Source organism: Methylocystis iwaonis (genome assembly GCF_027925385.1).
Classification (GTDB): domain Bacteria; phylum Pseudomonadota; class Alphaproteobacteria; order Rhizobiales; family Beijerinckiaceae; genus Methylocystis; species Methylocystis iwaonis.
The window spans coordinates 2,111,702-2,223,356 of record NZ_AP027142.1 but is presented as its reverse complement, the minus strand read 5'-3'; the positions used below and the strand labels follow the sequence as shown (position 1 = coordinate 2,223,356).

Here is a 111,655-nt window from a genome sequence, read left to right as displayed (position 1 = left end):
GCCTCGATCGTATTCGCGAAATCGGGCTCCGACGGGTTGTTCGCGATCTCGTCTATTTCGGCGCGATGGCGCGCCAGCGCCGTCTCGAACGCCGGCCGGAAATGCGCGCTGTCAATTTGATCGAAGGGCGGCAGGCGGTAAGGGGTCGCCCAGGGAGTCAGGAGTGGGTTCGACATCAGCTTCCTCATGCGGAGCGGCGCTCCGTCGCTGCCCGGCAGCATAACGTCTTTGCGTGCGCGACTGGACAAAAATCCTGACCATCCCCCTCACGCCGCCACGCCGTCGCCGGGACGATGAAGTCCCTTGTGGCGCGCGTTCAATATTTACGTGGCACGTACATGCTCTCGGCGATCGGCTCGCGAATATAATCGGGGTTGTGGACGCGTGGGGGAAGCTCCGCGAGCGGGCGCTGGACTTCCTCATAGGGAAATTGGCTGAGGAGATGCGCGATGCAGTTCAGCCGCGCGCGCTTCTTGTCGTCGGCCTCGACGACCCACCAGGGCGCCTCGGCGATATGCGTGCGCTCCAGCATGGACTCCTTGGCCTTCGTATAGGCCTCCCAGCGCACGCGGGACTGGAGATCCATCGGGCTGAGCTTCCATTGTTTCAGCGGATCGTGGATGCGCATCTGAAAGCGAAAATGCTGTTCACTGTCGGAGATCGAGAACCAATATTTGATCAGCGTTATCCCCGAACGCACGAGCATGCGCTCGAAATCTGCGACGCTGCGGAAAAACTCCTCGACCTCGTCCTCCGTGCAAAATCCCATGACGCGTTCGACGCCGGCGCGATTGTACCAGGAGCGGTCGAATAGAACGAGCTCGCCGCCGGCCGGCAGATGCGGCGCGTAACGCTGGAAATACCATTGGGACTTCTCGCGCTCGCTCGGCGCCGGCAGAGCCACGACGCGGCAGACGCGGGGGTTGAGCCGCTGCGTGACGCGCTTGATGACGCCGCCTTTCCCTGCCGCATCGCGCCCCTCGAAGATCACGACCGCCTTTTTCTTGTTCGTCGCGATCCAGTCCTGCAGCTTCACCAACTCACGCTGGAGGCGGAACAGCTCCTTGAAATAGAGGGTCCGATCGAGGCCCGAAATTTCCGGTTGCTCGGCGGCGTTGTCGAGAAGCTTCGCAAGTCGCTGGTCGTCGATTTCCTCCTCAAGCTCCTCGTCGAAACTGTCCAGCAATTCGGCGCGGATGCGTTCTTCGTGGGCGAGGAGGTCGAGCGTCTCATTCTTCATGAAGGTCAGGTCTCCGGGAAGCCGGAACGCGGGCCAGGTTTTCTGCCGGCCAGGGAAGCGTCGCAGCCAAGACTGATTTCTTCGGAGTCTAAACTGCCAAGTTTGCAGCCGTGCGACGACAGTGGGTCGAAAAGGGCATTCCCGAAATGACGAAAATAGGGGGGCGCGGAAGCTGGACCGCGCGCCTTCAGGCGCGCTCGACATGCGGGCCTGAAGGGCCTCTCCACCAAATACTCAGAACTCATCCTGAGGAGCGAGCGAAGCTCGCGTCTCGAAGGACGAGGTCGCATCGGGGGGGCAACAAACTGTGCGGGCCTGAAGGCCCGCGGTCCGAGTCGCTTACTTGCACTCCTGGGCCACGCGCGCCAGCGCGTCGGAGAGGCCCTTGAGCGTATAGGTGTCGACGGTAGAGGTGCCCTTCGCCGAAGAGGCCTTCACCACGAGCTTGGCGCCGCCGCGCAGCGCGCCGACGAATTCCTTCTCCTTGGCCTGATCCTTCACCCAGGCGTTGGTGCCCTTGGTGATCAGCTCCCAGTCGTCGCCGTCGATCGCGGCGTTCGCGGCGGAGCCGTCTTTGGTGGCGTAGCCGAGGTTGATCGCCACCTCGTTGCGCACGCCTTCGCCGGGCCGCGACGAGATGAAAATATAGGCCGAGGTGTCCTTCAGCTTCGTCTTGGGCTCGCGGAGCTTGGGCTGGCCGAGCGCATAGCAGGTTTTGTCCTTGCCGCCCTGCGCCAGATAGGCGCCCCAATCGCCGAAGGTCGCGAGCTGCTCGGGCTTGCCGGCGCCGGCGTTTTTGTCGGCCTTATCGGTCTTGCCCTTCTTCTTGCCCTTCTTGTCGGTGGATTCCTCGGGAGTCGCCGCCTCGTCCGCGGGCTTCTCCTTGGCGTCCTTTTTGGACGCGTCTTTCGCGGCCGCCGGCTTCTCCTTGGCGAGAGCCGGGGCGGGGGCGGTCATATAGGCCGCCGAGAGCGCAAGGGCGAGCGACAGGCCGAGCCGGAGCGCGCGCCTGGCGAAGGGAGACGGGAGCGACGATTCGTTCAGCATCGCGTAAAGTCTACTTTCCGCTCATAGCGCGAACAAGACGGTTGCAGCGTTCAGCCCTCCTTTTTGGCGGCCATCAGATAGTTCACGTCGGTGTCGTGGCTCTTGCGCCAGCTACGCGTGAAGGGCTGGAACGTCATGCCGGCGCGGTCGATCTCCCGCAGGCCGGCGCGGCGCACCCAGGCCGAAAGCTCGTCGGGGCGGATGAATTTGTCGTGGTCATGCGTGCCCTTGGGCACCCAGCCCAGCACATATTCGGCGCCCAGGATCGCGAAGACATAGCTCTTCATCGTGCGGTCGATGGTGGCCAAAAACAAAAGGCCGCCGGGCTTGACCAGGCTGGAGAGCTTTTTGATGAACTCGCTCGGCCCCTCGACATGCTCGATGACTTCGAGCGCCGCGACCGCGTCGAACTGCTCGCCCGTCTCGGCGAGCGTCTCGGCGGTGATGTTCCGGTAGTCGATGGTGAGGCCCATCTTCTCGGCGTGGCGGCTCGCCACCGCGATATTATTGGGGGCGGGGTCGATCCCCGTCACCTGCGCGCCCAGCTCCGCGAGCGATTCGCTCAAAATGCCGCCGCCGCAGCCGATGTCGGCGATGCGCACGCCCGCGAGGGGGTGTTCTGGCGATTCGTTCAGCGCGCTTTGGTCGTTCAGCAGAAAACGGCGGATGTGGTCGCGGATATAGGTGACGCGGATGGGATTGATGTCGTGCAGGATGCCCATCTTGCCCTGCTTGTCCCACCAAAGATCGCCAAGGCGGTTGAAGCGCGCGACATCCTCGGGATTGACGCTGGCGGAGTGGGGGGCGGCGTGTTCGGACAAGGGGACCTCGCAAATGGTCATACAGTTTCTCGTCGCGGCCCATGCTTCGAGACGCGCCCTATGGGCGCTCCTCAGCATGAGGACGTGGACGACCCGAGAAAAGGGCTCCTCATCCTGAGGAGCCGCCGCAGGCGGCGTCTCGAAGGACGAGGAGACCTTTTCTCGGCTGCCCCTGATGTGGGGCGGCCCGCCCGGCGTTGACAGGGCGGCAGGCGCCGTCACATATACGCGCGCTTTTTGCGGGACGCGAGCGTCTCGCACGGCGGGAGGCGGTTGGCAGTCCGCCGTTTCTGCCGGCCGCCCGTTTCCCGCTGCCTAAACCGATATTCCCTGATGTCACGCCTGGTCATGAAATTCGGCGGCACCTCGGTCGCCAATGTCGAGCGCATCCGCAATGTCGCGCGCCATGTGAAGCGCGAGGTGGACGCCGGCCGCGAGGTCGCCGTGGTCGTCTCCGCCATGTCCGGCAAGACCAATGAGCTCGTCGCCTGGTGCAAGGAGGCGGCGCCGCTCTACGATCAGCGCGAATATGATGCTGTCGTCGCCTCCGGCGAGCAGGTCACCGCCGGCCTTTTGGCCATCGCGCTGCAGGAGATCGGCGTTCCGGCGCGCTCTTGGCTCGGCTGGCAGGCGCCGATCTACACCAGCGACACCCATGGCTCCGCCCGCATCGAATCGATCGAGGGCGCCGGGATCATCGAAGGCTTCAAACGCGGCGAGGTCGCCGTCGTCGCCGGTTTCCAGGGCGTCCACAAGGACAGCGGCCGCATCACCACGCTCGGCCGCGGCGGCTCGGATACGAGCGCGGTGGCGATCGCGGCGGCGATCCACGCTGACCGCTGCGACATCTACACCGACGTCGACGGCGTCTATACGACCGACCCGCGCGTCGTGCCCAAGGCGCGCCGCATGGACCGCGTCGCTTTCGAAGAAATGCTGGAGATGGCGTCGCTCGGCGCCAAGGTTTTGCAGGTCCGCTCGGTCGAAGTGGCCATGGTGCACGGGGTGCGGACTTATGTGCGCTCCTCCTTCGACGATCCGGCGAATCCGGGCGAGGGGACGCTCATCTGTAACGAGGAGGACATTGTGGAAGCCCAGGTCGTCACAGGCATCGCCTTCTCGCGCGACGAGGCGCAGATCACGCTGCGCAATGTCGCCGACAAGCCGGGCGTCGCCGCCGCGGTCTTCATGCCGCTCTCCGAGGCCGGCATCAATGTCGACATGATCGTCCAGGTCGTCTCCGAGAAGGGCACGACCGACATGACCTTCACGGTCGGCTCGGCGGACTACGAACGCGCCTTTGCGATCCTCGATAAGATCAAGGCCGAGATCGGCTTCGCCAGCATGGCCGGCGAAAAGGACGTCGCGAAAATCTCCGCCATCGGCATCGGCATGAGAAGCCACGCCGGCGTCGCGGCGCGCGCCTTCCGCGCGCTGGCCGAAAAGGGCGTAAACATCCGCGCGATCACGACCTCGGAAATCAAATTCTCGGTGCTGATCGACGAAGCCTACACCGAGCTTGCCGTGCGCACGCTGCATTCGCTCTACGGGTTGGACGCCGCCTGAGGCGGCGGATTAACCAGCCGAATGCCGGGCGTGAGCCCATCCCTCCCCTTTACGGGGAGGGTGGCCCCGCGTAGCGGGGTCGGGTGGGGTAAAGCCCCACCACGATCGTTGCTGCGCGAACCCCACCCGGCGGTCTTCGACCGCCGACCCCCGTAAAGGGGAGGTATAGGGCTCAACGACACCAGGTCGTACGTCACTCAGTTATTCGCCAAACTTGGCTTGACGGCCAGGGTCAGCGCGACATTTCCCTTCGGCGTATCCCTGAAGGGAGGAAGTCATGGAAGACCTGACCCGACGCGTCGTCGACTCGACGTCGCTCGAACCTTCGATCGCCAAAGCGGCGATCGGCCATGTGCTGCTGTTTCTGCGTGACAAGGCGCCGGGGAGTCATGTCGACGAATTCATCGACAAAATGCAGGGAGCCCGCGAGGCGGTCGCCGCGGCGCAAGCGGCCGACGACGGCGGCGTAACGCAGGCGATCGAGGGCCTGACCAGCTTCATGGGTCATGGGCGCGCCGATCTCAACATTCTGGTCGGCAAGCTCGGCAATCTCGGCCTGACGGAGGCGCAGAGCGCTCGGCTGATCGAGGAGATGGTGGACCGGGCCAAAGCGCTGATCGGCGACGAGGGCGTCGCCAAGATCCGGGCGATTCTGCCCGCATTGGCGGAGCGTTCCGGCGTCATGCCGCAACAGCCGGGCGCAATGGGCGAGACGCGCCCGCGCGCTTGAGGAAAACCCCTGTGACGCGGCCCGCGCCGCGTCACTGCGGCCATTGGACAATGAGAATGTCGAGGTCTTTCTTCGGCGTGAAGTCTTTGTGCCGGACCTCGAACTGCGTCGGCGAAATTTTCTTCACGCCCTCGGCGCAGAAGCTCACCAGCGTATCCGGCTTGCCCTTGTCGATGACGAGACGGAAATCGCCGATGGGGCCTTTCCAATTGGCGCCCGTCGTCAGCACATAGCCGAGCCAGATTTCGCCATAGATGTCTCTGTTCCCGGTCTTCTGCATGCGCTTGTCGAAGCTCGCGAGCCACTCCTTGTCGATGCAATATTTGCGCTGCTCATTCTTGAAATAGTCGTTCTTGCGCGCGCTGGCGGAGAGCCCGCCTCCCACGCTGCCGCCAAGGAGAGGAACATATTCATGTTCGACCACGACGCTCGCATTGGCGGGGAAGGTCTGCATGCGGGTGACGCTGGTGCGCAGCGACCATAGGGCTGTGTAAAACTGCGCGTCCTGCGTCGAGTCGTCTCGCAGGAGGCCTTCGGCGATGAGCTTGTCGCGCTCAGGCTTAGGCGTCTTTTTGAGCGCCTCGGCGAAGCTCTGGTCGCGGTAGTTGAGGGGGATTTTCAAGGCGGACAATCTGGCCGTGACGTCCTTCCCGTTGAAAAACGCTTGCTGGACGATTTCGTGCACAAGCGGCTTGCCGTCGACTGTCGTTTTGAACTTGAGGTCGTCGAGACTGCTCCAGAAAACCTTATTGTCCAGATAGTCCGGCGGAATGTCGGGCAGGGGGAAGGCGACAAGCGTCTCGATCGGCCGGTCGCTCGTATTGGTGAAGCGATATGTCACCCGCACGCGGTCGCGAGAGACGTATAAATCCTCGCTGTCCATCCTGATGGAATCGGAGTGTTTCAGCGTCAGCCCGCCGAGCGCGGTCTCCGCCTGGCTGTCATTTGCGTGGGACGGGAATGAAAAGGCGGCTGTGAAAGCGAGCGTCGCGGCGCCGGCAAAAAATCGAGACATCGTTTCTCCTCTACAGACTTAGCTTAAGCCCCCGAACGCACGGCCTCAATCGCCCTGCGCCGCCGCTTGCAATTGTCCGGAGGCCCGGCGACAGTCTCGCGCCTGTTGAGGCGTGAGGAGGGTCTGATGGATGAATTGATTGCGCGCGTTTCGGCTGCGATTGGCGTGGATGCGGGCGTAGCGAGAACGGCGATCGGCCATGTGCTCGCCTTCCTTCGCAAGGAGCTTCCCGACGGCCCGGTCGCCGAATTCATGAACCAGATGGCGGGCGCGCATCAGGCAGCGGACGAGGCCTCGGCGGGCGGCGAGAGCGCGGGCGGTCTGCTCGGCGGGCTTCTCAGCGGCGGGCTGATGGGCCTTGCGACCAAGCTCAATGCGCTCGGTCTCGACATGGGCCAGATTCAGAAGCTCGGCCACGAAGTCTTCGGCTATGCCGAAGGCGTGCTGGGCAAGGAGAAGGTGCGAGAGATCGCCAATTCGGTGCCAGGCTTGTCGCAGTTTCTGTAAGCGTCGCCACCCTCGTCATGGCCGGGCTTGTCCCGGCCATCCACGCCGCGCAAACCATAGCAGATGCTGGGCCGGGACAAGCCCGGTGATAACGGCCCGGAAATGTGTGACTCTCTTAACGCTCAGCGCGAGCGTCAGACGCGATTGATTGTGACAGAGCGCTTGCCGACAAATGCGCCGTCTCGAACCTTCAAGGCGGCGTTTTTTCATGAGTTGGCGTGAAACTATTCTCGATTATTGCGAACGTCTCGATGACCGTTTCTGGTCCGAGCCGCTGAACGCCGTCTCCAACGCCGCCTTTCTCATCTCGGCCGTCTCCGCCTATGCGATTCTGCGCCGACGCGACGGGCGCGACCTTCCCGCATTGGCGTTGATCGGCGTGACGGCGATAGTCGGCCTCGGCAGCTTCGCCTTCCATACGCTCGCCACGCGCGGCGCCATGCTGCTCGACGTCATCCCCATCGCTATCTTTATCTACGGCTATTTCTTTCTGGCGCTGCGCCGCTTCTTCGGCCTGGGCGCATGGACGGCTGCAGGCGTGACATTCGCCTTCGCCGCCGCGAGCTATACGGTCGACGCGTCATTCACGGGTTTGAATGGGTCGATCGCCTATCTGCCGGCGCTTGCGGCGCTGATCTCATTTTCTGCTCTCCTGCGTTCGCGCGACCCCGAGACATCCAAAGGGCTCGGCCTCTCCGCAACGACATTCGCCGCGTCGCTCGTCTTCCGCACCATGGATCGCGACGTCTGCGGCGTCTTTGCGCTCGGCACGCATTTCGTCTGGCACATGCTGAACGCCCTCGTTCTGTGGCTGCTGCTGACCACCGCGATCAAACGCGGGCCAGCGTGAGAGTTCAGGCGATTCCGAGCCAGAAGGCGAGCGAGCCGACGGCCGCATGTGAGGCGGCGACCGGCCAGATGTTGCGCGTCAGCCGATAGGCTGTGGCCCAGACAAGGCCCACGAAGAAAGTATTGGCGAGCAGAAGCGCGTCGCCATAGGCGAGGTGCATCAGCGAAAAGGTTGCGGCGGAGAACAGCACGTAGTTCGCGCCGCTGATTTGCAGCCTGTCGGCGATGAGCTTGGGGATCGCGCGGCAGACGAGTTCCTGACAGGGGCTGGAGATCAGCACATAGAAGGGCGCGAATCGCATCCAATCGGGCTGCTGGCGGTCGGTGGGGAAGTAGAGCGATTCGAAATAAAGCGCGGCGCCGATGCCAAGGGTGGCGACGCCGCAGCCCAGCCAATGGCGCGCCACCCAGGGCGCATGAAGCCCGAGTTCCGCGATCGAATAGCCAGCCAGAAAGCACAGCCCGATACAGAGCAAGGAGATGGCGAGAAGCGCCTCGAAGCGCATGTCGAATGGCAGCAGGCCACAGCGGATCGCCAGGCTCGGCGCCAGCAGAAGCAGGGCGAAACCGAGCAGAGGCCAACTGTCATGGATTCGACGTAGCGCTGTCATGGCAGTGTAATATACAGGCGCCTTGGGGCGTTCCAAGACGATTCAGCGCCAATTTGCCGCGCGATGCGGCCCGTCTCTCCCCGGCGCGTTGGAAGGTTTCCCTGGAGGGCGGAAAAAGCCGCTCGAAGCGCCACAATTTCGCTTCAAACGGGCGTATGAATTCACTCGTTCGTTTGGATTGGGGTTTCGAAAATGCGGAAGAATTTCGACAGCGCTGCGGAGCGGCGGGCGGCTGAAGACGCTCCCTCGATTGTGCGCGTCTCCCTGCGCCGTCCGGCGGAGACGAGATCTCGCGCCATATTTCTGGACGCGGCTGTTTGCTTCATGGCGGCCGTGGTCGGCTCGCTCGCGCCGCAGGCGCTCAATTTGCTCGATCTCGCGCCCGATAAGCCGGTCGTGGCGAATGTCGATCCGGAGAGCGGCAAATTCATCGACCGGATACTGGTCGGCGGCCTGCAGCCCTTGTCGTGGGACGACAGGAAGACGCCGCCCCCGCCGGCCTTTCTCTCGGCGCCCGCGCTGCCGGCGGCAGTAGCGGAGACGATCGAGGACGCGCCGAGAAAAGTAGTGGCGGCCGTGTCGAAGCCCGTGAAGGAGGCGCAGAGCGTCAAAAAGGCTGAAAGGGCGCCGGAGAAAGCGGCCGAGGCGGCGCCGACGACGCCTGTGCGCGTCGCCGCGGTGGACGCCTCGGCGCCGAACGCCAAGCCTGAGCCCGTTGAGGAAGGATTGTTTGCGGCGTTGACGCCATCGAGCGTCTCGACGAAGCTTGCGCCGGTCGGGCAGAGGATGTGGAGCGGGGCGCGATCGCTCGGCGGCTCCGTGGTGGCCGGCGGCTTGAGCTGGCTGGGTTACTGAGGGCAAGGGTTGGAGATACAAGAGAAGGCGCGCGGCGTTACGCGCGCCGCCGAGGCGACGCGGGCGGCGCTCGTCGCGGCGGCGACAGCCGTCTTTGCGGAGCATGGCTACGAGGGCGGCTCGGTGCGCGCGATCACCCAGCGCGCCGGCGCCAATCAGGCGGCGATCAACTATCATTTCGGCGGCAAGGAAGGTCTCTATCGGGCGGTGCTGGAAACCGCCGCGGATGCGCTGGAGAAGGAGAGCTTCCTTGACGCCGAGGAGCTGGATCAGCTCCCGCCGGCGGACGCCTTGCGTCTCTATCTGCGCCAATTTCTGTCGCCGCTCGTCAAGCGCGACCGAGTCAGCCAATATTTGCGGCTCTTCGCCTGGGAGGGCGTCCGCCCGAGCGCGGTCTTCAACAATTTCTTCGAAACGCGCCCGCTGCGCATCTTCCAGCTCGCCGAACGGGTCGCGCGGCGCTTTCTGCCAGATGACGCGCCAAGAGACGAGATCATGCTTCGCACCCTATGGCTGGCGCAGCAGCCGATCTTCTTCGTGCGCGAGACCGAGCGCCTCGCGCGGCCGCCTTTCGCGATGACCTTCGATCAGGCGGGGGTGGAGCGACTCGTCGAACGCCTCGCCGCCTTGAGTCTCGCAGGGCTGACGGGCGCGCAGACGGCGTCATCCGCGCCGCAAGGGCGCTCGGTGAGCGCCCTTGGTCAGAAGTGATCAGCTTCTGGCAAGGTTGGCCGTCGCATCGATCGACCCCGGGCCCAAAACTACTGGCGTTGACCTCACGCGCGCGGCATGGGAATCCCCACTGCAAGGGAGCAGTGCGGCATGACTGAAGCCACTGGCGCGAAGGGCGGTCCGGCCTTGGTGACCGGCGCGGCGCGGCGAATTGGACTCGCCATCGCCGGGCGTCTGTCACGCGAAGGACGCCCGGTGATACTGCATGCTTCTCCGCGCTCGGCGGAAGAGGCCGAACTCGCCGCCGAGGCCATCAGACATCAGGGCGGTCAGGCCGCCGTCGCGGTCGCCGATCTCGCCGATCCCGACGCGGTTCAGGGGCTTGTCGGCTTCGCCGCGCGCGCCTTCGGTCCCTTGACGCTCCTCGTCAACAACGCCTCGGTTTTCGAAGTGGACGAAGCCGAGGATTTTGCGCTCGAGCGCTACGAACGCCAGATGGCGATCAATCTGCGCGCGCCGCTGCTGCTGGCGCGCGATTTCGCCGCCGCTTTGCCGGCCGGGGCGCAAGGCGCCATCGTCAACATCATCGACCAACGCGTCTGGCGCCTCACGCCGCGCTATTTCAGCTACACGCTCTCGAAATCGGCGCTGTGGACGGCGACGCGCACCATGGCCCAGGCCTATGCGCCGCGCATCCGAGTCAACGCCGTAGGGCCGGGGCCGGTGTTTCCCAATGAGGCGCTCGGCGAACGCGACTTCGAGATCGAGACGCACGGCGTGCCGCTGGGCCATGCGGCGGAGGTCTCGGGCGTTGTCGACGCCGTTGTTTTTCTCGCCAATGCGAAGAGCGTCACCGGACAGATGATTGCGGTCGACGCCGGCCAGCATCTGGCGTGGCGAACGCCGGACGTCGCGTCGGAATGATTGCGTAAACCCTTCGCAAACCATAATTCGCTAAATCTGCAATAGTTGTCATGCCCTGGACCGCGCGCCTTCAGGCGCGCCTTTCGAAAGCACGCCCGAGGCGCGCCTTTTAAAAAAGCGCGCCTGAAGGCGCGCGGTCCAAGGTTCACCCATAGCCTCGGGCGCGCATTTGCGCATGGGCATGAAAAAGACGCCATCGGCGTCCAGGGAGCGTAAATGCGCGTGCTTGGCATCGAAACCACTTGCGACGAGACGGCGGCCGCTGTCGTGTCGGACCGCCTCGGGGCCGAGGGCGGGGATATTCTCTCCAATGAAGTTCTGAGCCAGATCGCCCAGCATGCGGTCTATGGCGGCGTCGTGCCGGAGATCGCCGCACGCGCCCATATCGACGTTCTCGACCGGCTGATCGTGCGCGCGCTGGCCAACGCCAAAGTGGAATTGTCGGACATCGACGCCATCGCCGCGGCGGCCGGACCGGGGCTGATCGGCGGCGTGCTGATCGGCCTCACGGCCGCCAAGGGACTGGCGCTCGCCACCGGCAAGCCCTTCATCGCGGTCAATCATCTCGAAGCCCATGCGCTCACGGCGCGGCTCACCGATCCGCTCGACTTTCCCTATGTCGCGCTGCTGGTTTCGGGCGGGCATACGCAGCTCGTCGCCATTCGCGACGTCGGCGACTATCGCCGTCTCGGATCGACGATCGACGACGCGGCCGGCGAAGCCTTCGACAAGGTCGCGAAGATGCTGGGCCTGCCATACCCCGGCGGCCCGCAGATCGAAAAGCTTGCGCAGGAGGGCGACGCCCGTCGCTTCGATTTTCCGCGGCCGATGCTCGGACGCGGCGGCGCGGATTTCTCGCTCTCCGGCCTCAAGACGGCCGTGCGACAGGAAGTCCTCAAGCTCGGAACGCCGAACGATCAGGACGTGAAGGACATCGCCGCCTCCTTCCAGGCGGCGATTGTCGATGTGATCGTGGATCGCGTGCGCGGCGGCATAAAGCTGTTCACGGAAGGAGAGGGGCGTCCGAGCGGCCTCGTGATCGGCGGCGGCGTCGCCGCCAATGGCGCAATCCGCCGCGCGCTGACGCGGCTTTGCGCCGAGAGCGGGCTACGTTTCGTCTCGCCTCCGCCGGTTCTGTGCTCCGACAATGGCGCGATCATCGCCTGGGCCGGCCTGGAGCGCTTTAAGCGAGGCTTTCGTGATGATCTGGGCTTCGCGCCGCGGCCGCGTTGGCCGCTCGACGCCATCGCCAGCGGAGCCCATCACGGCAAGGCCTAGAGCGGTGCGTCGCCAATTCGCTTTGGCGCTCGTCGCCATGTTGGCGGCGCCGGAGCCGCAGGCCGCCGGCCCCTTGTCGCAGGAGCCGCTCTTCGCCGGCGTGCGCGTCTATTATGGGCCGGGCGAGGGTTTCGAGAGTATCGACGCCAAGCTCATCAATGGCGCGCGCCATTCGATCGACATGGCCGCTTATGTGCTCACCGACCGCGCCCTTGTCGCCGCGCTCGGCCGCGCCGCCATGCGCGGCGTGAAGGTGCGGGTCTATCTCGATGGGGAGGAAGCCGGCCGCGGCTCACCGATCCTGGACGTCGCCGGCGCGCCGAACCTGGAGGTGCGCCGTAAGGCGCGCTCACGCGACCTCATGCATTTGAAATCCTACCAGGTCGATGGGGCCACGCTGCGCTCGGGCTCGGCGAATTTTTCCGTCTCGGGCGAAGTCTATCAGGACAATGATTTGATCCTTATCCAAAGCCCGACCGCGGTGGCCCATTTCCGGGAGGCCTTCGAGCGGTTGTGGGCGAGACCAGATAATCAAAGACAATAGCTGTGAACGGCGCTCAGAACTTATTTTTAGACAATAGGGCTATGTTGACAGTCAAAATTGTTAACGTAGCCAGTCGATCAGGATGATGAATAATATAGTAACAAACGACATAGTGAAATCATTCTCACAATTTCTATCTTCAGCCCTCGAAGCCGGCGACGCCGACTTCGCAGTGTGAAAATAGGAGTGAGAAAATGAAAAAGATTCTTGTCTCGATCGCGTTTGTCGCGATGACGGCTGGGTCGGCTTTTGCGCAAGGCGGCGCCATCACGGTCAATGGCATCTTCACCCCTGGCCCCGTCAGCTTCGGCAGCGTCAGCAACTCCGCCACCCAGAGCCTGACCACGACGGTGACCAACAACTCTCCGGCCTCCGCCGGTAACGCGAGCGCCGCCACGGGAGCCGGCAACAATGGAACGGCGACCGCCCTCTCGGCCGCCTCGACGGTGAACACCCAGACCGTTTCTCCCACCAACTATATCTCATTCTCGACCAGCCTGGCGCAGCACCTCAACTACTAAGACAAGCGGCCTGGCGCCGAGATTGCGCTAAGGACTGCGGCGGCGCGCAAACGCCGCCGCAGTCCACCCGGGTTTCGAGTGACGACGTTTTCGACTACGCCGCCGTCATTGCGAGCGAAGCGAAGCAATCCAGGGCCATGATGTGGCTCTGGATTGCTTCGTCGCTTCGCTCCTCGCAATGACGGGGAGGTTATATATCAGCAAAAAAGCGCGCGGCCGGCTTGGCTGGTTTTCCGGCTATTCCAACTCCTCGGCGGCACAGAGGGGCGATGGATGTGGGGGCGCTCGGTCTCGGCTTGAACTTCTTGCGCTTATGCAAATAGTCTTAAATGGTTAATTGACAGCCTGTTTGGCTAATGCCCGCAATCAGTCACGGTAACCGATAAATATACATCCATACGTGTAAAAAAGTGTGCGCTGATTAATCTTCGCTCAATTCTATTTCAAATCACGAAGCCGGCACGCCCGACTTCGCTATGAGTTGAACTAGGAGCGAAACCATGAAAAAGTTTCTTGTCTCGGTCGCGTTCGTCGCTCTGACTGCGGGTTCGGCCTTTGCCGGCGGCGGCTCTATCACGGTCGGGCCCGGCGGGACCTTTGCGCCCGGCGCGGTTTCCTTCGGCGGCGTGTTCAACGCCGCAAGCCAGACCCTCAGCACGTCCGTGAGCAACAATGCCTGGGCGGGGACCGGCGCGGCGACGGCCACCACTGGCGCCGGCGCCGGTGGAACGGCGACCGCGATTTCGGCCGCTTCGACGGTGAGCACCCAGAATGTTGCGCCCACCAATTATATCCAGTTCTACACCAATCTTCAGCAGAGCCTCAACTACTGAGCAGGCCGCCTGGCGCCGAGACCGCGCGAAGGACTGTGGCGGCGCATTGACGCCGCCGCAGTCTACTTTCTCGTCGGTCTTTCATGCGTCAGCGCTCACGCAATTGCGCCGCACCCCCGGAACACCGATCAGAAAAGGACATGATCATGAGGCAGTTTTTGATGGCCGCCGTCGTCGTGATGACCGCCGGGTCCGCTTCCGCCGAAGGCATTTTCGTGAATGCTTCGCCGAACATAAACATCTTGAACCAGGTCATGGTGACCGTGCCGGTCAATGTCAGTCCCGCAACGGCGGTGGCTGTCTCCGTCTACGGGAACGCCGCTGCCAAAGCGACCACGATCAACTTCCAGGGCGTTTCAGCGGCGAACCAAGGCTGGATCAACACCAACTTCGTCTTCGGCAATTAGCGGCGGGGCGGCCCCTTTCTTCGCGGGGGCCGCGGCCCGTTCTGTGGCGCGCGACGTCTACCGGTTCGCTGATCCGACGGTTATAGAGACGCGAGGGATAGAGCGGATCGGATGGAATGACGCGCGACACGATTGCAGTTCTCGGCGCCGGGGCCTGGGGCGCGGCGCTCGCCAATGTCGCCGCGCAAGGGCGGCGGCGCGTCGCCTTATGGGCGCATGACCCCGGCCACGCCGAGACGCTCGCGCGCGATCGAGAGAACAGACGGCATCTTCCCGGGCTGCCGCTCGCCCATGCGGTCGCGCCGACGAGCGATCTCGCCAGCATCGCAGACGCGCGCGTCGTGCTGGCCGTCGTGCCGGCTCAGGCCATGCGGGACGTGGCGCGGGCGGCGCGTCCCTATCTTGCGGATGGCGCCGCCTTCGTCATTTGCGCCAAGGGGATCGAGCGCGATCGCCGGCATTTCATGAGCGAGGTCGTGGCCGAGGAGCTGCCGCAAGCGCGTCCGGCCGTGCTTTCCGGCCCGAGCTTCGCGGCCGATGTCTGCAAGGGTCTGCCAACCGCGGTTACTCTCGCCGCCGCGGACGAGGCGCTGGCGCAGAGGCTTTGCGAAGCGCTCTCGACCAAGACGTTTCGGCTCTATCGCTCGACCGACATTCGCGGCGTCGAGATCGGCGGCGCTGCGAAAAATGTCTTCGCCATCGCGGCGGGTATGGCCGCTGGCCGCCGGCTCGGCGCGAGCGCGCAGGCGGCGCTGATCGCGCGCAGCTTCGCCGAGCTGACGCGGCTCGGACGCGCGCTCGGCGCGAGAAGCGAGACGCTGATGGGGCTTTCCGGGCTCGGCGATCTGGTGCTGACCTGCGGCTCGGCGCAGTCGCGCAACTTTGCTTTCGGTCAGGCGTTGGGGCAGGGGGCGGCGGTCCAAGACGCTTCCGGCGGCAAGCTCACCGAAGGCGCCTTCACGGCGCGAGTGCTGATCGAGATGGCGCGGAAAGAAGGCGTCGAGATGCCGATCGCCGAGGCGGTCGACGCCATCCTGTCCTTGCGTCTCAGCGTCGACGCGGCGATCGAGGCGCTGCTTATGCGGCCTCTGAAAGCGGAGATCTGAGGGCGCCGGAGATCTGGAAGCCGCCGATCAGATCGGAGAGCCTTCCGGCTTCCATGGCCAAACGACGCATCGTGTCTCGCGTCTCTTCGACCTCCGCGACATTTTCCTGCGTGTTCTTGTCGATCTGTCCGACAGCCACGTTGATTTCCGCCGTGCTCGCGGCGAGGTCGCCCGCGCCATTCGCGATCGCCGCGACGACCGTGTCGATCTTGATCATTTCGGCGAGGATGTTTTCCAGCGCTTGCGCCGTCTGGGCGACAAGCGTCACGCCGCGGTCGACTTCCGTCGAGGAGACCGAGATGAGAGTCTTGATTTGCTTTGCAGCCTCGGCGGAACGCTGGGCGAGCGCGCGCACCTCCGCCGCCACCACGGAAAAGCCTTTGCCCGCCTCGCCCGCGCGCGCCGCTTCGACGCCCGCATTCAAAGCGAGCAAATTCGTTTGGAAGGCGATCTCGTCGATCAGTCCGATGATCTGGCCGATGCTCTGCGACGATTTTTCGATGCGCTCGATGGAGGCGACCGCGTCGCGGACGATCTTGCCGCCCTTCTCGGCTTCGCCGCGCGTCGCGCCGACGATGGCGCTCGCTTTTTCGGCGCCGCTGGCGTTCTGCCGGATGGCGGCGGAATTGCTTTGAAGCGCGCTCGACGCCTCTTCGAGGCTGCAGGCCTGCTGTCCCATCCGCGCTGTCAGATCGTCGGCGGCCTGGGAGATATGATCGACGCTCGCGCCGATGAACTCGACGCAGTTCGTCACCTCGGCGATGGCGTCGTCGAGCTGCTGCGCCGTTGCGTTGAGATCGGCCTTCAATTGCCGATAGGTCTCGGGAAGGTCGTCCGTCATCCGATAGCCGAGATCCTTGGCGGAGAGGCGGGAGAGCGCCGCGCCGACGGCGCGCAGGGCGCGCTCGCGTTCGGCGTTGAGGGCCTCGGCTTCCGCATTGTGGCGCGCGGCGGCGGCCTCCTTCATGCGGCGCTCTTTTTCGGCTTCCGCCTCCGCCTCGCGCAAGCGTAGCGCGTTGCTGCGGAAATTATTCAGCGCCTCGGCGATATGCCCAATCTCGTCGCCGCGCCCGAGATAAGGGATGTCCGTATCGAGCGCGCCTTCGCTCACCCGCGTCATCGCGTCGATGATGCGGGCGAGGGGGAGCCGGATTTGCATCCCGATAAACCAGAAAGTTCCGGCGACGGCGAGGGCGATCGCGACGGCGGGAATGACGACGAGGAGCAAGGCGTTGCGGCGGTGCGCTTCGTCGATCGCGGCGCGACTTTGCTCGAGCTGCGCGAGCGTCTGTTTGGAGAGGCGGGCCATATCTGCGACGATGGCGTCACGATCCTTGATTGTCGCTTCGTCATTGGCCTGGATCAGCGCGGCCTTGGGGGAGACGTTCAGGCCAAGCTCGATCGTTTCGTTTTGATAGGCCAAAAACTCGTCGACGCGGAGCTGGAGCCGCTTTCGCTCCTTTTGCGGAAAGCGATCGTCCGGCAGGCGCGAGAACCAATCGGAGGCCAGTTTCGTCTCGGACAAAGCTTGACGCAGCGTCGCGAGGCCCTTCCGGATCTCTCCCTGATCGTCGCGCGCGAAGAGCGAGGTGGCGACGACGGCGACATGTTCGATCGATTGCGCGAGATGGCGCGATTGCAGCGCGAGCTCCCAGGTTTTCTCCATCTGCGTTTCCTGGCGCCTCTGCAGGGACGCCTGCCAATAGGCAAAAGCGGATAAGCCAATGGAGAGCAGCGCAAGGGCGCCAATCACGACGCCGAGTTTCTGTCCTAAACCAAAGCGCATGAAAGCCCCCAGTTGGGTAATGCGGTCGAAATATTTCGTGGCGTCGAGAGCGCTCGAAGAGAGTTCCTGAACGCGTTGGATCGAGCTTGTTTGTTGCGTCAGCGCTCCGAAACCGGCAGGGCCGTATCGGAGGCGATCGCCGTCATCGGCGGGAGGCGCTGGAGCAACGCGGGGCGGAAGCGACGTCATGCCGCCGATGTCTGAAAGTCCGGCCCGGGAACGCCGTAACACTTGATCGTGACAGTTTAATTGCGGGTTAGCGCAGGGCTCAATCTAGGTTAACAATCCCTACGCAGCCCCGTCATGCCCGCGCTTGTCGCGGGCATCCACGCCAGGACATTACGACACTCGGGGAGAAGAAGCGGCGTTGCTCCCGCTCATGTTCTTAAGCTTTCTGCGTCGGCGCGGCGTGGATGGCCGCGACAAGCGCGGCCATGACGCGGGAACACAGTCTGCTCGTAAGCCGAATTTCGGAGCCCTTCGGGTTAGCGTCGTGGCCCGGCGCAGCGCCGATAAGTCGATTTTACGGCTTTCCATTCGGCAGATTGCCGTGGGCATCGAGAACGGCGCGGATTTTGCGCGCGAGCTGCGCCAGAGTGAAGGGCTTGGTCAGCAGATTGACGTCGGGGTCCAGCATGCCGTCCCGCGCGATCGCGTGCTGGGAATAGCCGGTGATGAACATCACATGCAAAGCGTGACGGCGGAACACCGCCTCGCGCGCGAGCCGGGCGCCGTCCATCTCCGGCATGACGACATCGGTGATCATCAAGGCGATGTCGGCGCGGGCGCGCAGGATATTGATCGCCGCCTTGCCGTTGTCCGCCTCGATCACCGTATAGCCGAGCTCCCGCACCCCTTGCGCCGTGGCGCGTCTGGCTGATTCGTCGTCCTCGACGATGAGCACGATCTCCTCCGGCCTGCCGCGAGGGAACTCCTCCTCCGTCGGCGACGGCTGCGGAATCGCTTCTTCAGCTTCGCGGGCTTCGATATAGCGGGGAAGATAGAGCTTGAGGCAGGTTCCCCGATCGACCTCCGAATAGATTTGGATATGCCCGCCGGACTGGGTCGCGAATCCATGCGCCTGCGACAGGCCCAGACCGGTGCCTTTGCCGATGGGTTTCGTCGTGAAGAAGGGATCGAACGCTTTGGCGGCGACGTCCGGCGGCATGCCGACGCCCGTATCGGAGATGGCGATCAGGACATATTGGCCGGGCCTGACCTGCGGACGCTCGTCGGCGTAAAGTTCGTCGAGCGTCGTGTTCGCTGTCTCGATGGTGAGTTGGCCGCCGGTCGGCATGGCATCACGGGCGTTGACCGCCAGGTTGAGGATGGCGCTTTCGAGCTCATTGGCGTCGACTTTCGTCGGCCAGAGATTTGGGGCAAGCACGGTCGCCAGATGAATATGCGCCCCCAATGTCCGATGCAGAATCGCCGACATGCCGTTGACGAGCGCGTTGACGTCGAGCGGCTGTGGATCGAGCGGCTGGATGCGGGAGAAGGCCAGCAGGCGGCGAACCAGCCCCGCGGCGCGATCGGCGCCGTCCATAGCCGAGTCGATCAGCGGATCGAGCCCCCCTTCGTTGCGACGCAGCTTGCGCCGCAAAATATTGAGGCTGGAGACGATGACCCCGAGCATGTTGTTGAAGTCGTGCGCAATGCCCCCGGCGAGATGGCCGAGAGCCTCGAGCTTCTGCGATTGGCGAAGCTGCGCCTCGAGCGATCCGCGCTTGGTGGATTCCGAGATGAGCTCATTATAGGCGTGCTTCAGGGTTTCGCTCGATTTACGAAGCGCGTTCAGTTGCTTTTCAGCCAGAAGAACCGCAAAGACGGCGACGCCGGCGATGAGCACGATCAACGATCCGATCGCCGTTTGCAGCGTGTCCGTCGCTTGCGCCATCTGCTCGTCTCTTCGGCGATGAATCGCATCCTCCTGCGCGATCATTTCAGCGACCAGCGCGTCGATCCGATCGGTTAGCGCTTTGCCTTCGCCCGTCCGCACAATTTCCGCGGCCTCGTCGAAGCGGCCGGCTCTCATGAGGTCGATCTTGCGCTGAAGCTGGTCGAGGCGCTCCGTGAGCAGCGGGCGGAGCTGCGCGAGCCGATCGCTCTGCCCCTCATCATCCGCGACCAGCGCGCCGATTTCCGCGAGCCCCTTCTCGAGCTGCGCGGAAATATCCTCTTTTGGCCGGAGATAGGCGGGGTCGCGGGTGATGATGTAGCCGCGTTCCTCGCTCTCGGCGCGGCGGATGGCGCCGTCAAGCCGATAGAGCGCGCTCTCGACCATGAGCGTGTGGCGCACCCATGCGCCGCTTTCGCGGCGCTGCTGTTCCGTCCGCGCGGTGACGAAGCCCGCGAAGGCCAGAATCGCAAAGGCGACAATCAGGCTGATTGTCTCGACAGAGAGGAACTTTCGCGCCACGGCCATGTGAGTCCATTACGCGACCGATCAGGCGATTTTATGCGACCTTGGGCGCATAACCAGCGTGGCTGCAAAACCGTTCGCTACGGACGCTCCGACAAAGGGAGCGTCCGCCGCCTGATCGCCGCCGGACTCTTACGCTTTCGGAACCTCGCGCACCGCGCCGCGCGCCGCGCTGGTCGTCATGGCGGCATAGGCGCGCAACGCCGTGGAGATTTTGCGGGGGCGCGGGGTAGCGGGCGCAAAGCCCTTGCCGGCTTGAACCACACGGCGAGCCGAAAGTTCCGTCTCGCTCACGGCCAGCGTGATTTTTCTGCCCGGAATGTCGATCTCGATCGGATCGCCGTCCTGCACCAGCGCGATCATCCCGCCCTCGGCCGCTTCCGGCGAGACATGGCCGATGGAAAGGCCCGAGGTGCCGCCCGAGAAGCGCCCGTCGGTGATGAGCGCGCAGGCTTTGCCGAGCCCCTTCGATTTCAGATAGCTCGTGGGATAGAGCATCTCCTGCATGCCGGGGCCGCCGCGCGGACCCTCATAGCGGATGACCACCACGTCGCCGGCCGTCACCTCGCCCGTAAGAATGCCGGAGACCGCCGCGTCCTGGCTCTCGAAGACGCGCGCCGGGCCGGAGAATTTCAGGATCGAGTCGTCGACGCCCGCGGTCTTCACGATGCAGCCGTCCTGCGCGAGATTGCCGAACAGCACGGCGAGGCCGCCATCCTTGGAGAAGGCGTGGGCGGCGTCGCGGACCGCGCCTTTTTCGCGGTCGCTGTCGAGCGCGTCATAGCGGCGCTCCTGGCTGAAAGCCTCCTGCGTCGGCACGCCGCCGGGCGCGGCGCTGAAGAGGGTCTTCGCCGTATTGCTCGCCGTCACGCCGATGTCCCATTGGGAGACGGCGTCCGCCAATGTGGCGCTATGGACGGTCGGCCGGTCGCCATGCAGCAGGCCGGCGCGCAACAGCTCGCCAAGAATGGCGATCACGCCGCCGGCGCGATGCACGTCCTCCATATGCACGTCGGGCCGGGAGGGCGCGACCTTGCACAGCACCGGCACGCGGCGCGACATTCGGTCGATGTCGGTCATGGTGAAATCGACCTCGGCCTCATGCGCGGCGGCGAGGAGATGCAGCACGGTATTGGTCGAGCCGCCCATGGCGATGTCGAGCGCGATGGCGTTCTCGAAAGCGTCGAAAGTTGCAATCGAGCGCGGCAGCACGCTTTCGTCGTTCTGCTCGTAATAGCGGCGCGCGAGATCGACGATCAGATGGCCGGCTTCGACGAAGAGACGCTTGCGGTCGGCGTGAGTGGCGACGAGCGTGCCATTGCCGGGCAGCGAGAGACCCAGGGCCTCGGTGAGGCAGTTCATGCTGTTCGCCGTGAACATGCCGGAGCAGGAGCCGCAGGTCGGGCAGGCCGAGCGCTCGATCGCCGTCACGTCGCTTTCGGCCACCTTGTCGTCGGCGCCAGCGATGATGGCGTCGACGAGGTCGAGCGCATGTTCCTTGCCCGCGAGCACGACCTTGCCGGCCTCCATCGGGCCGCCGGAGACGAAGACCGCCGGAATGTTGAGCCGCAACGCCGCCATCAGCATGCCGGGCGTGATCTTGTCGCAATTGGAGATGCAGACCATCGCGTCGGCGCAATGGGCGTTGACCATATACTCCACGCTGTCGGCGATGATCTCGCGCGAGGGCAGGGAGTAGAGCATGCCGTCATGGCCCATGGCGATGCCGTCGTCGACCGCGATCGTGTTGAACTCTTTGGCGATGCCGCCCGCCTTCTCGATCTCGCGCGCGACGAGCTGGCCCAGATCCTTCAGATGCACATGGCCGGGGACGAACTGGGTGAAGCTGTTGACGACGGCGATGATCGGCTTGCCGAAATCCTCGTCCTTAACGCCCGTCGCGCGCCAGAGGCCGCGCGCGCCCGCCATGTTGCGGCCGTGGGTGGTGGTGCTGGAACGATAGGGAGGCATGGGCGAAGTTTCCTGTCATCAACCGGGTTGGGGAGGCGATAGCCCAGCCGGCGCGCCCCCGCAAGGACCGCGAGCCTTCCGGGACCGCGCGCCTTCAGGCGCGCCCGAAACATGCGCGCCTGAAGGCGCGCGGTCCGGGGGCCAACGTCTACATATGTGGCGAGAGCAAAAGGCGCTATGATCGCTTCATGGCAGCGCTTCCAAAAGACCGCATGACCGTCGAGGAATATCTCGCCTGGAGCGAAAGCCAGGAGGGACGCTACGAACTTATCGACGGCGTGGTCTACGCTCAGGCATCGGAGCGGGCCGCGCATGCGGAGATGAAAGGGCTGGTTTTCCTGGCTCTTAGCAATGCCCTCAAAGACAAGGGGCGGGAATGCCGGGCTTTGGTCGACGGCATGGGCGTGCGCGTCGGCGCCAAGACTATGTTCGAGCCCGACGCCATGGTCTATTGCGGGCCGAAGCTGCCGCCTGACGCGCTGCTGGTGGAAAACCCGGTGATTGTCGTCGAAGTCATATCGCCGACGTCCGGGCGCAACGACAGCACCCGCAAGCTTGCCGGCTATTTCGCTTTGCCGAGCATCCGGCATTATCTCGTCATAGACCCGGACGACCGGCTCGTCGTGCATCATGAGCGCCGGGACGATGGCGTCGTCGTGAGCCACATACTGACGGAGGGCAGGGTGACGCTCGATCCGCCGGGGCTGTCATTCGCGCTCGAGGAGCTTTACGGCGCGGCCTAGCGCAGGCGCTCTTAAAAAAACGCAAGCCCGAAAGCGCAGGCTTTCGGGCTTTGAGAAAATCCCAAAGGTCACTCTGGCGGTCAGGCGGTCAGGCGGCCTGGCGGGCGGCGGCGTGGGGGTTCAACTCGTTCAGGCAGGCGACGATGGCGTTGATGGAGGAAAAGCTCTGGCGACGCAGCATGGCCACCGGGAATTCGACGTCGAAGGCCTCCTCGATCGCGAGCATGGTGCGGATGGCCGCGAAGGGAGTCAGGCCCGCTTCATAAAGATCCGCATTGTCGGACAGGGTCTCGATAGGCGTGTGCAGGCGGCCGTTTTCTTGCAGCAGACGGCGGATGGTCTCGATCATCATTCCAACTCCAAAAGCGCGCGCTCGAGGCAAATGCGCGGGGCTCGCGGCTGTCGCTCGAAGTGATGCTGCGATCGTCTCAGGCAATCGTGAACATCGAGGAAAGAAATGGGGCGCCGAGCCTGAACCGAATATGAATTGGTGGAAAATTTGACCGGATTCGCAATATGGTAAGATTAAAGAATGGTAATCGTGTCCGCCGCGATATTGGCGCCGCGCGCGGCGCTGCTTTATGGTTGGGGCGATGAGAAGGCTTGTCGCGCTCCTGACGATTCTGACCGGCCTCGCGGCGGGCGCCGCCCGCGCGCAGCAGGACGAGCCGCCGAGCGTGGGGACCGACGAGAATGGCGGGACCTTTCTGTTCATCCCCGGCGTCGGCAAAATCCCTTTGCCGCCGGGGGCGCGGGGATTTGGCCCTGGCGATCCCTCTGACCCTCTCGGGGGGCTCGCGCCGAGGGCGCCCGACCGCAAGCTCGCCAAGCCTCGGCCCGAACCGCCGAAATCGCCAGAAGAGCGGCGCTCCGAGGAGATGAGCCGCCTGTTCGGCCGTCTTGCTGCCGCGGAGGACGACCGCGAGGCGCAAGCCGTTTCGGCCGCCATTCTCGCCCGCTGGTCGCGATCGGGCTCGGATACGGTCGATCTCCTCGCCGCCCGGGCGCTTGCCGCAGAGGTCGCCGGCGCGCCGGGGCTCTCGAAAGCCTTGCTCGATTATATCGTCGCTCTGGCTCCCAACTGGCCCGAGGGTTTCGTGCGCCGGGCGCGCGTCATGGCGTCCGAGGGCGACGCGGCGGCGGCGCTCGCGGATCTGGAAACGGCGGCGCGCCTCGAGCCGAAGCGCTTCGACGCGTTGGAGGCGCTCGGCTCGCTGGCGGAGAAGACGGGCGACAAGAAACGCGCGCTCTCCGCCTATCGTAAGGCGCTCGATATTGCGCCGCGTAACGACGCGCTTCGAAAAAACGAGGAACGGCTGCGGCTGGAGGTCGAAGGGCGCGATATTTAAGGACGGCGGGCGGCATAGGGAAACCCGACGTTCTCTCGGTAGCTTTCTAGAGAGGGGGATTGCCGGTGACCGACGCAAAACAGCTCCCGCCCGACGTCCTGGCGCAGCTCTTTACCGCCGCCCGCACGCATAATGGCTGGCTCGACAGGGAGGTCCCGGACTCTCTTCTGGAGCTCGCGGTCGATTACGCCAAATGGGGGCCGACAAGCGCCAATTGCTCGCCGATGCGGGTGGTCTTCGTGCGCTCGCCCGAGGCCAAGGCGCGGCTCGCGCCCGCCCTGTCGCCGGGCAATCACGACAAGACCATGGCGGCCCCAGCGACGGCGATCGTGGGTTACGACCTCGATTTCCCTGAGCATTTGCCGTTCCTCTACCCTGCGGCGGATGCGCGCGCCTGGTTCGTCGGCAATGACGCGCTGATCCGGGACACCGCCTTTCGCAACGGTTCGCTGCAGGGCGCCTATCTGATCCTCGCTTTACGGGCGGTCGGTTTGGACACGGGCCCGATGAGCGGCTTCGACAACGCCAAGGTCGACGCCGAATTTTTTTCGGGCACCAAGATAAAGTCGAATTTTCTGATCAATGTCGGCTACGGCGATACGGCCAAGCTCTACCCGCGCGGGCCGCGTTTCGCTTTTGAAGACATGGCCCAAATTCTTTGAGGTTTGCATGACGCTCCGAATCATTCCCGCGCGCTTCCTGCCTCAAGTGCAGGGGCTGCTGCGCATCGTGACCGCCTTGCTGTTCTTGCAGCACGGAACGGCGAAGCTCTTCGGCTTCCCGCATGTCGCCATGTTCGACAAGGTGACGCTGCTGTCGCTGCTCGGCGCCGCTGGCGTCATCGAGCTTGTCGGCGGCTTCCTGCTGCTGATCGGCTTGTTCACGCGGCCGGCCGCCTTCATCCTCGCCGGCGAGATGGCGGTGGCCTATTTCGGCTTCCATGCTTTCGAGGCGTTCTGGCCGATCCTGAACAAGGGGGAGCTTGCGGCGCTCTATTGCTTCGTGTTCCTGTTCTTCTCGGTCGCCGGGCCGGGCAAGTTCGCGCTCGATAAGGAGTAGCCCGTGCCGCGCTCATGGCTGTTGATAGAGATTGTGCTTGGCGGCCAAGGCCATGCCAAATCTATTGACAAGAGAGGCGCGCGACCTATTCCCTTGCTGACATGACCGAGACAGCCGTCACGACCAAGCGACGCTCTCATGCGTGGGCGTTGCCGAACCTGCTGACTTACGGACGGTGTCTCGCCGTGCCCGTGGTGGCCGGGCTGCTGCTCGCCTCGGGCGAGAACTGGACCCGCTGGGCGGCGCTCGGCGTTTATACGGCCGCCGGCGTGACCGATTTTTTCGACGGCTATCTCGCGCGCGCCTGGCAGCAGCAATCGCCGATCGGCCGCATGCTCGACCCGATTGCCGATAAGCTCCTGGTCGCCGCGACGCTTCTTGTGGTCGTGGCCAATCAGACGCTGGTCGGATGGACGATCTGGGCGGCGATCATCATCCTGTGCCGGGAGATTCTTGTCTCCGGCCTGCGCGAATATCTCGCCGAGCTGAAAGTGCGGCTGCCGGTGTCGACCATCGCCAAATGGAAGACAGCGTTCCAGCTTGTGGCGCTCGGTTTCTTCATCGTCGGCCCGTCGGGGGAAGCCGTTCTGCCCGGCTCGCTCAAAATCGGCGAGACGCTTCTTTGGGTCGCCGCCGTTCTGACGCTCTATACGGGCGCCGACTATCTACAGGCGGCGATCGGCCATTTCGGGGAAGACGAGGGGCCATGAAGGCGGTCTATTTCGCTTGGGTCCGCGAGCGGATCGGCGTTTCGGAAGAAGAGATCGCGCCGCCGCGCGAGGTGGAGACGGTGCGCCAGCTCGTCGAATGGCTCGCGGCGCGGGGCGAGGGCTACGCCGCCGCTTTCGCCAATCCCAAGACGATTCGGACCGCGATCGACAAGACCCACGCCGCGCCCGACGCGCCGATCGCAAGCGCGCGTGAGATCGCTTTTTTCCCCCCGATGACCGGCGGCTGAGCGTGGCGCAGATCACGCCCACAATTCGCGTCCAGGCGGCGGACTTCGACGCCGCCCGTGAGGAGGCCTTGCTGACGGAAGGGCGCCGCGATGTCGGCGCCGTCGTCGCCTTCACGGGCCTGTGCCGGGACGAGGATGGAACGCTCGACGCTTTGGAGCTCGAGCATTATCCCGGCATGGCGGAGGAGGAAATCGGGCGCGTCGCAGGGGAGGCTCTGTCGCGCTGGCCGCTCGTCGGCCTGACGATCATCCACCGCCACGGCGTCATTCGCCCCGGCGAGCGGATCGTGCTGGTGATCGCCGCCGCGCGCCATCGCGGCGAGGCCTTTGCGGCGGCTGAGTTCCTGATGGATTACCTCAAGACCCGCGCGCCCTTCTGGAAGAAGGAGCGCCGGGTCGACGGCGCCGAAGAGGGCTGGGTCGCCGCCAAAAGCGAAGACGACGCTGCGGCGGCGCGCTGGGCGCGATAGCTTTCCCCAGCTTACGGTCGGTCACAAACCATTCAAAAGCTGAAATTTCTCCCGCAGACGCCAATATCTTATTTGAAAAATCCTACCGTTAGCGCTGGCTCCGATGCCATTTTCGATCTGGGCGCGCGCCTTACTGCCCCGCTTGCTTGCCCCGCTGATCCATATCACTTCTCGGCGCATGAGCAGGGTCGTTGGCGACGTCGAAAATCATGATGAGTCATCCCAGAGCGCCGAGTCCACGACTGTGGAGAGCTGGCGCCAGTGGGAAAATTTTGCGCGGGCGCAGGAGCTCGGCCAGATCGGCTGGTGGCGCATGGACACCACTCGAAACATCCTCACCTGGTCGGCCGAGAACTACCGCATTTTTGGCCAGCCCGTCGGCGCGCCCCAGACATATGAAACCTTCCTGGCGGCGGTCCATCCTGACGACCGCGCCTATGTCCATGAGAAATGGATCGCCGCGCTACGCGGCGAACCTTACGACCTCGAGCATCGAGTCCTGGTCGACGGCCAGGAGAAATGGGTGCGCGAAAAGGCCTGTCTGGAATTCGACGCGGCGGGGGCGTTGCTCGGCGGTTTTGGCGTCACGCAGGACATTACCGACCGGAAACACGCTGAAATTGCGCTGCAGTGGACCGTGCGTCGCAACGAGCTGCTGACGCGGATCGCGGCGCGGCTGTTGCAGTCGAGCGACGTGCAGGGCGCAGTGGAGGAACTCTGCGCCGACGTCATGCAGTTTCTCGATTGCCAGGCCTTCTTCAATTACCTCGTCGCCGAAGAGTCCGGCCGCCTGCATCTCAACGCCTGCGCGGGCATACCCGAGGATCGGGCGCGCGAAATCGAATGGCTCGATTACGGCGTCGCCATCTGCGGCGCCGTCGCCCGCGACCGCGAGCGGATCGTAGCCGAGAATGTGTGCGCCAGCGCGGACCCGCGAACGGGGCTCATCGCCTCCTGCGGGATCAAAGCTTACTGCTGCCATCCGCTGATGGCGCAGGGCCGGCTGATGGGCACTTTGTCGTTCGGGGCCAAGACGCGGCTTGCCTTCAACGACGATGAGATCGAGGTCATGCAGGCGGTGAGCCAGCTCGTCTCCATGGCCATGGCGCGGCTGAGGATGGAGCAGGCGCTGCTAGAAGCCGACCGCCGCAAGGACGAGTTCCTGGCAACGCTGGCGCATGAGCTTCGCAATCCTTTGGCGCCGATCCGGACCGGCCTCCTCGTTCTCAAGCGAACCGGCGCGCAGGGGCCCAACGCCGTTCGCGTTCAGGAGATGATGGAGCGGCAGGTCGACCACATTGTCCGCCTCGTGGATGATCTGCTGGAGGTGTCGCGCATCCGCAGCGGCAAGATCGAACTCAAGCGGGAGCGGCTCGATCTGCGCGATCTCATGGATCAGGCCATCGAGGCCAGCCAGCAATTTCTCGACGCCAACGGCGTCTCGCTGACCGTCGTGCGGCCCGAGGAGCCGCTCATGATCGACGGCGATCCGGTGCGGCTCGTGCAGGTCATCGCCAATCTTCTCAGCAACGCCGCCAAATACACCCCCTCGGGCGGCCACGCGGAGATCGCGGCCCGGCGCGTCGGGAGCCAAGCGGAATTGACCGTCGCCGACAATGGCGTCGGCATACCGCCGGACATGCTGCCGCATGTCTTCGACCTTTTCGCCCAGGTCGATCGGACATTGGGGCGCGCCCAGGGCGGTCTCGGCATCGGACTAGCCCTTGTGCGCAAGCTGTTGCGCCTGCATGGCGGGCAGGTCGAGGCGCGCAGCGACGGGCCCGGCAAGGGGAGCGTCTTCCTGGTGCGTCTGCCGCTCGCGTCAGCCTTTGCGCAGGGCGGGCCGCAGCGCGAGGGAGGCCGATCCGCCCGCCGCGTCCTCATCATCGAGGACGATGACGACGTGGTCCATGGCTTGTCCATGCTGCTGCGCGCCCAGGGCGCGAATGTTCAGACGGCTTATGACGGAAAAAGAGGCGTCGAGGCGGTTCAGAGCTTCCATCCCCAAGTCGTTTTCATCGATCTTGGTTTGGAGGGGATGGACGGTTACGAGGCGGCGCGCCGCATCCGCGCCCTGCCGGAAGGCAGGGACGCAATAATCGTCGCCCTCACGCGCTGGGGCGGCGAGACCGCGCGGGAGCATGTGAAAAAGGCCGGCTTCGATCTGCATATCGCCAAGCCGGCTTCCATGGGCGACATCGAACGCGTTCTGGATTTCCGTCGCTAGAGCAATTGCGCAGGCGCGATCGCCGACACCAGCCAGGCGTGCAAAGCGCCCATGGCCACCGTCAGGAACAGCGCCACCAGCGTGAAGACGTCGAGATTGTCCTTGGGCACCCGCATCATGCGCGTCAGGCCCAGCGAAAAGACGTAGATCCCGTAGAGACCCAGCACGTCGAGGAAACGTAGCCCCGGCACGAGGCCGAAAGCCGAGGCGAGCCAGGCCGGCGTATAGGAGTAGGCGGCGAGCGCCAGCGCCCGCCGATCGTCGCTGCGGCCGTCGAAATAGGGGGCCGCCATGGAGATCACAAAGGCGGTCAGGAAGAGCGCGGGCAGGCTCAATGCATATTGCATGACCGCGCGCAGCAGCCCCGCCGTGAAAGTCGGATGCAGCCCGCGCGCGCCAAACAGCCACGACCCCAAAAAGCTCGCGAAGGGCGGTATGGCCGCAAGGACGCCGATATACCGCAGATAAAGGTCGCGGACGGATGTGTCCTCCGCCTCGATCCGCTCCCACTCCTGCCGGGGCGTCAAAATGAGGCCTTTGACCCGGGAGATCATATCCTTCATGGCGTCGTCTTTCCGGCCGGCTTCGGCGCTTCCCCTTGGACCGGCTTGGCCGGCGCTTGTGGCTTGCTCATGACTTGCTTACATGCGAGGGAATGCGCAGGCCAGCATCGACCGCTGACGAAGCCCCAAATAACGTCTAACGCGACAGGCTGCATGAAAAAACTGGCAGAGTATTTCTGGCCCGTCATCGGGCTCGCCGCCGTCATCGGCTCATTTTACCTGCTCTACCACGAGTTCCAGGGCGAATCCGTCGGCACAGAGGTTTGGGCCTATCTCAGGGCCATTCCCGCATCGGATTACTTCTTCGCGGCGCTGTCGACCTTGCTCGCCTATGCGGCGCTCGCCTGGTACGATCGGATCGCGCTCTTGCATCTGGGCGTGACGCATATTTCGTGGATTTTCATCTCCGTTTGTTCCTTCACCACTTACGCGCTGTCCCACAATATCGGCGCGAGCGTCTTCTCCGGCGCCATGGTGCGCTACCGCGCCTATTCGTCGAAAGGGCTGACGGCGACGCAGGTCGCGACGCTGGTGGTGCTCTGCTCCTACACTTTCGCCTTCGGCAATGTGCTGCTCGGGGGGCTTCTGCTCACCTACGACCCCACGATGATGCAGCGTCTCGCGGGCTTCCTGCCAGACGTCTTCACCCATCCGCACACGGCGCGCACGGTGGGGCTGCTATGTTTGGGCTTCGTCGCGGTCTACATCGTCGGCTCGCTGATGCATTTCAGACCGTTCCGGTTCGGCAAGTTCGAGATCACCTATCCGCGTCCGGCCGTCATGGTCCAACAGCTCTTCGCGGCGCCGGCCGAACTCATCGGCGCGGCGGGCATCATCTATTTCGCGCTGCCGGAGCAGGGGAATCCGGGCTATATCGTCGTCCTCGCCGCCTTCCTCCTGTCTTTCTCGGCGGCGCTCGTCTCCCATGCGCCGGGCGGACTCGGCGTCTTCGAGCTGGTCTTCATCAATCTGATGCCCGACGTGCCGCGCTTGCAGGTTCTGGCGGCGCTGCTGGTGTGGCGGCTCTTCTACCTGATCGTCCCGCTGCTCGCGGCGCTCGTCGTCGTCGGGCTCTTCGAGCGCAAGAAGCTCGTGGAAAAGCTGCGGGGCGAGCCCCGCGCGGCGGAGGGACCGCCGCAGGTCTGAGGCGGTTTGGTTTGAACAGCTCGCGTTGGGGCTTGTCATTCCCGGCGGGCTGAAAGCCCGACCGGGAATCCAGAGCCGCATTAACGCACGCACAAACAAAAAAGCCGGCCCAAAAATGGGACCGGCTTTTTTAATTCAGGTCGTAGGATGCGCGCGCCTTACATCCGATATTGCTGCAGGCGCGTCGTGCGCAGTCCGGCGAGGCCGTGCTGGTCGATCGACATCTGCCAGCTCAGGAACTCGTCGACCGTCAGCGTATAGCGGCTGCAGGCTTCGTCGAGGGAAAGAAGACCGCCCCGGACCGCGGCGACCACTTCCGCCTTGCGGCGAATGACCCAGCGCTTGGTGGAAGGCGGCGGCAAATCCGCAATTGTCAGCGGGCTGCCGTCAGGGCCGATGACATATTTGACACGCGGACGGTGCGTCTCGGTCATAATCTTACTCGCATACTCTACGACCACACAGTAACCGCCTTATAGCGCCTGGCCTTTTAAGATTTGCCTAAACGCGCGAGGTCCATAGATAATCAAGTTTAAACCAGATTTTAGGAAGTTTCGGCGCGCCCCAGGCGTCGCCTTGTTTTCGCCAGAGTTTTCGCGCCGTAACCGCACGTCGCGGACGATCTACTGCTGCTCTATGCACGCAGATTATCGTTAATGCTTCCTGAAATGCTGTGTCTCTATTTGCGTCTCATACCACTTCCGTTTCCCGGCGGGCTGAAAGCCCGAGAATCCAGAGCCACAAGAGCGCTAGTTCTGCCCAGCGCCCGTCATTGCGAGCGAAGCGAAGCAATCCAGGGCGGCGATGCGGCCCTGGATTGCTTCGTCGGCTTCGCCTCCTCGCAATGACGGCGGTGTCCCAACTGCGCGAGCGTCGGGATGGCGCCGAACAATCGAGCGGGTCTCGTCTCACTCAGAAGCGGGTGGTCAGCCCGGTCAACCATTCCGGAGACGCCGAGACGAGCGCGGCTTCGAGCGTCTTGTCCGCCCCGCTGAGGATGAGCAGGCCCAAAGCCAGGAAGAGCAGGCCCATCGCCTGTTTCAATCTCTTGCCAGCGGCGAGCAGCGGATCGCGCCAGCGCGCGAAGGCCTTTCTGGACAGGAAGCCCAGGACCAGAAGCGGCGCCGCCGCGCCGAGCCCGAAAACGCCCATGGTCGCCGCGACAGCGCCCAAATCCTCGCCGCGCGAGGCGAGCACGGAGGCGGCGCCGAGCGTCGGGCCAACGCAAGGGCTCCAGATGGCGCCAAGCAGAAGCCCCACGCCGAATTGACCGAATAGCCCTCCCGACGCGCCAGCGCCGCCAAAGGCCGCATTGAGCCGGTCGCTGAACGGACCGCCAGCCGCCGCCACCCGCGCCTGAAGCGCCGGAAAGAGCAGGACGAGGCCGAACGCCATCATCAGCGCCGCGGCGCCGGCCCGGAAGGCGTCGCCATCGAGGCCGATGGAGAAGCCGATCGTCGCGACGAAGAGACCGATCGCCGCAAAGGAGAGGGCGACGCCGAGCGCAAGAAGCGCCGGCGCCGATTTATGCTCGGTCGCCGCCGCGCCGAGCACCAGCGGCAGAAGCGGCAGCACGCAAGGCGACAGCGCCGACAGCAGGCCAGCAAGGAAGGCGAGACCGAGGGCGCCGGCGCTCATGTCACAGGGCCTTGTCGAGCAACTCGCCGATCGCCTTGGGGCTCGTCTCGCCGACCGAGCGGCCGACCTCCTGAGCGCCCTTGAAGACGATGATGGTGCTTTGGCTCGTGGCCTTGAAGGCGCGCACCGCGTCTTTCTGCCCGTCGAAATCGACGCGGAAGGACTCTACGCCGGAAAATTTGGGGTCGGCTTCGAGCTTGTGCAGGATGGGCTCCTGGGCGCGGCAGGTCGGGCACCAGGGCGCGTAGATATGGACGACAATGCCTTTGCCGGCCTTCTGCGCCGCTGAAAAGGCGCTCGTCGTATAGGCCTGTTCGGCGCTGGCGGGTTGGACGAGAGCGGCGAGCGCCAGAAAAGCGAAGATAATGTTGCGTAACATGGTCATTCCTTGTGCGTTAGCGGGTGAATTCATTCTCGTCGGAGCCAATGAGATAATCCCGTACGAGGGCGCGGGCGCGGCGCAGCCTGCTCTTGGCCGTCGCCAGAGGTATATTTAATCGATCTACAATCTCAGATATAGTAAGTTCCTCGAAATCGCGCAGCAGCACGATCTCGAGATAATGCGCCGGCAAGGATTCCAAAGCGCAAGCAAGCTCGGCCCTCAGCTCGGCGGTCGGGGCGCTGGCGAACCAGGCCTCGAACTTCTCGTCTTCTATATTCTCGTGGGCGAGCATCTTGCGCGAGAGGCGCTGGCACTCGCGCCGCACCACGGTAAACAGCCAGCTCGCGAAAGACGCCGCGGCCCGCAAGGACGTGACGTGCCGGGCGACGACGAGGAGGGTTTCCTGCACGGCGTCGTCGATCTCGCTCGTGGCGCAGTGGCGAAGCGCATAGCGGCGGACGTCTGCGCGGCAGTCGACGAGAAGCTGGTCGAGCGCGAGCGCGTCGCCGCGCTTCACGCCCTGGATCAATTGGCTGCGCTCTACGGCCATTCGCTCACTGCTTCAATCGGCGGCCGGCGAGCGCGCAGGCCGGGCAAAAACCCATTATCCCGCTCATCGCCGCCATGACGCCCATCGCCCCGGCGCCAAAACCGATCGCCGTCTTTCCAAGATAGACGATGGCGATCGCAATGAGGACGAGGCCCATGACGACGCGTATTGCACGCTCCCAATTCGGCAGGTTTTTGACATAAAACATCGTCGATCTCCGTGTTCGCGAGGAAGGCCCTCACTGACAAAGAGGGGCTGGGCGGCCGAAAGGATGCGCATGAGGGAAAAAATTTTCGGCGTTTTGCTCGCCGGCGGCCTGTCGCGGCGGATGGGCGGCGGCGACAAGCCGCTCTTGGAAATCGGCGGACGGCCGATCATCGCTCATGCGATCGCCCGCCTTGCCCCACAATGCGACGGGCTCGTGATCAACGCCAATGGCGATCCGGCGCGGTTCGGCGCTTTCGGGCTGCCGGTCGTCGCCGATACGGTCGAGGGCTTCGCCGGGCCGCTGGCGGGGGTGCTGGCGGGAATGGATTACGCCGCCGCCCATTGGCCCGAGGCGACGGATATTGTCAGCGCGCCCGCCGATACGCCTTTCCTGCCTGATGATCTCGTTGCGCGGCTCCGCGCGGCGCGGGAGACGGCTGGCGCGCAGATCGCCGTGGCGGAGTCGGGCGACCGCGTCCATCACGCCGTGGCGCTTTGGCCGGTGGCGTTGCGCGAGGAGTTGCGGCGGGCGCTGGCGGAGGAGGGCGTGCGGAAGGTTTCCGCCTTCATCGCGCGCTACCCGAATGCGAACGTGGCTTGGCCGGACAAACCCTACGACCCGTTTTTCAATGTCAATCGCCCTGAGGAGGTGGAGACGGCTCGCGCAATTGCGCAAGGCTGCCCCTAACTCCTTTTTCAGCGACGCCGCGCGCTGTTTCTCTTTAGCAAATAGCCTATTAATGTGCTGGAGTTAATGCGGGCTTTCTCGGACGCGCGGCTTTCAGACATGAGCTTGTCGCGCCTTGCGTATTGTAAATAGACACAATCATCTTTCTGCATATGTTGCGTTTCTGCAACGGCGATGAGCACTTTTCCAACGCGGGAGCGAGGCGCTTGAATTCCTCCTTGAATCATACTTTCATACTAGGAAAGTACGATGATGGAGGGGCGCAATATAATGGCGAAGTGGCGTTTTGTATGCAGACTGCTTTCAAGCACCATTTTGGGCTCTGTTGTCGCCGGAGCGGCCGGAATAGCTCTCGGTCAGGACGCCCAAGTTACGGACGTCGTGGTCAGCGGCAGTGGAAAGGACAAGCCGGGCGAATTGTCGAAACGAAAAATGCAGGTCGAAAAGATTGCGCGGCCAATTGTCGTCGTCGATCCCAAGACCGCACAACGGGAGCAACTGTACAGGCTGGAGGACTTCGCCCAGAAGATCCCGAATTATAGGCCAGGCTCGGGCAATCCCAGAACGGCGCGCCCGGCTATTCGCGGCGTGAGCGCTGGCGCCGGCACAGGGGACGGGTCGGAGTTCGACACGGGCTTCATGCTCGACAATGTGTTCTTCAGACACGTTGGATTTCAATGGGCGGATTACATCGACATCGAATCGGCGGAAGTGGCGCTCGGCCCCCAGGGCACCGCCGGCGGCAAGAACACGACTGTTGGCAGCTTCGTCGTCCGCACCCAATTGCCGTCGTTCGAACGCAAGGCCACGCTCGAAACCCAGTTCGGCAGCTACTCTCACGTGATGCAACGTGTGAACGTCACGGGGCCGATCATCGACGACAAGCTCGCTTACCGCATCGCGGCCTATTACGACCATGGCGACGGGTGGTTCCGCGATCAGGTGTCCGGCGCCTCGCTCCTGAACAACAACCGTTGGGGCGCACGGGGGCAGTTGCTTTATATCGGCGATAATTTCACCAACAGGTTCATCTTCAATATTTCCCAATCACACGAATATAACAACAACAATGACGGGCCATATGCGGACACGTTTCAAGTGTTCTGGAACGGTACGCGGCCCACGCGGACCTATTCGCAAAATCTGAGGCTGCGCCTCGGATTGCCTTTGCTCACCATCGACCCGCGCAAGCCTTTCAACACAGACAATGGCACGCTCGACCAGCGCCTCCACATGGTGTCGAACGAGCTGAACTACAACATCGGCGAAAACGTCTTCACCTCGATAAGCGCCTACGGAAATTTCCGCCTCCTGCCGCGCAACGATATGGGCAACAATCTGACGGAGATCAGCAAAGGCGCCTCCGACACTTATGTCGACCAGTTCTCGCAGGAATTCCGGCTCACCTCGCCGCGCGACGAGCCGCTCGAGTGGCAAGCAGGCTTATTCGCCTTTTATGACTATGTCTGGAACCGGGCCAATACGATCTATGGCGGGGACGCCGCCAGATGGTACGGGACCGTCAGCAATGGCGTCGTCACGCCGACGCCTTACCTGCTGCGCGGGATGGCCAGCAATCGCGACGGCAAGGCGCGCGATCTGCAGTTCGCCGCTTACGGAAACGCCACCTATCACGTCGATGAACAGCTCGCCCTGACCTTCGGGCTTCGCGATAGCTGGGAGGTGAGATCGGGCTCGAACTTCAGTTGGATCACCGCTGTGCCGGGCAATGGCTCGGTCCTGGACCAGCAGGCGGCGATCGTCGCCGCGGGCGGGCAGCGCTTCTACGATACCGGCGGGCAGAAGGCCACGCTCAACGCGCTGACCGGCATCTTCAACCCGCAATATCAGTACAATGAAAATATCATGCTCTACGGGATTGTCGGCCGAGGCGAGAAGGCCGGCGCCGTCAACACCGGCGCGCAGGGCATCTTCGTCGGCGGGGTCTTCCAGAAATTCCAGCCGGTAATCACCAAGCCCGAGACCTCCTGGGATTACGAGCTCGGCGCGAAGTCGGTCTGGTTCGACGGCGGCCTCGTCGTCAACGCCAATCTCTATTGGAACGACATCTATAACTTCCAGACGAACTTCGTCGACACCTCCGTCGTCGACGCCAATGGCGTGCCGACACGGCAGACTTATCTCGGCGTCGCGCCTCACGCGCGCCTGCGCGGCCTCGAATTCGACGGACGCTGGAACGCGTTCGAAGGGTTCTGGTTCAACTTTTCGGGCGCGATCACCGAAGCGCGCTGGATCGACTTCGACGAAGCGCCGATCGACGCCTCCTGGATATGGAATGTTCCCAATAATCCGCCGCCGGGCTTTATACGGCCGCCCACGCAAGTCAGCCGAAGCAACTCGCGCTTCAACGCCGTGCCGGTCTATTCGTTCAATGCGGGCTTCAACTATGAGAGAAAGCTCGGGCTGCTGCTGGAAGGCTTCGGCGAATGGTGGAACCAGCCGGTGACGGGCTTCGTCTACGCGAATGTCGCCTGGCAGGACAAGACGCTCGTCACCGACCCCTACGCCTTCTACCGATATTGGCAGCCAGCCTACGCCATCACCAATCTCGGCTTTGGCCTTCACACGGATGACGAGCGCTACAATCTCAATTTCTGGGTGAAAAACCTGACCAATCAATTGCCCCTGGTGAACAATGGCACGGCGATTGATCCCGGCACAGCGACGGCGCCGTCGACGCTCAACTTTTACCGCTTCCCGCGAACGATAGGAGGAACGCTGCGTATATCCTTGTATTGATCTTCCTTTGAAACACCCCAACTTGGCGCCCTCGCATCGAGGGCGCCCTTTTTTGTGTCCCTAATTCGTTTCTGTTTGAACAGCTCACATTGGGGCGTTGTCATTCCCGGCGGGCTGAAAGCCCGACCGGGAATCCAGAGCCACAATGCGCTGGTTTGGCTCTGGATTCCCGATCGCTCGCGCGTCGGGAATGACACCGAGCCAAGCAGGCGGATCTCGTATTACACAAACCCCGGGTCGATCGCGACCTGCTTTTCCAGCCACTTCGGCGTCGGCAGGTTCAGCCCGCGCAGGAACGCGACGTTGAAGAGCTTCGAGGCGTAGCGCGCGCCGCCGTCGGCGAGGATGGTCACGATGGTGTGGCCGGGGCCGAGATCGCGGGCGAGGCGGATTGCGCCGGCGACATTGATCCCCGACGAGCCGCCGAGCAACAGACCTTCTTCCTCCGCCAGCGCAAACACGATGTCGAGCGCTTCGCTGTCGGGGATCTGATAGGCGACATCGACCGGCGCGCCTTCGAGATTGGCGGTGATGCGGCCCTGGCCGATGCCCTCGGTGATGGAGGAGCCCTCGGCCTTCAGCACGCCCGTCGTGTAATAGGAATAGAGCGCGGCGCCGAAGGGGTCGGCGAGGCCGATTTTAATCTTGGGATCACGCGCCTTCAGCGCCATGCCGATACCCGCAAGCGTGCCGCCCGTGCCGCAGGCGCAGACGAAGCCGTCGACCTTGCCGCCGAGCTCCTCGTAAATTTCGGGGCCCGTCGTCGCGATATGGGCCTCGCGATTGGCGACATTGTCGAACTGATTGGCCCAGACGGCGCCGGCGGGGTCTTCCTTGGCCAGCCGCTCGGCGAGGCGGCCGGACAGCTTCACGTAATTATTTGGATTGGCGTAGGGGACGGCCGGCACTTCGACGAGCTGCGCGCCCTGCAGGCGCAGCATGTCCTTCTTTTCCTGGCTCTGGGTTTCCGGGATCACGATGACAGTGCGGAAACCCATCGCGTTCGCCACCAAAGCGAGGCCGATGCCCGTATTGCCGGCCGTGCCTTCGACGATGACGCCGCCCGGCTTGAGCGCCCCCTTGGCGATGGCGTCCTGCACGATGGAGAGGGCGGCGCGGTCCTTCACCGAGCCGCCGGGGTTCATGAACTCCGCCTTGCCGAGGATGCGGCAACCCGTGGCTTTCGAGGCGGCGCGCAATTCGATGAGCGGCGTGCGGCCGATGGCCTCGATGACGCTGGGGGCGATAGTCATGAAATCTGATTCCTGTCGAACGAGTGACGCCTGTTCCTAACCGGAAGCGGCGCTTCGCTCAAAGGCAAAACTGGCGCCGTGGCGCGCCGTTTCGCCCGGCTGGAGGATGCGCATCGACGGCTTTTGGTAGAGATCGCCGTGGAAATCCTCCGGATCGCCATATCCCGTCCAGGGCTCGATGCAGAGGTAAGGGGCTGGCGGCAGCGTCCAGAAGCCGATATGGGGGCAGTCGTCGAGCCTCACTTTCAGCCGCGCCCCCGCGCCATTGTCGAAGGCGAGGCTGCGGCTCTTCAAATTCAGAAAGCAGAGGGCGTCACGGGCGAACATCTGCGGTTCGAGCGGCAGGCGGTTGCCTTCCAGCCGCGTGCGCCGGACCGGCTTCGAGAAGAGCCCACCGGGGCCGATGATCGGCACATTCGGGTCTTCGTCTTTCTCGAACACGATGGCGTGCTCGGCCGTCGATCCCGCGAGCGGCCAGCGGAAAGCCGGATGCAGGCCGCAGGCATAGGGCAGGGGCTTGGCGTCGGTATTGGTGACGATCAGATGATTGTCGAGCGCGCCCTTGCGCAGCGCGAACTCGACCTCGAAGCGAAAGGCGAAGGGGTAGAGCGCATGGGTTTCCGCGTCGTCGAGCAGCACGAGCCGCAGATAGTCGGCGCGCCGCTCGGCGATCTCGAAGCGCTTCTTCCAGGCGAAGCCGTGCAGGGCCAGCGGATAGGTCTTGCCCTCGACCGTGACTTTGCCGTCGCGCGTCCAGCCGACGACCGGAAAGAGAATGGGCGCGGTCTGGTCCCAGATTTTGGGGTCCTTGGCCCAGATCATGTCGATCCCTTCCGCCCGCCAGGCGGAGAGCTCGGCCCCGAAGGGCAGGATTTCGGCCGTATCGCCGTCGGCTTCGAGAAGAATCGCGTCGCTCATGGTCCTCGACCTTTACACGATTTGCGCCGCCACGGCGGGGCCGGGCGGCGCGCGCATTTCTCAAAGAACGATCGAGGCGCGCGACGGTTTCGCGCGCCGCGGATCGACTAGAACTCTACCCACTCCTCCTCGGCCGTAGCCTTCAGCGCCAAATTGCCGCTGCTGCGCGGCGCGCTCGCGACGGCGCGGACTTGCGGCTTGGCGGGCGCCTGAGGCGCACGCGCGCCATTGATGTTGAACTGGGAGGTCAGCGATTTCAGATTGCCGCTGAAACGCGCCAAGTTCTGGCTGGTCGCATTGACCTCCTCGGCCATGGCCGCGTTCTGCTGGGTCACGCGGTCGATGTCGTGCACGGCGGTGTTGATCTCGCGCAGCACATTCGACTGTCCTTCCGCGCCGACGGCGATCTCGTCGACGATGACGAGGATCTTTTTCACCTGATCGACGATCTGGCGCAGGGATTCGCCGGAGTTGTTGGCCAAAGTATTGCCGGTCGAGACCTTGGCGTTTGACTCCATGATCAGCTCTTTGATCTGCTTGGCGGCCTGCGTCGCGCGCTGAGCCAAGCTGCGCACTTCCGTCGCCACGACGGCGAAACCACGTCCGGCCTCGCCGGCGCGGGCGGCCTCGACGCCCGCATTCAACGCCAGCAGATTGGTCTGGAAGGCAATCTCGTCGATGATGCCGATGATCTGGCTGATCTTTTCAGACGAGTGGCTGATGTCGTCCATCGCGGTGATGACTTGGCGAACGATCTTCTCGCCATTTTCGGCGACGGCGCGGGCGCTCTGGACCACTTCGCGCGCATTGCCGGCGCCGTCGGCCGTTTCCCTGACCGCCTGGGTGAACTGGTCGACGCTGGCGGCCGTCTCCGCAAGCGTTGCCGCCTGGGTTTCGTTGCGGCGGGAGAGGTCGTTGATCGCGCTGAGGATTTCCTGGGCGCTGGCGTCCATCGTGTCGGCGGTCTCGATTACGCCGACCATCGTGGCGTTGAGACGCTCGACGGCGAGGTTGAAGGTGCGCCGAAGCTCCTCATAGTCCTTGATAAACTCCTTCTCCAATCTGAACCGGAGGTCGCCCTCGGAGAGTTTCGTCATTCCGGCCGCATATTCTTTGAAGAAGAAGTCGCGGTTCTCGATATACCACTTCGCGCCGTTCTCACGGTCCTTGGCCTGCTCGGCGGCTTTGGCCTTTTGGGTCTGCGCTTCCGCTTCCGCGGTCCGCATCCCGTCGACCACGGATTTGAAATAGGCGACCGACGCGCTCATTTGGCCGATCTCGTCCTGCCGCTCCGCATAGGGCGGGGCTTCCGCCGTCTCGCCCTTTTCCATGGCCGCCATATAGGCGGTCAGGCGTGCCACGGGCTCGGCGAGCCGCTTGCCGGCAAAGAGGCAGAGCGCGGCGACGGCGCCGATGTTCACCGCGGCCAGCGAAAGGCCGGCGCCCAGCAACCAGTAGCTGCTGACAGCCGCGCTTTCGGCGCCGAATTTCAGCAAGAGATAGAAGCCGACGGCTGTCGCGACCGAAATCACGGAAGCGACAATTGATCCGGCCCACAATATCGTACGAGTGATCGACGATTTCATTTTTTGGCTCGCAAAGGGACGTTTGCGTCGGCGGAACGGCCGCAAACAAGCGCAGGGAAGCGCGACGACGTTATGGGACGATCGGCGCGCGGGGCTTTTTCGGCCCGGATGTCATTCAGGGCTATTGCGAGGCGGCGTCATGCCTTTGGAGGTCGGTCATCGCCGCGTAAAAATGCGGCGGAGCTCCAACTCGGAATTGCGACAATTTGAAGCAGGAAGATTGAGAAAACCCTAAGGCGGCATCTGGCAAAAGCGCAACAAAAGCTTGGCTTTTTGGCCAAAAGCTGCAAAAGCGCCGCCATGAGGTTAGACTGGCCTTGGCCTTTGCACAGGCAAGCGTCGAACTCATTTCAACAAGACGGCAATATGTCCCAAACACTTGCGCCCGCCTTCCTTGGCGTCGAGCGCTCGATTCTCGGCCGGCCGTGGCGGGCGCGGCTCGATCCCGCCGGCGAGGCGATGGCGCTGGCCCTGATGCAGGCCGAGGGTCTCGACAACCTCCTCGCGCGGATTCTCGCCGGCCGCGGCGTCGGCGTGTCGGAGGCGGCCCGCTATCTCGACCCGAGCTTGCGGGATCTGATGCCGGACCCCTCCACGCTGACCGAGATGGACGCCGCCGTCGAGCGCATGGCGCGCGCCATAGAGACCGGCGAGCAGATCGCCATTTTTGGCGATTACGACGTCGACGGCGCCTGTTCCTCGGCTTTGCTCATCGATTATTGGCGGGCCGCCGGGGCGCCGGAGCCTTTCCTCCACATCCCCGACCGCATCTTCGAGGGCTATGGCCCTAACGCCGAGGCCATCCGCGCGCTCGCCGAACGTGGCGCGACGCTGCTCGTCACCGTCGATTGCGGCACGGTCTCGCATGAGCCCTTCCAGGTGGGTCGCGCGCTTGGCCTCGACGTGATCGTCCTCGACCACCATCAGGCGCCGCCGGACTTGCCGCAAGCCATCGTCGTGAACCCCAACCGGCAGGACGATCTCTCCGGCCAAGGGGGGCTGTGCGCGGCGGGCGTGGTGTTTCTCGCGCTGGCCGGCCTCTCCCGGCTCCTGCGCGGGCGCGGCTGGTGGGGCGCGGCGCGCCCCGCGCCCGATCTTCTCGCGGCGCTCGATCTCGTTGCGCTGGCGACGGTAGCGGATGTCGCGCCGCTTTCGGGCTTGAACAGGGCTTTTGTCGCCAAGGGCCTTCAGGTCATGCGCAACCGCGCCCGCCCGGGTCTCGCGGCGCTGATGGACGCCGCTCGAATGGATGGTCCGCCGCGCGCCTATCACCTCGGCTTCGCGCTCGGTCCGAGGATCAACGCCGGCGGCCGCATCGGCGACGCCGGGCTCGGCGCGCGGCTTTTGACTCTCTCCGACACGATCGAGGCGGCGCATATTGCGCGCGAGCTCGACCGCTTGAACGCCGAGCGTCAGGGCATAGAAAAGCAGGCGCTGGAGGAGGCGATCGCCCAGGCCGAGGCGCAAATTTACAAGTCGAATCGACTGAGCTGTCTCGTCGTCGAGGGATCGGACTGGCACCCGGGCGTCGTGGGCCTTGTCGCCGCGCGCTTGAAGGAGCGCTTCAACATCCCCTCATTCGCCTTTGCTCTTAATGGCGAAACGGGATCAGGCTCAGGTAGAAGCTTAAATGGCGTCGACATCGGCAAGACGGTTCGCCGCGCCGTCGATCTCGGTCTCGCCGTCAAAGGCGGCGGCCACGCCATGGCGGCCGGGGTCACGCTTCTCAAAGACAAACTAGACGATTTCCGCGCCTTTTTAAATGACGCTCTCGCTGACGCCGTCGAGGCAGCGCGCGGCGCCGACGCTCTCGTCATCGACGGCGTCATCGCGGGGCGGGGCGTCAGCCTCGATCTCTTGCGCAGGGTGGAGCGCGCCGGCCCATTCGGGCAGGGCAATCCAGAGCCAGTTTTCGCCCTTGCCGAACAGCGGCTGGTCGACGCGGCGATCGTCGGGGAGAACCATGTCCGCGCCAGACTGCGCTCGGGAGACGGCGTCGCGGTCGACGCCATCGCTTTCCGGGTCGTCGGCTCGCCGCTGGGCGACGCGCTGTTGCGGGGGCGGGGGGAGCTTTTCCATGTCGCCGGCCGGCTGTCGCCCAATCAGTTCCGGGGCGTGGAACGGGTCGAAACCCGAATAATCGACGTCGCCAGAGCATAAGCGGGAGTCCGGCCGAGGTGTGGCTTCGCCGCCACAGGCTGTCTCAAAACAGACAGGGAGGGGCCTGCATGTGTGCATGGCCCCATTTTCGCCCCGATCCCGCCCCCAACTCGCCGCCGCTCAATCTTGTCGTTAACGGCAAGTTCAAATTTAAGGGAGAAACTCCCGACGATCGCAACGTATGACGAATCAACGTCATGCGCGCCATTTCGAGAAACGCCTGCGGGCGCTGTCGAAGGGGCGATCAGTCGGGAGACGCGGCTGCCGCCGTCGCTCCCGGGAAGGACCGTTCCAATGCGATCTGCCGCGTTTCGGGAGCATGGGCGTTTGTTGATGAAGTTCCAGCCGACAGTCGGCTCCCTGCGCAAATCGCTTTTCCTGCTCTCACTCGCGGCCCTGGCTGGCTGCTCCTCCACCAGCTCGCCGCGCTACGCCGGCGGCGTCGGTTCGAGCGGCGTCGATCCCCGTTATGGGGTGCGGCCGAGCCCGCGAGTCGTCGCGGATGGCGAGGAGGTTCCGAAAGGCGGCGGCAATTATATGGTCGGCAAGCCCTATAAGATCGCCGGCCAGACTTATTATCCGAGCGAAAGGCCCTTGGCCGCCGTCGGCACGGCCTCTTGGTACGGTTCGGACTTTCACGGCCGCCGCACGGCCAATGGCGAGGTCTTCGACCGCGAATCGATCTCGGCCGCCCATCCGACCATGCCGCTGCCGAGCTACGCCCGCGTCACCAATCTCAAGAATATGCGCTCGATCGTGGTGCGCGTGAACGATCGCGGTCCCTATCACGGCGGCCGCGTCATGGATGTTTCGCAACGCGTCGCCGAGGCGCTCGATTTCCGCTCGGTCGGCACGGCGCGGGTGAAGGTGGAATGGGTCGGCAAGGCCGATCTCGCCGGCGACGACGACGCTCGGCTCCTCGCCACGCTGCGCGACGACAGGCAGCCGGCCACCCTCGATGGCGGCGCTCCGATCATGGTCGCCTCGAAGCAGGAGCCGGTTCGTTCAGCGGCGCTCGTTCAACGCGAGCCGGAGCCAGTCCGCCCGGTCGTCAATGACGCCCCTGTCTCTCCTGCGACCGGGGAAAGTGCGGAGATGATGGCTTATGCCCCGGACGCCCGTCCGGAGCCGTTGCCCGAGACACAGACGGCGTCACGATACGAACAATCTGCGAGCGACGCCCAAGGCGCGTCGAATCTGACGGACGGCGGTTCAGTATCCTCCATTCATGGGGTCAAAACAGCGGCTCCGTCGGAGGACAGGATGAAAGCCTTCCAGGCCGCGCCCCTGCCGCCCGTGCGGCCGGCCTCCTTCAGCCGCGATCATGCCGCGGCTCCCGTGCCGCCGATGCGCCAGGCCCTGAACTGAGCCGCGTTGGCTAAGTACGCTGCTCGCGTTGCTTTTTAGAGATCGAAGGATCATTCTCCGCCTTGCGTCGCGCAGCCGCTGCGACATTTTTTATGAGCGGAGGGAGCGTTGCTCATACGCCCATTCAGACTGCTGATCGCGATCTTTTTTCTATTGGCCGGCGCCGTTTCGGCCGCCTGGGCGCAGCCTTTTCAAACCAGCGCCCCGCAAGCGATCCTCATAGACGCGGACACCAACACCGTCCTGTTCGAGAAGGGCGCTGACGACTATGTGACGCCCGCCTCGACGGTCAAAATCCTCACCGCCGAGATGATTTTCCATGAGCTGACCGAAGGGCGCCTGAGGCTCGGCGACGAAATGCAGGTCTCCGAATACGCCTGGCGCAACGGCGGCGCGCCGGCCGGCGGCTCGGCCATGTTTTTGAAGGTCAATAGCCGCGCGAGCGTCGAGAATCTGCTCCGTGGGCTCGTCGTCGACTCGGGCAATGACGCCGCGCTCGTGCTGGCGGAAGGCGTCGCGGGCAATGAGGAAGCTTTCGTCATGCGCATGAACAAGCGCGCGGCGGAGCTGGGCCTCGTGAAATCCCGTTTCGGCAATCCCTGGGGCAAGGCGAGCGACGATCAGAAAGTCACCGCCCGCGAGATGGCCAAGCTCGCCCTGTATGTCATCAAGACCTACCCGGATTATTACAAATATTTCGGCGAGAAGGAGTTCACCTGGAACAACATCCGCCAGCAGAACCGCAACCCGCTGCTGACGATGAGCATCGGCGCCGACGGACTGAAGACGGGCAATATCGAGAAGAACGACTTCGGCCTGGTTGGATCGGCCGTCGAGGACGGCCGCCGCCTCATCGTCGCCGTCTATGGCGCCAAGACCGCCAAGGAGCGCGCCGAGGAAGCGCGCAAGCTTCTCCAATGGGGCTTCCGCAACTTCGAGGCGAAGGATCTGTTCAAGGCCGGCGAGGCGGTCGGTTCGGCTCAGGTCTATGGCGGCACGAAGGGGTCGATCGAGCTGGTGTCGAAGACCGACGTGAAAGTGCTGCTGCCGCGCAGCTCCAGCGAAAAGCTTTCGGGCAAAATCGTCTATGAGGGGCCGGTGATCGCGCCTGTCGAAGCCGGGCAAAGGATCGGCAAGCTGGAAATCAAGCGCGGCGCGACCGTGATTCTGGAGCAGCCGCTCGAGGCGGCGGAGGCGATCAACCAAGGATCGCTGCCCGGCCGCGCATTCGACGCGGTTTACGAGTATGCTGCGGGCAAAATTCACGAGAAGCTGTCGGCCAGGAAATGACGGGCGCCGAAAAAGGCCGGTTCATTACATTCGAAGGCGGGGAGGGCGTCGGCAAATCGACGCAGCTCACGCGCCTCGCCGAGCATTTGCGCGGCTGCGGGATCGAAACCGTGACCACGCGCGAACCCGGCGGCACGCCCAAGGCCGAGACCCTGCGACAAATATTGCTCTCGGGACGCGCCGCGCCCTTGGGGACGCTCGCCGAGGCCGCGCTGTTCGCCGCCGCGCGCATCGACCATGTCGATCGGCTGATTGCGCCCGCGCTGTCGCGGGGGGCCTGGGTGCTGTGCGATCGTTTCGCCGATTCGACCCGCGCCTATCAGGGCGCGCGCGGCGGCGTGGAGCGGCAGGTTTTGTCTTTGTTGGAAAAGGCGGCGGTGGGAGAGCTGAAACCCGACCTTACCGTCATCCTCGATCTGGCGCCGGAGGAAGGCCTCGCCCGTGCGGCGGTCAGGCGCGAGGCCGCAGGCCTGCGCGTCGACCGCTTCGAGGCGGAGGACGACGGGTTTCACGAGGGATTGCGCCGCGCTTTCCTGGACATCGCTGCCGACGAGCCCGAGCGCTGCTGCGTCGTCAACGCCGCTTTGCCGGCCGACGAGGTGGCGCGCGCCATACGCCAGCTCGTCGACGCCCGCTTCCTCGAAGCGCAGGCCCACGCCGCTCAATGAGCAAGGAGCCGGCGGGGACGCTCGAAAGCGATCGTTTCGACGACGCGCCGCATCCGCGCGAAACGCTGGCGTTTTTCGGCCATGCGCGCGCCGAGCAGGAGCTGCTCGACGCCTATCTGAGCAACCGTCTCGCGCAAGCCTGGATCATCGGCGGCCCGGAGGGCGTCGGAAAGGCGACGCTCGCCTGGCGCTTTGCGCGCTTCCTGCTCGCCCACCCGGACCCGGCGGCCGCTGAGGCGCAGGGCGCGCGTAGCCTCGACGTGCCGGCCGATCACCCGGCCGCGCGGCGCGTGGCGACCATGGCGCTCGCCGACATCTTCCTGCTGCGCCGCGAGTGGAACGAAAAGACCAAGAAACATTTCACCGAGATCCGCGTCGACGACGTCCGCGACATCACGCGATCCTTCCATCAGGGCTCGGGCACGGGCGGCTGGCGCGTCGCCATCATCGACTGCGCCGATGATCTGAACCGCAGCGCCGCCAACGCGCTTCTGAAGCTCATCGAGGAGCCGCCGGAGCGCTCGCTGTTTTTGCTCGTCGCGCATCAGCCGGGCCGCATTTTGCCGACGATCCGCTCGCGCTGCCGCAAGCTGATGCTCTCCGCGCTGACGCAGGAGGAAACCGTCGCGGCGGTGGAAGCGCTGGGCGCGCCCTGGAGCGATGCGCCTAAGGCCGACATCGCGGCCGCCGCCGCCCGAGCGGAAGGGTCGGTGCGCGAGACGCTACGGCTTCTGGGCGGCGACGCCATGGTTTTCGACACGAGCGTCGCGCGGCTGCTGCAACGCCTGCCGCAGGTCGATTGGCTCGGCGTGCATTTTCTCGCCGACAAGCTCACCGGCCGGGACAATGAAGCCGCCTACGAGACCTTCATGCGCGCTTTGGAGCGCCATCTCGATTCCCGCGTGCGGGCGCTCTCTCAAAACGGCGCGCCAGCCGCGCGGCTGATCGGCTACGCCCGCGCCTGGGACGAGATAAGAGACCTCGCCCGCGAGACGGAGGTGTTCAATTTCGACAAGCGGGCGATGGTGCTGGGGATTTTCGAGCGGCTGGCGGCGGCGGAGGGGGTGAGGTGACGCTGCGGCGCCGGATCAGGACCGCGCGCCTTCAGGCGCGCAAATTCAAGCGAGCCTGAAGGCTCGCGGTCCGGGCGCGACGGGCCTCATTGTCGCTCTCGCGTCGAGCCTGGCTCCCCGGCCTCCTCCAGCAGGCGTAACACAACCGCCGGGTCGCGCGGAAAGCCCGCGCTTATCCATTTTGCCTGGAGAGCCTTCAGCGTTGCGCCGAGCTCGCGCCCCGGAGGGACGCCGCGGGCGATGAGGTCGGCGCCCGCGATGGGAAAGACGGGGGCGGGAGTCTCGTCGAGATATTTCGCCGCCTCTAGCCAATCTCCATCGTCGGGCTCGGCGCGGCTCTCGGTGAAAGCCAGCGCCAGCGCATCGCCCGCCGCCCGGCCGCCGGCCAGAAAGAGCATCTCGCGCAGATGCGAGACGGGCGGCGGCCGGTCGATCCCATGCAAGGCTGACAGCGTCCGTGCCGCCGCGACGAGGCGGGCGTGTTCGTCATTCGAGAGCCGCAGCCGCGCGCGCAGGCGGTCGGCGTCTTCGACCGTCAGCACGGAAAAGGCGGCGAGGCGCAGCACCGCGTCGGGCTTCTTGCCGCGCGCCGCTTCGAAGGCGGCGAGCCGAGCGAGCCGCGCCGGATAGCCCATCCCCAGCAGCACCTCGATGATCCCGGCGTGGGACATGGCGCCCATGACCTCGGGCGCGCGCCGCGCCGGCAGAAGCTTGATGATCTCCGCGCGGATGCGCTCGCGCGAGAGGCGCGCGAGATTTTCACGGGCGATGATGGACTCGTGCAGCCCGGCCCGGTCGAAGCCGCCTTCGCCATGCGAGGCGTTGAAGCGGAAGAAACGCAAGACGCGCAGATAATCCTCGCGGATGCGCGTCGCCGCGTCGCCGATGAAGCGGATGCGCTTGGCGGCGATGTCTGCAAGCCCGCCCGTATAATCGTGAAGCTTGCCGTCCGGCGTGAGCGACAGCGCGTTCATCGTGAAGTCGCGGCGGCGCGCGTCCTGCTCGAAATCGCCCCCGAAGCGCACGATGGCGTAGCGGCCGTCGGTCTCGACGTCCTCGCGCAACGTCGTCACCTCGAAAGGCGTTCCGGCGACGACGATCGTCACCGTGCCATGCTCGATGCCGGTCGGCACGCCTTTCAATCCGGCGTCGCGCGCCGCTTTGAGCACCGCTTCGGGCAAAGCCGTCGTGGCGAGGTCGACCTCATGGGGTTGGAGCCCAAAGAGCGCGTCACGCACGGCGCCGCCGACGACGCGCGTCTCGGCCCCGGTTTTGGCGAGCGCGGCGAAGAGCGTCGCGAGGCGCGGATCGTCGAGAAGTCGCGCGACCCCTTTCATTGGAACTGGCCCGGAACGAGCCTGCCGTTTTCTACATGGGCCGGGACATAGGCGCCCTGCTGACGCCCGGTGAGGCCCAGGGTCAGCATCCCGGCGATGGCCGTTATGAGCCCGGCGATCGTCAGCAGCGATAATACGCGCCCGTGCCAAAGCTCGGCGACGAAGGGCCAGCGCCTTTGCAGGAGATGAAAGCCCACATAAGCCACAAAGGGCGTCAAAAAGAGCAGGGCGGTCTGAAGCGCGATGCGCCACATGGGCGAGGGGCCTTTATCGAAAACTGCGGATGTGTCTTAGCATTTTGGTCGCGCTGTCCGTCATTGCGAGCGAAGCGATCCAGCGCGGCGGGTTGCGGCTCCTGGATTGCATCGTCGCTGCGCGCCTCGCAATGACGATATGGCGGGTGAAGGCGGGTCTTCCGGTTCAGTGCTTATCTAGCGGCGGCAGATCGAGGTGTAGCTCCACGCGTCGGAGGCGCGCTTCGAGTTCGCTGATGATGACGCCGTGGCCGACGACGGAAGAGTGATAGTCCACAACGGCGCGGCGGAGGCCGACGATCTGGTCGCTCAGGTCTTTTCGGACGGCGCCGATTTTGGCGTCCAGCATATGGAGATCGGAGGCGACGTCCGCCCGGAGCGAGTGCATCTCCGAGCGCATATCCGCCATCTCGCCGCGCATTTCGCGCAGGAGCTGCAAAACCAGGTTTTCGGGTTCGTCGGCCAATGCTCACTCCGCGCCGCGTGGCTGGCTGCCGTCGCTTTCCTCTTTTAGCGCACCCTCGCGGGCGCGTGAAGGCGGCGGCCGCGCTGCTCGAGCGCCGCTATTTCTACGGCGGCCTGCTTCGCCACAATTCGCGCGCGTTTGACGGCGAGACTGTTCAGCGTCCAAAATCGCGGAAGAGGGACGCCTCCCGCGAAGATTGTTGCGCCCTGGACTGATGCATTCGCGGGCGCCGATCCCTATCTTCTTGGCAAACGTGGCAGATGGACCCCCTCGCGCCCATGAACTCAATCAATGTTGCGCCGCTCGAAACCGCCGTCGCCGAATCGGCTGAGCGGGCGCTGGATCATATCGGGCGCGCCCGCGCCGCCATCGGCGCCGTCATCTTCGGACAGGACGAGGTGGTGGAGCAGGCGCTCGTCACCATTCTTGCCGGCGGCCATGGCCTGCTCGTCGGCGTGCCGGGACTCGCAAAGACGAAGCTCGTCGAGACGCTCGGCAAGGTGCTGGGCCTCGCCGAGCAGCGCGTGCAGTTCACGCCGGACCTTCTGCCCGCCGACATCATCGGCTCCGAAGTGCTGGAGGAGGGCGCCGACCGCACCCGTTCCTTCCGCTTCATCAAGGGCCCGATCTTCGCGCAGCTTCTCATGGCGGACGAGATCAACCGCGCCTCGCCCCGCACGCAATCCGCCCTGCTGCAGGCGATGCAGGAGCATCATGTCAGCGTCGCCGGCAAGCGCTACGACCTGCCGCGTCCCTTCCATGTGCTCGCGACCCAGAACCCGCTGGAGCAGGAGGGCACCTATCCGCTGCCCGAGGCCCAGCTCGACCGCTTCCTGCTGCAGATCGACGTGCATTATCCCGACCGCGCCAGCGAGCGCCGGGTTTTGCTCGAGACGACAGGCGACAAATCGGCCGAGGCTGTCCAGGCGCTCGACGCCGAGGAGCTGATGGCGACGCAGCGCCTCGTGCGGCGTCTGCCGGTCGGCGACAAGGTGGTGGACGCCATTCTCGATCTGGTGCGCGCCGCGCGCCCGGGCGAGGGCCATCCGGAGATCGCGCCGCATGTGGCCTGGGGTCCGGGTCCGCGCGCCGCGCAGGCGCTCATGCTCGCAACCCGCGCCCGCGCGCTCGCAACGGGGCGCCTCGCGCCGTCGCTCGACGACGTCGCGGCCCTGGCGGCGCCGGTGCTGCGTCACCGCATGGCGCTGAATTTCGCGGCGCGCCGCGAGACGACTGTCGCGGAGCTGATCGACAAGCTCGTGTCGCGGATCGGCTGATGGCGGTGCGTTTACCCCCTCCCCAACCCTCCCCCGCTTCGCGGGAGAGGGGGCCGATTGTGACCTTCATCGAGAATGCTGATCGTGAGCGTCCCCTCTCCCGCATTAGCCCGTCGAGAGACGGGCGTCTTGCAGACGCCCTATGGCGGGGGAGGGTCAGGGAGGGGGCGCTTCAGCACCCGCTATGATCCGGCCAATCACCACCACAGCCTACGACCCCGCCGCCCGCACGCAGATCGACGGCGCCGTCGCGGCCGACCTCGCCGCGCGCCTGCCGCGCCTCGTCAATCGCGCTCATGAGATCGCGGCCAGCGTCGCCTATGGCGTCCATGGCCGCAAGCGCGCCGGGCAGGGCGAGACCTTCTGGCAATATCGCCCCTTCGCCCATGGCGAGGCGGCGCATCGCATCGACTGGCGCCGCTCGGCGCGCGGCGATCAGCTCTATGTGCGCGAGCGCGAGTGGGAGGCGGCGCACGACTATTTCCTCTGGATGGACTGCTCGCCCTCCATGGCGTTCGTCTCCTCGCTCGCCCAGGACGACAAGCTTTCGCGCGGCGTCACGCTCGGTCTGGCGCTAGCGGATGTGCTGGTGAAGGGCGGCGAGCGCGTCGCCGCTTTGGGGCTCACGGCGCCTATCTCCGCCCGCGACGTGATCGACCGCCTGTTGCGCGCGCTCTACGACGGCGCCGCCGATATTTCGCGCGACGAGCTACCCCCTGAAGCAGCCTTGCGCCCACGCGCGCGCGTCGTGCTCATCTCGGATTTTCTCTGCGACCTCGGCGCGCTTTTCGCGCGGCTGCGGGGCTTCGCGGGCGCTGGCGCCTCGGGCGCCTTGCTGATGATCACCGACCCGAGCGAAGAGAGCTTTCCTTTCACGGGCGAGACCATGTTCCTCGATACGGACGGCGGCCCGGCCTTTCATGCGGGCGACGCGCGCAGCCTGCGGGCGGCCTACGCCAAGCGTTTCGACGCGCATCGTGAGGCGGTGCGCGAAGCGGCGCGCGCCAGCGGCTTTCTCTTTCTGCAGCATCACACCGACCGGCCGGCCGCCGAGGCGGCGCTCGCGCTCGCCATGGGTCTGCACGGCGTGGAGGAGACGCTGTAATGGGCGGCCTCTCCTTCGCCGCGCCGCTGGCGCTGATCGGCCTTGCGAGCCTGCCGCTGATCTATTGGCTGCTGCGCGTGACGCCGCCGCGCCCGCGCGAGATCGTTTTTCCGCCAACCAAGATTTTGCGCGAGCTGCGGCGCGATGAAGAGACGCCGTCGAAGACGCCGTTATGGCTCCTGCTCATGCGCCTCGGACTCGCGGCGGCGCTGATCCTCGCCATGGCGGGGCCGGTCTGGAGTCCGTCCGGGACCGTCGCGGCCATCTCAACGCCGACCCTCGTCGCGCTCGACGACAGCTGGGCTGCAGCCCCTTCCTGGGAGAAGCGTGTCGCCGCCGGAGCGGCCATCATCGAGAGCGCCGCGCGCGGCGGCGCGCCGGTCGCCGTCATGACGCTTTCCGAGACCGCCGCGCCGAGCCTGTCCGAGGCGGGGCGCGCATTGGAGAAGCTGCGTTCCGAGCGGCCGAAGCCCTATTTTTCCAACCGCGCCGCTGCGGCCGACGCGCTGGCGGCTTTCGCCAAGGCAAATCCTAAGGCGCGGATCGTCTGGATCAGCGACGGTCTTGCCCAAGGCGAGGCGGGCGCTTTCGCCAAAGCGCTGAAGGCCGCCTCCGACGCGGGCGCCCGAGTCGAGGTTCTCACCGACGATCATGCGCCGCTGGCGCTCGCCGCGCCGACGAATGACGCCGCGACGCTCGGCGTCGACGCCTTGCGCGCCGACGCCTCCGGGCCCGCCGCCGCGACGGTCGTGGCCTATGACTCGCGAGGCCAGATCATCGGCCGCGCCGGCGTCGATTTCGGCGGGTCGCTGCGGGCGAAGGCGACGCTCGATTTGCCGGTTGAGCTGCGCAACGACGTGAGCCTATTGCGTATCGAGGGCGAAAATTCCGCCGGCGCCGTTGCGCTGCTCGACGCGCGCTCGAAAGTGCGCCGCGTCGCGGTTGCCGGCGGCGCCGGGCTCGACGAGGCGCAGCCTCTGCTCTCGCCGCTCTATTATCTGGAGAAGGCGCTCGCGCCTTTCGCGCAGACCCGCGAAGCCCGGCCTGGGGTGACCGATCCCATCCAGGCGCTGCTCGCGGAGCGGCCCAATGTTTTGGCGCTCGCCGATGTCGGCCTTGCGCCCGGCGAAACATATGAGGCCTTGAGCCGCTTCGTCGAGGAGGGCGGCACGCTCATCCGCTTCGCCGGCCCGCGCCTCGCCAACGCCGCAGACGATCTTCTGCCCGTGCGCCTGCGCCGCAACGGCCGCGTTCTCGGCGGCGCGCTGTCCTGGGAGACGCCCAAGGCGCTCGCCGACTTCGACGCGACGAGCCCCTTTTTCGGTCTCCCGGCTTCCAAGGATGTGAGCGTCCAGCGTCAGGTGCTGGCGGAGCCCGATCCCGGCCTTGCGCAAAAGAGCTGGGCGCGGCTCTCGGACGGCACGCCGCTGGTCACCGCTGAACGGCGCGGCAAGGGGCTGATCGTGCTCTTCCATGTCAACGCCGATACGAGCTGGTCGAACCTGCCGATCTCCGGGCTCTTCGTGGATATGCTCAAGCGCATCTGCGCCATGTCCGGCGAGTCCGCGCCCTTGCCGGGCGACGAGACGACGGCGACCGCGAGCGACCAGCGGCTTCTGGCGCCGATGAAGGCGCTCGACGGTTTCGGGGCGCTTGGCGCGCCGGGGCCGAACGCTCAGGCGATCACGGCCGATTTCACAGGGGCTGCGAGCGCGGAGCATCCGCCGGGCCTTTACGGGGCAGGCGACGCTTCCGTGGCCTTGCAGACGCTGCGGGCGGAGGATGACATCTCTCGCTTCGACTTCGCGGCGGCGGGTCTCGCGACGAGCGTCCTTGCCTCCGGCGCGCCCGTCGATTTTCGCGGTCCGCTGCTCGCCGCCGCGCTGCTCGCCTTCATTGCCGACGCCGTCATCGTTCTGGTGCTCTCCGGCAAGTTGCGCGTGAGGCCGTTGACGGCGGCGGCCGGCGCTCTTGTCATTCTTCTGGCCCCCCTGCATGCGCGAGACGCGCGCGCCGAGAACGGCGCGAAACCGGTCGTCTCGCAGCGCGACAAGGAGGCGGCGCTGACGACGCGGCTCGCCTATGTCGTTTCGGGCGATGCGAAGATCGACGAGGTGTCGCGTTCCGGTCTCGAAGCCCTTTCGAGAACGCTCGCCACGCGCACCTCCTTCTCGCCCGGCGATCCGATCGGCGTCGATCCGGCGAAGGACGAACTGGCCTTCTATCCCATGCTCTATTGGCCGGTCGTGGCGAGCGCGGCGCAGCCATCGGCCAAGACCACCGCGCGGGTCGCCAATTATATGCGGCAGGGCGGCACCGTCGTCTTCGATACGCGCGACGCGCTCGCTCAGCGTCCCGGCGACGCGCCGACGCCCGAGACGCAATGGCTGCGAGACTTCACCAAGGGGCTCGATATTCCTGAGCTGGAAGTGGTCCCGAGCGATCACGTCATCACCAAGACCTTTTATCTGCTCGACGGCTTCGTCGGACGCTACGCCAGCGGCCAGACATGGGTCGAGGCGCTGCCGCCCGATCCGAAAGAGGGCGCCGCGCGGCCGGTGCGCGCCACCGACAGCGTCTCGGCGATCGTCATCACCTCGAACGATCTCGCCAGCGCCTGGGCGCAGGACAAGCGCGGCCAGCCGCTCTTCCCGCTGACGCCCGGCGGTGCGCGGCAAAGGGAGCTGGCGCTGCGGGGCGGGGTCAATCTCGTAATGTATACGCTGACGGGGAATTACAAATCCGACCAGGTGCATGTGAGGGATCTGCTGGAGAGGATAGGGCAGTGACGCGCGCTCTAGCCCCCTCCCTGTCCCTCCCCAGCTTTGTGGGAGAGGGGACGCTCACGACCAGCATTCACACCCCTTCGATGCAGGCGACCATCTGCTCCCTCTCCCGCGAAGCGGGGGAGGGTTGGGGAGGGGGCGCATGAGCGACCTCAATCTCACCTTCGCGCCGCTGCTCCCCTGGTCGCTTCTCGCCGCCTTCGCGCTTCTCGGCGCCGCCGCGCTCACCCTCGGCGCCATGGCGGGCCAGCGCGGCACAGCCCTGCGGGCGCTCGCGCTCGCTCTCGTCCTCGCCGCGCTGACCGACCCCTCTCTCGTCACCGAAAAGCGCGATCCGCAGAAGACCGTCGTCGCCGTCGTCATCGACAAGAGCGAGAGCCAGAATTTCGGCGCCCGCGCCGCGCAGACAGAGGAGGCTCGCAAGGCGCTCGACGCGGCGCTCGCGAAATTCGGCGATGTCGAAACGCGCTTCGTCACCGTCACCAATGACGCGAGCGGCAATGACGGCACCAAGCTTTTCGGCGCGCTGGAGCAGGCGCTCAAGGACGTGCCCCCGGAGCGCGTCGGCGGCGCCTTGCTCGTCACCGACGGCGTTGTGCACGACATCCCCGCCAAGGCCGAGGCGCTCGGTTTCCGCGCGCCGATCCATGCGCTGATCACCGGCAAAGAGAAAGAGCGCGACCGCCGCATTGAGCTTGTCGAGGCGCCGCGCTTCGGCATCGTCGGCAAGGAGCAGACGATCCGCGCCCGCGTGGTCGACACCGGCGGCGATAATGCGCGCGCGCCCATCACCGTGCGTCGCGACGGCGAGAGCCTGCCGACCTACAGCCCCGTGCCGGGGGACATCGTCAATATCCCGGTGAAGATCGCGCATGGCGGGGCCAATATCGTCGAGCTGGAAGTTGCGCCCGCGCCGGGCGAGCTGACGCTCGCCGACAATAAGGCGGTCGTCTCCATCGAAGGCGTGCGCGACCGGGTCAAAGTGCTGCTTGTCTCCGGCGAGCCGCATCCGGGCGAACGTAGCTGGCGCAATCTTTTGCGCGCCGACGCCAATGTCGAGCTTGTCCATTTCACTATTCTGCGCCCGCCGGAAAAACTCGACGTCACGCCATCGAGCGAGCTATCGCTGATCGCCTTTCCGACGGCCGATCTCTTCGGGCGCAAGATCAACGAATTCGATCTCATCATCTTCGATCGCTATTCGAGCCAGACGCTGCTGCCCTCGGTCTATTTCGAGAATATCGCGCATTACGTCGAAAATGGCGGGGCGTTTCTCGCGGCGGTGGGGCCGGATTACGCCACGCTGCGCGGCCTTTATTATTCGCCGATCTCGACCATCCTGCCGGCGCGGCCGGACGGCTCCTTATTCGAAGAAGCGTTCAAGGCGCATATCAGCAAGGATGGCGAGAAACACCCGGTGACGCGCGGCCTGCCCGGCGGCAAGAGCGATCCGCCGCAATGGGGCGAATGGTTCCGGCAGATCGACGCCGATGTGCTGAAGGGAACGCCCATTCTCTCCGGCGCGCGCGACAAGCCGCTACTGGTGCTCTCGCATGAGGGCAAGGGCCGCGTGGCCTTGCTGCTCAGCGACCAGATCTGGCTCTGGGCGCGCGGCTATGAAGGCGGCGGCCCCAACGCCGACCTCATGCGCCGCCTTGCCCATTGGCTGATGAAGGAGCCCGACCTCGAAGAAGAGGCGCTGCGCGCCGAGGCCCGCGGCCGCGAGGTTACGGTCGAGCGCCAGACGCTGAAGGACGCCGCCGCGCCCGTGACCGCGACGGGGCCCTCGGGCGCGCAGGAGGTGGTCACGCTGAAGCAAAGCGAGCCCGGCCTGTGGCGCGCGCGCTTCGACGCCAGGGAAATGGGCCTGTGGCGCTTCGAGAGCGACGGTCTGACCGCGCTCGTGAATGTCGGGCCGGCGAACCCGCGCGAGTTCCGCGAGGTGGCCTCGACGACGGAGAAGCTCGCGCCTTTGGCCGAGGCGACGGGCGGCACGGTGCGGCGTCTGAGCAAGAATTCGGACGATGTGACCATGCCGCGTCTCGTGGAGATGCGCGACGCGAGCCGCTATGGCGGGTCGGATTGGATTGGCGTCCGGCAGACGGGGGCATCGACGCTCGTTGGGGTAGAGGTGGCGCCGCTGGGGCTCGGGCTTTGGGCGATGCTGGGGTTGCTGGGGGTGGTCGTGGCGGCTTGGGCGTGGGAAGGCAAACGGGGCTGATTTCTCCATTGGCGCCGTCAATGGGCGATGAGGCAAGGCGCCAAAGTGGGCGCCTGCTCAAACCAACATCCCTAAATGCCGTATTGATCGAGAGTCGCGCCGGGCTCACATTTCGAGCGGGCTGAAGTTCGTTCCGCCGAAGAGGAGGATCAAACATGAAGCGCAGGCATATCCTTGGTCTCTTGATTGGCGCGTCTCTGGCAATCGGCTTCGAGCCAGTCGCGGAAGCAATGCCGGCGGCCACGCCCGGAATCGCCGCGGCCGGCGTCTCCAATGCTCCTGTTGTGCAGGTGGTGACGCGCGCGGGCGTCGTGCATCGGTCGACGCGCCGCACGGCTCGGCGCGTGGAGCGCCGTCACACCTACTAAGCGAAGGGCTCCTCGTCGAGCTTCGCCAACAAATGGGCGCGGTTCTGGCGGTTTGGGGGCGGGGCTTCTTAGCGGAAGCTTTCGACCTCCACATTCGTCTCCACTCGCGCCCCGCGACGCTCCAGCGTCAATCTTTTCCGCTCTCCCGGCGCGCCATGAAGCGCGGAGAGAACATTCTCCTTGCTCGCGCCGCGCGCCGCAACGCCGTCGACCGTCAGCAACTCGTCGCCGATCTCGACGCCCAGCGGCGCCTGCGGTCGAGACGCCGGTTGCGCCACGCCGCCAATGATGTAGCGCGCGCCGTTGCGCACCAGCGTTATCGCGGGTTGATCCAGCTCGGCCGCGTCGGGCGCCTTTTGCCGGCGCCAGTAGCTCATGCGGTTCGGATAATCGATCGTCAGCTCGAAATCGCGTAGCGCATTGGCGCCGAGCCAGCCGATGACGGGCGCGGGCGCCGCCTTGCGCCAATTGTCCCAGAAGAGATCGCCGAACGCGCTCTCCACAAAGCCGCCTAAGACCGGCGCCGTGCCGAGAAACCCTAATCCGCTCAACTCCACGCTATCGCCCAGCCGCACGCTCGGGATGCGCAGCACGTCGCCCTCTTTCTCGAAGGCAAAGTCGACCATATTGGCGTTCGCCGCGCCGACGGCGCCATGGGCGCGCAGCCAGTCGGGATGGCGGGCGAGCAGATTGCGCGCGATGTCGCCGCGCATCCAACTGTAGCCGCCGCCGGCGTCGATCACGAGCGCGCGCGTCTCGCCGTCGATTTGGGCCTCGACGGCGGCGAGCCCCGTTTCCGCATTGAGCTGGATCGGAACGGGAGGGCCTTCCGGCCCCTTGGCGCCCGGCGCGTCCAGCGCAAAGAGGCGCCGGCCGTAGTCGATGCGCAGGACATAATCCGTGAACATCCGCGCCGGCAGCATCGCCTCGACCCGCCGCGGCGCGAAGAGATGGTCGAAAGTCGGAACGCCGACGCCGCCGTCGCCATCCTTGACCTGATCCGCGCGCGCGTCGAAGGCGCGCTCGCCAATCCGGAGGCGTAAGGGCGCGCCACGATCGAGACCAAGCTCACGATAAAGGTCAGAGGTTAGAACGGGCGCCGCCATGCCCATGTTGAACCAGGCGAGGGCTTTGCGCTCTTGGCCGTCCGGCGTTGTGAAGGCGACGTCGAGCAGAATGCGGCCCGCATCGAGGATGAAGGCGACGCCTTCTCGCGGCGCCGGAGGTTTCTTGGCTGGCGCGGCGGCGGCTGACAGGGCGATCGATAGAGCCGCGACGAGCGACGTAACGATGATGCGCATGCAATGCCTCTTTGAAAATAAAGGGGGAGGGCGCTACCTGGTCTTCTGCTGAAAATTTAATTTCTTTGAACGATAATTTTGGCGCTTGGACAAGCCGCTTGCCCGTCTACAAATTGAAGTCGTCTCCATCAATGCTAGACTAGGCCTCATGCCCAGACAGCCCGCCGCCTCCTTTGTCCCCGATCCTCAGGCCCTCGTCGGCACGTGCCGGCGCTTTGGGCCTTTCGGTCCCCCCTATGAAATCATCGGGATAGGCGCGGAGGAGCCTCGTGGCGACCGCTGGATGAAAATCCGCGTGCTGGAGACCGGTGAAGTCGCTGATTACAAATTCAGCGACATTTTGGACGATCCAAAGGAGCGTTGATGTTCGCCATCGCCTTCGATCTGGTGGTGGCCGAGACGCAAACTCACCATCCCAAAGGAGTGGCGAAGGCCTATTCCGAACCTCTGGGCGGCTGAAATCCCGACAGGAGATCGAAGTGATTCCCGCCGTCATTGCGAGGAGCGAAGCGACGAAGCAATCCAGAGCCACATCGCGGCTCTGGATTGCTTCGCTTCGCTCGCAATGACGGCATTTTGCGCCTCTACCTGAAATAACATCTCCGCCGCCTCGTTTCAGCCTCGGCGACAAATCACGTAATCTCCTCCCATTCCTACGCAGGAGATTCGCCCTTGCCCCTCTATCGCGCCATCGGCCTCATGTCCGGCACCTCCATGGACGGCGTCGACGTCGCGCTGATCGAGACGGATGGCGACGCGAGCGTCTCCTTCGGGCCGACGGGTTTTTACGCCTATACGGACGCCGACCGCGCCTTGCTGCGCAATGCGCTGGCCGAGGCCGCGACCATGGACGACCGCGACGCGCGGCCGGGCGTGCTCGCCTTCGCCGAGCGCATGGTGACCGACCGCCACGCCGAGGCGGTCGAGACCTTCCTGCGCGACAACGCCATTGACGCGGCCAGCGTGAACATCGTCGGCTTCCACGGCCAGACCGTGCTGCATCGGCCCAAGCAAAAGCTCACGATCCAGATCGGCGACGGGCAGGCGCTCGCCGATCGGCTGGGCATAGATGTGGCGTACGACTTCCGCGCCGCCGACATTGCCGCCGGCGGCGAGGGCGCGCCGATCGTGCCGGTGTTCCATCGCGCGCTGGTGATGGCGGGCGGCATGAAGGGCGAGGTGGCGCTGCTCAATATCGGCGGGGTGGCCAATGTCACCTATGTCGCCGACGGCGAGCACCCCATCGCCTGCGACACGGGCCCCGGCAATGCGCTCATCGACGATCTCATGCTTCAGCGCACCGGCGCGCCGATCGACCGCCATGGCCATATGGCCGCGCGCGGGCGCGTGAACGAGGCCGCGCTCTTGCGCATGCTCGCCCATCCCTTCTTCGACCAGCCGCCGCCAAAGTCGCTCGACCGCAACGCCTTCGCGCTGGAGCCCATCGTAAAACTCTCGACGGAAGACGCCGCCGCGACTCTTACCGCCTTCACGGCGGCCTCGGTGCTGCGGCTCTTTCCGCATCTGCCCAATCAGCCGCAATTGCTCATCGTCTGCGGCGGCGGCGCGCGCAATCCCATTCTGGTGCGCGAATTGGTGATGCGTCTGCCGTGCAAGGTGACGACCGCCGACGCGGTCGGCTGGTCGGCCGACTCCATGGAGGCGCAGGGCTTCGGCTATCTCGCCGCGCGCCTTTTGGAAGGGCTGCCGATTACCTTTCCGACGACGACCGGCGTCCCACAGGCGCTGCGCGGCGGGCGCCTGGCGCGCGCCGGCGGGCGTTGATGCACGCGCCGGACATGGCGGATTAGACTCTTCTCGCAGAGGAGCTGGACTGCTGACAAAGTGGGGTGACGCCCCTCGTGCTTCGAGACGCCTGCTACGCAGGCCCCTCAGCATGAGGGGCTTCTACATCAGCGCCAGACACTTAGGCCTCATCCTGAGGAGCGAGCGAAGCTCGCGTCTCGAAGGACGAGGCCGCCTCGGAGGTTTGTCAATAAACTGACTCTTCTCATAGAGGATCATGCTTTTTTCACCATTTTCCGTATAAGAATGTGCGTAGTTTTGCGCGCGAGGAATACGCGGATGAGCACGCCAGCCAACGCGCCGCCGGCAAAGGCCGAATGGTTCGCGAGCAGACGCAGCGTCATTCTCGGGGGCGTGGGCGCCATCGGGCTCGGCGTCGGCGCCGCCGTGGTCGAGCATGTCTGGAAGCGCAAGGACTTGAGCGCGCGCTTCTTCAATCCCTTTTCGATCGGCAAGTTCGATCTGCCGCCCGTGCCAGGCCTTGTCGATGCGGCGGGTCATCCGGTCCCCGGCTTTTCGAGCGCCGACCTCGCGGGAAAGCGCTCGCTCCTCGTCATCTGGGCCTCCTGGTGCCCGACCTGCCGCGAGGAGCATAAGCATCTTGTCGCTTTGGCGAAGCGCAAACTCGCGCCCATCTACGGCGCGGACGTCAAGGACCCGCCAGCGCGGGCGAAATATTTTCTGGCGAAAAACGGCAACCCCTTCGTCGCCGTCGGCGCGGATGAGCGCACCTATCTTCAACGCGCGCTCGCCGCGAAGGGCGTGCCGGCGACCTTTATCGTCGGTCCGGGGCCCGTGGTCGAATGGTCGACTTACGAGGGGCTCGATCCCGAGATCATCGAAAAGGAAATCGTGCCGCGGCTGACGGCGAAGGCGCTTTAGCGCAAACGCGTCATTGCGAGGAGCGAAGCGACGAAGCAATCCAGGGCAGCTACGGCAGCCCTGGATTGCTTCGCTCCGCTCGCAATGACGGAAGTTAGTCGCCCCGCGCGGGGATCAGAATGCGCGGCGGATTGTTGAGGCGCCGGTCGAGATAGGCGTCCACATGCGCGATCAGCGGCTCGACCTTGTTCTCGAAGAAGTGGTTGGCGCCTTCGACCACGGCATGCTCGATGAGGATGCCCTTCTGCGTCTTGAGCTTCTCGATCAGCCCGGTGACTTCTTTCAGCGGCGCGACGCGGTCCTGGTCGCCGTGAATGAAAAGGCCCGAGGACGGGCAGGGGGCCAGGAACGAGAAGTCGAACCGATTTGCCGGCGGCGCGACGGAGATAAAGCCTTCGATCTCCGGCCGGCGCATGAGCAACTGCATGCCGATCCAGGAGCCGAAGGAGACGCCGGCGATCCAGCAGGCGCGCGCCTCGGGGTTTACCGCCTGCGCCCAATCGAGCGCAGCCGCCGCGTCCGAGAGTTCGCCCGAGCCATGGTCGAAGGCGCCCTGCGAGCGTCCGACGCCGCGGAAGTTGAAGCGCAGCACCGAGAAGCCGCGCTCGGCGAAGGCGTAATAGAGGTGGTAGACGATCTGATTATTCATCGTCCCGCCGAATTGCGGGTGCGGATGCAGGATGATGGCGATCGGCGCGCCGCGCGTGGCGGACTGATGGAAGCGGCCTTCGAGCCTGCCGGCGGGACCGGCGAAGATGACTTCGGGCATTTGAATTCCCTGTGGAAACTGGCTGGGGCGTTCTTAACACGCTTGACCGAGTGAAAAGCAAGGGAATTCGGCGCCTCGTGGCGTCTTCGCCTTGATTTCAACGCAGATCGGGAGAAGGGCTCGCGGCGCCGTGGGCGAGCGCTTAAATCTTTGTGCATGAACTGCAACCTCTTGCGCGCCCGCGCGCCCCTCTTCTTTGCCGTTGCGTCGTTGCTGCTTTGGTTCGCGGCGGGGAACTTTGCGCCCGCGCTGGAGAGCTTCCGCCTCGCCGCGAGCAAGGACGATCCTGTCGCGCTCGCCGAGGCGCGGCTCGATCAGATGTTCACATCCACGCGGTTCGCTGCCGGCCTCGACGCAGCGCTCGCCGCTCGGGATGAAGAATTAGCGGAGAGCTTCATCGAGCTCGGGGCCAGGCGCGGATTTGCTGCGTCCCCGGAACAGCACGCGCGCCTTTCCGCGCTTCACACGCGGGCGCGAGAGAAGGCAGTCGAGGATTTTTCGGAAGGCTTCCTTCAAGGCGCGCGCGAAAATGGCGCCGGTTTCGCGGGGGCGCTGGTCGGCGACCTCACAGGCTACGGCGATCTGCGCGATCTTTGGAACGAAGCGAAAAAGCTGGACCGGAACGAGGAGCCGGACGCGCTTGTCGTCGGCCTCGCTGCAACGGGCCTGGCGCTTTCCGCCGCCACCTGGTCGAGCGTTGGCGCCTTGCTCCCGGCGCGCTATGGCCTGACCATGGTGAAAGGCGCGCAAAGGGCCGGGCGCCTTTCCGCGCCTCTGGCCAAGGCGCTGACCGCCGCCGCGGCGAAGGCCGTTGGCCGCGAGGCGCTTGCCGCAGGCGTCTCCGCCGGAGCGAAGCTCGATCTCGCCCTGGCGCGCGCCGCAGCCGCCAAAGTCGTCCGGCCTGGCGCGCTCGCCGGTTTCCGCGCGCTCGACAAAGACGCCGCGACCCTCTTTCGCCGCGCTGGGGCTGGCGGGGTGAAGGACGCGCTCGCCATCGCCGAAGACGCCGCAGAATTCGGCAAGGCGGCGAAGCTCGCGCAAGTAGAGGGCTCCGCGACGCGGGCGATTTTGGCGACGCTTGGTCGCGGGGCGCTGATCTTCGGCGGCCTCGCCGTGACTGCCGCAAACGCGGTCATGGGGTTGGCGGCTTCCCTGCTGGGGCTGGGGGTTCTAGCGCAGCGGTTCGGGTTCTGGCTCGGGCGGCGCCGACTGCTTTGGAATTAACTGCGGTCTGACGGTCGTCTCGACCCGCAAGCGATGGAGAGTGGCGAGATTGCGCGCCCGGCCTCTCCCGTCCGCGGCCGAGAGAGCGTAAATCAGCGTCATGTCCAAAAACCGCATCTATCTCGACCACAACGCCACCTCGCCCCTGCGCCCGGCCGCGCGGGCGGCGATGCTGGCGGCGATGGAGGCGCCGGGGAACGCTTCCTCGGTCCATGCCGAGGGGCGCGCAGCGAAGGCGGTGCTGGAGCAGGCGCGGGCGGCGATCGCCAAGGGGCTCGGAACAGCCCCCCGCAATGTCGCCTTCACGAGCGGCGCGACCGAGGCCGCCAATCTCGTCCTCACGCCCATGTTGCAGCGCGGAAGCGAAACGGTGCCGATCGAGGTTCTGCTCGTCGGCGCCGGGGAGCATCCAGCGGTTTTGATGGGCCATCGCTTTCCTGCTCAGGCCGTCGAGCGGATCGCGTTGACGCCGGCGGGGGCGCTGTCGCTCGCCGCTCTGGAGGCGGCGCTGGCGCGCTCTCGCGGCAAGCGCGTCCTCGTCGCGCTTCAAGCGGTAAACAACGAAACGGGCGTGATTCAGCCCGTTTACGAGGCCGCCGAACGGGTCCATGCGGCGGGCGGCCTCCTCATTTGCGACGCAACCCAGGCGATTGGCAGAATAGAGACAACCTTCAAAAGCACCGGCGCAGATTTTTTGTTCTTTTCCTCACATAAGCTCGGCGGTCCATTGGGGGCGGGGGCGCTTGCGGCGGCGCAAGATGGCCTCCACATATCGGATGCGCTGGTGAAGGGCGGCGGGCAGGAGTTCGGCCGCCGGGCCGGAACCGAGAATGTCCCTGCAATCGCCGGTTTCTCGGCGGCTTTCACGGCCGCGCTCCAAGGGGTCCCGAGCGAAAACACGCGTCTTGGCGCCCTGCGCGACGCGCTGGAGAGCCGAATCGCGGGGATTGTGACCGATGTTCGCTTTTTCGGCAGAGGCGCGCATCGCGTCGGCAGCGTCAGCGCCTTCGCGATACCGGGCATTCCTGCGCATACGCTGTTGATGGCGCTGGACCTTGCGGGCGTCGCGGTCTCCAGCGGCTCTGCCTGCTCTTCGGGCAAGGTCCGCGAGTCCCACGTCCTCGCGGCGATGGGGGCGCCCGAAAAAGAGGCGCTGCGCGCCAGCCTGGGTTGGTCTACGCGGCAAGAGGATGTAGAACAGTTTGGAATGGTTCTTGCGGAGGTCGTGGACCGTATCAGGTCGCGGCGTTCCGGCGCCTGAAAAAGGCTGGAACCGCATCGGCCGGCGGACCTTGAACCCGTCGTGGCGAGGAGAGAGAGAAGATGGCGGCTCGTCAGGAGACCGTTGCGCGCGTCGAGGAAATCGACGTCGACGCCTACAAGTATGGCTTTACGACGGAGATCGAGTCCGAGAAGGCCCCCAAGGGCCTGAGCGAAGACATCGTTCGCTTCATCTCCGCCAAGAAGAACGAACCCGAGTGGCTCACCGAATGGCGGCTGGAGGCGTATCGCCGCTGGCTGACCATGGAAGAGCCCAACTGGGCGCGGGTCCATTATCCGCCGATCGACTATCAAGACCTCTACTACTACGCCGCGCCGAAGTCGACGCCCGGGCCCAAGACGCTCGACGAGGTCGATCCGGAGCTGCTGCGCACCTATGAGAAGCTCGGCATTCCGCTCAAGGAGCAGGAAATCCTCGCGGGCGTCGAGACGCGCAAGGTCGCTGTGGACGCGGTCTTCGACTCGGTGTCGGTCGCGACGACCTTCAAAGAGGAGCTCGGCAAGGCGGGCGTGATCTTCTGCCCGATCTCCGAGGCCGTGAAGACGCATCCCGAGCTGGTGCGCAAATATCTCGGCTCGGTCGTGCCGGTGACCGATAATTTCTACGCGACGCTGAACAGCGCTGTCTTCTCCGACGGCTCCTTCGTCTATGTGCCGAAGGGCGTGCGCTGTCCGATGGAGCTGTCCACCTACTTCCGCATCAATGAGCAGAAGACGGGGCAGTTCGAGCGCACGCTGATCATCGCCGACGCGGGCTCTTATGTCAGCTATCTCGAAGGCTGCACGGCGCCCAAGCGCGACGAGAACCAGTTGCACGCGGCCGTTGTCGAGCTGGTGGCGCTCGACGACGCCGAGATCAAATATTCGACGGTGCAGAACTGGTACCCCGGCGACAGCGAGGGCAGGGGCGGCATTTACAACTTCGTCACCAAGCGCGGCGACTGCCGCGGCCGCAACTCGCATATTAGCTGGACGCAGGTGGAGACGGGCTCGGCCATCACCTGGAAATATCCGTCCTGCATCCTGCGCGGCGACGATAGCCAGGGCGAGTTCTATTCGATCGCGGTGTCGAACGGCCATCAGCAGGTCGACAGCGGCACCAAGATGATCCACTTGGGCCGCAACACCAAGAGCCGCATCGTCTCCAAGGGCATTTCGGCCGGCAAGTCGCAGAACACCTATCGCGGGCAGGTGTCTGCGCATCGCAAGGCGGAAGGCGCGCGCAACTTCACCCAATGCGACAGCCTGCTGGTCGGCCACGACTGCGGCGCGCATACGGTTCCCTATATCGAGTCGAAGAACCCGAGCGCGCAGTTTGAGCATGAAGCGACGACCTCGAAAATCTCTGAGGATCAGCTCTTCTACGCTCAGCAGCGCGGACTGTCGGCGGAAGAGGCGACGGCGCTGATCGTGAACGGCTTCGTGCGCGACGTGCTGCAGCAGCTTCCGATGGAATTCGCGGTCGAGGCGCAGAAGCTGATCTCGATCTCGCTGGAAGGGAGCGTGGGATGAGCGGACGTGTCGTTCATCTCTCTCTCCCAGATGATCTGGCGGCCGAGATATCGGCCGCGGTTGGGCGCGGCGAATATGCGAGCGAGACTGACGCGGTTCTTGGCGCGGTCGAGGAATGGCGCGCTCAGAGACAGGCTGATGCGATCGGCGTCGAGGAACTGCGGCGTCTCATCCAGGAAGGCGTCGAGAGCGGTCCCGGTCGTTTCGAAACTTTCGAAGACATCCGCGCGGAGGCGCGACGTCGTTTCCATGGCGCGTAAGCGCAAATGCAACTTCGCCGCTCCGCGCGAGCCGAACAGGATTTGATCGAGATATGGAACTTCATCGCCAAGGACAACGAGGCGGCTGCGGACCGGATCTTCGATCTGCTGGTCGCGAAATCAGAACTCGTCACGCGCAACCCCGCGATCGGACGCCTGCGACAGGACCTTGGGGACGGCGTTCGCAGCACATTGGCGGGCTCATGGGCCGTCTTCTACCGCGTGCATTCGGAGCACGTCGAAATTCTTCGCTACCTGCATACGCGTCGCCGCATGCCGGAAATCCTGTAGCGCGCCTGCGCCCCTCCCCCTATTGGCAAGGACTCGCATAATGCTCGAAATCAAAAACCTCCACGTTTCGGTCGGCGACCGGAAAATTCTCAAGGGCCTCAACCTCACCGTGAAGGACGGCGAGGTCGCCGCCATCATGGGACCGAATGGCACCGGCAAATCGACCCTTTCCTATGTGATCTCCGGCCGCGAGGGCTATGAGATCACGGAAGGCGAAGTGCTGCTCGACGGCGAGAACGTCCTCGATCTCGAGCCGCATGAGCGCGCCGCCAAGGGCATCTTCCTCGCTTTCCAATATCCGGTCGAAATTCCCGGCGTCGCCACCATGACCTTCCTCAAGGCGGCGATGAACGCCCAGCGCCGCCTGCGCGGCGAGCCCGAGCTGGAGACGCCGGAATTCATGAAGGCTGTGAAGGAAGCGTCCGCCAAGCTCGGCGTCAGCCAGGAGATGCTGCGCCGGCCGCTGAACTCCGGCTTTTCCGGCGGCGAGAAGAAGCGCATGGATATTCTGCAGATGGCGCTGCTTCAGCCGAAATTCGGCATTCTCGACGAGACCGACTCGGGCCTCGACATCGACGCGCTGCGCGTCGTCTCGGAAGGCGTCAATTCGCTGCGCTCGCCGCAGCGCTCCTTCCTGGTCATCACCCACTATCAACGCCTCCTCGATTACATCAAGCCGGATACGGTGCATGTGATGGCCAAGGGCGTTATCCAGCGCTCGGGCGGGCCGGAGCTGGCGCTCGAGCTCGAAGACCGCGGCTATCAGGAATATCTGGCTGAAGAGGCGGCGTAAGCCATGATCAAGCTCGCGACAGAAGCCGACACCGCTTTCTCCGCGCTCTTCGAAACGATGAAGAGCAAGGGCGCCGCCAGCCTGCGTCAGGCGGCCTGGGAAGCCTTCGCCGCCAAGGGCCTGCCGAACCGGCGCGTCGAGGCCTGGCATTACACCGACCTCAAGGCCGCGCTCGCCAAGCCCGCGCCGATCGCTCCCGCCCCGGCGGGCGCGGCGGAACTGCCGGCCGCGGCTGGGACGGTGCGGCTCGTCACGCTCGACGGCGTGTTTCGAGCGGACCTCTCGGATCTCGCCTCGCTGCCGGAAGGCGTGAAGATCCAGCCGCTGCGCGAGGCGCTGGCGCAGGGCGCGCCGGGCGTCATGGCGCTCGTCGCGAGTGACGACGTGCAGGCGCAAGACCCCATGGTCGCGATGAACGCCGCGCTGATGCAGGACGGCGTGATCCTGCGCATCGCCGCCGGCGTGACGCTGGAAAAGAAGATCGAGCTGGCGAGCTATGTGTCCTCCCCGGAGGCGCAGTCGAGCTTCACCCGCTCGCTCGTTATCCTGGGCAAGGACGCCAAGGCGACGATCGTCGAGACGGCCGGCGCGCTCACCGCGGCGCCCGCACAGGATAATCAGACGCTCATCGTGAGGCTCGCCTCCGGCGCCACGCTCGATCTGGTGACGCTGGCCTCAGGGCAGGGCGACAAGCTCGTGCGCGTCATGAGCCTGCTCGCGCATCTCGACGAAGGCGCGAGCCTCAACTCCTATGCGCTGATCGAAGGCGCGGGGCTGTTGCGCCGGCAAATCTTCGCTCGTCTCGACGGCGAGCGGGCGAAGGTTGCGCTCAATGGCGCGACGCTCGCGCGCGGGCGCCAGCATGCGGATACGACACTCGTCGTCGATCACGCCTTCCCGAACGGCGAGAGCCGCGAAGCGTTCCGGAACATCATCGACGAGCAGGGAACCGGCGTCTTCCAGGGCAAGATCGTCGTGCGGCCGCATGCGCAGAAGACCGACGGCGTCATGCAGTCGAAAGCGATCCTGCTTTCCGACGGCGCGACCATGAACAACAAGCCGGAGCTCGAGATCTTCGCCGACGATGTCCAATGCGGCCATGGCGCCACATGCGGACGGCTCGACAAGGAGCAGCTTTTTTATCTCATGGCGCGCGGCATTCCGCGCTATGCGGCGGAATCGCTCCTCATCGAAGGCTTCGCCAACGAGGCTTTCGCAGGGCTCGAAGACGAGACGTTGCGCGGCTATCTCGTCGAACGCATCTCCTCCTGGCTAGCGGCGAGATCCAAATGAATGAGCAGGCGCCCTTGAAACTCTACGACGTCGAGGCGGTCCGCGCGGATTTCCCGATCCTGGCCGAGCGGCCCTATGGCAAGCCGCTCGCCTATCTGGACAACGCCGCTTCGGCGCAGAAGCCGCGCGCGGTGATCGAGCGGCTGACGCATTTCTACGAGCATGAATACGCCAACGTCCATCGCGGCCTGCATTATCTCGCCAACGCCGCGACGGAAGGCTATGAGGGCGCCCGCGAGACCTTGCGGCGTTTCCTCAACGCCCCTTCGACGGAAGAGATCATTTTCACCCGCGGCGCGACCGAAGCGCTCAATCTCGTCGCCTCCTCCTATGGGCTCGCCCATATTGGCGAAGGCGACGAGATCATCGTCTCGCTGATGGAGCACCACTCCAATATCGTGCCCTGGCACTTCCTGCGGGAACGCAAGGGCGCGGTGATCAAATGGATCGTGCCGGACGACAATGGCGTGATCGATCTCGACGCCTTCGAGAAGATGATCTCCGATCGCACGAAGATCGTCGCGGTCACCCATATGTCGAATGTCGTCGCGGCCCCGACGCCGATCGCCGAAATCGCGCGCATTGCCCATGCCCATGGCGTGCCGGTCTGCGTGGATGGCTCTCAGGGCGCGGTGCATCTCGATGTGGATGTTCAGGCGCTCGACGTCGATTTCTACGTCGTCACCGGCCACAAGCTCTATGGGCCCACGGGCATCGGCGCCGTTTACGGCAAGAGGAAGTGGCTCGAGAGCCTGCCGCCCTTCGCCGGCGGCGGCGAGATGATCGAAACCGTCACGCGCGATACGGTGACTTACAACGCGCCGCCGCATCGCTTCGAGGCCGGCACGCCGCCGATCGCTCAGGCCGTGGGCCTCGCCGCCGCGCTGGATTATATCGAGAGCATCGGCCGCGGCGCGATCCGCGCGCATGAGGCGCAGCTCACCGCTTACGCGCAGCAGCGTCTCTCGGAGATCGAGGGGCTGCGCATCTTCGGCAATGCGCCCGACAAGGGGCCGATTGTCGCTTTCGAGATGGCGGCCGCCCATGCGCATGACGTCGCCACGATCATCGATCGCTCCGGTGTCGCAGTGCGCGCCGGCACGCATTGCGCCATGCCGCTGCTGTCGCACTTCGGCGTCACCTCGACCTGCCGCGCTTCCTTCGCGCTCTATAATACGCGTGACGAGGTAGATCGTTTGGCAGACGCTTTGCTTAAAGCTCAAAAACTTTTCGCGTGAGGAGGTTCTCGTGCTGATGAGCGAAGCTCTTAAAACAAGCGAAACGGAAAGCGTCGATCCTGTGGCTGCGGATGAGCGCACAACGAAAGCGGTAGCGGGCGACAGCCTTGCGGACGAAGTCGTCAAGGCGCTGAAGACGGTCTACGACCCTGAGATTCCGGCTGACATTTACGAGCTGGGACTCGTCTATCGGATCGACATTTCCGACGAAGGCGTGGTCGAAATCGACATGACGCTGACGGCGCCGGGCTGTCCCGTCGCCGGCGAAATGCCCATATGGGTCAAGAATGCGGTGAACACAGTGCCCGGCGTCAGCGACGTCAAGGTCAATCTCGTGTTCGACCCCCCGTGGGATCAGAGCCGCATGTCGGACGAGGCGCGCGTCACGCTCGACATGTTCTGAGTGGAATGCGCCAAGGCGGGCGCGGGATGTCATGTTTACGCCGCGGTTGAAACCAAAGGTTCTGGAGACAGCCGTCTACGTCGAAGATCTCGCGCGGGCCGGGCGCTTCTATGAGGAAACGCTCGGCCTCACGCCCATGGCGCAAGACAGCCGCATGTGGGCGCTCGATTGCGGTCCGGTGAGCGTGCTGCTGCTCTTCAAGCGCGGCGCAACCTTGGAGCCGGTGGATTTGCCGGGCGGGCGCATTCCGCCGCATGACGGATCGGGACCGGCGCATTTGGCTTTTGCCGTCGAAGCGGATGAAATTCCCGCATGGGAGAACCGCCTCGCCGAGCATGGCGTCGAGATCGAAGCGCGAATGCAATGGCCACGCGGTGGGATCAGCCTTTATTTCCGCGATCCCGACGACCACCTTGTAGAGCTTGCGAGCCCCGGTATCTGGGCGAACTATTGAGGATGAAGAGATGTCGGCACCGAGCGTGATGAATGTTAGCCCCGCCGCCGCCGAGCGCGTGCGCGGCCTGTTGGCCAAATCCGAACCAGGCGTCGGGCTTCGTGTCTCGCTCGAGAAGAGCGGCTGCGCCGGCGTCGCCTATCGAATGGCGCTGACCGAGCCGGAGCCGGGCGACGAGGTGATCGATTTCGACGGCGGCCGCGTCATCGTCGACTCCAAGGCCGTGCTTTATCTGCTCGGGACGACAATGGACGTGAAGACCACGCAATTCGAGTCGTCTTTCGTCTTCGAGAACCCCAACCAGACCTCCGCCTGCGGCTGCGGCGAGAGCGTCGAGTTGAAAGAGGCGGACCCCTCCAGCCTCGCCCCGACGGCGTAACGGCGCCTACACGCTTCATTAACGCTGACAATGCGTTTGCTTTTCTCCGCGACTGATAAATAGCGCTTTCTTCAACATCGAGGGCCAAAGCTCCGGCAGTGCGTTTTGTGCGTCCCGGAGCCGTCTCGATGTCCGTTTCCAAACCACCCGTCGTCGCGTCGAGCGTCGCCCTCCTGGCCGCACTGTCCCTGGTCCCATCGCAGGGCCTCGCGCGCGACGGACGGCGTGTGGGCGAGGATGTGATTTACGAAATGGCGCCGATGGCGCCGAATTCGACGCAGGACATTATTTTCGAGATGGCGCCTTTGAAGCCGGTCAAGGGCGCCGCGCAGGCGTCCAAGCCAGCGCCGAAGCCTGTCGAGCAACCAAGCCCCGCCGTCGCCGCGAAACCGGAGCTGAAGCCCACATTGGCGCCGGGCGCCGCTGTGCAAGCGGCGCCCGCCCAGCCTGCCCAGCCTCCGGTTGCAGAGGCGGCAAAGCCTGCAAGGCCGAACATCGCCGAGCATCCTGCCACGCCAGAAGCGGCGCCGGCCGCCCAGGAAGCCGCGACGCCTGCAGAAGAGCCGGTCGTCGCGCAAGCGCCGACGATCGTAGAGCCGGCGCCGATCGGCCCGCCGATCATGATCCTGAACCCGCCGCGCAAGAGCATCGCCGCCTTGAGCGCGCCGCCCGCCGCCTTCGACCAGAAGGCGATCGACCTGCAAGGCGGCGCCGCGGCTCCCGCGCTTGTCCCGAGCCTCGATCCAACGGTGCACGAGGAGCCGCCGCTTGCCGCCCAAGCGCCCGCGCCGGAAACCGCGGATGCCGGAGTGGCGATCCAGACTCCAGAGGCCGCCGCGCCTGCCGAGGAGGCAGAGAACGCCGGTCAGGGCGCCGAGACGCCGCCGCAGGACGATCTCGAAGCCCGCGTCGGCGCCATCGTTGCCGAGGGCGTCGTCGGCCCCGCGCAGGTGCGCCTCGCCGACCGGGCGACACTGTGGCTGCCGGCAGGCCGTATCTTCCTTCCGCCCGAAGCCGCCAAAAAGCTCGCCAAGGAAGCCGGGCTCGAATGGCGCGCCGGCATCCAAGGGATGATCGCGCCGGCGGGCGGCGGGCTGGAATGGCTTGCGCCCGTAGAGCTTGTCGAGGACGGCTACATCAAGACCGGCGCGCCCGAGTCGCTGAAGGCGGACGAATTGCTCGCGGCCTTCCAGGCGAGCCTGCCGGAGATCAACGCCCAACGTGCGCGGGCCGGCGAGCCGCCAGTGACGCTCGACGGCTGGCTCACGCCGCCGACGCTCGACGCCAAGGGCCGCTTGTCCGCCTGCGCGAATATTTCCACCCCGAATAGTCAGAACGGGCAGGACGGCTTTTTCAATTGCGAGGCCTGGGCGCTCGGGCGCAATGGCGCGATCAAGGTCGGCCTGGCCGATGGTGGCGAGATGGCCGAGCGCCTGAAGAACGAAGCGGCTGCGCTCGCTGAGACGATCGTTTTCGACCACGGCGCGACCTATGAGGAATTCGACGCCGCTGCCGACCCGGTCGCGCCCTATTCGGCGGCGGATCTCCTGACGCGCGACGTCGCGGCGAAGACGGTCAAGCCCGTCCTGGCGGCGGCTGAGGAGGGGGCTCCGGCCCCGTCGATCCTCGATCGCATTTCAGGCCTTCTCTATCCGGCGCTCTTCGGAGCAATCGCGCTCGGCCTCTATGTTTACCTGAAACGCCGCCGCGAAGAGGCCGGCAAAGAAGAAGCGCAACAGCAGGAAGCAGAGTCCGCTCCCGGCGAAGTGCTTCTCCCGGAAACGAGCGAAACGGCAAAACAGGCTCCCGCGTCGCTTTTCGCGCGTCTCTTGCCGTCGCTGCATGCGCGTTTCGCAAAGAAGACCGAGAGAGCGTTGGAGTCGGCTCCTGGTGGAGATTCGCGACTGGATTCCACCCTGAGCGCTCTCAAAAGCAGATTTGCGGGCCTTCTCGAGGCGAGAAAGCTTCAGAAATCGAAAACCGCGCCGCGGGCTGACGCCGTATCAAATGGCGTTTCGGAAGAAGAGCCCGTATCGGCGCTCAAGAAGCTGGCCGCCCGGATGCGCCGCACAAGCGAGGAGGCGCCGCCTCCGCCGGTGAATGTCGCGCGCATCGTCAGGACGCCCCGGACGTCGGGAGGCGCGGCGGTTGCGGTGGCCGAAGAATTCGTTGCGCCGTTGATCGTGGATCATGAGCCGGAAAAGGCGCCTGCGGAGGGCCTTCTGGAACCCGAACTGATCGAGCCGGGGCAGAACGGCGTGCAGATTGCCGAGCCGCAGCACGCCGTCGACGATGTCGCTCCGGCCGCTTCGCAGGTTGCGGCCGAGGACGGCGGTTTTGGGCTTATGGAGCCCGGAGCCGCGGACTCTGCGGCCATCGAGGCGGCGCGCGCGCGTCTCGCTACCGAAGAGTAATACTATTTCCGTTTGAATAGCTCGCTTAGGGTCATGTCATTCCCGGCGGGCTGAAAGCCCGACCGGGAATGAAGAGCCGCAAAAGCGCTGGTTCTGCTCTGGATTCCCGATCGCTCGCTTCGCGAGCGTCGGGAACGACAGCAACCAATCTTGCGGATCGCATAATAGGCTCTCCCGGCCCGGCCGCGCCCATGGCCGGGCTTTTCGGTCTTGGGCGCTTTCCGCCCTGATTGCCTCGCAGTTTCAATTTTCTGAGAGTATTCCCTTCTCCCTGCGCAAGCTAAACGCCTCTTCGGCCTGGATTTTGCGGGGGATATCTAATAAGATATTGGTTTAGAAGGATGTTTTCTGCCCGCCGCGGCTGGCGCGGGCGGCTCGAATCGCCTATAGGAGTAGCCTGTACCTATAATTTGGGATTGGCGCGCCCTTGGCCGACGACGACACGAAAAAAGACGACTCCGAAAAGTCCGACATCAGGCCGGTTTCCATCGCCGACGAGATGAAGCGCAGCTATCTCGATTACGCGATGAGCGTGATCGTGAGCCGCGCGCTGCCGGACGTTCGCGACGGCCTGAAGCCCGTGCATCGCCGCATCATGTTCTCGATGCACGAGAACGGGCACACGCCGGACAAGCCTTACGTGAAATCGGCGCGCATCGTCGGCGACGTCATGGGTAAATATCACCCGCATGGCGACGCCGCGATCTATGACGCGCTGGTGCGCATGGCGCAGCCCTTTTCGATGCGGCTCATGCTCATCGACGGGCAGGGGAATTTCGGCTCGGTCGACAACGACCCGCCGGCGGCCATGCGTTACACCGAGTCGCGCCTCGCCAAGCCCGCACTCGCGCTGCTCGAGGACATCGACGAAGGCACGGTCGACTTCCAGCCGAATTACGACGGCAAGGAGCACGAGCCGACAGTCCTTCCGGCGCGCTTCCCCAATCTCCTCGTCAATGGCGCCGGCGGCATCGCCGTCGGCATGGCGACCAATATCCCGCCGCATAATCTCGGCGAAGTCATCGACGCCTGCATCGCGCTGATCGACAGGCCGGACATGACGGTCGCCGAGCTGATGGAGATCGTGCCCGGCCCGGACTTCCCGACCGCCGCGACGATCCTCGGGCGCGGCGGCATCCGCAACGCCTATGCGACCGGGCGCGGCTCGATCATCATGCGCGCCAAGGCGGAGATCGAGACGCTGCGCAAGGAGCGCGAGGCGATCATCTTCACCGAAATTCCCTATCAGGTGAACAAGGCGGCGCTGATCGAGCGCATTGCGGAGCTGGTCAAGGAAAAGAAGATCGAGGGCATCTCCGATCTGCGCGACGAGTCCGACCGCGAGGGCATGCGCATCGTGATCGAGCTGAAGCGCGAGGCGGTCGCCGACGTCGTGCTGAACCAGCTCTGGCGCCACACCGCGCTGCAGTCGAGCTTCGCGGTGAATATGATCGCGCTCAACGGCGGCCGGCCGGAGCTGCTGACGCTCCATGACGTGCTGCGCGCCTTCGTGGATTTCCGCGAAACCGTCGTCACCCGCCGCACCAAGTTCCGCCTGAACAAGGCGCGCGACAACGCCCATCTGCAGGTCGGCCTGGCCATTGCGGTGGCGAATATCGACGAAGTCATCCGCCTCATCCGCACCTCGCCCGATGCGGCCGCCGCGCGCGAAGCCTTGATGGCGCGCGACTGGCCGGCGAAGGACATGGCACCGCTCGTCGCGCTCATCGCCGATCCGCGCCACAAGCTCGCCGACGACGGCACGATCCGCCTGTCGGAAGCGCAGGCCCGCGCCATTCTCGATCTGCGCCTGCAGCGCCTCACGGCGCTCGGCCGCGAGGAAATCGCGGAAGCGCTCAACAAGCTCGCCGCCGAGATCGCAGAATATCTGGAAATACTGGGCTCGCGCGAAAAGCTCTTCGGCATCGTCAAGGACGAGATGCTGGCGGTGAAGGAGGCTTACGCCACCCCGCGCCGCACGCAGATCACCGAGGCCGACGGCGAGGTCGAGGACGAAGACCTCATCGCCCGCGAAGACATGGTCGTCACCGTCTCGCACGCCGGCTACATCAAGCGCGTGCCGCTCTCGACCTATCGCGCGCAAAGGCGCGGCGGCAAGGGCCGCTCCGGCATGCAGATGAAGGAGGAGGATTTCGTCCACCGCCTCTTCGTCGCCAATACGCATACGCCGGTGCTGTTCTTCTCCTCGCGCGGCAAGGCCTATAAGGAAAAGGTCTGGCGGCTGCCGCTCGCGGCGCCGCAGGCGCGCGGCAAGGCGCTCGTCAACATGCTGCCGCTGGAGGCGGGCGAGCGCATCACCACCATCATGCCGCTGCCCGAGGACGAATCGAGCTGGGCGACGCTCGACGTCATCTTCGCCACGACCGGCGGCACAGTTCGGCGCAACAAGCTTTCGGACTTCTGCGAGGTGCGCCGCAACGGCCTCATCGCCATGAAGCTCGATGAGGGCGAAGCCATCGTCGACGTCGCCACGGCGACGGAAGCCGACGACATTCTGCTCACCACGCGCGACGGCCAATGCATCCGCTTCGCCGTGCCGGAAGTGCGCGTCTTCCAGGGCCGCACCTCCATGGGCGTGCGCGGCGTGTCGCTCGCCGAGGGCGATCGCATCATCTCGCTCTCGATCCTGAAACATTTCGAGGCGACGCCCGACGAGCGCTCGTCCTATCTCAAAAAGGCGAGCGCCCTGCGCCGCCGCATGGGCGAGGATGTCGCGCCGGACGCCGGCGCCGACACCGAGGAGGCGGCTGGCGCCGTCGAGCTCTCCGACGAGCGTTTTGCGGCCATGCAGGCCGCCGAGCAGATCATTCTGACGGTCTCGGAAAACGGCTTCGGCAAGCGCACGTCTTCCTATGAGTATCGCATCACCGGCCGTGGCGGCAAAGGCATCGTCGCCATGGCGGTGAACGCGCGAAACGGCAAGCTCGTCGCCTCATTCCCCGTGGGGCAGGACGACGAGATCATGCTCGTCACCGACGGCGGCCAGTTGATCCGCTGCCCGGTGGGAGGGATTAGAGTCGCGGGACGTGGCGCGCAGGGCGTGATCGTGTTCAACACCGCTGCGGATGAGCGCGTGGTGTCGGTGGAGCATATTGGGGATGTGGGTGAGGATGACGACGAGAGTCCTGCTTGAAAATTGAAATCATAAGGTGCCGTTCATGCGCAGGATTTTGAGATCACCTATAGTTTCCACTATAGTATTCTTTGTTGTCTTCTTTTCGGGGGCCTACCTGGCTGGAACTGAGACCTGTAGGGATGGATGGAATTCGCCCGCTATTGGTAATTCGGGGGCCTGTTCGTATCACGGAGGGGTCACAAAAAAACGATTTCTCGTAATGACCTTTGCTATTGTAGCTGGCGGAATCGCTTACGGTTTCGCTATGCCGCGGTACAAAATGGGTGAGGAGCTACAGCAGAAACTACTTACCGAAATTGACGAAGCGGACCAGCGTATCGCCGCCGTTCAATCTGAACTTGATAGGTTATATTTTCTTTGCCCGCGCTGCCGCATGGTCGTGTCGAGACCAAATAATTATCATAACGGAATGATTTGCTCGGAATGCGATCAAAGGAGCGAGGGGCGCAAGCAAAACCCATTTATCAGTTAATTTATTAGGTATCATCGCATTGCACCGACAGAAACAGCGCCGCGGCTGCCTCGTCAGACGCAAACTCCCCGCGCCGCGCCTGAGCTAGACTTTCTTCCAGCGCCGCAATCGTTTCGGCGTCCAAGGGCGCTGGGCGAGCGCCCGCCTCAATGGCGTCGAGGATGAGCATAGCCAGGGCGTCCTGCTCGGCGGCAGGAAGGTCGCGGACTTTGTCGATCGCCTTTTCGAGAAGTCTGGTCATGCTCGTCGCTCGGCCTCCAGGTTACGCCGGCTATTATAGCGCCCCTTGCGCCTTTTGAGAGCCGGTTCAACCTGCCGGTTCGGCGACGCTCTGCGCGGCCACCACAGCGACGCTCTTCTCCTCCTGCGCGCGCGCCATCTCCCTTGCCACCACATATTGATGCCGCGCCTTCAGCGCGCTGATGCTCAGCCAGGCCGCGACGCCGACGCCGACGCAATGGGCGAAGAGCAGGCTGAAATTCACCAGCAGGACGAAAACGTCGAGCGCGCGGATGATCTTGTTGGGATCGGTGATGGCGATGCCCGGCGGTTGCGACACCGTCTTGCCGATGAGCAGCGCGACGCTCAATCCGACGCCGATGAAAGACACCAGCGCGCCTACGACATTGACGAAGCCGCCCGCGCCGACGAACCAGAAGGCCATGCGCCTTTCATGCGCCAGATAGCGTTCGGGACGGTTGCGGATGGCGGCGGCGGCGTTCATGTCGCGATAGGCGAACAGGATCGACAGCAGTATGAACGCCAAAGCGGCGGACGCCCAATAGATGGCTTCGCCGAAATTCGAGCCGCCGGGGCTCACGCTATGGCCCGCAAAAGCGAAGGCCAGCAGAAGCGCCGACACGACGCCGAGAAAGAGCTGCACCCAAAAAGCCGTCGCGCCGAAGAAGCGAAAGCTCTGTGCGAGGCCGTCCGCGATCATCGCCGCAATGCTGGCCGGCGCCGGCGGCTCGAGCGACTTGTGGGAGGCGGGGGAAAGCCGGTCGAAAAGCGCGAAAGCGGCATAAAGGACGGCGAGGGCGCCAAAGGCATAGGCGGCGATGATATGCGCGAGTTGAGCATGCTCCGCCGCCTGGGGCGCGCCCGCGTCCCAGAAGGGCAGTGGGTATTCCCAAAAGAAAATCTGCTCGCCGCGAAAGACCGCCGTCAGCGCCCCGGCCGCCGCCGCCGCGATGAACGAGAGATAGATCGCCTGCCTCAGCCAAAAGCCGATCATGCGCCGCGCATTGCGCGGCCCACCGCTCTCGACCATCAGATAAAGGGTGACGCCGATCAGGATTTGAGCGACGAGAAGAAGCGCCGCCGTGAGCCCAAGCGATATGTGCAACTCTGTAAGGTACGCGCGCGTCGCGGCCTCTAACTGCGCATGCTCGCGAACCGCGCCGACGCCGAGCGCTGCGGCGCCGGTCAGAAGAAAAACCCAAAAAACAAACACTGGCAATAAATTGCGCCTCGGATCGGAGCCCATCGGACATCTCCATTCGGCGGGCTCGCGACGCGTCTTCGCAGCCTTCCGCGCTGCAATATAGCCCAAGCGCCGCCTTGCGTCCCTGCGCCAAAGGGTCCGCGCCGACGCCTCCCTCTGCTCATTCGAACTCGATTATCCATGCGCCGAAGTAGATGGCGGCGATGGCGTTTCGTCCCGGCGCAGCGCTCTGAATCCGGGTTAACGGGCCGGCGTGTTCCCGCGTCCACGCCGCGCCAATGCGGAAAAGCTGAAAACATGAGCGGGAGCAACGCCGCTTCTTCTCCCCGCGCGTCGCAAAGTCCTGGCGTGGATACCCGCGACAAGCGCGGGCATGACGCGGCTGCGTCGGGTTTATTAACCTGGATTGCGAGCCCTGATCCCGGCGGCCCCCTTGCTCTTGGCCTTGTAACCCCGTAAAAGCCCGCCGCGCGCGGGCGGATGACCCGCCCAATCGGAACGGGACAATGGCCAAGGAAAAATTCTCTCGCACCAAGCCGCACTGCAACATCGGGACGATCGGGCACGTCGACCACGGCAAGACGTCTTTGACGGCGGCGATCACCAAGGTTCTGGCGGAGACGGGCGGGGCGACGTTCACGGCCTACGACCAGATCGACAAGGCTCCGGAAGAGAAGGCGCGCGGCATCACCATTTCGACGGCGCACGTCGAATATGAGACGCAGAACCGCCACTACGCCCACGTCGACTGCCCCGGCCACGCCGACTATGTGAAGAACATGATCACCGGCGCGGCGCAGATGGACGGCGCCATTCTCGTGTGCTCGGCCGCCGACGGCCCGATGCCGCAGACCCGCGAGCACATTCTGCTCGCCCGTCAGGTCGGCGTGCCGGCGCTCGTCGTGTTCCTCAACAAGGTCGACATGGTCGACGATCCGGAGCTCTTGGAGCTCGTCGAGCTCGAAGTCCGCGAGCTGCTGTCGAAGTATGACTTCCCCGGCGACGACATTCCGATCGTCAAGGGCTCGGCTCTGTGCGCTCTCGAGAACAAGAATCCCGAGATCGGCCATGACGCCATCCTGAAGCTGATGCAGGAAGTCGATCGCTACATCCCGCAGCCGGAGCGTCCGAAGGATCAGCCCTTCCTGATGCCGGTCGAGGACGTGTTCTCGATCTCGGGCCGCGGCACGGTGGTGACGGGCCGCATCGAGCGCGGCGTGGTGAAGGTCGGCGAGGAAGTCGAGATCGTCGGCATCCGTCCGACGACCAAGACGACGGTGACCGGCGTCGAAATGTTCCGCAAGCTGCTCGATCAGGGCGAGGCGGGCGACAACGTCGGCTGCCTGCTGCGCGGCACGAAGCGCGAGGACGTGGAGCGCGGCCAGGTTTTGTGCAAGCCGGGTTCGGTGAAGCCGCATACGAAGTTCAAGGCTGAGGCGTATATCCTCACCAAGGAAGAAGGCGGCCGTCATACGCCGTTCTTCACCAACTATCGTCCGCAGTTCTACTTCCGCACGACGGACGTGACCGGCATTGTGACGCTCCCCGAGGGCGTCGAGATGGTGATGCCGGGCGACAATGTCACGATGGAAGTGGCTCTGATCGTTCCGGTCGCCATGGAAGAGAAGCTGCGCTTCGCTATCCGCGAAGGCGGCCGCACCGTTGGAGCAGGCGTGGTCGCGAGCATTATCGAATAATAGCGGATCTGGACCGCGAGCCTTCTGGCTCGCAGTCTTGGTCGAGCGAGCCGGAAGGCTCGCGGTCCAAGAGTCGGGTTTGCAAGAATAAGAAAGCCCCGCGGCGCGCGCCGTGGGGCTTTTTTATCGGACTGACGGCGCCGTGTATCAGGCGGCGAGGTCTTCGCCCAGCGGGGCCCAGGGCGCCTGATAATCATCGTCCTCGATGTCGCTTTGGGAAATTTCCAGCGCCGCGGCGACGGCCGAAATGCCAATTTCGCGGTAGAGCCGCGCCAGCAGATCGTGAGGATGCCCGCCGGATTGGGACGGGGCGGGTTGGGCCGATGATTTATCCGACATGGCGACTTCCTCTATACGCGAACGCTTTTACGGTTGACCGAGCGCCGAGACTGTCGCCGTTTTGATTTAAAGACTCGCTAAAGGCCCAGCGTTTCGCGACAAAAGAGCAATCGTTGCATTCGGCGATGTTTTGGTTGAAAAATGCCGGCGCCCGCCCGCTGGCGAAACTCACGCGAGATTATTTGCCAATATGCGTCGAACGCTCCCGCCCGAGCCGTGGTCGCAAGCCGCTTTATGGAGTCGCGACGTTGCGCTCTTTGCGGCGACGGTGGCGCTGCTCGCGGTGCTGCTGGCGCGGCTGAGCATTGTCGCGCCGGCCTCGGCGCTCGCCGCCTTCGGCGCCGCTGTGGCGCTGGCCTTGGTGGCGCTGCTTCTGGTCGGCGCCGCGAGCGTCGTCATCTGGCGGACGGGGCGGCGCGGCGTCGGGTCGGCGGTCGGCGGCGGGATGCTGGCGCTGCTCACGCTCGCTTACCCTTCCTATCTCGCTTTCGAGGCGGTGCGGCTGCCGGTGCTGTCCGACATTTCCACCGACACCGCCAATCCGCCCTATTTCTCGCTGTCGCGCGCCGCCTATGAAGCGCGCAAGGGTTTCCAGCCGAAAGGCTTGCCCGCGAAGGCGCGCGAGGCGCAGCGGCCCGCCTATCCGGACGTCGAGCCAATCGTCGTCGATCTCGACGCCGACGAGGCTTTTGCCCTGGTGCTGAAAACAGCGAAGGCCGTGGGCTGGAAGGTCGTCGATCAGCGCCCGCCGGGCGGGCGAACCGGGGAAGGGCACGCGGATTTCCTCGACAAGACGCCGATCATGGGCTTCGACGAGGACATCACGATCAGGCTCAAGCCCTTGCCGGGACAGACGCGCATCGATTTGCGCTCGGCGTCGCGCTACGGCCGGCACGATTTTGGCGCCAACGCCGCGCGAATCGTCGCATTCGCCGAAGAGCTGCAAACACAATTGGACGCGCGATAGGCCAATGGACCGCGCGCCTTCAGGCGCGCCTATCAACAAGCGCGCCTGAAGGCGCGCGGTCCGATTTACTCGTTTTTGAACGACGACTCTGGTATGGTCCTGCTCGTTCTCCAATTAACGGGTAGGAGGCCGAGAACAGCCCATGGCCAATGAAGGCGACGGCGCGAGCGCGGTTCACAGCGTTCCCAACTTCACCCGTGAGGAAGAGCTTCACGCGCTTAGGGAGATGCTGCTGATTCGGCGCTTCGAGGAGAAGGCGGGCCAGCTTTACGGCATGGGCGTCATCGCCGGATTCTGCCATCTCTATATTGGCCAGGAGGCGGTGGTCGTCGGCGCCAAAATGGCGGCGCGCGACGGCGACCAGTTCACCACGAGCTATCGCGATCACGGCCATATGCTCGCCAGCGGCATGGACGCCAAGGGCGTCATGGCGGAGCTCGCGGGCAAGAGGGGCGGCTATTCCAAGGGGAAGGGCGGCTCCATGCATATGTTCTCGCGGGAAGAGAATTTCTTCGGCGGGCACGGCATCGTCGGCGCGCCGGCGCCGATCGGCGCGGGCGTCGCCCTCGCCAACGCCTATCGCGGCGACGGCAGAGTGTCGCTGACCTTCTTCGGCGAAGGCGCGGCCAATCAGGGCCAGGTCTATGAGGCCTTCAACATGGCGGCGCTGTGGAAGCTGCCGGCGCTGTTCATCGTCGAGAACAATCGTTACGCCATGGGCACGTCGCTCAAGCGCGCCGCCGCCCAGACCGACTTCGCCATGCGCGGCGCCGCCTTCGGCATCCCGGGCCACCAGCTCGACGGCATGGACGTTCGCGCCGTACGCGCTGCGACGGCCGAGGCGCTGGAATGGTGCCGTTCGGGGAAGGGGCCTTATCTCCTCGAAGCGCAGACCTATCGCTATCGCGGCCACTCCATGTCCGATCCCGCCAAATATCGCTCCAAGGAAGAAGTGCAGAAGATGCGCGAGGAGCATGATCCGATCGAGCAGGTGCGCCTGCGCCTGCTCGCCGATGGCGTCGCCGAGGATGAGCTCAAGAAGATCGACGCGGGCGTTCGCAAGATTGTCGCCGATGCGGCGGATTTTGCCATGAACGACAAGGAGCCGGATCCTTCCGAGCTTTACACGGATGTGCTGGCGGGAGCCTGAAGTTTTATGTGCTTGATGTTTTCCCCCTCCCTGTCCCTCCCCCGCAAGCGGGAGAGGGAACGCTCACGATCGGCAGCCTCGATGAAGGCGACAATTTGCTCCCTCTCCCGCGAAGCGGGGGAGGGTTGGGGAGGGGGCTTCGCGCAATGACCATCAACGTCCTCATGCCCGCCCTCTCTCCCACGATGGAGCAGGGCAAGCTCGCCAAATGGCTGAAAAACGAAGGCGATGAAGTCAAGGCCGGCGACGTCATCGCCGAGATCGAGACCGACAAAGCCACCATGGAGGTCGAGGCTGTCGACGAGGGCGTGCTGGCGCGCATCCTCGTGCCGGGCGGCACAGAGAATGTCGCCGTCAATACGCCGATCGCGGTGATTGCCGGCGAGGGCGAGGACGCTTCCGCGGTCGAAGCGCCGCCTGCCGCCAAGGCGCCCCCGCCACCCACCGCGCCTCAGGACGAAGCCGGCGAGGCCAATAAGGCGCGCCTGGAGGCCGCAGCGCAGGCGGCTGCGCCGCAAGCCAAGCCTGTGAGCGTCGCCGCCCCGCCCGCTGTCTCCGCCGCGCCGGAAGTGCCGGCGGGCACGACCATGATTCCCATGACCATGCGTGAAGCCTTGCGCGACGCCATGGCGGAGGAGATGCGCCGCGACCCGAATGTCTTCATCATGGGCGAGGAGGTGGCCGAATATCAGGGCGCCTATAAGGTGACGCAGGGCCTGCTGCAGGAATTCGGCCCCATGCGCGTGCGCGATACGCCGATCACCGAATATGGCTTTGCCGGCATTGGCGTCGGCGCCGCTTTCGCGGGCCTGCGGCCGATCGTCGAATTCATGACCTTCAATTTCTCGATGCAGGCCATCGACCATATCGTGAACTCTGCGGCGAAGACGCTCTATATGTCGGGCGGTCAGATCCATTGCCCGATCGTCTTCCGCGGCCCCAATGGCGCCGCCGCGCGCGTCGGCGCGCAGCATAGCCAGGACTACGCCGCCTGGTATTCGCAGGTGCCCGGGCTCATCGTCATTTCGCCCTCCAACGCCAGCGACGCCAAGGGTCTGCTCAAGGCCGCCATCCGCAACGACAACCCGGTGATCTTTCTCGAGAATGAAATTCTCTACGGCAAGACCTCGGAAGTGCCGGCGCTGGAGGATTTCGTCCTGCCGATCGGCAAGGCGCGCATCGCGCGGCCGGGAACGGACGTCACGCTCGTTTCCTTCTCCATCGGCATGACTTACGCGCTGGGCGCCGCCGAGGCGCTGGCCAAGGATGGGATCGAGGCGGAGGTCATCGACCTGCGCACGCTACGGCCGATGGATACGCAAACGATCGTGGAGTCGGTGAAGAAGACGGGCCGCTGCGTCGCCATTGAAGAAGGCTGGCCGCAAGGCGGCGTGGCGTCTGAAATCGCCGCGCGTCTGCAAGAGGAGGCCTTCGACTATCTCGACGCGCCGATCGCGCGCGTCACCGGCAAGGACGTGCCCATGCCTTATGCGGCGAATTTGGAGAAGCTCGCGCTGCCGAGCGTCGCGGAAGTCGTGGCGGCGGCGAAGGCGGTTCTTTATCGCGCGTAGGAAACATTCGAGCGCGCCTGAAGGCGCGCAATCCCGGACCGCGAGCCTTCAGGCTTGCCAAATAATTACTCCGGCCAGAACTCCTCGGCCATTATCTCGTCAAAGGTCCAGGGACATTCGTGCGGAAACATCGCGTGGGGCAGGCCAGTTTCTGCAACCGCCTCGATGACCGCGCCTCTGAAGGTTCTCTGTAGCACGTCAGGGACCAGCGGCTTGAGACTCGGATTATCCCTGAGGTGATCGGACAGGTCCATTCTCTGAACCCTGATAGACGCCTCCCAGCTTGCCGTCCGCTTCATCGGTTGGAAGCGCCACTTCAGCAGATGAAGCATCAGCACCCTGAGGCGGCTGACGAGCTCGCGCTTTTCAGTCTTGCCCATGCTTTCAATCTCTTGCGCAATATGTTCGATATCGGCGTCGGCAAATTTGCCCGCGCGTAGCAATTCCGCCTGTTCATGGGTCCAGGCGTAGAAATCATCGTCATGAAGTTGGGCGTTCGACACGCGCCTCTTTCCTCGCGGTGACGTTAACGGCTCAAGGATATAACATAGTAGCGTAGATGGTCTGCACAAAGGAATCACCACGGGGATCGACGGACATGAACATCGCGGCGCCGAACCTCTCTCATCCTCGCATCTTCGCTTCGCCCCTGGCGCGCCGTATCGCGAAAGAGGCGGGACTCGATCTCTCGTCGCTAGCGGGTTCCGGACCGCATGGCCGCATCATCGAGCGCGACGTAAAAAGCGCGCTGTCAGGCGGCGCGCGCAAGGCGGCGCCTGAAGCAAGGCCTGTTTCTCTTGCCGAGGCGCCCTCGGCCGAGATTACGCGCAAGTTCTATGCAGCCGACTCCTATGAGGAAGTCCCGCACGATTCCATGCGCAAGGCGATCGCCCGGCGTCTCACGGAGTCGATCCAGACAGTCCCGCATTTCTATCTCGACGTAGACTGCGAGATCGACGCGCTCCTGCGTCTGCGCGAGGAGTTCAACGCGGCGGCGCCCAAGCGCGCGGATGGGTCGCCGGAATGGAAGACCTCGGTCAACGACTATATCGTCAAGGCGCTGGCGCTCGCCTTGCAGCGCGTGCCCGAGGCCAATGTCACCTTCACGCCCGAGGCCATGTTGAAGCACAAGGCTTCCGACATCGGCGTCGCGGTCGCGATTCCCGGCGGGCTCATCACGCCGATCATCCGCAACGCGCAGGCTAAGACGGTTCGCGAGATTTCGGACGAGGTCCGCGAGCTCGCCGGCCGCGCCCGCGAGCGGAAATTGAAGCCGCAGGAATATGAGGGCGGGGTCTCCGCCGTCTCCAACCTCGGCATGTATGGGATCAAGAATTTCTCGGCGGTGATCAATCCGCCGCAATCGACGATCCTGGCTGTCGGCAAGGGCGAGCAGCGGATGGTCGTGAAGAACGGCGCGCCGAGCGTCGCCACCATTATGAGCGTGACGCTCTCCTGCGACCATCGCGCAGTGGACGGGGCGCTGGGCGCGGAGCTGCTGGCTGCTTTCAAAACGCTGATCGAGGAGCCGATGGGGTTGTTCGCGTGAGGCTTGCCTCCAAACTCACCTGTCCCCGCTGCGGACACGCTGAAACGCGCTCAATGCCCGAAGACGCTTGCGTCGTCGTCTATGATTGCCCCGCCTGCGGCGCCTGGCTCACGCCGAAAGAGGGCGACTGCTGCGTCTTTTGCTCCTATGGCGACGTTCCTTGCCCGCCAATTCAGGCGGAACGTCATTGCTGCTCCAGCCCGCGCTAAATATCGCCGTGGACGTGCGCGCCATTTACCGGCATATCCTTGTTTAGACTTTCTCTAAACACTCAAGGAGCGGCCCGTGGCGACGGAAGCGGATATTCTCGAAGCGCTGGAAAATCTCTACGCGCCTGGCGGCATATCGCTGGCGCGGGCGGTGAGCGGCATCAATCTTTCCGGCGCGAAAGCCTTCGTGTCGCTCGCCGGCGATCCCGCAAAGCCGGAAGGCTGGGAAATCGCGCGCGCGAATGCCGAGAAGGCGATCAAGGCGGTGCCGGGCATCGAGGCGGCCGTCGTCACGCTCACCGCCGAGCGCGCGCCCGGCGCCGCGAAAGCTCATGACCACCATCACGGCCATTCCCACGCCGCGCCGCCGCCCCCGCAGGCGCGCAAAGGCCTCGCGCCGGCTTTGGAGAAAATCCGCTATGTCGTCGTGGTCGCCTCCGGCAAGGGCGGCGTCGGCAAGTCGACGACCTCGGCCAATCTCGCGCTCGGTCTTGCGGCGCAGGGCTGGCGCGTCGGGCTTCTCGACGCCGACATCTATGGCCCCTCGGCGCCGCGCCTTTTCGGCCTGCATGACAAGCCCAAGGTCGAGAACGGCAAGCTCGTGCCGCTCGAAGCCTATGGCGTGAAGATCATGTCGATGGGCTTCCTCGTCGAGGAAAACACGCCCATGGTCTGGCGCGGGCCGATGGTGGCGCAGGCGCTGTTGCAATTGCTGGGGGAGGTGGCCTGGGGCGATCTCGACGCGCTTGTCGTCGATATGCCGCCGGGCACCGGCGACGTGCAGCTCACCATGGCGCAGCAAACGCCGATCGCCGGCGCGGTGATCGTCTCGACGCCGCAAGATCTGGCGCTGATCGACGCGCGCCGCGCCGTCGCCATGTTCCAGAAGGTCGAGGCGCCGATCCTCGGGATCATCGAGAATATGAGCTATTTCCTTTGCCCGCATTGCGGCGGCCGGTCGGAAATCTTCTCGCATGGCGGCGCGCGCCACGACGCCGAGCAGATGGGCGTGCCCTTCCTGGGCGAGGCGCCGCTCGACATGAAAATTCGGGAGACATCGGACGCCGGCCGTCCGGTGGTCGGCGCCGAGCCCGACAGCCCGCAGGCGGCCGTCTATCTCAACCTCGCCGCAAAGGTGAAGACGCTGCTCGAAACCGCCAAGCAGCGCGCCGCGCCCAATATCGTCGTGGGCTGATCGCACCGTCATTGCGAGTGAAGCGAAGCAATCCAGAGCCGCGACCCGGCTCTGGATTGCGTTATACCATTTCCGTTTGAACGGCTCGCGGTGAGGAATGTCATTCCCGGCGGGCTGAAAGCCCGACCGGGAATCCAGAGCCACAAAAGCGCTGGTTTTGCCCAGAGCCCGTCATTGCGAGCGAAGCGAAGCAATCCAGGGCAGCGATGCGGCCCTGGATTGCTTCGTCGGCTCCGCCTCCTCGCAATGACGGCGGTTAGATCATGCGGATTTCGTAATTACGGGCTGTTTCAGAAGTGGGTCGGGATAATCGAATTGTCGCCCGCGTCCCATTTATAGTTGTAACCCAGCGTCAACTCCCACGCCTGCACCCAGGGCGTGATCTTCGCCGCCGCATTGACGGCGCCGAAAGGCATGCCCGGAAGCTGCGGGATCGTCTCCGGCCCGCTGAGCGAGTTCTTGAAGGCGTAAACGAAGCCCAGATCGATGGATGAATTCTTGGTGAGGGCGTAATTGACGCCGGCCGCGGCGTGGTGCCGGTTGAGGATCGGCGCCAGCACATTCAGCGTCACGGCGAGGGGGCGCACGGCGCCCGTGCTATAGTGATAACCCGTCCGCAATGTCAGGGTCGGCGAATAGCGCCATTCCACGCCGACCGCAGCGGAGTCGGTATCCTTCCAGGAGAAGCCCGGCCCATTCGAATCGCCCATCGACCGGAAGGTGATCGGGAATGACGGATTCCCCAGCGAAGAGACAGCCGAATAGAAGATGTGGCGCCAGTCCGCCATGACCGTCAAATTCGGCAAGAGATCATAGGCGATGCCCGCCTGCATGCTGGCAGGGATGTCGAAACGTCCGTGATCGCCGATCAGCCCGGAGTATTTGTCGAGGCGTGACATCCACATTGGCGTCGACGCCGCAAAGCCGAAACGCAGCCTGTCGGTGATCCCCCAGGTCAGGCCTGCGCGCAGGCCGCCGCCCCAGGACCAGTCATAGGACATGTCCGACAGTTCCCAAGGGTTCGACGAATAGGGCGCGAAAACCTTGGCGCCCTGAATGTTGAGCATCTGCACGGCCACGGTGGGCGCGACGCCGATGGCGATCGGACCGATCGGCGTGTGGAAGCGCCGCGCATAGGAGACGCTCATGAAAGCCTGCTCCAGATCGACGCCGGCGAAACCGCCGCCGAACACGCCGCCGTTCGGGGCGCGCCGATAGGCCGAGCTATACGCCGTATTGATGCCGCCGTTCGCGTAGCTCGCGATGCTCCAGGACGAGTCCGCGTCGATCGGCTGCACATAACCGCCGTTGGGCACAGGGAACCAGGGCCGGCCGCTTTCGACGCGGCCGGGAGCGACAATGCGCGGCGCGCCTTCGGTATAGTAGCCGCGCTCGGCGTTGATGACCGTCATGCCGAGCTGGAACTGCCGCTCGAGACCCACGATTCCCGCAGGGTTGGCGGAAATCGCCATGGCGTCGCGCTGGTCGGCGGTTCCGGCGCCGGCGAGCGCCTTTTGGCGCGGGCCGTAGCCGATCATGAAATAGCCGTCGGCGGCGAAGGCGGCGGGCTCCGCGAGGAGAAGTGCGGAAAAGGCGAAGGCGAGGCGGGAGACGGTCTTGTGCATGCGAGCGAGCCCAGCTTAGGCGGAAACAATCCAGCAACAAGCTAACAGAGTCGCGGATTTACTGGCAGGCAGCTCGAGCTCCAGTTATGAAATTACTAGGTAATGTTACGTATTTGCCACAGAATTAATTTGCAGGCGCAACAAGATAGCGATCAGCGCCGCCGCCGGATGACATAGCGGTAATGCTCGGCGGTCTTTTCCGCGGTCACCAGCTCGTCGCCCGTCTGGCGCGCGAAGGCTTCGAAATCGGCCATCGAGCCGGAGTCGGTGGCGAGCACCTCCAAGAGCCCACCGACCGGGATTTCAGTCAAGGCTTTCTTGGTTTTCAGGATCGGCATGGGGCAGTTCAGGCCACGCGCGTCTACGGTTTTCTCGGTCATGGTCATTCGTCAGATAAAGAGGTTGATGTCGGCCTTGGCGGCCTCTTCGAGATAGGTTGCTGCGCCGCCGAAAGAGACGCCCTCGATCATGTCCTCTTTCTTGAACTCGAAGAGGTCCATGGTCATCTGGCAGGCGACGAGCTTCACGCCGCTCTCCAGCGCAATGTCGCGCAGCTCGTCGATTTTCGCGACGCCCTTCTTCTCGATCATGTTTTTCATCATCGCCGTCGCGCCGGCGGTGACGCCCGGCAGCGCGGCAAGAAGATTCGGCATGCCGAGATGCGCGCCGGCGATCGGCATTTTCATCGCCGGATTGCCGAGCGGGGAAACCTCGAGATCGAGTTCCTTCTTGAGGAGGCCGAGGCCGTAGAAGGTGAAGAAGAGCGTGACGTCCATGTCCATCGCCGCCGCGGTCGTCGCGAGAATGAAGGGCGGATAGGCCCAGTCCAGCGTGCCTTTCGAGACGATGATGGTGAGCGATTTGCGGCTTTGGGCCGTCTCTTGTGTCACGATGCGTCCGTTCCTTGGCCCCCCGGCCTGCGAGGCAAAGCCCATACCAGCCGACGGGACAAAAAGGCAAACCACCCGCGAACAGCGGATGTCGGGCGCCCGTTTGCGAGCGAAGCAAGCCAGGGCGGCGATGCGGCCCTGGATTGCTTCGTCGGCTCCGCCTCCTCGCAATGACGGCGGTGACTCCTGTGTATCCAAACGGTGCGAGCGTCGGGAGTGGCGCCGAACCAACCGAGCGGACGTCGTATCAACCAATCAGCCGCCGCCACATGCCGTACCATCCGCCGGCGCTGATCGCGAGCAGCGCCGCGAGCCCGAGCGCCGTCATGTCGGGCGGGTCGAAGCGCAACAGCCCGGCGAGCGGCGGGAAGTAGAGTCCGGCGGAGACGACCGAGAGCGCCGCTGCGGCGATCGCCCAGAAAGACAGGTTCTCGCGCGCAAAGGGCGAAACGCCTTTGGGCAAAGCGTCGGACAGCGCCAGCGTCAGATTGCCGATGATCAGCGTCGCGAAGGCGAGCCCGCGCCCTTCGGGCTCGGCGACCCCGAACCCATTGGCGAAAACATAGACGCTCAACACGGCGAGAAACACCGACAGACCCTGAGCAACGCCGAGCAACAGATCGCGCGTCCCGAAGAGCGGCTCGCTTTGCGGGCGCGGCGGCTTCAGCATGGCGTCCCTCTCGGCGGGCTCGGCCTCGAAGGCGAGGGAGCAGGTGGGATCGATGATCAATTCCATCAGCACCACATGCGCCGGAAGCAGCATGGGCGGCAGGCCCATCAGAATGGGCGCGAGTGCGAGGCCGGCGATCGGAATGTGAATCGCGGTGACGTACGTCAGCGCCTTGCGCAGATTGGCGGAAATGCGCCGCCCCAGCGCCACGCCGGCGACGATGGAGGCGAAGCGGTCGTCGAGCAGCACGATATGGGCGGCTTCGCGCGCAACGTCCGAGCCGCGTTGGCCCATGGCGATGCCGATATGCGCGGCCGCGAGCGCAGGCCCATCGTTTACGCCGTCGCCGGTCATCGCGACGATATGGCCATCCGCCTTGAACGCCTCGACGAGCGCCAATTTGTTGGCCGGCATCACGCGGGCGAAGACGCGCACGTCGCGGATTTTTCGAGCGACGTCCCCGGGCGGAATCTGTGCGATTTCCGCGCCGGTGAGAACGCCGCCGCTGATGTCGATGCCCGCCGCTTTGGCGATGGCGAGCGCCGTCGCCGGATAATCGCCGGTGATCATTGCGACCGAGACGCCGGCGCGCCGCGCGGCGGCGACCGCCTCGGGAACGTCGTCGCGGATCGGGTCTTCGAAGGCGACGAGGCCGATGACGGCGTAGGGCGCTTCTTCGAGCCCGTCGACGACGGTCGGCGTCTGCGCGACCGCCAGCACGCGCAATCCCTCCCGCGCCATCTCCTCGATGACGCTCGCATAGCGCGCGTGCTCCGCTTCGCTCGTTCGGGCCAGCCTGAAGATCGCCTCGGGCGCGCCCTTGGCGGCTTTCAGAGCGCCGCCGTCCACTCGCCAGGATTGAATGAAAGCAAGCAGCTCCGGCTTAATCGGAAAGCTCTCGGTCGCCGTCCCGCCCGCGGGGATTTCCAGCCTGTCGGCCATCGCGAGCACGGCGCGATCCATCGGATCGACCGGGTTGACGCTCGACGCGCGCCGCGCCGCCTGGATCAGCCTGTGCTGCTCGGCGTCGGGCGCGTCGGGAACGGGCTCGACGCCATCGCCGGTATAGAGCCGCGCCACAGCCATACGGTTTTCAGTCAGGGTGCCCGTCTTGTCGACGCAAAGGAGGGAGGTCGAGCCCAAGGTTTCGGTGACGGATGAGCGGCGCACGAGCACATTGCGGCCGGCGAGCCGAAAGGCGCCGATGGCGAGAAAAATCGCCAGCACCATGGGGAATTCTTCCGGCAGCAGGCCGATGGCGAGGGTGATGCCGGCGATCGCCCCCTCGAACCAGTCGCCGTGCACGAGACCGTAAGCGACGATCACCAGCGCGCAGAAGAGCAAAGCGAAGGCGCCGAGCCGCGCCACCAGCGCGCCGGTGCGTTTCTGCAACGGGCTCGGCTCGCCTTTGATCGCCGCAAGCGAGGCCCCGAGGCCGCCGACCGCCGTGCGCGCGCCGGTGCGCGCGACCCGCGCGACGCCGGAGCCGCGCACGATCATCGAGCCGGCGTAGAGGAAGGGCGTGTAATCGCCGCCGGGGTCCGGGAAGGCGAGCGCCGCGCCGTCGCCGGCAAGCGTCTTCGTGACCGGCGCGGATTCGCCGGTGAGGATAGACTCGTCGATGACAAGCGCGTCGCCGGCAAGGACAATGGCGTCGGCGGGCGCGCGCTGTCCCTCGCCGACGAGGATCATGTCTCCGGGAACGAGATCGCGCGCGGGGATTCGCCGTTCCGCGCCGTCGCGAATGACATGCGCCGTGGGTTCTGCGAGCCGCTGCAGGGCCTGAAGGGCGCGCTCGCTACGCAGCTCCTGGACAACGACGAGCATGATCGACGCGCCCGCCCCCGCGACCATGAAGAGCCCTTCGCCGAGATCGCCCACGAAAAGATAAAGCGTCGCCGCCGCCGCGAGCAGAAAGAACATCGGCTCTTTCAGCGTGCGTAGCGCTATTTGCAGAATGCCGACCGGCGGCGCCTCGGGCGGCGCATTGGGGCCGTATTCGGCGAGGAGCTGCGCGGCGTCCTGTGAGGAGAGCCCACAAAGAGGGGTTTTCATGTCGCTGGCTGGGCAGGATGGTCCGGCTCAACCTAGTCCGGATCGCGCTACCATTGAAGAGCATCCGGCCGAAAAAGATGGCCAGGCCCTAGCACGCTTTCCGCTCGCAAAGAATCGCGAAGCCGCGCGAATTTACGTGCGGCGTGCGGTGAAAGGGAGACGCCTTTCGCCTCGGCCGCCGCGGTGGCCTCATGGATAAAGCGCCATCTGCCCCTACCAGCCTTTCATGACAGTACTATAACGATGATGTCTGCGCCTGCTCGTCAGGCGGGCGACGCCTTTGGGAGGATGGAAATGTTAAAGACGATCCTTTCCTTGTTTCTGCTTGTCGCGTTGTGGAGCCCGGGTTCAGCTTTCGCGCATTTCCGGTGTGATCGCCAATATGTGAGCGGATTTTGCGCGCCGTTTCCGCCTAACGTCGTCGTCGCGCCGAGATGGGGATCGGCGCTGCCTTACGCTGAACCGCATGATCCGAGCGGAAATATAATCCTCGAAGGCGCCGCGACAGCAGGGGCGCCAGAGGGCAACTAAGGCGCGTTCCGCAAAAGCGGTCGGCCTCCAACAAAGAAAAGGGCGCTTGTCTTCAAGCGCCCTCAGTATGTCGACAAATTTCCGAGGCGGCATCGTCCTTCGAGACGCGAGCGTCGCTCGCTCCTCAGGATGAGGCCTAAGTGTTTGGCGAAGTTGCAGAAGCTCCTCATGCTGAGGAGCCTGCGCAGCAGGCGTCTCGAAGCACGAGGGGCGTTACCGCCACATCTCACGGCGCTTGTCTTCAAGCGCCCTGGGAAAACGACCTCGCAAGCCGCTTAGCGCGCTTTCCGCTCGCACGGAATCGTGCGAGCGCAGAGAAAGCGCGCAAATTCAAAAGCTGGAGCGCATTCTTTTCGCAAAAGTCTGTGAGCTTTTGCGGAATGCGCTTAGAGCGCGTCGAAGGTCTTTTTCTTGCCGTCGTGAGTCTTGATGGTGACAATGCGGACGTAGCTGCAATCGTCGAAGCCGGGCAGGGGGGAGTCGCTCTTCGCGGGCACGGTGAACTTGTCGCCAACCTTATAGGGATGGTGCAGGACCTTATCGTTATTCGGGATAGTGCATCCGCCGCCGTTCACGACGATCTCGTCGACGATCACTTTGTCCTTCTTGACGTCACATTTCACGGAGCCATCGTGCTTTTTGGAGCATTCGACGGCGTCGTCCGCGGCGTAGGCGACGGCGGGAAAAAGAGCGAAGAGAAACAGTAGCTGTAGCTTTTTCATGGGGGACGCTCGACATTCTTGCGTGGACTCTAGAGCTTGTCGCTCGGCCGTCCAAAGCACAGTTCGAAAAAGGAATTATGACAGCGGCGAGAAAAGAGGCCCGGCGCACGCCCCGAGAAAAGGCGTTTTGGACGCCGGTTCCACGCATGGAGAAAGCGCCGACGCGCCGGACGGCCTTGCTCCCGAAACTCCAACGCGCTAGCTTTCCGCCGATGGCGAGGGGCGCCGCTTGCGCGGCTGAGAAGCACCCGTCGAACCTGATCCGGGTCATGCCGGCGGAGGGAATGCCAGGGCAGGGCGCGCTCGCGCCCCTCATCCGGATTCCGTTCTTCGTCCGCCTGGCCCTCATCCGCTCCCTTTGAAGGAGCGCGATCGAAGGAAGCGCGACGATGAACATCCACGACAAACGCACGCCGCTCAGCGTCACCACCGGCCCGATCGGCAAGTCGCGCAAGCTCTATTCCTCGCCCGAAGGGCGCCCCGACATTCGCGTGCCCTATCGCGAGATCGCGCTCGATCCATCGTCCGGCGAGGCGCCCTTGCGGGTCTATGATCCGTCCGGCCCCTATGGCTGCGAGAATTTCACGCCCGATCTTTCCGCCGGCCTGCCGGCGGCGCGGCCCTGGCTCGCGACGCGCGCCGGGCTGGAGGCCTATCAGGGTCGCGCGGTCAAGCCCGAGGACAATGGCTTCGCCGAAGGCGAGCGGCTCGTGCCGCCATGCCCGGCTGAGCGCAAGCTCTATCGCGCCGCCGGCGCCGCGCCCGTCACCCAGCTCGAATTCGCCCGCGCCGGCATCGTCACGGAAGAGATGATCTATGTCGCGCATCGCGAGAACCTTTGCCGCGAACGCGCGCTCGACGCCGCCAAAGAACGCATCGCCGACGGCGAAAGCTTCGGCGCTGACATTCCCGAATTCGTTACGCCCGAATTCGTGCGCTCGGAAATCGCGCGCGGCCGCGCCATCATCCCGGCCAACATCAATCACCCGGAGCTGGAGCCGGTTATCATCGGCCGCAACTTCCTTGTGAAGGTAAACGCCAATATCGGCAATTCCGCCGTGACCTCCTCGGTCGCCGAGGAAGTTGAGAAGATGGTGTGGGCCTCGCGCTGGGGCGCAGACACGGTCATGGACCTCTCCACCGGCCGCAACATCCACAACATCCGCGACTGGATCATCCGCAACGCCAGCGTGCCGATCGGCACCGTGCCGATCTATCAGGCGCTGGAGAAGGTCGGCGGCGATGCGCTGAAGCTCGATTGGGAGGTCTTCAAGGACACGCTGATCGAGCAGGCTGAGCAGGGCGTCGATTATTTCACCATCCACGCCGGCGTGCGCCTCGCTTTCGTGCCGCTCACTGCGAATCGCGTCACCGGCATCGTCTCGCGCGGCGGCTCGATCATGGCGCGCTGGTGCCTCTCCAAACATAAGGAGAGCTTCCTCTACGAGCGCTTCGACGAGATTTGCGACATCATGCGCAAATATGACGTCTCCTTCTCGCTCGGCGACGGCCTGCGCCCCGGCTCCAACGCCGACGCCAATGACGCCGCGCAATTCGCGGAGCTGGAGACGCTCGGCGAGCTGACCAAGATCGCCTGGGAGAAGGGCTGCCAGGTGATGATCGAAGGCCCCGGCCATGTGCCGATGCACAAGATCAAAGCCAATATGGACAAGCAGCTAAAAGCCTGCGGCGAGGCGCCGTTCTACACGCTGGGTCCTCTCGTCACCGACATCGCGCCCGGCTACGATCATATTACGTCCGGCATCGGCGCGGCGATGATCGGCTGGTTCGGCACGGCGATGCTGTGTTACGTAACGCCTAAAGAGCATTTGGGCCTGCCGGATCGCGATGATGTTAAAACAGGCGTTATAACCTACCGCATCGCCGCCCATGCCGCCGACCTCGCCAAGGGCCATCCGGCGGCGCGCGAGCGCGACGACGCCATGAGCCGCGCCCGCTTCGACTTCCGCTGGAACGACCAGTTCGAGATCGGTCTCGATCCCGACACCGCGCGCCAATATCACGACGAGACCATGCCCAAGGAGGCGCATAAGGTCGCGCATTTCTGCTCCATGTGCGGCCCGAAATTCTGCTCCATGCAGATCACGCGCGATTTGCGCGAGGAGGCGAAGGAGATCGAGGCGCGCGAGAAGGGAATGGCCGAGAAGGCCGAGGAGTTCATGGAGAAGGGCGCGCAGATTTACGTGCGGGGGTGAGGGCGTGCGCGCGTAGGGCTCATAATCTGGCAGCGCCCTTCGTCTCCGCCGTGATCCGCTGTCATTCCCGACGCTCGCAAAGCGAGCGATCGGGAATCCAGAGCAACCATTGCAATTTTGGCTCTGGATTCCCGGTCGGGCTGCGCCGCCGGGAATGACAGAACCTCCGCGAACTGTTCGAGTCAAAGCTGCGACAAGGTCGTGGCGTTGAACTTCATGCCGACCGCCGTCTCCAAATTCGACAAAGCATTGTCGATCACCGCGAACATCACCGCGCGCGACGAGGCGTTGCTCAAATCGAGCGAGGCTGTCGTCGATACGGCGTTCTTCGTCAGGCTCGACGTGAACGCCGCCGCGGCCTGATTGGCGGTGAACATTTGCGCGGGCGCCGTTCCGTTCGAATAGTCGAGCGTCTGGACGACCTTGGAAAACACATTCGCCAGCGCGCTCATGCTGATGACGACGTGGTTCTGCGGCGTGACGACGGCGGTGGGGCTCGTCGTGGGGATCGGGTTTCCGTAGAGCTGATCCAGGTAATAGTGCACCTGATACGGATACTGCGCGTAAGTGTCCGTGCTCCCCCAGACCGAGGCGTAGGAATTGACCGAGGCCACCGTGGCCGCCGTCGCGCTCGCGCCGAGCTTGCTGTAACGGGACACCAAAGGTCCGTAAAAGCCCTGATTGTAGGCCGCATTGGCGATCACTTCGAGGAAGCTGTTCGGCAGCGTCTTGAATCTGACCAGCGCATTGTCGAAATCCGGCTCCCACGGCGTGACCCAGCCGCCCGCGCCCTTTCCGGTGACGTTCAGCGCGACAAGATCGTTGTAGTGGAAGAAGGCCGGCAACATCGGCCCGTAATATTTGTTGTTGAAGGAGCCGGGCGTCGACAGCGTGTGCTGCTGCGCGGCGTTGGCGATGGTGAAGCCGATGTTTTTCTGGATCGCGACATAATTGATGAGCGAATGCCCGTCCGGATTGTAGCTGCCGGAGACCATATCCGCCGCATAATTGTTGATCTGATAGGGCCCGCCTTGGCCAACCCCCATCACCGCCTGTTGCAGCGGCGACGGATCGATGAGATCGGAGCTCGACGTATAGAGCTGGGTCTCGATATTCTCCTGCAAAAGCTGCGCGAAAATCGAGCCGATCAGATAGTCGTTGTTGAACTGAACGCCGGGGAAGCCTTCCTTCACGAGGTGAGAATACATCACGCCGGCGATGACGTTCGAGGCGATCAGATCGTCGAAATTTCCGCCCGTCAGCGTGAGGGAATCCTGCGCCGTGTTCACGCCGAGCCAGAGATGGAAGTTGATCGTTCCCGAGCTTTGGCTGGAGCCGCCGGTACTGCCGCCGCCGCCGCCGCTGGCGCTTTGCGTCGTCACAGTAATCGGCGACGATTGCGGCGAGTCGCCGGCGGCGTCCACCGCCGCGACCGCAAAGCTATAACTCGTAGCGGGCGAGAGATTGGAGACGGCGACGCTGGCGCCGGTGACTGTCCCGAGCAGGGCGCCGTTCTTGTAAACTTTGTAGCCGGTCACGACGCAGGACGGGACCGTGACGGCGCTCCAGCTCAGCGTCGTGGCGGCGCTCGTCGTCCCGGAGGCCGCCAGACCAGTGGGGGCCGGCGGCGCGGATACGCAGGAGCCGCAGGCGCCGACATTGGTCCACGGCTGGCCAGAGCCCGGATAGACGCCGTTATGGGTGGCGGGCTCGTCGCCTTGCGTCCACCAATTGTTTCGATAGACGAGCGCGTTTTCGCTGACGAGATTGCCCGGCGAGGCATAGGTGGCCGACGCGCTCCAGGGAGCCGGACAGGAATTGGCGGCGAAGGTCGACGGGCTAATCAAGCATCCGATGACGGTCGTAACCAGTTGCGCCTTTAAACGCTGGTTGGTCATTCTGGCACCAATTGGAATAGGAAGGAACATCTGACGCTCTCCGAGCGCCACGACCTAGCTTGTATACATCCGTTGGCGCCAGATATCTGAAAAAATACTATAAAATTATTCGAATAATTTTATGGAATAGTCGGCGGTGTAAATATAAACCAGGCGACGGCTCGAGGCGCCGCGCCAACCCCGACGGCGCAGCTTCAAACCCTTTTCAGTTAATGACTTATGCACGCGCTCTTCGTAATCTTCGGCTTTTCGCGCCGCAGCGCGCCTCCGGCCCGCGGGCTTGGATACAAGGATCGAAGGCCTTGGGAAGAGAAATTGCCGCCAAATTCGTTCGGCTTTTTCAAGCGCCGACCGATGATATGGAGCTTGTGCGGGCGCAGTTTCATGCTTTCGCCAAGCAAATCCCCTTCTTTATATTATACTGTCGATCAATACGGCCGCTGTCGTGTTTACATTCGCGAAATTCGGTCATCCCTGGATTTCGATTTACTTGCCGCTTGCCTTGTGTCTGGCGGGTCTCGGACGCGGCGTTGCTTGGTGGCGCATCGGCCGCGCCCCCGTCTCCGACGATGTCGTCGTCCGCTATATGCGACGCACGAACAGGCTCGCTTTCATATCGGCTCTGGCCTTCATCGCGTGGGGAATGGCGCTGTTCCCTTATGGCGATGCTTACGCCCAGGGCCAGTTGGTGTTTTTCCTCGGCCTGTCGCTGATCAGCGGCGCTTTCTGCCTGATGCATCTACGGTCCGCAGCTTTGAGCGTCACATTGTTCGGCGTCGCTCCCTTCAGCATCTATTTTTTCTTCGCCGAAGAAGGGCATTTCAGATCGGCGGCGATCAATCTTGCGCTCGTTTCCCCTGGCATGATCGTGATCCTGATGATCTACAATCGTGATTTCGCCAATCTGGTCTCGTCGCGCCGCTCCCTGCTCGAAAAGCAGGAAGAGACACAGCGTCTCAGCGAAGAGAATCTTCGGCTGGCCAATCTCGACGCGTTGAGCGGGCTGCCGAACCGCCGAGCGCTCATGTCGCAACTCGAGGAGATGCATCGGGCGAGCGAGGAAGCGCATAGGCAGATTGCGGTGATATTCGTCGATCTGGACGGCTTCAAAGACGTCAACGACGCCTACGGCCACGAAACGGGCGACAGGGTGATCGAGATCGTCGCAGGCGAACTCCAGCGCTTGCTGCCTGAAGGCGCTGTCCTGGCGCGCCTCGGCGGCGACGAGTTTGCGGCGCTGATTTCGGCGAGCGATGCGGCAGCGCAGGCCGATATGTTCGCAGCGGGTGTCGTGGCGAATCTCACCGAGCCGATCCGGATCAGAGAGCGCGCCATCCAAATCGGGGCCAGCGTCGGCATCGCCTGCGCCGCGCAAGGCGCATGTGACGCCGGGGAATTATTTCGCCGGGCCGATGCGGCCATGTACGACGTCAAAGAAAATGGCAAAGCGGGCGTAAGAGTCTATTCCGCCGCGCTCGACGCCGCACGTCACAGACAGCAGGAACTCGAGGGAGAAATCCGGCAAGGACTGAACGACGGACAATTCGAGGTCTTCTATCAGCCGATCGTCGACGCCGAGGGGAAAGACATCGTCTCGGTGGAGGCGCTGTTGCGATGGCCGCGCCGTCCGGCCGGCGCCATCGGTCCCGACCAATTCATCTGCGTCGCCGAGGCGAGCGGCTTGATCAATCCGCTGGGGCTTTTCGTTCTGCGGCGGGCCTGCCAGGATATTCTCGAGGCCAAGGGGCTAAATCTCAGCGTCAATGTTTCCCCGGCGCAATTCCGCGACCCGGACTTCGAAGCGAAGATCGCCGCCGTTCTCGCCGAGACTGGTTTTCCCGCGCAGCGCCTCGAGTTCGAACTGACCGAGGGCTATCTGATCGATCATCCCGAGCGGGCGATGGCTGTGATCGCGTCGCTCAAAGGCATGGGCGTTTCGATCGCCCTGGACGACTTCGGCGTCGGTTATACGAGCATCGCCTATCTGCAACGATATGGGTTCGACAGGATCAAGATCGACAAGTCCCTCGCCGGTCGGATCGCGACCGACAAAAAAGCCGGCGTGCTCGTCGCCGGCGCGATCTACATCGCGAATGGGTTGGACATGGCGGTAACGGCCGAGGGGGTCGAGACCGAAGAACAAGCGGATTTGTTGCGGCTGGCCGGTTGTCAGTGCTTGCAAGGGTTCCGGTACAGCGAACCGAAACCAATCGACGAGATAAGAGATTGGCTGACCGAACGAAGAGGGGATGCGGCCGCCTGAGCGGATGCTGGCGACTTATGCTCAGCGCCCGTCATTGCGAGCGAAGCGAAGCAATCCAGGGCCGCCGTAGCTGCCCTGGATTGCTTCGTCGCTGACGCTCCTCGCAATGACGGCGGTGAACCAATCAAGCGGAACCCCCATTCGTCGAGGCGCCCGACCTCCGAGGCCGGGCGCCGCTCATGCGTCTTAGCTGCGGCCGAGCACCTGCACATGCACGGCGCCCGTGCCGGCGGAAATGAGGCCGATCCGCGAGGCGGCGCCGCGCGAGAGATCGAGGCTGCGGCCGGTCCAGGCCGCCGGGCCGCGGTCATTGACCCGCACCACGACCGAGCGGCCGCCATGCGAAACGAGCAGCCGCGTGCCAAGCGGAAGGGTGCGATGGGCGGCGGTCAGGCCCCATTGATTGAAGCGCTCGCCGTTCGCCGTGTGGCTGTTGGGCTCATATTTGCGCGGGCCGCCGCCATAATAGGAGGCGTTGGCCACGAAAGAGCGCGCGTTCTCGGGCATGGCGTAGCCGAAGACGTTGTCGTCGCTTGCGGCGTGGCGGCCGTGGTGACGCGATGGGATGGACTGCTGTTGTTGCGAGGCAGCGTCGGAACCGCCGAAGAGTTGTGAAACAAAATCCTGAGCGGCGGCGGGAACACTCATCAGACCTAACGCGGCTACGACAACAGAAACACGCTTCATTCCGTATTCAGCTCCTTGTGAGGCCATTCCACGAAATAAAGATTTGAGCGCATCCATATTAGATGCGTCCATCTCATTTCGATCAGGCGTGGTTGGAAGTGAGGATGCGGGGTCTAAAGGCGGAATGTGGCGAAAATGTCCTGATACACTTCTGCCTATTCATGGCGCATAATCGCCTCATTTAAGAACATGCCGCGACGCCTGTCTTTAGATTATCGATAAAACGATGCTCATGTTGGCGTATTCGGCGGCAGCCAGCCATATCGTCTCGCATATGTCTTGCCATCGAGAGAGGCTGACAAATGGGCGGCGAGGCGCCAAAAGGCTCGGGGGAGAACTCAACGCATGACCGACATCAAACGCCCCGCCGTCATCGGCGTCGTCACCGCCTCCGACCGCGCCAGCGCCGGCGTCTACAAGGACGAGAGCGGACCGGCGATCGAGGCCTATCTCACCTCCGTCCTGACGACGCCCTTCCGCATCGAGCGCCGGGTGATCCCGGATGGGTTCGAGAGCGTACGGGATACGCTGATCGACCTCGCCGACAACGTCGGCTGCGACCTCGTGGTCACGACCGGCGGCACGGGCCCGAGCCCGCGCGATCTGACGCCGGAGGCGACGCTCGCCGCCTGTCCGCGCGAGCTGCCGGGTTTCGGCGAATTGATGCGGCAGGTCTCGCTCGCGCAGACGCCGACCGCCATTCTCTCGCGCCAGCTTGCGGCGCATCGCGGCAAATGCCTGGTCATCAACCTGCCCGGAAAACCAGCCGCCATAGAGCTGTGCCTGAACGCGGTTATGCCCGCCGTGCCCTATTGCCTCGACCTCATCGGCGCCGCCTATATCGAGACGGACCCGGCGCGGGTGAAAGCCTTCCGGCCGAAGAAGTAACTACCCGTACGGGCAGTAAGCCGTTTGGCGCCGCGACAATGGGAAGGCTTCTCTTGAGGCCCTCCGGTCTGTATAGGGAGATACGCGTAGAAGGCCCGAGTCGCCGGTTCGCGCGTCTTGATGCATGCCGCAGGCGAGGGCTTGAAGAGATGAGCGATTTGCGTCTGGTCGTGGTGGGCCCGGCGGGCCGTATGGGCTGTATGCTGACGCGGGCCATCCCCGACACGCTGGGCGTGCGGCTCGTCGCGGCTGTGGAGCGCGAAGGGTCGCCCGCGATCGGCGCCGACAGCGGCGCCGCCTTCGGGCAGGCGCCCAACGGCGTGCCGGTGACGAGCGACATAGAGTCAGCGCTTTCGCAGGCCGATGCGGTCATCGACTTCTCAGCGCCCGCGGCCACAGTGGCGGTCGCCAAGGCTTGCGCCAAAAAGCGCGTCGCCCATGTCATCGGCACGACCGGCCTTGCCCCGGAAGAACTCGCGACAATCGCCGAAGCCGCCCGCGAGACGGTTGTCGTGCGCTCCGGCAATATGAGCCTCGGCGTCAACCTGCTGGCCGTCCTCGTCGAAAAGGCGGCCAAGGCGCTGGGGCCCGGCTGGGACGCCGAGATTGTCGAGATGCATCACAAGATGAAGGTGGACGCCCCCTCGGGCACGGCGCTGCTGCTGGGCGAAGCTGTCGCAAAGGGCAGGGGGATCGATCTCGCCGAGCATAGCGCGCGCGGCCGCGACGGGCTCACCGGGCCGCGCAAGGCCGGCGACATCGGCTTTGCGGCGCTGCGCGGCGGCTCGGTCGTCGGCGAACATACGGTGATCTTCGCCGGCATGGGCGAGCGCATCGAGCTCTCCCACCGCGCCGAGGATCGCGGCATCTTCGCGCGCGGCGCGATCGCGGCGGCGCTCTGGACGCGGGAAAAAGCGCCCGGGCTCTATTCCATGGCTGATGTGCTGGGCCTTTCCGGCGCGTGAGATTTGCGAGACCGACATGAGCATGAACCGCACGCTTGTCCTCGTCCGGCACGGTCAGAGCGAATGGAACGCCAAAAATCTGTTCACCGGCTGGAAAAATCCTGACCTCACGCCGCTCGGCGTCGAGGAGGCGCGTCGCGCCGGGCGTGAATTGAGGAAACTCGATCTGCTGTTCAGCGCCGGCTTCACCTCGGCGCTGCTGCGCGCGCAACATACACTGCAGCTCATCTTCGAGGAGCTGGGCCAATCCAATGTGCCGACGGTCAAAGATCGCGCGCTGAACGAGCGCCATTACGGCGATCTCTCCGGGCTCAACAAGGACGAGGCGCGCGAGAAATGGGGCGAGGAGCAGGTGCGCCTGTGGCGGCGTTCCTATGACGTGCCCCCGCCCGGCGGCGAGAGTCTGAAGGATACGGTCGCCCGCGTCGTGCCGTTTTACGTCCAGCGTATTTTGCCGCCGGTGATGCGCGGCGAGCGCGTTCTGGTCGCGGCGCATGGCAATTCGCTGCGCGCGCTCTGCATGGTGCTGGAGCAGATGACGCCCGAAAGCGTGACGACGCTGGAGCTCGCGACCGGCGTGCCGATCGTCTACAAGCTCAACGCGGATTCGACCGTGGCGTCGAAGACGGTGCTGGAGCATCGATAGTTGCCGCGAAACCGGCAATAAAAACGTCAGGCTGATACCAGATCCGCCGGATTGGCCGGCGTCATACCATTTCCGTTTGAATAGCTCGCTTTGGCGCATGTCATTCCCGACGGGCCGAAGGCCCGATCGGGAATCCAGAGCCGCAAAAGCGCTGGTTCTACTCAGAGCCCGTCATTGCGAGCGAAGCGAAGCAATCCAGGGCAGCGATGCGGCCCTGGATTGCTTCGTCGGCTCCGCCTCCTCGCAATGACGGCGGTGATTTCCTCTGTGTCTAAACGGCGCGAGCGTCGGGAATGGCGCCGAACCAATCAAGCGGATCTCGAGTCATTCCCGACGCTCGCGCAGCGAGCGATCGGGAATCCAGAGCTGCATCAGCGCTTTTGCGGCTCTGGATTCCCGGTCGGGCTTTCAGCCCGCCGGGGGGAATGACATTCCCCGATGCGAGCAGCTCAATCGGAAATAGTATGACGGGGGGCATGAGCGCCGCCGCGTCGCGGCGGTTTGCTCGAGCAAGCATTATCCGAAGCTATGCCCCTCGATGACGATGGCCTCGGCCACATGGCGCGGCACGTCGGTAATCGGAATTTCACGGCAGTTGAGGTTGTATCGATTCTCGGCGGCGTTCCAATCACAGGCGATGACAGTGTTGGCATTGGGCGAGGGGAAATACCATGTCGCCGGACGCTTGAAGGAGGTCAGCGGCTTGGAAGCATGCGCCACGAGGGCGTTGGCGAGAGCCCGCGCTTTCGTCGCGCTCTTCTTTGTGGCGGCTTTTCTTGTCTTCTTCGCGGGCGGCGTTTTTTTGAGTGCGCCGGTTTTTTTCGTTGGTTTAGTGGTCCTCGCCATAACGACTTTCCTTCTGATGCATATTCAAAACGAGAGCGTCGACTGTATTTAGAACCCGAAGCGCGTAATGGGCGCGCTCCTCATGTACACGCCGATTTGCGACGCCTGGAACGTGCCGGCGGCGACGCTGGCCAATCGCTTGCTCGACGGATCGACCGGGCCGAAAGTCAAAAGCAGGTCGTGAGTGCGATCCCGGCTCGTCGAGAGCAGCGGCCCGGCCGGGTTGACGTTGACGTGAACGAATGTCCAGGCCGGATTGATATTGCCGCTCGTCGCGACGAGGAACCTCACCTCATGCGACAGGGCGTCCTGCTTCAGCGGCGTGTCGATCCCGGTGGGCGCCGTTATCTCGCCTGTGCCGGTGGCGAGCACATGGCTGACCAGCCATTGCCTCAGCTTCAGATCGCCCTGGATGAGCAAGGATTTCATCGGCGCGGCGGCATTGTCGCCGGCCGGGCAGGGGCCGAGCCGATAGAGGTCTTGGACCGAATGGTAGAAGTTGAGCGTATCGATCCGCGTCGCATCTGCGGAGGCCGAGACGCCGCCGGCGAGCGAGAACAAGGCGGTCGCCGGATTTGGGGGCGTCCAGATCGCCGTCGGATTTATGGACGTCTTTTCGTCGATGGTCAGAGTCAGCGCGGCTTGCACGCCCCATTTTTCGAACCAGGCGGCGGTTCGTTGCCCATTTATCGCGGCAAGTTCCTTGTCTCGATCGATGACGAAAGCGACGGCGTTGCGCATCTCGCAGTTGACGCTGCGCACGATCGCTTGAACGAGAAGTTGGCCATCGGCTTGATTGCTTGGCGGGTCCGCTAGCTCCGGAACATAAGTCCCGCATCCGGTCAGGAGCGCACAAAAAAGCCCGGCGAGAGTCTTTCGAGCCATCATAACGCGGACCTCGGGAATGATCGAAAATTGAAACGGTCGCTTTGTTTAGTCGATAAAGTCTAGCTGCCGCGCGAGGCGATGGCAATTTCGTTCGGCGCATCGGAATTTGTCATTCCCGGCAGGCTGATAGCCCGACCGGAATCCAGAGCCACAAGAGCGTTGGTTCTGCTCTGGATTCCCGATCGCGCGCTTCGCGAGCGTCGGGAATGACAACGGACCGGTCGAGCGGAACCCATATCGCAGCGCGGCCGTCTACAAGAAAAAGCGCCAGCCGGCCATGTAGAGTAACGCGAGATGCAAGCACAGCAAATCACCCCCGGCGCGTTTCACTACCCGGCCTTTCTCGACGCCGCCGCGCAGGAGCGTTTGGCGCAAGAAATCGCCGATGTGATCGCGGCTGCGCCGCTCTTTACCTCGCGCATGCCGAAATCCGGCCTGCCCATGTCGGTGCGCATGACCAATTGCGGGCCGCTCGGCTGGATGAGCGATAAGGACAGGGGCTATCGCTATGAGCCGCGCCATCCCGAAACGGGCGCGCCTTGGGCGCCCATCCCGCAGATGCTGCTCGACATTTGGGATGAGCTGACCGCCTATCCGAAGTCGCCGGAAGCCTGCCTCGTCAATGTCTACGCCGCGGACGCCAAGATGGGCTTGCATCAGGATCGCGACGAAGCGGATGTCGCGGCGCCGATCCTCTCTCTGTCGCTCGGCGCCGATTGCCGCTTTCGCCTCGGCGGGCGCAAACGCGCCGACAAGACGACCGCCCTCACGCTTTCCTCGGGCGACGCGCTGATTCTCTCTGGGCCCGCGCGGCTATGTTTTCATGGGGTCGACCGCATCTTGCCGTCGATCCTCACGCCCTTGCCGGCGCCGCTCGCCGGGCAGGGCGCGCGAGTCAATCTGACATTGCGACGCGTGACTTAGCGCGCATTCAACAAAAGCTGAGGCTTTTGCGAAATCGAAACGGGGTTCAGCTCCGGTTCACCTCATCTGCGCCAAGGTGCGAACTCGAGACTGCTCAAGTGGCGGTATTGTGTCAGAGCGCCCCTTCGTTGTAGTTTCGCCGCGTCTCAAAGAGCGGCCGCGAGCGCCGAACCCATTGGCACGCGCGTTTTAAAGAATGTTGGCGAACGCGACTGCGAACGCCGAGGATGAGGAAAGGATCAAGGATGAAGACGATTTCCCTGCTGACGTTCGCTGCGAGCGTCGCTTTTGCCGCTTCCGCCGGCCAGGCCTTCGCCGCTGGCGACGCCGCCGCGGGCGAAAAGGTCTTCGCCAAGTGCAAGGCCTGCCATCAGGTCGGCCCGGGCGCCAAGAACGCCGTGGCGCCGGAGCTCAATGGCCTCAGCGGCCGCAAGGCCGGCTCGGTCGAGGGCTACAACTATTCCGAGCCGATGAAGGGCTCGGGCATCACCTGGGACGAGGCCTCCTTCAAGGAGTTCATCAAGAACCCGAAGGCCAAGGTGCCCGGCACCAAGATGATCTTCCAGGGCCTCGCCTCGGAAGGCGATCAGGACAATGTCTGGGCCTATGTCTCCCAGTTCAAGGCGGACGGCAGCAAGTAATTCGAGCGCCCACGTCCTAAGTTCAAAGCGGCCCTGATTCAGGGCCGCTTTTTCGTTTCAAAATTATCACAGTCAAGAAATTTAATAGTTGTCCAGAATGTCGCATTTCCAACCAGCGTTCTGGCGGAACTCCGCCAAGAAGAGCGACAAACTTGAAAGATTTCCAAGGTTGTTCTCAAGCTATTGCAACCAAAGACTTAACGCAGCAATACTCGAGCAGAAACATGAGATCGAGTCTAGCGGCAATCGATCCCCCACTTCTGCTTGGAGACTTTCCTGGTGACGCCCACTGCGCCTCAAAAACCCTACATTCATCCTCGCGTCAGCCTCTGCGCCATCGCCGCCGTTCTTGCCGCTCCCATTCCCGCTCTCGCACAGCATGCGCTGCCAAAAATCGATGTCGGGCATGCGCAGAAGACCGTCGTCCGCACGCCGGCGCAGCGCGCGCCGGTTCATGTCTCCCCGGTCGTGACGGCTGCGACGCCTGCGCCCACGCCTTTCATTCCGCAAGGCCAAACGCTCGGCGGCGGCCCGAGCGGCGTTGTCGGCTACGTCGCGCACGGCACCTCGACCGCCACCAAGACCAATACGCCGATCCTCGACATTCCGCAGTCGATCACCATCCTCACCAAGCAGCAGCTCGAGGACCGCAACAGCCTGACTCTCGGCCAGGCGCTCGCCTATGTGCCGGGCGTGACGGTGGCGCAGGGCGAGGGGCAGCGCGATCAGATCACCATTCGCGGCCAGCCCACAACCGCGGACTTCTATACGGACGGGGTGCGCGACGACGCTGAATATTACCGCGATCTCTACAACATGCAGGCGGTCGAGGTGCTGAAAGGCCCGAGCGCGCTCGTCTTCGGCCGCGGCGGCGGCGGCGGCGTCGTCAACCGCGTGACGAAAAAGGCGGATGGCGAAACGCTGCGCGCCGTGCAGATCTCGACGGGCAGTTTCGGCCGCAAGCGCGTGACCTTCGATGTCGGGCAGGCGATCAACGATCAGCTCGCCGTGCGCGTCAACGGGCTCTTCGAGCAGTCTTACAGCTACCGCGACTATTTCAATATGAAGCGGTGGGGAATCAATCCGACTTTCACCTGGAAGCCTTTCGAGAAGACCTTCGTCACGCTCAGCTATGAGCATTACTTCGACTACCGCACGATGGACCGCGGCATACCGTCGGTGAACTGGAACGCCAATCCGACGATCCTGGCGGCGCAGCGTCTCGGGGCCGCCGATCTCTACCCCGGCTATCCGTCGCCGACCGACCGCTCGACCTTCTTCGGCAATCCGACAGTCAACTACGCCAAGACCGACGTCGATCGCGCGGTTCTGATGATCGATCATACGACCGACTTCGGCGTCAACATCAAGAACCAGACCGTCTTCGCCAATTACGCCAAGTTCTATCAGAACACTTTCGCCAACAACGCCGTCGCCTTCTCCGGCTGCGCGGGCGCGCTGCCGCCCTGCGTGCAGCTCTCCGGTTACAACAACCAGACGCCGCGCCAGAATATCTTCAACCAGACGGACCTGACCTATACGCTGCAAATGACGCCGCAGATCAAGCACACGCTGCTTGCCGGCATGGAGTTTGGCAATCAGAAGTCCGACACCAACCGTAACAACGCCCGCTGGCTGAACCCCTTCACCGGCTCGGCGAACATCAACACTTTCTTCGGCTCTCCCACGACCTTCCTGCCGGTCGTCTTCAATAATCCGAGCTTCCGCCGCCACACCGATCTCGATCTTGCTGCGGGCTATGTGCAGGATCAGATCAGCGTCACGAAATACGTCGACATCCTCGCCGGCGTGCGCTTCGACAGCTACAGGCTCAGATTCGTCAACACGCTTCCGACTCCGACCCCGACCATCGACAATTATTGGGGCCAGACGATCACCAACAACGTGGGCAAATGGTCGCCGCGTTTCGGCCTCGTGTTCAAGCCCTTCGAGCAACTCTCGCTCTACGGCGCCTATTCGCGCACATTCCTGCCGGCGGCGGGCGATCAGTTCAACACGCTGTCGATCTCGCAGCAGAATTTGCAGCCGCAGGGATTCGAAAATGTGGAGGCGGGTTTCAAGGCTGAAATCACGCCGACCTTGCTCTTCACCGGCGCCATCTACAACCTCAATCGCAGCAACCAGCCGGTCGCGATCAACGCATTTTATAATGTGCTCACCAATACCCGCACGGTCGGCGGCGAGCTCGGCCTCGTTGGGCAGGTGACCAAGGAATGGCAGGTGTCGCTCGGCTACGGCAATCAGCACGCCTATATCACGAGCTCCGACCGCGTGCCGCTCGCAGGCACTGGGCCGCTCTTTACCGAAAAGGGCAAGGTCGTGCCGTCCGTGCCGCAGAACACTTTCACCTTCTGGAACAAATATGACGTCTCGTCGCTCATCGGCCTGGCGCCGGACGTGCTGGGCGTCGGCACGGGCGTGATCTACAACGCCAAATTCTACGCGGCGCTGGACAATGCGGTCGTCATCCCCGGTTACGCCCGCTGGGACGGGGCCGTCTATTGGAAGCTCAGCGAGCAGATTTCCGCGCAGGTGAATGTCGAGAACATTCTCGGCGCGAGCTACTACGCCTCGGCGCATAACAACAACAACATCATGCCCGGCGCGCCGCGTTCGGCCTTCCTGACGGTCAACGCTAAGTTCTGACCGGCGAAGATTGATCGTCGACGTTTGAGCGGTTGGCGCCGTCATTCCCGACGCTCGCGCCGTTCGGATAAACAAGGCATCACCGCCGTCATTGCGAGGAGCGTAGCGACGAAGCAATCCAGAGCCGTATCGCCGCCCTGGATTGCTTCGCTTCGCTCGCAATGACGGGCGCTGGGCAAAACGAGCGCTCTTGTGGCTCTGGATTCAAATGGCAATCCGAGCTGTTCAAACGGAAACGGTATCACTCGCTTCGCGAGCGTCGGGAATAACACGCGGCGGGATAACCCTGGCCCGCAAGGCAAGACTTCGCGCATAGCTTTCCCACTATCGGGCCGCTCGCCCCGGCAGCGCTTTCTCAGCACGGGCGGATCGGCTATGCGTCATCGGGCCGAGTAGGCGGCGTTCTAACCGACGCTCGCCTGCCCGATTCCCCTCGCCCGGAACAGGCCCGACGTGACGCGCAAACCCGACGAAATCTCCTCCGACCTCATGCAGCCCCTCGAAGCCCTGCCCGTGTTTTATCCGCTCGCCGGCAAGCGCGTCGTCGTCATCGGGGGCGGGGAGGGCGCGGCCTGGAAGGTCGATCTCGCCGCCGCGTCCGGCGCGCGGGTCGATGTCTACGCCGCCGACCCCTCCGATAAGCTGCGGGAGATCGTCGCCGTCCGGCAAAACGTCACGCTTCACGAGCGCGCGGCCGGGCCGGCGGATTTCGACGGCGCGGCGCTCGCGCTCGGCTCGACCTTCGACGATGCGGAGGCCGACGCCGCGCGCAAATCCGCCGACGCCGCTCATGTGCCGCTCAATCTGGCCGACCGGCCGGCGATGAGCGACTTCATCATGGGCGCCATCGTCAATCGCTCGCCGCTCGTTATCGGCGTCTCGACCGGCGGCGCTTCGCCGGTTTTCGCCCAGGCCATGCGCGGCCGCATCGAGGCCCTCGTGCCGTCGAGCTTTTCCGCCTGGGCCAAGGCGGCGCAGGAATGGCGGCCGCAAATCCTTTCTTCCGGCCTCGACTTTCTGGCGCGGCGCGATTTCTGGCGCCGGTTCACGCGGCTGGCTTTCCGCGACGTCGAGCGCCAGCCCACGACGCGCGATTGCGACGCGCTGCTGGCGCAGGCGCGCGAAGCCGGCGACGCGGCGGCGCATGGGCGGGTGACGCTCGTCGGCGCGGGGCCGGGCGATCCGGAGCTCATCACCCTCAAGGGCATGCGCGCGCTGGCCGGCGCCGATGTCGTCCTCTTCGACGATCTTGTGCCAGCAGGCATTCTCGATTTCGCCCGCCGCGAGGCGACGCGCATCAATGTCGGGAAACGCGGCTACAAGCCTTCCGTGCGACAAGAGGAGATCACCGCGCTCCTCGTCGAGCTCGCGCGCGCCGGCAAGAATGTCGTGCGCCTCAAGGGCGGCGATCCGCTGATCTTCGGCCGCGCCAATGAGGAGATCGCGGCGCTGCGCGCGGCGGGCTTCGAGATCGAAATCGTGCCCGGCGTGACGGCCGCCTTTGCCGGAGCCGCCGCGCTCGGCGCGTCGCTGACGAGCCGCGAGACCGTGCGGCGCGTGCAATTCATCACCGCCCATACGAAGGACGGCGAATTCCCCGAGGACTTCGACTGGGGCGCGCTCGCCGATCGCCGCGCGACGACGGCGGTCTATATGGGTAACCGCACTTTGCCCGAATTGTCGCGCCGCTTGCTCGAGGAGGGCATGGCGCATGACACCCCCGCCTTCCTCATCGAACGCGCCTCGACCCCTGACGAGCGCATCATCAAAGGGACGATCAGCGATCTTCCCGAGAAGGTTGCGCGTGAAGCGATCGTCGGCCCGGTGATGGTCCTGATCGGCTGGGCGCTAGTGGAGAATTGAGGCGGGCGAGGGAATGTTCGAACATTTGTAAAATAGAACATATGTTCGAACACCCGCAGCCCGTCATGGCCGGGCTTGTCCCGGCCATCCACGCCGAGGGGCACAGCCTACGCGGAAGCGTGATCGCTATGGACGAAGGCCGCGCAGGGCTTGCGATGCTCCGCGTTCCACAAACATGTCGATCATGCCCTGCTTAAGCTGTCATTGGCCCGGCGTGGATGGCCGGGACAAGCCCGGCCATGACGACAAGGCCGGTGACCAAAAGTGTGTGCAGGTGGAGAAGGGTGGCCCAGCCATCGGGCGTCTTTTAAGACGCCCGTCTGTCAGAAGCAGCGGGCGGGGTAGTAAGAGGATCCGCTTGAGCGGTTCGATGTCATTCCCGACGCTCGCGCAGCGCGCGATCGGGAATCCAGAGCAAAACCAGCGTATTTGCGGCTCTGGATTCCCGGTCGGGCTTCAGCCCGCCGGGAATGACAATCCTCAATGCGGGGGGTGTTCAACAACTCGGGGGCGCTATCACGCGGCTTCCTCAAGGAAGCCGCGCCGCCTTTACTTCCCGGGCGCGGTCTCGATCGGCGCGGACCCCGCCGGCATGGCGCCGCCGGACTCCGGCTCGATCACCGGAACGACGTCGATCTTGCCGCCGCTCGTCGCGCCGCCGGAGGTCGCCGCCGCAGGCGCGGGCTTGGGGCCGCGCTTGGCGTGCAGCAGGCCCTTATAGGCGGAGGCGCGCTGGCGCATGGATTGCGGGGCGTCGCGGTCGTTGAGCACCTGCTCGAAGACGCGCTCGGCCTCGTCGTAGTCGTCATTGAACAGCGCGTCGAGGCCGTTCCATTCCTGAGCGGAGAAGCGGAAGGCGCCTGTCGAGAGCATCAGCGGGCCGAGCGTGCGCTCGAGCTTCTCGCGGTCGTCGCCCTCGAGCACGATCAGCGCCGCGCGCAGCATGGCGATTTCCTGCGTCAGCTTATCGACGTTGGGGTCTTCGCCGATCGCGCTCAATTCGCTGAGCGCCTGCGCCTTATCGGGACGCGCCTCGGCGGCGCGGATGCGGGCGAGGGCGGCGTAGCCCTTGGGACCGTCCTTGGCGATGGCGTCGAAAGCGGCGGCGGCCTCGGCGTTCTTGCCCTCGTCGGCCAGCGCCACGG

The 111,655-nt window shown here is 64.4% G+C and carries 105 protein-coding genes and 1 riboswitch (2 of these 106 cut by a window edge); of the genes, 67 read left to right on the top strand and 38 right to left on the bottom strand.

Annotated elements, in window-relative coordinates:
- The 4 genes from QMG84_RS10755 to ubiG all read right to left on the bottom strand — a co-directional run.
- A protein-coding gene (locus tag QMG84_RS10755) for a M3 family metallopeptidase (protein ID WP_281927823.1) crosses the window boundary here: on the bottom strand, positions 1–176 show its 5' end (the start). 1,870 nt of this gene lie to the left of the window's left edge; only the first 176 of its 2,046 coding nucleotides appear in the window; it begins with the start codon at positions 174–176; its stop codon lies off the left edge, out of view.
- 140 nt (positions 177–316) lie between these two features.
- Positions 317–1,240 (bottom strand): polyphosphate kinase 2, encoded by a 924-nt coding sequence (gene ppk2, locus QMG84_RS10750; RefSeq protein WP_281927821.1) that lies wholly within the window; start codon positions 1,238–1,240, stop codon positions 317–319.
- Positions 1,241–1,579: 339 nt separating this feature from the next.
- Positions 1,580–2,287, bottom strand: a complete 708-nt coding sequence (locus QMG84_RS10745) for an invasion associated locus B family protein (protein WP_281927820.1) — start codon at positions 2,285–2,287, stop codon at positions 1,580–1,582.
- A gap of 50 nt (positions 2,288–2,337) precedes the next feature.
- Entirely contained in the window at positions 2,338–3,129 is a 792-nt protein-coding gene (ubiG, locus tag QMG84_RS10740; protein WP_281927818.1) for a bifunctional 2-polyprenyl-6-hydroxyphenol methylase/3-demethylubiquinol 3-O-methyltransferase UbiG, read from the bottom strand.
- Between the two features lie 312 nt (positions 3,130–3,441).
- On the opposite strand from ubiG, the gene QMG84_RS10735 reads away from it, so the two are divergent.
- Positions 3,442–4,674, top strand: a complete 1,233-nt coding sequence (locus QMG84_RS10735) for an aspartate kinase (protein WP_281927816.1) — start codon at positions 3,442–3,444, stop codon at positions 4,672–4,674.
- 277 nt (positions 4,675–4,951) lie between these two features.
- On the top strand, positions 4,952–5,404 hold the full coding sequence (locus QMG84_RS10730; protein WP_202071860.1) for a hypothetical protein: 453 nt from the start codon (positions 4,952–4,954) through the stop codon (positions 5,402–5,404).
- A gap of 31 nt (positions 5,405–5,435) precedes the next feature.
- Here the strand turns inward: QMG84_RS10730 and QMG84_RS10725 are convergent, their stop codons facing one another.
- Complete coding sequence (locus tag QMG84_RS10725) at positions 5,436–6,419, bottom strand: DUF4424 family protein (protein ID WP_281927814.1); 984 nt, start codon at positions 6,417–6,419, stop codon at positions 5,436–5,438.
- Between the two features lie 126 nt (positions 6,420–6,545).
- Between QMG84_RS10725 and QMG84_RS10720 the strand changes: the two genes are divergently transcribed.
- Positions 6,546–6,926 carry a DUF2267 domain-containing protein gene (locus QMG84_RS10720; RefSeq protein WP_281927812.1) on the top strand — a complete coding sequence of 127 codons (381 nt, stop codon included), beginning with the start codon at positions 6,546–6,548 and terminating at the stop codon, positions 6,924–6,926.
- Between the two features lie 208 nt (positions 6,927–7,134).
- Positions 7,135–7,776: a ceramidase domain-containing protein gene (locus QMG84_RS10715; protein ID WP_281927811.1), complete on the top strand. Its 642-nt coding sequence runs from the start codon at positions 7,135–7,137 to the stop codon at positions 7,774–7,776.
- 4 nt (positions 7,777–7,780) lie between these two features.
- On the opposite strand, the gene QMG84_RS10710 is transcribed toward QMG84_RS10715, so the two are convergent.
- Positions 7,781–8,386, bottom strand: coding sequence for a CPBP family intramembrane glutamic endopeptidase (locus QMG84_RS10710; RefSeq protein ID WP_281927810.1), 606 nt, complete (start codon positions 8,384–8,386; stop codon positions 7,781–7,783).
- A 192-nt stretch (positions 8,387–8,578) separates the two neighbouring features.
- On the opposite strand from QMG84_RS10710, the gene QMG84_RS10705 reads away from it, so the two are divergent.
- From QMG84_RS10705 to QMG84_RS10665, 9 genes are all read left to right on the top strand, one after another.
- Positions 8,579–9,241, top strand: coding sequence for a hypothetical protein (locus QMG84_RS10705; RefSeq protein ID WP_281927809.1), 663 nt, complete (start codon positions 8,579–8,581; stop codon positions 9,239–9,241).
- A 9-nt stretch (positions 9,242–9,250) separates the two neighbouring features.
- Positions 9,251–9,952, top strand: coding sequence for a TetR/AcrR family transcriptional regulator (locus QMG84_RS10700; protein WP_281927808.1), 702 nt, complete (start codon positions 9,251–9,253; stop codon positions 9,950–9,952).
- A 111-nt stretch (positions 9,953–10,063) separates the two neighbouring features.
- Positions 10,064–10,837, top strand: coding sequence for an SDR family oxidoreductase (locus tag QMG84_RS10695; protein WP_281927806.1), 774 nt, complete (start codon positions 10,064–10,066; stop codon positions 10,835–10,837).
- A 216-nt stretch (positions 10,838–11,053) separates the two neighbouring features.
- Positions 11,054–12,115: a tRNA (adenosine(37)-N6)-threonylcarbamoyltransferase complex transferase subunit TsaD gene (tsaD, locus tag QMG84_RS10690; RefSeq protein WP_281927804.1), complete on the top strand. Its 1,062-nt coding sequence runs from the start codon at positions 11,054–11,056 to the stop codon at positions 12,113–12,115.
- A 4-nt stretch (positions 12,116–12,119) separates the two neighbouring features.
- The gene (locus tag QMG84_RS10685) at positions 12,120–12,659 is read left to right on the top strand and encodes a phospholipase D-like domain-containing protein (protein WP_281927802.1); all 540 of its coding nucleotides are present in this window, start codon (positions 12,120–12,122) and stop codon (positions 12,657–12,659) included.
- Positions 12,660–12,853: 194 nt separating this feature from the next.
- Positions 12,854–13,180 (top strand): hypothetical protein, encoded by a 327-nt coding sequence (locus QMG84_RS10680; protein WP_202071850.1) that lies wholly within the window; start codon positions 12,854–12,856, stop codon positions 13,178–13,180.
- A gap of 500 nt (positions 13,181–13,680) precedes the next feature.
- Positions 13,681–14,013: a hypothetical protein gene (locus tag QMG84_RS10675; protein WP_281927801.1), complete on the top strand. Its 333-nt coding sequence runs from the start codon at positions 13,681–13,683 to the stop codon at positions 14,011–14,013.
- Positions 14,014–14,159: 146 nt separating this feature from the next.
- Positions 14,160–14,420 (top strand): hypothetical protein, encoded by a 261-nt coding sequence (locus QMG84_RS10670; RefSeq protein ID WP_202071848.1) that lies wholly within the window; start codon positions 14,160–14,162, stop codon positions 14,418–14,420.
- A 116-nt stretch (positions 14,421–14,536) separates the two neighbouring features.
- Positions 14,537–15,526 (top strand): NAD(P)H-dependent glycerol-3-phosphate dehydrogenase, encoded by a 990-nt coding sequence (locus QMG84_RS10665; RefSeq protein ID WP_202071847.1) that lies wholly within the window; start codon positions 14,537–14,539, stop codon positions 15,524–15,526.
- Here the strand turns inward: QMG84_RS10665 and QMG84_RS10660 are convergent.
- From QMG84_RS10660 to ilvD, 3 genes are all read right to left on the bottom strand, one after another.
- On the bottom strand, positions 15,498–17,312 hold the full coding sequence (locus QMG84_RS10660) for a methyl-accepting chemotaxis protein (protein ID WP_281927799.1): 1,815 nt from the start codon (positions 17,310–17,312) through the stop codon (positions 15,498–15,500). The two genes, QMG84_RS10665 and QMG84_RS10660, sit on opposite strands and share 29 nt — an antisense overlap.
- 523 nt (positions 17,313–17,835) lie before the next feature.
- Positions 17,836–19,737, bottom strand: coding sequence for a CHASE3 domain-containing protein (locus QMG84_RS10655; protein ID WP_281927797.1), 1,902 nt, complete (start codon positions 19,735–19,737; stop codon positions 17,836–17,838).
- A gap of 129 nt (positions 19,738–19,866) precedes the next feature.
- On the bottom strand, positions 19,867–21,705 hold the full coding sequence (gene ilvD, locus QMG84_RS10650) for a dihydroxy-acid dehydratase (RefSeq protein WP_281927795.1): 1,839 nt from the start codon (positions 21,703–21,705) through the stop codon (positions 19,867–19,869).
- Between the two features lie 188 nt (positions 21,706–21,893).
- On the opposite strand from ilvD, the gene QMG84_RS10645 reads away from it, so the two are divergent.
- Entirely contained in the window at positions 21,894–22,448 is a 555-nt protein-coding gene (locus tag QMG84_RS10645; RefSeq protein ID WP_281927793.1) for a Uma2 family endonuclease, read from the top strand.
- A gap of 88 nt (positions 22,449–22,536) precedes the next feature.
- On the opposite strand, the gene QMG84_RS10640 is transcribed toward QMG84_RS10645, so the two are convergent.
- A complete protein-coding gene (locus QMG84_RS10640) occupies positions 22,537–22,797 on the bottom strand; it encodes an acyl carrier protein (RefSeq protein ID WP_202072031.1) in 261 nt (86 codons plus the stop codon).
- Positions 22,798–23,029: 232 nt separating this feature from the next.
- On the opposite strand from QMG84_RS10640, the gene QMG84_RS10635 reads away from it, so the two are divergent.
- The 7 genes from QMG84_RS10635 to QMG84_RS10605 all read left to right on the top strand — a co-directional run bounded on the left by QMG84_RS10635 (position 23,030) and on the right by QMG84_RS10605 (position 28,511).
- A complete protein-coding gene (locus QMG84_RS10635; RefSeq protein WP_281927791.1) occupies positions 23,030–23,797 on the top strand; it encodes a tetratricopeptide repeat protein in 768 nt (255 codons plus the stop codon).
- Positions 23,798–23,862: 65 nt separating this feature from the next.
- Positions 23,863–24,459, top strand: coding sequence for a malonic semialdehyde reductase (locus QMG84_RS10630; protein WP_281927790.1), 597 nt, complete (start codon positions 23,863–23,865; stop codon positions 24,457–24,459).
- 7 nt (positions 24,460–24,466) lie between these two features.
- Positions 24,467–24,856, top strand: a complete 390-nt coding sequence (locus QMG84_RS10625; protein WP_281927787.1) for a DoxX family protein — start codon at positions 24,467–24,469, stop codon at positions 24,854–24,856.
- A 101-nt stretch (positions 24,857–24,957) separates the two neighbouring features.
- A complete protein-coding gene (gene pgsA, locus QMG84_RS10620) occupies positions 24,958–25,566 on the top strand; it encodes a CDP-diacylglycerol--glycerol-3-phosphate 3-phosphatidyltransferase (RefSeq protein ID WP_281927786.1) in 609 nt (202 codons plus the stop codon).
- On the top strand, positions 25,563–25,814 hold the full coding sequence (moaD, locus tag QMG84_RS10615; protein WP_202071839.1) for a molybdopterin converting factor subunit 1: 252 nt from the start codon (positions 25,563–25,565) through the stop codon (positions 25,812–25,814). Before pgsA ends, moaD begins: the two co-directional genes overlap by 4 nt.
- 11 nt (positions 25,815–25,825) lie before the next feature.
- Complete coding sequence (locus QMG84_RS10610) at positions 25,826–26,284, top strand: molybdenum cofactor biosynthesis protein MoaE (protein WP_434085989.1); 459 nt, start codon at positions 25,826–25,828, stop codon at positions 26,282–26,284.
- Between the two features lie 178 nt (positions 26,285–26,462).
- Positions 26,463–28,511 carry a hybrid sensor histidine kinase/response regulator gene (locus QMG84_RS10605; protein WP_281927782.1) on the top strand — a complete coding sequence of 683 codons (2,049 nt, stop codon included), beginning with the start codon at positions 26,463–26,465 and terminating at the stop codon, positions 28,509–28,511.
- On the opposite strand, the gene QMG84_RS10600 is transcribed toward QMG84_RS10605, so the two are convergent.
- Positions 28,508–29,074: a Yip1 family protein gene (locus QMG84_RS10600; protein ID WP_281927780.1), complete on the bottom strand. Its 567-nt coding sequence runs from the start codon at positions 29,072–29,074 to the stop codon at positions 28,508–28,510. The two genes, QMG84_RS10605 and QMG84_RS10600, sit on opposite strands and share 4 nt — an antisense overlap.
- Before the next feature lie 153 nt (positions 29,075–29,227).
- On the opposite strand from QMG84_RS10600, the gene QMG84_RS10595 reads away from it, so the two are divergent.
- On the top strand, positions 29,228–30,220 hold the full coding sequence (locus tag QMG84_RS10595) for a putative bifunctional lysylphosphatidylglycerol flippase/synthetase (protein WP_202071836.1): 993 nt from the start codon (positions 29,228–29,230) through the stop codon (positions 30,218–30,220).
- 158 nt (positions 30,221–30,378) lie between these two features.
- On the opposite strand, the gene sciP is transcribed toward QMG84_RS10595, so the two are convergent.
- From sciP to QMG84_RS10570, 5 genes are all read right to left on the bottom strand, one after another.
- On the bottom strand, positions 30,379–30,654 hold the full coding sequence (sciP, locus tag QMG84_RS10590; RefSeq protein ID WP_036281596.1) for a CtrA inhibitor SciP: 276 nt from the start codon (positions 30,652–30,654) through the stop codon (positions 30,379–30,381).
- A gap of 478 nt (positions 30,655–31,132) precedes the next feature.
- Positions 31,133–31,858, bottom strand: a complete 726-nt coding sequence (locus QMG84_RS10585; protein WP_281927774.1) for a cytochrome c biogenesis CcdA family protein — start codon at positions 31,856–31,858, stop codon at positions 31,133–31,135.
- 1 nt (position 31,859) lies between these two features.
- Positions 31,860–32,237, bottom strand: coding sequence for a thioredoxin family protein (locus QMG84_RS10580; protein WP_434085944.1), 378 nt, complete (start codon positions 32,235–32,237; stop codon positions 31,860–31,862).
- A gap of 16 nt (positions 32,238–32,253) precedes the next feature.
- Entirely contained in the window at positions 32,254–32,790 is a 537-nt protein-coding gene (locus tag QMG84_RS10575; protein WP_281927770.1) for an RNA polymerase sigma factor, read from the bottom strand.
- A 4-nt stretch (positions 32,791–32,794) separates the two neighbouring features.
- Positions 32,795–32,998, bottom strand: a complete 204-nt coding sequence (locus QMG84_RS10570) for a YgaP family membrane protein (RefSeq protein WP_281927768.1) — start codon at positions 32,996–32,998, stop codon at positions 32,795–32,797.
- Positions 32,999–33,067: 69 nt separating this feature from the next.
- Between QMG84_RS10570 and mobA the strand changes: the two genes are divergently transcribed.
- Both mobA and QMG84_RS10560 read left to right on the top strand, forming a co-directional pair.
- Positions 33,068–33,685: a molybdenum cofactor guanylyltransferase MobA gene (gene mobA / locus QMG84_RS10565; RefSeq protein ID WP_281927766.1), complete on the top strand. Its 618-nt coding sequence runs from the start codon at positions 33,068–33,070 to the stop codon at positions 33,683–33,685.
- A 417-nt stretch (positions 33,686–34,102) separates the two neighbouring features.
- Positions 34,103–36,445: a TonB-dependent receptor gene (locus QMG84_RS10560; RefSeq protein ID WP_281927765.1), complete on the top strand. Its 2,343-nt coding sequence runs from the start codon at positions 34,103–34,105 to the stop codon at positions 36,443–36,445.
- Positions 36,446–36,666: 221 nt separating this feature from the next.
- Here the strand turns inward: QMG84_RS10560 and QMG84_RS10555 are convergent, their stop codons facing one another.
- The 3 genes from QMG84_RS10555 to QMG84_RS10545 form a co-directional block, all read right to left on the bottom strand.
- Positions 36,667–37,698, bottom strand: coding sequence for a cysteine synthase A (locus QMG84_RS10555; protein ID WP_281927763.1), 1,032 nt, complete (start codon positions 37,696–37,698; stop codon positions 36,667–36,669).
- Between the two features lie 36 nt (positions 37,699–37,734).
- Positions 37,735–38,616, bottom strand: coding sequence for an aldose 1-epimerase family protein (locus QMG84_RS10550; protein ID WP_281927761.1), 882 nt, complete (start codon positions 38,614–38,616; stop codon positions 37,735–37,737).
- A gap of 107 nt (positions 38,617–38,723) precedes the next feature.
- Positions 38,724–40,202, bottom strand: coding sequence for a methyl-accepting chemotaxis protein (locus QMG84_RS10545; protein WP_281927759.1), 1,479 nt, complete (start codon positions 40,200–40,202; stop codon positions 38,724–38,726).
- Between the two features lie 366 nt (positions 40,203–40,568).
- Here QMG84_RS10545 and recJ point away from each other — a divergent pair, with 366 nt between their 5' ends.
- The 5 genes from recJ (at position 40,569) to QMG84_RS10520 (ending at position 46,761) form a co-directional block, all read left to right on the top strand.
- On the top strand, positions 40,569–42,362 hold the full coding sequence (gene recJ / locus QMG84_RS10540; RefSeq protein ID WP_281927757.1) for a single-stranded-DNA-specific exonuclease RecJ: 1,794 nt from the start codon (positions 40,569–40,571) through the stop codon (positions 42,360–42,362).
- Positions 42,363–42,656: 294 nt separating this feature from the next.
- A complete protein-coding gene (locus QMG84_RS10535; protein WP_281927755.1) occupies positions 42,657–43,730 on the top strand; it encodes a septal ring lytic transglycosylase RlpA family protein in 1,074 nt (357 codons plus the stop codon).
- Positions 43,731–43,844: 114 nt separating this feature from the next.
- Positions 43,845–45,020: a D-alanyl-D-alanine carboxypeptidase family protein gene (locus tag QMG84_RS10530; RefSeq protein ID WP_281931979.1), complete on the top strand. Its 1,176-nt coding sequence runs from the start codon at positions 43,845–43,847 to the stop codon at positions 45,018–45,020.
- A complete protein-coding gene (gene tmk, locus QMG84_RS10525; RefSeq protein ID WP_281927753.1) occupies positions 45,017–45,688 on the top strand; it encodes a dTMP kinase in 672 nt (223 codons plus the stop codon). The genes QMG84_RS10530 and tmk overlap by 4 nt, the downstream gene beginning before the upstream one ends.
- Complete coding sequence (locus QMG84_RS10520; RefSeq protein WP_281927751.1) at positions 45,685–46,761, top strand: DNA polymerase III subunit delta'; 1,077 nt, start codon at positions 45,685–45,687, stop codon at positions 46,759–46,761. Before tmk ends, QMG84_RS10520 begins: the two co-directional genes overlap by 4 nt.
- A gap of 86 nt (positions 46,762–46,847) precedes the next feature.
- On the opposite strand, the gene QMG84_RS10515 is transcribed toward QMG84_RS10520, so the two are convergent.
- From QMG84_RS10515 to QMG84_RS10505, 3 genes are all read right to left on the bottom strand, one after another.
- On the bottom strand, positions 46,848–48,098 hold the full coding sequence (locus tag QMG84_RS10515) for a CCA tRNA nucleotidyltransferase (protein ID WP_281927750.1): 1,251 nt from the start codon (positions 48,096–48,098) through the stop codon (positions 46,848–46,850).
- On the bottom strand, positions 48,095–48,352 hold the full coding sequence (locus tag QMG84_RS10510) for a DUF6111 family protein (protein WP_202071821.1): 258 nt from the start codon (positions 48,350–48,352) through the stop codon (positions 48,095–48,097). The genes QMG84_RS10515 and QMG84_RS10510 overlap by 4 nt, the downstream gene beginning before the upstream one ends.
- A 166-nt stretch (positions 48,353–48,518) precedes the next feature.
- Positions 48,519–48,818 carry a hypothetical protein gene (locus tag QMG84_RS10505; RefSeq protein WP_281927749.1) on the bottom strand — a complete coding sequence of 100 codons (300 nt, stop codon included), beginning with the start codon at positions 48,816–48,818 and terminating at the stop codon, positions 48,519–48,521.
- A gap of 278 nt (positions 48,819–49,096) precedes the next feature.
- Here QMG84_RS10505 and QMG84_RS10500 point away from each other — a divergent pair, with 278 nt between their 5' ends.
- From QMG84_RS10500 to QMG84_RS10480, 5 genes are all read left to right on the top strand, one after another.
- Entirely contained in the window at positions 49,097–50,095 is a 999-nt protein-coding gene (locus tag QMG84_RS10500) for an AAA family ATPase (RefSeq protein WP_202071819.1), read from the top strand.
- A 184-nt stretch (positions 50,096–50,279) separates the two neighbouring features.
- Positions 50,280–51,200: a DUF58 domain-containing protein gene (locus QMG84_RS10495; protein WP_281927746.1), complete on the top strand. Its 921-nt coding sequence runs from the start codon at positions 50,280–50,282 to the stop codon at positions 51,198–51,200.
- Positions 51,200–53,989, top strand: a complete 2,790-nt coding sequence (locus QMG84_RS10490) for a DUF4159 domain-containing protein (protein WP_281927744.1) — start codon at positions 51,200–51,202, stop codon at positions 53,987–53,989. The genes QMG84_RS10495 and QMG84_RS10490 overlap by 1 nt, the downstream gene beginning before the upstream one ends.
- 139 nt (positions 53,990–54,128) lie before the next feature.
- Positions 54,129–56,207 carry a hypothetical protein gene (locus QMG84_RS10485; protein ID WP_281927742.1) on the top strand — a complete coding sequence of 693 codons (2,079 nt, stop codon included), beginning with the start codon at positions 54,129–54,131 and terminating at the stop codon, positions 56,205–56,207.
- A 155-nt stretch (positions 56,208–56,362) separates the two neighbouring features.
- A complete protein-coding gene (locus tag QMG84_RS10480; RefSeq protein ID WP_281927741.1) occupies positions 56,363–56,575 on the top strand; it encodes a hypothetical protein in 213 nt (70 codons plus the stop codon).
- Between the two features lie 68 nt (positions 56,576–56,643).
- Here the strand turns inward: QMG84_RS10480 and QMG84_RS10475 are convergent, their stop codons facing one another.
- Positions 56,644–57,876, bottom strand: a complete 1,233-nt coding sequence (locus tag QMG84_RS10475; protein WP_281927739.1) for a peptide-binding protein — start codon at positions 57,874–57,876, stop codon at positions 56,644–56,646.
- A gap of 85 nt (positions 57,877–57,961) precedes the next feature.
- Here QMG84_RS10475 and QMG84_RS10470 point away from each other — a divergent pair, with 85 nt between their 5' ends.
- The 3 genes from QMG84_RS10470 to QMG84_RS10460 all read left to right on the top strand — a co-directional run bounded on the left by QMG84_RS10470 (position 57,962) and on the right by QMG84_RS10460 (position 60,564).
- Positions 57,962–58,240 (top strand): DUF5397 family protein, encoded by a 279-nt coding sequence (locus QMG84_RS10470; RefSeq protein ID WP_281927738.1) that lies wholly within the window; start codon positions 57,962–57,964, stop codon positions 58,238–58,240.
- A 335-nt stretch (positions 58,241–58,575) separates the two neighbouring features.
- Positions 58,576–59,661, top strand: coding sequence for an anhydro-N-acetylmuramic acid kinase (locus QMG84_RS10465; RefSeq protein WP_281931978.1), 1,086 nt, complete (start codon positions 58,576–58,578; stop codon positions 59,659–59,661).
- A 300-nt stretch (positions 59,662–59,961) separates the two neighbouring features.
- Positions 59,962–60,564 (top strand): redoxin family protein, encoded by a 603-nt coding sequence (locus QMG84_RS10460; RefSeq protein WP_281927736.1) that lies wholly within the window; start codon positions 59,962–59,964, stop codon positions 60,562–60,564.
- A gap of 94 nt (positions 60,565–60,658) precedes the next feature.
- On the opposite strand, the gene QMG84_RS10455 is transcribed toward QMG84_RS10460, so the two are convergent.
- The gene (locus QMG84_RS10455; protein WP_202071811.1) at positions 60,659–61,333 is read right to left on the bottom strand and encodes an alpha/beta hydrolase; all 675 of its coding nucleotides are present in this window, start codon (positions 61,331–61,333) and stop codon (positions 60,659–60,661) included.
- Positions 61,334–61,489: 156 nt separating this feature from the next.
- Between QMG84_RS10455 and QMG84_RS10450 the strand changes: the two genes are divergently transcribed.
- From QMG84_RS10450 to QMG84_RS21615, 14 genes are all read left to right on the top strand, one after another.
- Complete coding sequence (locus QMG84_RS10450) at positions 61,490–62,557, top strand: hypothetical protein (protein ID WP_281927734.1); 1,068 nt, start codon at positions 61,490–61,492, stop codon at positions 62,555–62,557.
- 100 nt (positions 62,558–62,657) lie between these two features.
- Complete coding sequence (locus QMG84_RS10445) at positions 62,658–63,818, top strand: cysteine desulfurase family protein (protein WP_281927732.1); 1,161 nt, start codon at positions 62,658–62,660, stop codon at positions 63,816–63,818.
- 62 nt (positions 63,819–63,880) lie between these two features.
- Positions 63,881–65,350 (top strand): Fe-S cluster assembly protein SufB, encoded by a 1,470-nt coding sequence (gene sufB, locus QMG84_RS10440; RefSeq protein WP_202071808.1) that lies wholly within the window; start codon positions 63,881–63,883, stop codon positions 65,348–65,350.
- Positions 65,347–65,610, top strand: a complete 264-nt coding sequence (locus QMG84_RS10435; RefSeq protein ID WP_281927729.1) for a ribbon-helix-helix domain-containing protein — start codon at positions 65,347–65,349, stop codon at positions 65,608–65,610. The genes sufB and QMG84_RS10435 overlap by 4 nt, the downstream gene beginning before the upstream one ends.
- A 6-nt stretch (positions 65,611–65,616) precedes the next feature.
- Entirely contained in the window at positions 65,617–65,901 is a 285-nt protein-coding gene (locus QMG84_RS10430; RefSeq protein ID WP_281927727.1) for a type II toxin-antitoxin system RelE/ParE family toxin, read from the top strand.
- Positions 65,902–65,941: 40 nt separating this feature from the next.
- Positions 65,942–66,694, top strand: a complete 753-nt coding sequence (sufC, locus tag QMG84_RS10425; protein WP_281927725.1) for a Fe-S cluster assembly ATPase SufC — start codon at positions 65,942–65,944, stop codon at positions 66,692–66,694.
- A gap of 3 nt (positions 66,695–66,697) precedes the next feature.
- Positions 66,698–67,987: a Fe-S cluster assembly protein SufD gene (gene sufD / locus QMG84_RS10420; RefSeq protein ID WP_281927723.1), complete on the top strand. Its 1,290-nt coding sequence runs from the start codon at positions 66,698–66,700 to the stop codon at positions 67,985–67,987.
- On the top strand, positions 67,984–69,225 hold the full coding sequence (locus QMG84_RS10415; protein ID WP_281927721.1) for a cysteine desulfurase: 1,242 nt from the start codon (positions 67,984–67,986) through the stop codon (positions 69,223–69,225). Before sufD ends, QMG84_RS10415 begins: the two co-directional genes overlap by 4 nt.
- A 16-nt stretch (positions 69,226–69,241) precedes the next feature.
- Positions 69,242–69,628 (top strand): SUF system Fe-S cluster assembly protein, encoded by a 387-nt coding sequence (locus QMG84_RS10410; RefSeq protein WP_202071804.1) that lies wholly within the window; start codon positions 69,242–69,244, stop codon positions 69,626–69,628.
- 31 nt (positions 69,629–69,659) lie between these two features.
- A complete protein-coding gene (locus QMG84_RS10405; protein WP_281927719.1) occupies positions 69,660–70,082 on the top strand; it encodes a VOC family protein in 423 nt (140 codons plus the stop codon).
- Positions 70,083–70,092: 10 nt separating this feature from the next.
- Complete coding sequence (locus tag QMG84_RS10400) at positions 70,093–70,461, top strand: HesB/IscA family protein (RefSeq protein ID WP_202071802.1); 369 nt, start codon at positions 70,093–70,095, stop codon at positions 70,459–70,461.
- A gap of 128 nt (positions 70,462–70,589) precedes the next feature.
- The gene (locus QMG84_RS10395; RefSeq protein WP_281927716.1) at positions 70,590–72,875 is read left to right on the top strand and encodes a DUF2167 domain-containing protein; all 2,286 of its coding nucleotides are present in this window, start codon (positions 70,590–70,592) and stop codon (positions 72,873–72,875) included.
- A gap of 427 nt (positions 72,876–73,302) precedes the next feature.
- A complete protein-coding gene (gene gyrA / locus QMG84_RS10390; protein ID WP_281927714.1) occupies positions 73,303–76,029 on the top strand; it encodes a DNA gyrase subunit A in 2,727 nt (908 codons plus the stop codon).
- A gap of 25 nt (positions 76,030–76,054) precedes the next feature.
- Positions 76,055–76,504, top strand: a complete 450-nt coding sequence (locus QMG84_RS21615) for a DUF3761 domain-containing protein (RefSeq protein ID WP_491562317.1) — start codon at positions 76,055–76,057, stop codon at positions 76,502–76,504.
- Between the two features lie 4 nt (positions 76,505–76,508).
- On the opposite strand, the gene QMG84_RS10385 is transcribed toward QMG84_RS21615, so the two are convergent.
- Together QMG84_RS10385 and QMG84_RS10380 are read right to left on the bottom strand one after the other, a co-directional pair.
- On the bottom strand, positions 76,509–76,745 hold the full coding sequence (locus tag QMG84_RS10385; protein WP_281927712.1) for a hypothetical protein: 237 nt from the start codon (positions 76,743–76,745) through the stop codon (positions 76,509–76,511).
- 66 nt (positions 76,746–76,811) lie between these two features.
- Positions 76,812–77,957 carry a DUF3611 family protein gene (locus QMG84_RS10380; RefSeq protein ID WP_281931977.1) on the bottom strand — a complete coding sequence of 382 codons (1,146 nt, stop codon included), beginning with the start codon at positions 77,955–77,957 and terminating at the stop codon, positions 76,812–76,814.
- A 497-nt stretch (positions 77,958–78,454) separates the two neighbouring features.
- Between QMG84_RS10380 and tuf the strand changes: the two genes are divergently transcribed.
- Positions 78,455–79,645, top strand: coding sequence for an elongation factor Tu (tuf, locus tag QMG84_RS10375; RefSeq protein ID WP_202071278.1), 1,191 nt, complete (start codon positions 78,455–78,457; stop codon positions 79,643–79,645).
- A gap of 147 nt (positions 79,646–79,792) precedes the next feature.
- On the opposite strand, the gene QMG84_RS10370 is transcribed toward tuf, so the two are convergent.
- The gene (locus QMG84_RS10370; RefSeq protein ID WP_281927708.1) at positions 79,793–79,984 is read right to left on the bottom strand and encodes a hypothetical protein; all 192 of its coding nucleotides are present in this window, start codon (positions 79,982–79,984) and stop codon (positions 79,793–79,795) included.
- 190 nt (positions 79,985–80,174) lie between these two features.
- Between QMG84_RS10370 and QMG84_RS10365 the strand changes: the two genes are divergently transcribed.
- The 3 genes from QMG84_RS10365 (at position 80,175) to QMG84_RS10355 (ending at position 83,672) form a co-directional block, all read left to right on the top strand.
- Positions 80,175–80,951, top strand: a complete 777-nt coding sequence (locus QMG84_RS10365; protein WP_281927707.1) for a DUF1499 domain-containing protein — start codon at positions 80,175–80,177, stop codon at positions 80,949–80,951.
- 142 nt (positions 80,952–81,093) lie between these two features.
- Positions 81,094–82,101 (top strand): pyruvate dehydrogenase (acetyl-transferring) E1 component subunit alpha, encoded by a 1,008-nt coding sequence (gene pdhA, locus QMG84_RS10360; protein WP_281927705.1) that lies wholly within the window; start codon positions 81,094–81,096, stop codon positions 82,099–82,101.
- A 146-nt stretch (positions 82,102–82,247) separates the two neighbouring features.
- On the top strand, positions 82,248–83,672 hold the full coding sequence (locus QMG84_RS10355) for a pyruvate dehydrogenase complex E1 component subunit beta (RefSeq protein WP_281927703.1): 1,425 nt from the start codon (positions 82,248–82,250) through the stop codon (positions 83,670–83,672).
- A gap of 65 nt (positions 83,673–83,737) precedes the next feature.
- Here QMG84_RS10355 and QMG84_RS10350 read toward each other — a convergent pair whose 3' ends face one another.
- Entirely contained in the window at positions 83,738–84,175 is a 438-nt protein-coding gene (locus QMG84_RS10350) for a DUF29 domain-containing protein (RefSeq protein WP_281927702.1), read from the bottom strand.
- A gap of 95 nt (positions 84,176–84,270) precedes the next feature.
- On the opposite strand from QMG84_RS10350, the gene QMG84_RS10345 reads away from it, so the two are divergent.
- From QMG84_RS10345 to QMG84_RS10335, 3 genes are all read left to right on the top strand, one after another.
- Positions 84,271–85,221, top strand: a complete 951-nt coding sequence (locus QMG84_RS10345) for a 2-oxo acid dehydrogenase subunit E2 (protein WP_350356485.1) — start codon at positions 84,271–84,273, stop codon at positions 85,219–85,221.
- 53 nt (positions 85,222–85,274) lie between these two features.
- Entirely contained in the window at positions 85,275–85,430 is a 156-nt protein-coding gene (locus QMG84_RS10340; RefSeq protein ID WP_434085942.1) for a GDCCVxC domain-containing (seleno)protein, read from the top strand.
- 76 nt (positions 85,431–85,506) lie between these two features.
- Complete coding sequence (locus QMG84_RS10335) at positions 85,507–86,625, top strand: Mrp/NBP35 family ATP-binding protein (RefSeq protein ID WP_281927698.1); 1,119 nt, start codon at positions 85,507–85,509, stop codon at positions 86,623–86,625.
- Positions 86,626–86,915: 290 nt separating this feature from the next.
- Here the strand turns inward: QMG84_RS10335 and QMG84_RS10330 are convergent, their stop codons facing one another.
- The 5 genes from QMG84_RS10330 to QMG84_RS10310 all read right to left on the bottom strand — a co-directional run bounded on the left by QMG84_RS10330 (position 86,916) and on the right by QMG84_RS10310 (position 93,118).
- Complete coding sequence (locus QMG84_RS10330) at positions 86,916–88,250, bottom strand: OmpP1/FadL family transporter (RefSeq protein ID WP_281927696.1); 1,335 nt, start codon at positions 88,248–88,250, stop codon at positions 86,916–86,918.
- Between the two features lie 152 nt (positions 88,251–88,402).
- Positions 88,403–88,630: a sulfurtransferase TusA family protein gene (locus QMG84_RS10325; RefSeq protein WP_281927695.1), complete on the bottom strand. Its 228-nt coding sequence runs from the start codon at positions 88,628–88,630 to the stop codon at positions 88,403–88,405.
- Between the two features lie 9 nt (positions 88,631–88,639).
- Entirely contained in the window at positions 88,640–89,140 is a 501-nt protein-coding gene (gene dsrE2, locus QMG84_RS10320) for a sulfur carrier protein DsrE2 (protein ID WP_281927694.1), read from the bottom strand.
- A 247-nt stretch (positions 89,141–89,387) separates the two neighbouring features.
- Positions 89,388–91,865: a cation-translocating P-type ATPase gene (locus tag QMG84_RS10315; RefSeq protein ID WP_281927693.1), complete on the bottom strand. Its 2,478-nt coding sequence runs from the start codon at positions 91,863–91,865 to the stop codon at positions 89,388–89,390.
- Between the two features lie 917 nt (positions 91,866–92,782).
- Complete coding sequence (locus QMG84_RS10310; protein ID WP_281927691.1) at positions 92,783–93,118, bottom strand: hypothetical protein; 336 nt, start codon at positions 93,116–93,118, stop codon at positions 92,783–92,785.
- Positions 93,119–93,326: 208 nt separating this feature from the next.
- Positions 93,327–93,420, top strand: a riboswitch (TPP riboswitch).
- An 87-nt stretch (positions 93,421–93,507) separates the two neighbouring features.
- Between QMG84_RS10310 and thiC the strand changes: the two genes are divergently transcribed.
- On the top strand, positions 93,508–95,334 hold the full coding sequence (gene thiC, locus QMG84_RS10305; protein WP_281927690.1) for a phosphomethylpyrimidine synthase ThiC: 1,827 nt from the start codon (positions 93,508–93,510) through the stop codon (positions 95,332–95,334).
- A gap of 182 nt (positions 95,335–95,516) precedes the next feature.
- Here the strand turns inward: thiC and QMG84_RS10300 are convergent, their stop codons facing one another.
- The gene (locus tag QMG84_RS10300) at positions 95,517–97,232 is read right to left on the bottom strand and encodes a fibronectin type III domain-containing protein (RefSeq protein WP_281927689.1); all 1,716 of its coding nucleotides are present in this window, start codon (positions 97,230–97,232) and stop codon (positions 95,517–95,519) included.
- A 445-nt stretch (positions 97,233–97,677) separates the two neighbouring features.
- Here QMG84_RS10300 and QMG84_RS10295 point away from each other — a divergent pair, with 445 nt between their 5' ends.
- On the top strand, positions 97,678–99,495 hold the full coding sequence (locus QMG84_RS10295; RefSeq protein ID WP_281927687.1) for a putative bifunctional diguanylate cyclase/phosphodiesterase: 1,818 nt from the start codon (positions 97,678–97,680) through the stop codon (positions 99,493–99,495).
- 186 nt (positions 99,496–99,681) lie between these two features.
- Here the strand turns inward: QMG84_RS10295 and QMG84_RS21410 are convergent, their stop codons facing one another.
- Positions 99,682–100,182 (bottom strand): septal ring lytic transglycosylase RlpA family protein, encoded by a 501-nt coding sequence (locus QMG84_RS21410; protein ID WP_349362179.1) that lies wholly within the window; start codon positions 100,180–100,182, stop codon positions 99,682–99,684.
- 345 nt (positions 100,183–100,527) lie between these two features.
- On the opposite strand from QMG84_RS21410, the gene mog reads away from it, so the two are divergent.
- The 3 genes from mog (at position 100,528) to QMG84_RS10275 (ending at position 102,681) form a co-directional block, all read left to right on the top strand.
- Positions 100,528–101,070 carry a molybdopterin adenylyltransferase gene (mog, locus tag QMG84_RS10285; RefSeq protein ID WP_281927685.1) on the top strand — a complete coding sequence of 181 codons (543 nt, stop codon included), beginning with the start codon at positions 100,528–100,530 and terminating at the stop codon, positions 101,068–101,070.
- Positions 101,071–101,219: 149 nt separating this feature from the next.
- Positions 101,220–102,035, top strand: coding sequence for a 4-hydroxy-tetrahydrodipicolinate reductase (dapB, locus tag QMG84_RS10280; protein ID WP_281927684.1), 816 nt, complete (start codon positions 101,220–101,222; stop codon positions 102,033–102,035).
- Between the two features lie 16 nt (positions 102,036–102,051).
- Positions 102,052–102,681, top strand: a complete 630-nt coding sequence (locus tag QMG84_RS10275; RefSeq protein ID WP_202071777.1) for a 2,3-bisphosphoglycerate-dependent phosphoglycerate mutase — start codon at positions 102,052–102,054, stop codon at positions 102,679–102,681.
- 516 nt (positions 102,682–103,197) lie between these two features.
- Here QMG84_RS10275 and QMG84_RS10270 read toward each other — a convergent pair.
- Together QMG84_RS10270 and QMG84_RS10265 are read right to left on the bottom strand one after the other, a co-directional pair.
- Positions 103,198–103,527, bottom strand: coding sequence for a hypothetical protein (locus QMG84_RS10270; protein WP_281927682.1), 330 nt, complete (start codon positions 103,525–103,527; stop codon positions 103,198–103,200).
- A 48-nt stretch (positions 103,528–103,575) separates the two neighbouring features.
- Positions 103,576–104,289: a hypothetical protein gene (locus QMG84_RS10265; protein WP_281927680.1), complete on the bottom strand. Its 714-nt coding sequence runs from the start codon at positions 104,287–104,289 to the stop codon at positions 103,576–103,578.
- Positions 104,290–104,709: 420 nt separating this feature from the next.
- On the opposite strand from QMG84_RS10265, the gene QMG84_RS10260 reads away from it, so the two are divergent.
- The 4 genes from QMG84_RS10260 to cysG all read left to right on the top strand — a co-directional run bounded on the left by QMG84_RS10260 (position 104,710) and on the right by cysG (position 110,510).
- Positions 104,710–105,339, top strand: coding sequence for an alpha-ketoglutarate-dependent dioxygenase AlkB family protein (locus QMG84_RS10260; RefSeq protein ID WP_281927679.1), 630 nt, complete (start codon positions 104,710–104,712; stop codon positions 105,337–105,339).
- 245 nt (positions 105,340–105,584) lie between these two features.
- Positions 105,585–105,980 carry a cytochrome c-554 gene (locus QMG84_RS10255; RefSeq protein WP_202071773.1) on the top strand — a complete coding sequence of 132 codons (396 nt, stop codon included), beginning with the start codon at positions 105,585–105,587 and terminating at the stop codon, positions 105,978–105,980.
- A 279-nt stretch (positions 105,981–106,259) separates the two neighbouring features.
- Positions 106,260–108,647, top strand: a complete 2,388-nt coding sequence (locus QMG84_RS10250) for a TonB-dependent receptor (protein WP_281927676.1) — start codon at positions 106,260–106,262, stop codon at positions 108,645–108,647.
- A gap of 453 nt (positions 108,648–109,100) precedes the next feature.
- Entirely contained in the window at positions 109,101–110,510 is a 1,410-nt protein-coding gene (gene cysG, locus QMG84_RS10245) for a siroheme synthase CysG (RefSeq protein ID WP_281927675.1), read from the top strand.
- A gap of 549 nt (positions 110,511–111,059) precedes the next feature.
- On the opposite strand, the gene QMG84_RS10240 is transcribed toward cysG, so the two are convergent.
- A protein-coding gene (locus tag QMG84_RS10240) for a tetratricopeptide repeat protein (RefSeq protein WP_202071770.1) crosses the window boundary here: on the bottom strand, positions 111,060–111,655 show its 3' portion. 187 nt of this gene lie beyond the right edge of the window; 596 of the gene's 783 nt are visible here — the last part of the coding sequence; its start codon lies beyond the right edge, outside the window; it ends in the stop codon at positions 111,060–111,062.

What these genes read in the sequence shown, in the direction of transcription:
- ppk2 (WP_281927821.1), bottom strand. Translation starts at nt 1,240, where the DNA reads ATGAAGAATGAGACGCTCGACCTCCTCGCCCACGAAGAACGCATCCGC.
- QMG84_RS10745 (WP_281927820.1), bottom strand. Translation starts at nt 2,287, where the DNA reads ATGCTGAACGAATCGTCGCTCCCGTCTCCCTTCGCCAGGCGCGCGCTC.
- ubiG (WP_281927818.1), bottom strand. Translation starts at nt 3,129, where the DNA reads ATGACCATTTGCGAGGTCCCCTTGTCCGAACACGCCGCCCCCCACTCC.
- QMG84_RS10735 (WP_281927816.1), top strand. Translation starts at nt 3,442, where the DNA reads ATGTCACGCCTGGTCATGAAATTCGGCGGCACCTCGGTCGCCAATGTC.
- QMG84_RS10730 (WP_202071860.1), top strand. Translation starts at nt 4,952, where the DNA reads ATGGAAGACCTGACCCGACGCGTCGTCGACTCGACGTCGCTCGAACCT.
- QMG84_RS10725 (WP_281927814.1), bottom strand. Translation starts at nt 6,419, where the DNA reads ATGTCTCGATTTTTTGCCGGCGCCGCGACGCTCGCTTTCACAGCCGCC.
- QMG84_RS10720 (WP_281927812.1), top strand. Translation starts at nt 6,546, where the DNA reads ATGGATGAATTGATTGCGCGCGTTTCGGCTGCGATTGGCGTGGATGCG.
- QMG84_RS10715 (WP_281927811.1), top strand. Translation starts at nt 7,135, where the DNA reads ATGAGTTGGCGTGAAACTATTCTCGATTATTGCGAACGTCTCGATGAC.
- QMG84_RS10710 (WP_281927810.1), bottom strand. Translation starts at nt 8,386, where the DNA reads ATGACAGCGCTACGTCGAATCCATGACAGTTGGCCTCTGCTCGGTTTC.
- QMG84_RS10705 (WP_281927809.1), top strand. Translation starts at nt 8,579, where the DNA reads ATGCGGAAGAATTTCGACAGCGCTGCGGAGCGGCGGGCGGCTGAAGAC.
- QMG84_RS10695 (WP_281927806.1), top strand. Translation starts at nt 10,064, where the DNA reads ATGACTGAAGCCACTGGCGCGAAGGGCGGTCCGGCCTTGGTGACCGGC.
- tsaD (WP_281927804.1), top strand. Translation starts at nt 11,054, where the DNA reads ATGCGCGTGCTTGGCATCGAAACCACTTGCGACGAGACGGCGGCCGCT.
- QMG84_RS10680 (WP_202071850.1), top strand. Translation starts at nt 12,854, where the DNA reads ATGAAAAAGATTCTTGTCTCGATCGCGTTTGTCGCGATGACGGCTGGG.
- QMG84_RS10675 (WP_281927801.1), top strand. Translation starts at nt 13,681, where the DNA reads ATGAAAAAGTTTCTTGTCTCGGTCGCGTTCGTCGCTCTGACTGCGGGT.
- QMG84_RS10670 (WP_202071848.1), top strand. Translation starts at nt 14,160, where the DNA reads ATGAGGCAGTTTTTGATGGCCGCCGTCGTCGTGATGACCGCCGGGTCC.
- QMG84_RS10665 (WP_202071847.1), top strand. Translation starts at nt 14,537, where the DNA reads ATGACGCGCGACACGATTGCAGTTCTCGGCGCCGGGGCCTGGGGCGCG.
- QMG84_RS10660 (WP_281927799.1), bottom strand. Translation starts at nt 17,312, where the DNA reads ATGCGCTTTGGTTTAGGACAGAAACTCGGCGTCGTGATTGGCGCCCTT.
- QMG84_RS10655 (WP_281927797.1), bottom strand. Translation starts at nt 19,737, where the DNA reads ATGGCCGTGGCGCGAAAGTTCCTCTCTGTCGAGACAATCAGCCTGATT.
- ilvD (WP_281927795.1), bottom strand. Translation starts at nt 21,705, where the DNA reads ATGCCTCCCTATCGTTCCAGCACCACCACCCACGGCCGCAACATGGCG.
- QMG84_RS10645 (WP_281927793.1), top strand. Translation starts at nt 21,894, where the DNA reads ATGGCAGCGCTTCCAAAAGACCGCATGACCGTCGAGGAATATCTCGCC.
- QMG84_RS10640 (WP_202072031.1), bottom strand. Translation starts at nt 22,797, where the DNA reads ATGATCGAGACCATCCGCCGTCTGCTGCAAGAAAACGGCCGCCTGCAC.
- QMG84_RS10635 (WP_281927791.1), top strand. Translation starts at nt 23,030, where the DNA reads ATGGTTGGGGCGATGAGAAGGCTTGTCGCGCTCCTGACGATTCTGACC.
- QMG84_RS10625 (WP_281927787.1), top strand. Translation starts at nt 24,467, where the DNA reads ATGACGCTCCGAATCATTCCCGCGCGCTTCCTGCCTCAAGTGCAGGGG.
- pgsA (WP_281927786.1), top strand. Translation starts at nt 24,958, where the DNA reads ATGACCGAGACAGCCGTCACGACCAAGCGACGCTCTCATGCGTGGGCG.
- moaD (WP_202071839.1), top strand. Translation starts at nt 25,563, where the DNA reads ATGAAGGCGGTCTATTTCGCTTGGGTCCGCGAGCGGATCGGCGTTTCG.
- QMG84_RS10605 (WP_281927782.1), top strand. Translation starts at nt 26,463, where the DNA reads ATGAGCAGGGTCGTTGGCGACGTCGAAAATCATGATGAGTCATCCCAG.
- QMG84_RS10600 (WP_281927780.1), bottom strand. Translation starts at nt 29,074, where the DNA reads ATGAAGGATATGATCTCCCGGGTCAAAGGCCTCATTTTGACGCCCCGG.
- QMG84_RS10595 (WP_202071836.1), top strand. Translation starts at nt 29,228, where the DNA reads ATGAAAAAACTGGCAGAGTATTTCTGGCCCGTCATCGGGCTCGCCGCC.
- sciP (WP_036281596.1), bottom strand. Translation starts at nt 30,654, where the DNA reads ATGACCGAGACGCACCGTCCGCGTGTCAAATATGTCATCGGCCCTGAC.
- QMG84_RS10585 (WP_281927774.1), bottom strand. Translation starts at nt 31,858, where the DNA reads ATGAGCGCCGGCGCCCTCGGTCTCGCCTTCCTTGCTGGCCTGCTGTCG.
- QMG84_RS10580 (WP_434085944.1), bottom strand. Translation starts at nt 32,237, where the DNA reads ATGTTACGCAACATTATCTTCGCTTTTCTGGCGCTCGCCGCTCTCGTC.
- QMG84_RS10575 (WP_281927770.1), bottom strand. Translation starts at nt 32,790, where the DNA reads ATGGCCGTAGAGCGCAGCCAATTGATCCAGGGCGTGAAGCGCGGCGAC.
- QMG84_RS10570 (WP_281927768.1), bottom strand. Translation starts at nt 32,998, where the DNA reads ATGTTTTATGTCAAAAACCTGCCGAATTGGGAGCGTGCAATACGCGTC.
- mobA (WP_281927766.1), top strand. Translation starts at nt 33,068, where the DNA reads ATGAGGGAAAAAATTTTCGGCGTTTTGCTCGCCGGCGGCCTGTCGCGG.
- QMG84_RS10555 (WP_281927763.1), bottom strand. Translation starts at nt 37,698, where the DNA reads ATGACTATCGCCCCCAGCGTCATCGAGGCCATCGGCCGCACGCCGCTC.
- QMG84_RS10550 (WP_281927761.1), bottom strand. Translation starts at nt 38,616, where the DNA reads ATGAGCGACGCGATTCTTCTCGAAGCCGACGGCGATACGGCCGAAATC.
- QMG84_RS10545 (WP_281927759.1), bottom strand. Translation starts at nt 40,202, where the DNA reads ATGAAATCGTCGATCACTCGTACGATATTGTGGGCCGGATCAATTGTC.
- recJ (WP_281927757.1), top strand. Translation starts at nt 40,569, where the DNA reads ATGTCCCAAACACTTGCGCCCGCCTTCCTTGGCGTCGAGCGCTCGATT.
- QMG84_RS10535 (WP_281927755.1), top strand. Translation starts at nt 42,657, where the DNA reads ATGCGATCTGCCGCGTTTCGGGAGCATGGGCGTTTGTTGATGAAGTTC.
- tmk (WP_281927753.1), top strand. Translation starts at nt 45,017, where the DNA reads ATGACGGGCGCCGAAAAAGGCCGGTTCATTACATTCGAAGGCGGGGAG.
- QMG84_RS10520 (WP_281927751.1), top strand. Translation starts at nt 45,685, where the DNA reads ATGAGCAAGGAGCCGGCGGGGACGCTCGAAAGCGATCGTTTCGACGAC.
- QMG84_RS10515 (WP_281927750.1), bottom strand. Translation starts at nt 48,098, where the DNA reads ATGAAAGGGGTCGCGCGACTTCTCGACGATCCGCGCCTCGCGACGCTC.
- QMG84_RS10510 (WP_202071821.1), bottom strand. Translation starts at nt 48,352, where the DNA reads ATGTGGCGCATCGCGCTTCAGACCGCCCTGCTCTTTTTGACGCCCTTT.
- QMG84_RS10500 (WP_202071819.1), top strand. Translation starts at nt 49,097, where the DNA reads ATGAACTCAATCAATGTTGCGCCGCTCGAAACCGCCGTCGCCGAATCG.
- QMG84_RS10495 (WP_281927746.1), top strand. Translation starts at nt 50,280, where the DNA reads ATGATCCGGCCAATCACCACCACAGCCTACGACCCCGCCGCCCGCACG.
- QMG84_RS10490 (WP_281927744.1), top strand. Translation starts at nt 51,200, where the DNA reads ATGGGCGGCCTCTCCTTCGCCGCGCCGCTGGCGCTGATCGGCCTTGCG.
- QMG84_RS10485 (WP_281927742.1), top strand. Translation starts at nt 54,129, where the DNA reads ATGAGCGACCTCAATCTCACCTTCGCGCCGCTGCTCCCCTGGTCGCTT.
- QMG84_RS10480 (WP_281927741.1), top strand. Translation starts at nt 56,363, where the DNA reads ATGAAGCGCAGGCATATCCTTGGTCTCTTGATTGGCGCGTCTCTGGCA.
- QMG84_RS10475 (WP_281927739.1), bottom strand. Translation starts at nt 57,876, where the DNA reads ATGCGCATCATCGTTACGTCGCTCGTCGCGGCTCTATCGATCGCCCTG.
- QMG84_RS10465 (WP_281931978.1), top strand. Translation starts at nt 58,576, where the DNA reads ATGTCCGGCACCTCCATGGACGGCGTCGACGTCGCGCTGATCGAGACG.
- QMG84_RS10460 (WP_281927736.1), top strand. Translation starts at nt 59,962, where the DNA reads ATGAGCACGCCAGCCAACGCGCCGCCGGCAAAGGCCGAATGGTTCGCG.
- QMG84_RS10455 (WP_202071811.1), bottom strand. Translation starts at nt 61,333, where the DNA reads ATGCCCGAAGTCATCTTCGCCGGTCCCGCCGGCAGGCTCGAAGGCCGC.
- QMG84_RS10450 (WP_281927734.1), top strand. Translation starts at nt 61,490, where the DNA reads ATGAACTGCAACCTCTTGCGCGCCCGCGCGCCCCTCTTCTTTGCCGTT.
- QMG84_RS10445 (WP_281927732.1), top strand. Translation starts at nt 62,658, where the DNA reads ATGTCCAAAAACCGCATCTATCTCGACCACAACGCCACCTCGCCCCTG.
- sufB (WP_202071808.1), top strand. Translation starts at nt 63,881, where the DNA reads ATGGCGGCTCGTCAGGAGACCGTTGCGCGCGTCGAGGAAATCGACGTC.
- QMG84_RS10435 (WP_281927729.1), top strand. Translation starts at nt 65,347, where the DNA reads ATGAGCGGACGTGTCGTTCATCTCTCTCTCCCAGATGATCTGGCGGCC.
- QMG84_RS10430 (WP_281927727.1), top strand. Translation starts at nt 65,617, where the DNA reads ATGCAACTTCGCCGCTCCGCGCGAGCCGAACAGGATTTGATCGAGATA.
- sufC (WP_281927725.1), top strand. Translation starts at nt 65,942, where the DNA reads ATGCTCGAAATCAAAAACCTCCACGTTTCGGTCGGCGACCGGAAAATT.
- sufD (WP_281927723.1), top strand. Translation starts at nt 66,698, where the DNA reads ATGATCAAGCTCGCGACAGAAGCCGACACCGCTTTCTCCGCGCTCTTC.
- QMG84_RS10415 (WP_281927721.1), top strand. Translation starts at nt 67,984, where the DNA reads ATGAATGAGCAGGCGCCCTTGAAACTCTACGACGTCGAGGCGGTCCGC.
- QMG84_RS10410 (WP_202071804.1), top strand. Translation starts at nt 69,242, where the DNA reads ATGAGCGAAGCTCTTAAAACAAGCGAAACGGAAAGCGTCGATCCTGTG.
- QMG84_RS10405 (WP_281927719.1), top strand. Translation starts at nt 69,660, where the DNA reads ATGTTTACGCCGCGGTTGAAACCAAAGGTTCTGGAGACAGCCGTCTAC.
- QMG84_RS10400 (WP_202071802.1), top strand. Translation starts at nt 70,093, where the DNA reads ATGTCGGCACCGAGCGTGATGAATGTTAGCCCCGCCGCCGCCGAGCGC.
- QMG84_RS10395 (WP_281927716.1), top strand. Translation starts at nt 70,590, where the DNA reads ATGTCCGTTTCCAAACCACCCGTCGTCGCGTCGAGCGTCGCCCTCCTG.
- QMG84_RS21615 (WP_491562317.1), top strand. Translation starts at nt 76,055, where the DNA reads ATGCGCAGGATTTTGAGATCACCTATAGTTTCCACTATAGTATTCTTT.
- QMG84_RS10385 (WP_281927712.1), bottom strand. Translation starts at nt 76,745, where the DNA reads ATGACCAGACTTCTCGAAAAGGCGATCGACAAAGTCCGCGACCTTCCT.
- tuf (WP_202071278.1), top strand. Translation starts at nt 78,455, where the DNA reads ATGGCCAAGGAAAAATTCTCTCGCACCAAGCCGCACTGCAACATCGGG.
- QMG84_RS10370 (WP_281927708.1), bottom strand. Translation starts at nt 79,984, where the DNA reads ATGTCGGATAAATCATCGGCCCAACCCGCCCCGTCCCAATCCGGCGGG.
- QMG84_RS10365 (WP_281927707.1), top strand. Translation starts at nt 80,175, where the DNA reads ATGCGTCGAACGCTCCCGCCCGAGCCGTGGTCGCAAGCCGCTTTATGG.
- pdhA (WP_281927705.1), top strand. Translation starts at nt 81,094, where the DNA reads ATGGCCAATGAAGGCGACGGCGCGAGCGCGGTTCACAGCGTTCCCAAC.
- QMG84_RS10355 (WP_281927703.1), top strand. Translation starts at nt 82,248, where the DNA reads ATGACCATCAACGTCCTCATGCCCGCCCTCTCTCCCACGATGGAGCAG.
- QMG84_RS10345 (WP_350356485.1), top strand. Translation starts at nt 84,271, where the DNA reads ATGAACATCGCGGCGCCGAACCTCTCTCATCCTCGCATCTTCGCTTCG.
- QMG84_RS10340 (WP_434085942.1), top strand. Translation starts at nt 85,275, where the DNA reads ATGCCCGAAGACGCTTGCGTCGTCGTCTATGATTGCCCCGCCTGCGGC.
- QMG84_RS10330 (WP_281927696.1), bottom strand. Translation starts at nt 88,250, where the DNA reads ATGCACAAGACCGTCTCCCGCCTCGCCTTCGCCTTTTCCGCACTTCTC.
- QMG84_RS10325 (WP_281927695.1), bottom strand. Translation starts at nt 88,630, where the DNA reads ATGACCGAGAAAACCGTAGACGCGCGTGGCCTGAACTGCCCCATGCCG.
- QMG84_RS10315 (WP_281927693.1), bottom strand. Translation starts at nt 91,865, where the DNA reads ATGAAAACCCCTCTTTGTGGGCTCTCCTCACAGGACGCCGCGCAGCTC.
- QMG84_RS10310 (WP_281927691.1), bottom strand. Translation starts at nt 93,118, where the DNA reads ATGAAAAAGCTACAGCTACTGTTTCTCTTCGCTCTTTTTCCCGCCGTC.
- thiC (WP_281927690.1), top strand. Translation starts at nt 93,508, where the DNA reads ATGAACATCCACGACAAACGCACGCCGCTCAGCGTCACCACCGGCCCG.
- QMG84_RS10300 (WP_281927689.1), bottom strand. Translation starts at nt 97,232, where the DNA reads ATGACCAACCAGCGTTTAAAGGCGCAACTGGTTACGACCGTCATCGGA.
- QMG84_RS21410 (WP_349362179.1), bottom strand. Translation starts at nt 100,182, where the DNA reads ATGAAGCGTGTTTCTGTTGTCGTAGCCGCGTTAGGTCTGATGAGTGTT.
- mog (WP_281927685.1), top strand. Translation starts at nt 100,528, where the DNA reads ATGACCGACATCAAACGCCCCGCCGTCATCGGCGTCGTCACCGCCTCC.
- dapB (WP_281927684.1), top strand. Translation starts at nt 101,220, where the DNA reads ATGAGCGATTTGCGTCTGGTCGTGGTGGGCCCGGCGGGCCGTATGGGC.
- QMG84_RS10275 (WP_202071777.1), top strand. Translation starts at nt 102,052, where the DNA reads ATGAGCATGAACCGCACGCTTGTCCTCGTCCGGCACGGTCAGAGCGAA.
- QMG84_RS10270 (WP_281927682.1), bottom strand. Translation starts at nt 103,527, where the DNA reads ATGGCGAGGACCACTAAACCAACGAAAAAAACCGGCGCACTCAAAAAA.
- QMG84_RS10260 (WP_281927679.1), top strand. Translation starts at nt 104,710, where the DNA reads ATGCAAGCACAGCAAATCACCCCCGGCGCGTTTCACTACCCGGCCTTT.
- QMG84_RS10255 (WP_202071773.1), top strand. Translation starts at nt 105,585, where the DNA reads ATGAAGACGATTTCCCTGCTGACGTTCGCTGCGAGCGTCGCTTTTGCC.